Below are 115,343 nucleotides of genomic sequence, written 5' to 3'. Positions count from 1 at the left end.
GGCAGGCGACGCAGGACCCGTTGGTAGTCCTTGTCGAGCATAAAACTGCCTTTCTGGAAGGAGGGCGGGTCGACGATGATCAGGTCGTAAGGCCCCGAACGAGTCACCTTGGCCCAGGACTTGAACAGGTCATGCCCCAGAAACGTCACCCGGCTCAGATCGTGGTCGTTGAGCCTATGGTTTTCGCGGCCGCGATTCAGCGCCGCACGGGCCATGTCCAGGTTCACCACATGGTCGGCTCCACCGGCAATTGCCGCAACCGAGAAGCCGCAGGTGTAGGCGAACAGATTCAGGATGCGCTTGCCCTTTGCCTGGGCCTGCACCCATTCACGGCCGTAGCGCATGTCCAGAAACAGCCCGCTGTTCTGCTTCTTGCCGAAGTCAACCTTGTAACGCAGGCCGTTTTCGCTGATGACCCATTCATCCACGACCTCGCCGGTCAGCCATTGCGTTGTGCTTTGTGGCAGGTAGCGGTGTTGCAGCAGCAGGGTGTGAGCCTGGCTTTTTTGCCATTGGGGCGTTTCGATCAGCGCGTTCAACTGGTGCGTCAATGCGTCCAGTTCGGACTCTTGCGGCTCCTTGAACACCGAAACCAGCACCACGCCCTGCATCCAGTCGACCGTAATGTGCTCCAGCCCCGGCCACACGCGACCACGGCCATGGAACAGGCGGCGGGTTTCATCGGGTACCTCGCTCAGGGCATCGAGCAGGTGCTGTTGCAGAATCGCGAGTGCTTCAGGGGTCATGACGAAGGTCGGTTATGAAAGGCGGCGTATGGTAAACGTATTTCAGCTAATGGGAATCATGAGGTTCAGCGCGGCATGTACTGACGTTGCCAGCGATGCGGGATTTTCAGCGACACCAGCGCCAGTAACGCTGACAGGCTGGCGCTGACCAGCAAGGCATTGAGCCCCAGACGATGTTCAAGCAACGCGCCGATCACTGCACCAATGAACATCCCGGCCCACGGGACCAGTTGAATGCGCCAGCCATCCCGGCGTTCGCCGAGCATCCAGCGGCCCAGACCGCGCCCCAGTCGCGACAGCGCGCCGGTCACGTAGGTCAGGCCCACCGGCAGCCCGTTGACCTGCTCGACAGCGGCGTTGAGCATGCCCATCGCCAGAATCGCCCAGATCAGGGCAAGTATATTGTTCGCCAACGGCCACGCCGCAGCGGCACACAACAGCGTGGCGATAGCCAGCAGTAAGGGCAGGGCGCGCCGGTTGCCCAGGCGCGCAACGACAACGCCCAGTGCATTGCCGGCAATAAACGCAAAGATGGCCAGGGCCAGACGGAGTGTGACGCTCAAATCGCCATCACTTATCGCCACCGCAAGGCGCGTGGTGTTGCCGCTCATGAACGAGACGAAATCGCCGGTGGCCATGAAGCCGATGGCATCGGTCATGCCTGCCAGCACCGACAGGCTCGCCACCAGGCACATGCCGACCCTGCCACGCCATTTCTGCAGGTGCAACTGCCGTGGGCTGGCGCTGGCATTTATGGGAGGTGGCAGCATCGCAGGTCCTCTGGACCGGTTGAAACAGTGGCTTCAGCGGTTTATAGCGGCTTGGCGCGGACTATTCTTTTCGCCCTGACCTCGTCTGCGTAAGCCTTGAGCTGGTCGGCATCGCTGTAAAGCCGATTGACCATCTGCAAGATCGCAGTGACGTCAACATCCTTCATTTGTGAAGCGAGCTTGAGAATTTCTTCTGCCGTGCTCTCGAGGTTGGTTGCTGTCCCTTTCAAGTGCCGCTTCAGCTCCTGGGTCGACTTATTGAGCGCCATACATGTTCCTGTGCCAAGACCTTGAATTCCATACCCGGAGCATCGCTTTTTCCGCGATAACAAGCAATCAGGCTGATGCCTGAGCCTTGGAGTTATCGGCCGATTCAAGGTGATCTACAAGGCAGGGCGCTCAATCATCGCGCGTCAACACTTCAAGCAGCTCTATTTCAAACTTAAGGTCAGCGCCCGGCTTGATGTGCGCGCCGATGGTCCTGTCGCCATAGGCCAGATGGGCGGGGACGAACAGTGTGCGCTTGCCGCCCACCTTCATGCCAATAAGGCCTTGATCCCAGCCTTTGATAACGCGCCCGGTGCCGATCACGCACTGGAACGGTTTGCCGCGCTCGTGCGAAGAGTCGAACACTGTGCCGTCTTCCAGGGTTCCGGTGTAATTAGTGGTGATCAACGCACCCTTGACCGCTGTTTTGCCTTCACCGATGTGCAGATCGGTAATCTGTAGTGCTTTACTCATTGCGGGGCTTCCGGGTACAGCGTGCTCAGTGAATGTCGCGGGAAGGCTTTCTCGCAGAAAAGCGATTCGATGACAAGCTGATCAAACAAAAACGGGGAAGCTTTCGCTTCCCCGTTGCAGGCCAATCACGGTGTGTGTCAGAGATTCTGCGAACTGACCACCATGGCCTGGGCGATGTTCTCTTTCTGCTGCTCAGTGAAGCCGTCCCAGATGTTGGTCTTGGCGTAGTAGCCCAGGCCTGCCAGGCAATAAAGGCTGAGGGTCAGCACGATGGCAATCGAGACGAACGTCCAGCGGCCTCCTTCCTCATCGTTTTCCCGTGTGAAACTGCGCGAGTAGTTATCATTCGGGCCGCGCGAGAGCAGGGCGGACGACAGGCGCTTGAACCACTGAAACAGATGAACAACAACAATACGCAGCATAGGGATATCACCTCAAATGTTAATAAAACGGAATGCTTGCGATGCTCGGCGGCACCGAATACAAAAGCTGAAAACGAAAAAAGCCCGTCTATGACGGGCTTTCTTTTTATGATTCTGGTCAGGCGAACAGTGCGTTCGTACTGTGGAACAGTCCACGAAGTGCGCTGCGCATGCCTGACGTTGTGGAAACATTTTAAAACAAATGGTCTGCGTCAGCTACCCGGCTTCTGCCGTTGTCAGACAACTGGTCGTGTCTGAAGGTGCGGCAAAACGTCGCCCCGCGCTGGCAGGACGCACGAGAAGGGCGCTGCATTTGGTCAAGTCTTGTAATACTTCTTCAAAGTGCGAAACAGTTGTGTGTATTGTACGATCCACTCCCAAATTGAATTTCAGGACTGTATGAATACCCTCCAGGAGCCTCCGAGTTGTCCTCCTTTCACAGCTGATGGTTGGCCGGTTATAGCCTCTTTGCCGAGAGCATCGCTTTTACCGGGTAGCCCGCTCCATTCAAACATCGATTCATTCAGCCTCATGCACCGTGTAGATATCGTCAGGCCCCTGCTTCGTCGAGCTGCAAAGCCGTGTCTGACGATTCGTCACAGGGCCTGGTCTACATTGACCAGTGCCGCTCCCTGCCATTTTTCTCGTGAGGCTGTATAACTACCATGGAATGGATCGCTGACCCCACGGCATGGCTTGGCCTGCTGACCCTCATCGTGCTGGAGCTGGTGCTGGGTATCGACAACCTGGTTTTCATCGCCATCCTGGCGGACAAGCTGCCCCCTGAGCAACGTGATAAAGCACGGGTCATCGGCCTGTCGCTGGCACTGATCATGCGCCTCGGCCTGCTGGCGAGCATCTCCTGGATGGTCACGCTGACCGAGCCGTTGTTCGAGATTTTCGACAAGACCTTTTCCGGACGTGACCTGATCATGCTGTTCGGTGGTGTGTTCCTGCTGTTCAAGGCCACCATGGAATTGCACGAGCGGCTGGAAGGCCATGTCGCCCAGCGTGCTGGCAACGCGGGCTATGCACTGTTCTGGCCGATCGTGGCGCAGATCGTCGTGCTTGACGCGGTGTTCTCGCTGGACGCCGTTATTACGGCGGTGGGCATGGTCGAGCACTTGTCGGTGATGATGATCGCGGTGATCTTCTCCATTGGCCTGATGATGATCGCCAGCAAGCCGCTGACCAAGTTCGTCAATAGTCGTCCGACAGTGATCATGCTGTGTCTGGGCTTTTTGATGATGATCGGTTTCAGCCTGACCGCAGAAGGCCTGGGTTTCCATATCCCCAAAGGCTATCTGTATGCGGCGATCGGCTTCTCGATTCTCATCGAAGTGTTCAACCAGATTGCCCGCAAGCGCAGCAAGAAGTCTGCCCACGGCCACCTGCCGCGCCGCGAGCGTGCTGCCCATGCGGTGATGCGTCTGTTGGGCGGCCGCAGGCTGGAATCCGGTGATGTCGATGAAGAAATCACCGACATGCTGGAAGGCGAAAGCAACGAACCGGTGTTCGATCGTCGTGAGCGGGTGATGATCAGCGGCGTGCTGCAACTGGCAGAGAGGCAGATTCGCACGGTGATGACTCCGCGGGCCGAGATCGACTACATCGACCTGAACGACGATGCCGAGAAGATCCGCCTGAAACTGATGCATTCTTCCTACTCGCGCCTGCCGTTGATTGGTGAGCGTGGTATCGATGAACCTTTGGGTTTTGTGCACAAGAAAGAGCTGTTCAAGGAACTGTTGTCCGGCAATCAGCCCGACTTGAAGCTGATGTCGCGCAAGGCCATTAACCTGCTGGAAAGCTTCACGATCCTCAATGCGCTGGAGCAGATGCGCAAGGAGTCCACGCACATCGCGTTCGTGGTCAACGAGTTCGGTGATTTCATCGGCGTATTGAGCATGACCGACATTCTGGAGTCCATCGCCGGCCAGTTGCCTGACGCCAGCGAAGTGGAAGGCCCGGACATCGTTGCGCAGGGCGAAGACTTCGTCGTTTCGGGTGCCCTCAACCTGAGCCTGATTCGCGAGCGAACCGGCTTCCAGGCCAAAGCCACCGAGGACTATCAGACCCTGGCCGGGCTGGTCATGAGCCTGCTGGACCGCTTGCCTTCAACGGGCGACAGCCTTAGCTGGCAGGGTTGGAACCTGCAGGTTGTAGGCGTGGAAGAACGTCGCGTGACACGGGTGTTGCTGCAAAAACAGCCTGCGGCAAGTGCTGGTAAGTAAGCGCTGAGCAGTAAAGAAAACGGGGCCGTTCGATGATGAGCGCGCCCCGTTTTTATTTGTGCGTCACACTTATTTGCGACGCGGACGCGACACCACTGACTCGATATTCTTGCGACCAATCAATTTGGGTTGCACAGGCTCGGCCGCTATTGGCGCGTCGGCCAGCCACTTGAACATCACCAGACAATCCACCAGCCCCAATCGGGCATGACGATAAGCCTTGGGCAAGCGCCCAACCGTCTCGAAACCCAGCTTGGCCCACAGCGCAACCGCCACTTCATTGCTGGCGACCACCGAGTTGAACTGCATCGCCAGAAAGCCGCTGTCGCGAGCCAGTTGCTGTGAGTGCTCACACATCAACCGCGCCACACCACGGCCCAGGGCTGCGTCCGTCACCATATAGCCACAGTTGCAGACATGATTGCCCGGGCCTGCCGCATTGGCCTTGAGGTAGTAACTGCCCAGCAACTGACCGTCCTCCTCAGCGATCAGCGTGTGCAAAGGCAGCTTCAGCCACACGTCACGCGCCTGCTCTTGAGTGAGCGCAGGGTCGTAAGCGTAGGTTTCCTGAGCGACAACGACAGCCTGGAAGGTAGGCCAGAAGCGGTCGAAGTCTTCCGGGGTCATGGGGCGAATCTGAATCATGTAAGGCCTGGGAGGAAGTGGGCTTGGATTTTCTGCGCTGTACGTTATCTTGAGCGCACGATCACTTCCAGGCTTTTTCGGTGAACTCCGCCGTTGGGGGCAGCACGGTGTGGAGGAAATTCAGGTATTTGTTGAACAACACCTCATGCTTGAACCGGGCCTCGAAGCCGAGCGTGACGTCGGTACGATGCGTGATGATCATCAGACGCTTGCGGTCGACGGTAACGAAGTTGTACTCGCCCCATGGCAGGCTTTGTTCCTGGTGAATGGGGTTTTCCCAATTCAGCAGTTTTAGTGCCGCTATAAACGCCATTGCAACCGGACCGATCAGAAAGAGCAATGAGCCGGTGAGAAGGGCGATGAAAACGAATATCAGGATGACGGCTATGGCGATGCCTTTGAAGAAGGATGAGGCGAAGTCAGGGTAGTGGAGGTAGTACTCCAGATGGGCGCAATCGGTTTTTATGGTGTAGTTGTAGATGGTTTTTTGGCGGATGAGGAGGCCTGTGTAGTAAGCAAGATTTCCCGCAAACGCTAATATTACGGTAATGAGAAATTTGGGGCTCTCTAAAAAACGATTCCAGCCTGCCCAAATAATAAGTGAGCCGGCCATTAAATGAATGGCCGTAAATCCTAGCTGCGTAATCATGATCTCTTTAGGTGACCTCGCAAGCGTTTTGATTTTCCAGTTCAGGATATCCTTACCTTTCGGCAGATCCCGGGCTTTTTCTTGCTGCGTCATACGGGTGTACCCTCTGCGACTTCCAGGGTCAGGGTACCAATCCTGCTTGATGCCTTTACCTCGAGTTCCACTGCAGCCAAGCCGTCAATAGCGGTATCGCCTTTTGTGCCAAGCTCCATCTGAAACAGATAGCTTCTATCGTCTCCGCCAGGATTTAAAAGATTGGCCGGGTACCAGATTTGCAACTCAAGATACGTTGCGTCCTTGTCGAGCGGCACCCAGGTTTCCCAGATGAGGTCTTCGTTTTCAGGTGGCATGCGGGGGTAGGTATAGTCTTCACTCGCCTTGCCAGCAGGCTTGTTGGTAAGCATCCCGAACTGTTCGACTTTCCTGAATTGCCCGTGGTCCAGAAAAGCTTCATGTATCGGCTGATCTATTTTTTCTACGGGCAGCACGCCCCATGGTCTCTTGCTGCTGACGATGTTGAAGTGCACGGACTGCCCGCGTACCTGATTGGGCAAGCGCACTTGTACTCCAGCGCCATTTTGTACCGCTACGCTGTAGTTATCGTTTTTGCCAAGATAACGTTTTTCATAATGCACGGTGCTTTTTACATGGACCTGTGGAGATAGTTGAATTTGCATTAAAGTGCGTATTTCTTCATTCTCACCGCTTGCAGTTTCGGCGTATCGATAGTCCAAAGTTCTGGACCAACAGCACTTGCTTAGCCACCAGCCAACACTGTCTTGCTTGAAGTGATTAAGGGCCATCGTAGCAAAAAGATAAATCAAGCCTGCTACCAGTAGCGCTACGCTGAACCACGGATTCATAACGATAATTGCAACACTGCTGGCAGGATAAATACCTGCGAATAACTGAGCGGCTGACCCTACTCCCATCAAGCCTACAGAGACGATCTTTAAATCCAGCCAGCCTTTTTCTTCTGATGTTTTAGCCCTGGCTGAATCATCCAGGACGTCAAATAGCTCTAACGTAGCCGCGACTATGCCAAACCCACCCATCGCCACCATCGAAACCCTGAACCCACGTATCGCATCACCCCACGCTGCATTTCCCTTGGCTTTCCAGTACGCACTGGACCTGTCCAGAATGGCCACATTCTTGCCATCGATCAGCGCTGGCGTTGCGTCCCTTATGATGCTCCACGGCGCGTCCACAAACACCGCCATCAACAGATTGAAGCTGTACCCCAATCCATACGTCACCTTGCCAATGTCCTTGGTACTGAAATCCCCATCCCGGGTAAGGTCCCGATAGAGGAAGGCGGTATTGATCAGGTTAAGCATGACCACGCCCCAGGTGATCGTGCCAGCAACGCCGCCCAGTCGGTCGGTCCAGCCTTTGGCGCGGGCGAGCCAGTCCGTGGCGAGGGTTTTGCCAGACTGGAAGTACTGACGAATCTCGTCCTGCAATAGCTTGGCGTATTCGTTGTTCTGAAAGTCGAGCAGGGCAGGGATGCTCAGTTCGTGAACGCGCAGTTTGTGTTTATAGGCCTGCAAGTTGCGAGCAGTGCTTTGGCGCGTGTTGTAGGCGTTCGGGTATTGCCAACTGCGCACCAGCTCGCTGATTTGCTTGTTGAGGACTTGCCACTCACTTACCCACTGTTTGAGCTTGGTCACTGTCTGCTCATTGATCGCGACGCGTGCTGTCGAGTCGAGCAATATCTGGCCGATCAGCAGGGTGCGAAGCAACGCAACGATGTTCTGCTGTTTGCCAAGGGCCATGCGGCTGTCGATGGGCACCCATGCCAGTAATACACTTTCAAACGTGGCTTTGCCTGCACCGCTGGCCAGTTCGCCGAGGGCTTTGAAGGTGTCTTGAACAGGCTGTTTCAGCGCCTTCATCCACGGCTTGTCGGCAAAACCCTGATGGTTGAGCACGCCATTGAGTTCACCGATGCGCGTGGCCAGATTGGTGACGTCGCCGAGGCCGTTCAGCAGTGCATCGGCTTCCTGATGCAGGGCGTGCTTGAGCGCTGGCGAAAAACCATAACGCAGGGTGCCAAACAGGCTGCTGGTGTTAGCTTCCTGCTCGGCCAGCCAGGCATTTGCGGCGCTGTCCTGCGCATAGATGATCTGCAGATTGAGCATGATCGTCTGCAAATACAGCAGGGTTTTCGGGTGTGTGGTGTCGATGAACAGCTTGAGCGGTTCGGTGCCTATATGTTCCGCCCAGTGCTGGAAATCGCTTTGCGTGTCACGCACCTGTTGCAGGCGTTTGTCTCCGGTCGGCAGGTGCTGCAAAAGGTACTGACGCGCACTGCTCAGATCGACCTCGCGCCGCCATTTGTGGCGATCTTTCCAGGCCTGCGCGCCCTCATCGGTCGGCGCGCTGCCATAACGTGTTTCGATCGATTTGCGCATGTCCAGGCTATTGAACATGTCCGGCAGCAGCAGAAAATCTCCAGGAACGTTGCTACTGCTGATCTGTGCTTCTTCAAGAATGCATTGCTCAAAGTACGCTTCGACCTCACTGAGGTACTGATGCGTGCGCAGCGCATCACCACGCACCGACGCCGGCAGCTTCTCTGCTTCGCTCTCTGCGCCGCACAGCGTGGCGATGGTCTGGGCGATCTGGATCTTGTGTTCGTGCGCGCTTTGCCATTCCCGAAAGGCCGCTTGATCGGCCGCCAGCTGCATGCCCAAGTCGTTGAAAACGGCGAGCGGGTCATCGAGGGTAATGACCAGAGAACTGTCCTGATCGTAAACGCTGCCCTGCCAGAAGACATCGGCGCCCAGCGGTGCCCATAACGGATCGGGTTCTGCGCCTTCTGATGGCGGGCGAGTACTGGGAATCGCCGAATCTGCAAAACGGCCATCTTCCACAACACAGTCTTTGTCGATATCCGCCACGGCCTCGGCGATGCGATCCAGCGGCAGGGTGTCCGGCTCGGCCATGGTGAGGCAGTAGCTGGCCAGGTCCAGCGCCTTCATCCACAACGCGCGGCTTGGGGCATGGGAGCGCATGTGCTCGCACATTCGCCACGTCCACTGCATCGGGGAAAAGGCGATGTGCAGGCGGTGCTCTCGTGGATACAGCAGAAAGGGTTGTCCCTCATCGGTACCGGTTCGCTGGTCATTACCGATGTGCGCATCGCTCCAGACGATGCGGCTCAGATGGCCGTCGCTGGCTGAGGCTACGTATTCATGCAGCGTGCCGGCTGTTTCGTCGAACACGTAAACGTAGCCGTCGTACAGTTGGCGCAAGGTGTAACTGCGTGTTTTCAGCGTCGGCAAGCGGGCCCATTGGCCGTCTTTGGGCAGTGGCTTCAGCTGCGTGGGGTCCACGTCGTAGCGCGAGCGATCCAGCGCATAGCGCACCGGAACAATGGCGACGTTCGGCCCACGGAACGGGCACAGGCTGGTGGCGGTCGCCGGGGTTTTGGGGAACAGTGCAGCACGTCGTTGTCGATGGGTGCCGTTTTTATCGGTCATGCTGAGCATCCGTGGTGTTACGGGTTTTCTGACGGTATTCATCAAGCGCGTCGATGCGCAGTTCCGGGGATAACTGCAGATGTTCGGGGTACAGCGTTCGCCAGGACTGATAGGGGCCTTGTGGTTGGTCAGTGAAATCCAGCCCCCACTCATGGCAGATGTCTGCCCAGGTCGCCAAGGCGTATTCGCTGGTCAATCCCCACGCCATTGCGCCATCGAGCGCCTGTTTCAGCCAGGATTCGATTTGATCATCAGTCTGCTTGGCGAAGGCGAGCGGATCGGTCTTCTTGAGCCAGTCATGGATGCGCTCTTCGAAAATCCAGCGATAGCAGTGTTCAAATGCGTTTAACTGCGGTTCGCCCAGCAGCGCGAAGTGGGGGTGCCAGGTGGTGTTGGGCTGCTCGTTAAAAAAAACGGCAGGGGGTGAAGCATTGCCATGCTGCCAGCCGCGCAGGGGAGGTTGAACCCACAACTGCTGGATAGGCCCCAGTATCTGACTCAGATGCTCGCGGCTATAGCTTGAAAGCCAGTGATGCAGTACCAACGGATCGGCAAAGCGCAGCAAGCTGGAATTACCAAGGTAGTCGTCCGGGTTGAGGTACTGACGCAAATGCGCCGCAACGACTTTTAAAGAAGCGCTGCTGTGAAAAATGCATGCGTCGATCCGTTGCGCAGCATTCCCATGCCACTCCCGCACGAGCGCGGATTGGCTGGGTAGCTGTACAAGCACAGGTCCCAGATCCACGATTTTGGACCATCGTGTTCCCAGATATAAAGGTGCTATATCAAGAGGTTCGTTTAGCTGATACAGCTGTTTTATGGCATCGGGTCGTAACATCCCGTCAATTAACAGGTAGTTGGCCTTATCCATTGCGCGACCTCTTTTTCGCAGCCTGTTGTTCGCAAACCTCACAACGTGGCGTGCGCCTCATGGCCCGCCTCTGGGCATGTGCAAGAACCTCCCCAGGCTTGGTCGTATCAGCTCGCAGTGTCGGACCCGGCAGCAAGGGGGTTGCGCCGGAGCCACTGCCCGGGCTTCCCCCGGAGTTCAAATGGATGGCAGGCCCTCCCACCGTCACGCCGCTTGCGTCAATCTTTATGAAGCTGCCAGCCACTTTGAATGTCAGCTCCATGCCAGCCTCCAGAACAATCTTGTCGGCACTCTTCAAATGGATTTCCTGCCCAGCCTCTGCCAGCAGTGCATTACCCAGTTTCAGGTGCCGAGTCCCACCTACCCTCAGATGGTCGTCCGCTTTGGCTTCAGTCAGCCGGTCGCCATCAACCAGACGGTGTTCCTGAGCCTTGAACTCGCTGTAGCTGTTTGCTTCCACGCGGTCATGACGCTCATGACCAATTCGGATCTTTTGATCATGTTTGATGTTTTGGTCCCAATTGCGCTGGGCGTGAACATAGATTTGCTCCTGGCCGGCCCTGTCTTCGATACGCAGCTCGTTTGAGCCACCTCCGCCTGGACTACTCAAGGTCTTGAATACGCTGCGCGTCTGGTGGGCGGGCAGGTCATAAGGCGGTACGTGCTCGGCGTGGTACAGGCAGCCACTGACCAGTGGCCGGTCGGGGTCGCCCTCAAGAAACGTTACCAGCACTTCCATACCGACACGCGGGATGGTCATGCCGCCATAACGATTGCCCGCCCAACTGGATGACACGCGCAACCAGCAACTGCTCCGGTCATCGGCCTCAGCGTCGCGATCCCAGTGGAACTGCACTTTGACCCGACCGTGTTTGTCGCAGTGGATTTCCTCACCTTTCGGGCCTGTGACCACGGCGGTCTGACTGCCGAAGATTCTTCGTTTGGGATGACGCAGGGGCGAGCGGTACAAGGCGTACCAAGGCGTGGTAGTGAACGTATTGCGGTAGCCCTGATGAAAGTCGCCGGGGTTCTGAATTTCACATGCGGACTCCTCAAGTACCCGCGGCTGACGGCCTTCATGACGAACGCCGGTCAGCAGCCACAGATCATTCCATTCCTTGTTGGGATGTTCGCTCAGCCTCAGAAAATGGCCACTGACGAGCCGAGCCTGGTTACTGCGACCTTCACCTGACAGGTAATCGTGATTGAGGCGCTCCAGCGCGCGTTGTGCAAGATGATCGCCACGATCACGGCTGGTGAAGCCGCCCGGGTAGTCGTATTCCTGGAGCTCGATACGACGACTGACATTGGCCGATCCCTTGGTGATCAGCAGCGGCTTCTCGAAATGGTAATCGCGGCTATGGTGACTGTTGGGGCGCGTCTCCAGGCGCAGTCTGTAGTGCTGGATGGCCGGCTTTGTGCCCGCCAGGGCGGTGTCCTGTCTGTAGATAACCGGGCCCAGTTCCGGGAACACTGTCTGGTCGTCACCAAACACCAGTTGATGGGCGGTAGCGCTGTGCTCGAAGTGGTAGTGCAGGCCTTCTTCTTCGCACAGCCGCTGAATGAAGTGCAAGTCAGACTCGCCGTATTGCACGCAGTAATCGCGTCTCGGGTAGTTCGTTCCTAGATGAAAATTGAACGTGGTGGCCAGCAGGCCGTGCTTTTCAAGTACCTGTTCAATGATCTGGGGCACCGTCAGGTCCTGAAAAATACGCTGATCAGTACGATGCTCAAGCCGGGCCAGGTGCGGGCGCAACGTGATCGAATAGTGAGTCAAACGTCGACCGGATTCGCCTTGGGCAATCTGATCGATCAGGCCATGGATTCCACCGCCGTCGGGTGCAAACTTTAGGAACGCTGAGCGCCCCAGCAAACTTTCAAGATCCAGCGAAGTGTGCTCGCTGACCAGATCCAGCTTGAAGCAGAAGGGCTGGCTGATGGCTTCGTGACCGGTGAAGGCGAAGACTTGAAAGTCATGGTGGGCGTCAGAAAGGCTCAGACTGAAGTGGGGGAGCGAGATTATTTCGGACTGCATGGCGTTCTCTGTTTACCCTTAGGCTGGTGGCCCCCCCCATTGGTTATCGAACGCAATGGGGGGGGTTAAGACAAGTATCAGTCCAGACCTAAGTCGTCCAGGTCGTATGATCCGGATGAAGTAGCTATCACGTGATCCCATCTTATTTGACGGTAGGTAAAGTGCACATCCTGCAGATGGATGGCATGCGAGTTATTTGGATCGTCGCAGGTTGGCATGTGGTCTTTTATAGCCACAATAAGCGCCCCATGAAGTGTTGTTCTATAGTAGTTTTGCTCCTTGCCGTCGTTAGTGCGGTACCAATTTATCACAACGTCAGTTAGTTTTTCGCCCCTGCATAACGCTTCCAGAAGTAATGGCGATGCCCGGTCAAATACTTTTGTGATACAAATTGCGTTATGCCTGCGTCGACCAGTAATTTCGCCTGACTGAGCGTCGTAAGGGGATATGATTTCGTGACTGAATGCGTGAACAATTGATTCGTCAGGATGATCTATCTGGCCATGGCCGCCTAAAGAGTCAATGGAACCAGCCTGTTCTGTAATATGACCTTGTTTGGTCCCTGTGACAGATAGAAATGCGGGTGTAGGCATTGGTTTCTCCTGGAAGGTTATTAGCGCTACGCAACGAGATGTGTGCGAAGCTGGATATCGCTATAACAAATATCATGCCAGGTCGCGAGGCGCGTCTGCGGGCCCTTGATGGGGTGCGCATGCGCTCGTTAAATAATAATTTTGTATGCGTTATATATCGGAAATATGCGCAATTTTTTGCGCAGCTCCAGCGTCTTCTTGCGCAGCATGAATGGTGCTGCTTAGCAAGGCGTAAAAGAGTTTTTGCCTTGGCTAGTGGCAGGGTAGTGTGCCAAAAGTTGCGCTTTCGGTTGCAGCAAGAACAGGAGTCTTTTGGCGCGATCTAGAGCCGTACTTCCTACATTTTATTCTCATGACGTGTAGGACTTTTCTGAAAGATTAGACTGACGTTTTTATTCGCTTGTCTATGGGGCAGGTGGCGGATAAGGTATAGGTCAATTTCTTGCCAGGTTTAATTTCTGGCTTTCCATGATAATGATAATGCCGGAGCGGAGATGAGTTATAAAAACGAGTTATCCGTTCGTTATATAAACATTGCCCGGCATCCGATAGCGGGGCACAGTTATGTGGGTAGCGACATACGCTATTCAGTAGCCTTTGAAGAACTGGAGCGTGAACTGGGCGGCGCGCAATCGTTACTGGGACCTTTGACTATCGACTGGTCGAGAATCAGAGCGGGCGCCGAGGAAATTCTCATCAATCAGTCCAAGGATCTGCGAGTTGCCAGCTGGCTGGTCTGGGCGTTGTACGAGTGCGAGTCTTTTCCCGGCTTGCTGGCCGGCTTGGGGCTCATCCATCACCTTTGTGAAGAACACTGGCAGGTGCTGTTTCCCAAAAAGCCACGAACCCGTTCTGCCGCCATGGGCTGGCTGATACTCAGGCTCGATAAGTTGCTGGTGGAGGACATTTCCATCACCCGTCAGCTTCCGCTCTTTCAAGAGATGATCCAATACCTTGATAGCCTGGATGAATTGTTGAGTCAGTACCTTGCCGGTAACGCGCCCTTGCTGCTGCCTTTGCGCAGGCGGCTGGCACGCATGATTCAGCGTGCCCTACAGGCCGAGAAAGCGCCTGTCACTGTTGTCGAGCAGGTCAAGCAAGTCGCCGCTCAGCTATTTTCCAATAGCCCCCAAATTGAAAGCGAAAAAGATGCGCAGCGGGTTTTAAGCCAGCATGAAGATACTGTTAAAAGCCTCTGTAAATGGTGGTTGAGGCAAAAAACGACGGATCCGCGCGCTTTCCGCCTTGGTCGGACATTGGCATGGCTCGCAGTGGACAGCGTTCCCGAGTACAACGCGCAGAAAGTAACCCAGCTAAAAGGGTTGCCTGCAGACAGACTGAAAAATTACCAGGAGCGATTTGAACAGGGTCAATTCGCAGATTTGATCATCGATGTTGAGGCCAGTCTTGCGAGTTCACCTTTCTGGTTCGATGGTCAGCACTTGATATGGAACTGCCTGAATGCACTAGGGGCCGAAGCTGCACTTCAAGATGTACAGGCGCAATTTGCTTTGCTCCTCAAAAGAATTCCAGATGTCATTCAGCTTCGCTTTCACGACGGCACGCCATTTGCCAATGCTCAAACGCTTCAATGGATTTCGGCGCACATTGTACCGCCTGCACCGTCCGCCGAGCATAGGTGTGATACGGATTTACAACATGACTCACCGGCGTGGGATTCGGTATATCACGAGCTCATTCCGACCTTGCAAGACAACGGTTTAAAGGCTGCCGTCCAGGTATTGACGCAGCGAATGAGCGATGCCGAGGGCGGCCGGGAAAAGTTTTTCTGGAAACTATGCCTCGCACGAATATGCCACCAGGCGAAAAAATACGATCTTGCCAGCATTCAATTGGAGTTTCTTGACAGGGAGCTTCAAGCCGCAGGTTTGCCTGCATGGGAACCTCAGGTTTTTATTGATGTGTTGCGCTTGCTGCATAGCTGCTACGAGCGAATGCCTCAAAACAATAGTTTAGCGTTGCGCAAAGAAGAAGTTTACAAACGGTTGTGTCACTACGATCTAGAAAGTTTAATTGCTTAGTCAATATATATTCGGATTAATCGAGAGGAAACACGATGGCCAGAGAAGGCTCTGTTGCGCCCAAAGAACGGATCAACGTCACATTCAAACCAGCCATCGGGAGCGCGCAGGAAGAAATAGAGCTACCGCTGAAACTTCTGGTTCTCGGCGACTTTACACAGCGGTTCGATGAACGAAAGCTCGAAGACCGTAAGTCGATCAGCATCGACAAGAATAATTTCGATGACGTCATGGCCAAGCAAGAGCTGGAACTTGCGTTGATCGTGCCTAATCGTTTGCAGGCTGACAGTGAGGTTGATGACTTGACTGTCAGCATTAAAGTGGCCTCGATGAAAGATTTCAACCCAGCCAGCCTCGTGGAGCAAATTCCCGAACTGAAAAAACTGATGGAACTTCGTAATGCGTTGATGTCGTTAAAAGGACCCTTGGGTAATACGCCTGCTTTTCGCAAGGCTATCGAGAAGGTCATTTCTGACAATGAATCACGTGGGAAGGTGCTAGACGAGCTCGGCCTCGGTGTAGTAGCGCAGCAGTGAAGTTGACCGTATTTTCAGGGAGTTAATGTATGACCAGCAAAGCTATGCAACAGGGTACTGTCAGCGAATTTCAGCACGGAATCCTTGATCAGATCATCGCAGAAACCAGGCTGAGCCCGGATGATGATGCCTATGAAATTGCCAAGCGTGGTGTTGCTGCGTTTATCGAAGAACTGCTCAAGCCGCACAACAGCAACGAGCCAGTAAAAAAGGCCTTGGTCGATCGAATGATCACGGAAATTGACGCCAAACTGAGTCAGCAGATGGATGAGATAATTCACCATGCAGAATTTCAGGCATTGGAGGCGTCCTGGCGCGGACTGCAGTTACTGATTGATCGAACAGATTTTCGCGAAAATATCAAAATCGAATTGTTGAGCATCTCCAGGCAGGACCTTCTGGAGGATTTTGAGGACTCCCCCGAAGTGGTCCAGTCGGGACTTTACAAGCACGTCTACACAGCTGAATACGGCCAGTTTGGTGGCAATCCGGTTGGTGCAATCATTGCCAACTATTTCTTTTCCCCAAGCGCTCCCGATGTCAAGACCATGCAGTACGTTTCAAGTGTTGCCTGTATGGCACACGCACCGTTTATCGCGGCGGCGGGGCCCAATTTTTTCGGGCTTGAGCAGTTCACCGGTCTGCCTGACCTCAAAGACTTGAGAGATCATTTCGAAGGCCCACAGTTCGCCAAATGGCAGAGCTTCCGCCAGCAAGAAGACGCTCGATACCTGGCACTGACAGTGCCACGTTTTCTTTTGCGCAGCCCTTACGAGCCCGAGGAAAATCCGGTTAAAACGTTTGCCTACAAGGAGAATGTTGCGAACAGTCACGAGCACTATCTGTGGGGAAACACGGCGTATGCATTTGCGACGAAGCTGACAGACAGCTTCGCCAAATTCCGCTGGTGTCCTAACATCATAGGGCCGTTGAGCGGCGGTGCCGTCGAAGATCTTCCTTTGCATCACTTCCACAGCATGGGCGAGATCGAGACCAAGATCCCGACTGAAGTGCTGGTCTCTGATCGTCGTGAGTACGAGCTGGCCGAGGAAGGGTTCATTGCATTGACCATGCGCAAAGGAAGCGACAACGCCGCCTTTTTCTCGGCGAGCTCAGTGCAGAAGCCGAAGTTTTTCGGCAACAGCCCGGAAGGCAAGACAGCCGAACTCAATTACAGGCTGGGTACTCAACTGCCGTACATGATGGTGGTCAACCGACTGGCGCATTATCTCAAGGTCTTGCAGCGGGAACAGATAGGCTCCTGGAAAGAACGAGCGGATCTCGAGGCTCAACTCAATAAATGGATTCGCCAGTATATTGCAGACCAGGAAAATCCAAGTTCTGAAGTACGTGGACGGCGTCCGTTACGCTCTGCGCAAATAATCGTCAGTGACGTGGAAGGTGATCCTGGCTGGTACCGGGTCAGTTTGAATGTTCGTCCTCATTTTAAATACATGGGCGCTGATTTCACCTTGTCTCTGGTCGGCAAGATGGACAAGGAATAGTCGAGGAAGACGATCATGAACTTCAACGGTAGCCTTTTCGAGCGGCTTGCCGACAAGACGCAAAAAAAAACCGACCTCAACGAAGATGAGCGCATAACAGCGTCAATAGCGACGCATCTGGCGAAGCTGCTCGGTACTCGTGCCGGGAGCGTGAAAACACTACCGGATTATGGTCTGCCTGAGCTTAATAACGCGAGTCTGAGTGCCCATGACACGGTGAGGCAGTCTCGGCTGGCTATAGAGAAAGCCATTCGTGATTATGAACCGCGCTTGTCTGAAGTTCATGTGATGTCTGATGAAAGCTCAGGGTGTGTACTCAAACGAACATTTTCTATTGACGCGTCCCTCGATATGAACGGCGTCAAGAAAACAGTTGTTTTTTCTATAGCCGTAGCGGGGGACGGGCACGTAATTCTCAATTGAATGAGCCATGCGGGTCATTGTCAGTCGGGGTCGATTCTACTCTGGCATTTACACGTCATTTTTTTGTCTGTCTATGACAGGATCGAGTAGGTGAGCGTTGTCATTTAATCACTATTATCAAGACGAGCTGATGGCTCTCCGCCAAATGGGGGTTAAGTTCTCTGAGCGTAACCCCGCGCTGGCGCCTTTCCTGGGGCAAGCAGGTCAGGATCCAGACGTCGAGCGATTACTGGAAGGGTTCGCGTTCCTGACCGGTCGTTTACGTCAGAAGCTGGACGATGACCTGCCTGAGTTGACCCACTCGCTCATGCAGTTGTTATGGCCCAACTACATGCGGCCGCTGCCCGCGGTGAGCATGCTTCAGTTTGAAGCGCTGACCTGCCCGGCAATTGGTGTGACCGTTGAGCGAGAAACGCCGGTAGAAAGTGAACCCGTCAACGGCATGGTGTGCCATTTCCGTACGTGTTTCGCCACCCGTGTCCTGCCGCTGAAACTGGTGAGTTTGTCCTGCTCGGCAGGCGGGGCGGGTACGGTGCTGAAGTTGCGTCTGGACATAAATGGAGACGGGCACGTTGGCAATCTGGAGTTCAGCCAGTTGCGTTTGCACTTCGCGGGCGAGCGCCATATCAGCCAGGCACTCTATCTGGGGATGATGCGTCAACTTAACGCTATCAAATTATCACCCCTGGATGCGCAGGGCGCCTTGATTATGACGGCCGAGGGAAAGGCGATTGAGCTGGCTATTCCTGTTGATCAAGTAAAGCCTGTCGGGTTTGCGGAAGAAGAGTCGTTGATTCCCTATCCACTGAACACCTTTCGCGGCTATCGCTATCTGCAAGAGTATTTCTTCTTTCCGGAGAAATTCCTTTTCGTCGATGTTTTCGGCGTCGACGTACTTCGTTCGCTGGATGAGGATGTATTGAAGAACACCCGCGGTATACAGCTGGTTTTTGATATGGAAAGCGCTGAGATACAAGGGCTTCGTCCAGGTGTCGAAAACGTGAAACTGTATTGCACGCCTGTCGTGAATTTGTTCAAGCAAGACGCGCTGCCTATTCTTGCGGACTCAAGGCAGGACGAGTATCTGCTGGTGCCCGCTCATTATGCTCGCGGTAGTTGCGGTGTGTACTCGGTCGATAAAGTCACTGGCTGGCAGCCAGGCGGCTTGGGTTATCAGCACTATGTGCCCTTTGAGTCGTTTGAACACGATTCTGCTGTCAGCGTGAAAAGTGACTCGCCTTACTACAGCGTCAGGCACCGGGCTTCCCTGCAACACAGCGGTCTTGACACTTTCCTGAGCTTCGATCTGCGTGCGGAACGGGCGCGTGAGACGGTGTCCATCGAGTTGACGTGCACCAATGATGAACTTCCGCAAAAGATCAGCGTGGGTGGCATATGCAAGTCGTGTGACGGCACCCCTGATTTCTTGCGCTTTAAAAACATAATGCCCGCCACGCGAAGTTTCGCGCCGCCCATGACGCGAGATTTCCTTTGGCGCGTCATCAGTAACATGTCGTTGAATTATTTGTCGCTGGCCAATATTGAAGCATTGAAAGTCATTCTCGAAACCTATGACTTGCCCCGGTATTACGATCCGAGGGCGGAGAAAGTCAGTCAGCACCTGTTAAAGGGGTTGAAATCCATACGTCATCAACCCGTCGATCGTCTGCATAACGGTCGGCCGGTACGGGGCGTGAAGACCGAGTTGACGGTCCAGCCTGACGGTTTTACAGGGGAGGGCAGCCTTTTCCTGTTTGCTTCTGTCCTGAACGAGTTCTTCGCGCTGTACGCGAGCCTGAATTCTTTTCATGAACTGCACGTCACGAGCACACAGGGTGGAGGCTACCAATGGAAACCACGGATGGGGCAGCAACCGCTGCTCTGAACGCGCTGTGTCATGACATCAGGGAATATTCGATTTATCAGGCCATCCCGCTGATTTTGCAAATGCTGCGTGGGATTCACCCTGATGCCGATGATCAGGGGATTCATGACTTTCTCGAACTGCGGGCCAACCCCGGCCTCGGGTTCCCGGGCAGCGATATTGACTGCATGGCGCTTTTTTACGAGCAGGGTCATGTGCATGTACGACTGGATCTCAATGTCATGAGCTTGACTGGATCAGGGTCCCCGTTGCCTGCTTTTTACGCCGAGCAAGCACTGGAAGACCGAGACAAGCCCAATACCACGCGAGACTTTGTCGATATTTTCAATCACCGCTTACAAAAACTGATGGTGCCTGTATGGCGCAAGTATCGCTATCACGCAGCGTTTACCACCGGCGCAACCGATCCATTTTCCGAGCAACTGTTCGCCCTGATCGGTTTGCATGGGGAGCGCATTCGCGAAACTACCGAGTTGAACTGGAAGCGGTTATTACCCTATCTCGGGTTGTTGAGCTTGCGTGCGCATTCTGCTGCGCTGATTGAATCGGTGCTTCGTTACTACTTCAAGCACGCACAATTATTCATTGAGCAGTGCGTTGAGCGAACGGTTGACATTACTCATCCGCAACTCAACCGCCTCGGAAGAGCCAATAGCCGGTTAGCGTATGACGCAGTGCTGGGCAGCCGGGTTCCTGATCGGGGCGGCAAGTTTCGTATTCACATAAAACAGCTCGACTGGAAGCGTTTCCACGAGTTTCTGCCCATTGGCCCTGATTACCCGCCACTGGGTGCGCTCGTGCGGTTCACCTTGCGCGACCCGCTGGATTACGACGTCTGTCTTGAGCTTGTGCATGAAGACATCAGAGATTTGCGCATCGGCCAATCAAACGCGTGTCGCCTCGGCTGGACCAGTTGGTTAGGGCGCGAGCACGCCTTGGGCCTCGTGACGCTCAACAGACCGACTCATTAAGGACTCTCCATGATCGATGTAGACCTGCAGCAACTCGTTAAAGCCCTGGATGCCCCCACACGCAACGAACTCGAGGGGGCCGCAGGGCGTTGCGTGTCCAGAGGCAGTAGCCAGATTCTCGTTGAGGATATGTTGCCTGGCTTGCTGGAACGACCGGATGGAATGCTGATGCGTGCGCTATCGGACGCAGATGTCTCGACTGCCGAATTCGCAGGCCTGATCCTTGTGCCTGTTGAGCATAGCGCCGACCGAACCCCGGTATTCGCCGCCGAACTTGTTCAATGGTTTCAGGACGCACTTCTTATTGCCACGCTGGATTTGGGGCAGAGTCACATTGATCAGGCTGCGCTGATTCTTGCGCTGCTGCGCAACCCGTTGCGTTATGCCGATCGTCCCTACCAGCCACTCCTGGCGAAAATCAACATTGAACGCTTTCGGGACTATGTGCTTTCCAGGCAGGCATCCGGCACAGCAAGGCAAGCGATACATCAATCTGATTCACTGCTCGAACGCTTCACTCATAACCTGACGCAGCAGGCCCGAGAGGGGTCGCTTGATCCGGTGCTGTGCCGGGACGACTGCCTGCGGCAGATGGTCGACATACTGGCTCGCCGCCGCAAGAACAATCCGATTGTGGTGGGCGAGGCGGGTGTTGGCAAAACTGCAATTGTCGAAGGGCTGGCGCTGAGAATCGTTCGGGGTGAAGTTCCTGACCTATTGAAAGATGTCGAACTGTTGTCTCTTGATATGGGCCTGCTCCAGGCAGGTGCCAGTATCAAAGGCGAGTTCGAGCGTCGCTTGAAGGGCGTCATTGACGAGGTCAAGTCTTCGCCGGGCTCTTTCATTCTGTTCATTGATGAAGCCCACACTCTGATCGGCGCAGGTGCAAACGCTGGAGGCTCAGACGCTGCCAACATTTTGAAGCCAGCACTGGCACGTGGCGAACTGCGCACTATTGCGGCAACCACCTGGGCCGAATATCGACAATACTTTGAGAAGGATCCGGCGCTTGCACGTCGCTTTCAGCCGGTTCGCGTGCTTGAGCCCACGGTCGAACAAGCCGTCACCATCCTGCGCGGGCTCGCTCCACTGTATGAACAGAGCCATGGCGTTTATCTACGCGACGATGCGGTGGTGGCCGCTGCCCGGCTGTCGGCACGCTATATATCCGGTCGGCAGCTGCCAGACAAGGCAATCGATCTGCTTGATACAGCCTGCGCCCGAGTGCAAATCAGTCTGGTCGCGGTGCCTGAGCGCCTTGAGCATCTTCGCAGCGAGATGGTTCAGCAGCAGAGACACCTTGAGGCCGTGCAGCGTGATGCCGATGCAGGCTTGTCGGTGGATGACAAGGTGTTGAGTACACTGGCATCCAGTGTGTCGCGGATCCGCAAGGAAGCCATCGTGCTTGAAGACGCCTGGCTTGATCAGCGAAAAACCGCCAGGCGGGTGCTTGATCTGCGTCAGCAACTTGCCCACCGAAAAATACAGCAGAACGCTCTGACCACTCTGGACAGTGATTGTCAGGCCACCCAGGCGCTGGAGTCCGAGTTGGCTCAGGCTCAGCAGACGATCCTCAGCACGCAGCTGAAAGACCGTCTGGTGAGCTTCGAAGTATGTCCCAGGTTAGTCGCGCAAGTGGTCAATGCCTGGACCGGCATACCGCTGTCGCAGCTGGTCCAGGAACACAGCCTTTCCATTGCAGATTTTTCGTCTGACCTGCGTCTGCGCATTCGGGGACAGGAGCAGGCTGTGCAGGTTCTTGAAAGGGCAGTGAAGGCGTCGGCGGCAGGTTTGAATGCGCCGAATGCACCTACTGGCGTGTTCCTTCTGGTGGGTCCCAGTGGCGTGGGCAAGACCGAAACCGCTATCGCTCTGGCTGATCTTTTATATGGCGGCGAGCGCTTTCTTACGACGATCAATATGTCCGAGTTTCAGGAAAAGCATACGGTCTCACGCTTGATCGGCGCGCCTGCGGGCTACGTTGGCTATGGCGAGGGAGGCATGTTGACCGATGCCGTTCGACAGAAGCCGTACTCGGTGATTCTGCTTGATGAAGTCGAGAAGGCTGACCCGGAAGTAATGAACCTGTTCTATCAGATATTCGACAAGGGTGTCGCCAACGACGGCGAAGGCCGGGAAATCAACTTCCGCAACACGCTTATTCTGATGACTTCCAATCTGGGCGGTGATCTGATCCATGCGAGCTGCCGAGAGGGTGAGCGTCCGGATGCCGACGAGCTGGCTATGAGAATAAAGCCGCTACTCACCGCGCATTTCAAGCCTGCTTTACTGGCCAGGATGCGAGTAGTGCCTTATTACCCCGTTACGGGGGTGGTGCTCCATGAATTGATCGAGTTGAAACTGAGCCGGCTTGGGGAAAGGCTCGAATGCCGCGGGCTGACCTTCAGTTATTCTGCGGATCTGACTCGCTATCTGCTTGAATGCTGCACCCAAAGCGACAGCGGTGCGAGGTTGATTGATCACGTGCTGGAGTCACGCGTGACGCCGCTCATCGCCGACCGACTGCTGAGTGCCGCGAGCAGCGGTGACAGCGTCTCCAGGGCGCACGCAACACTTGACGCTTCTGGCGGCATTGTCTGTGAGTTCGAATAATATGACCTCACCGTTCAACGCACTGCCCGACCCGCTGAGTTATGCGCAAACGCTGGTTTCACACTACTCGATCCTCTCACAGGCTGATGAAAGGCGATCCCTGCTGGAGGGTTTCGTCAGAGCGGCTGCCGAACTCAGCGGCTGTGAATCAAGCCAGTTGTTTCTGCTCGATAGCAAACACAAATGTCTCGGCCTCGCTGCGCAAATCGTAGAAGGTGTCATTCGGTCCTGCAGCAGCAAGGCATCACCGGAAGACTTCTGTGACTTGCCTCTGCTGCGTTTCAGTCTGCTTCAAAACCGGGTCGTCAGTATTCCGGAAATCAGCAGCAGCCCCTACGCAACAGACTGTTTGCCCGTGCAGGAACATGCATGGCAGTCACTGCTGTGCATTCCGCTGCCAAGCCGCGACAACATACCCGTCGGGCTGCTGGTCTGTGCGAGCAGGCAATGCCGACCGCTGGACGGCTATGCAGGCTCACTGGGTGCATTGGGCTCGTTCGTGATTTCTCAGTTGGGTCTGCTCGCGTTACCGGACAAGCCTGGCAGCGCCGCGTCTCACCCGCGAAGGCCCGCCGCAAAGCCCGCGCAATTCGGGCTTACCGGAAACAGCGCAGCCCTGGGCCGCACAACCCATCTTCTCAGCAAAGTGCTGGACAGCACCTGCACCATTTTGCTTACCGGTGAAACCGGGACAGGCAAGGAAGTGGTATCTCGTGCCCTTCACGAGTACGGGCCTCGGCGCCTGAACGCCTTCGTCGTACAGAATTGTGCTGCATTCCCGGAAGCTCTGCTGGAAAGCGAGCTGTTTGGCTATCGCAAGGGCGCTTTCACCGGTGCTGATCGGGATCGACGTGGCCTGTTCGATACGGCTCATGGCGGCACGCTTCTGCTTGATGAAATCGGTGATATGCCGATGCTGTTGCAGGCAAAGCTGCTACGCGTATTGCAGGAGGGAGAGATTCGTCCGCTGGGCTCCAATGAAGTGCGCAAGGTTGATGTACGAATTATTGCGGCCACCCATAGGGATCTTCCTAAGCTGATTGCCGAGGGGCGCTTTCGTGAAGACCTTTACTACAGGCTGGCCCAGTTTCCCATTGAACTTCCTCCACTGCGTAAACGTGTAGAGGACATAGAAATACTGGCCAGGCACTTCTCCGATATGGCCTGCCGCCAATCACAGAAAGAGCCTGTGCAGTGGTCGGAAGCTGCGTTGAGCGTTTTATCCGGGTACGCCTTTCCAGGCAACATTCGGGAGTTGAAGGGGTTCGTCGAGCGCGCAGTGCTGTTATGCGAAGACAATAAGTTGCGGCCCGAGCACTTTCCGATTGCCTCCGATTCAGTGAGCCATCCGGCCTGTTTAACACTGCGCGAACACATCGAGCATTTCGAACGTGGGTTCTCATGGAGTGTTTGCGCGACAGCAACGGCAATCGCAGTCGTGCAGCCCGCACATTGGGTGTCTCGCGCCGTACTCTGCTTTACCGTCTGGCTCATTTGAAAATGGGCGCCACTCATGAAAAGCGTGATTAACCGTATCTCAAACCTGCCTGTTCATTTCTTTTTTTGAGGAGCTGTTTCAATGAACTTCCATTGTGGGCCTGCTTTGATTTTTACGCTGCTTGCCTTGATGTGCATTAGCGGGTGCAACGGCCATTACCGGTTCAGCGATGATCAATACCGCGCGCTGGGCAGCCCCGAACCGGTCAATCGCGTTAAATAACAATAACGCGAAAGGTTGATGGCCTTCGCTCCAGACTTAAAGGAATAACTTCGATGATTTTTTATTGCACCCGGCTGGCCCGGTTACTGCTGTTGCTCACGCTCGCCGGTTGCTCAGCGCTTTCGCCATACTCTACACAAACCCGTCTGGATATCACGCTACGCGCGGACCATAAGCTCAATCCGGATTTGAATGGCCGGCCGTCTCCAGTTGTTCTGAAACTGCTGGAACTCAAACGTCCGGTCACGTTTCAATCGATGGATTTCTTTTCACTGTATCAGCGTACGGATCATGTAATGGAGCAGGACCTTGTCGCAAGCGAAGAGTTTGAGCTTCGTCCCGGCGAGAGCATTGCATTGAAGCTGAAACTGGAAGAGGGCAGTCGTTACGTCGGCCTGTTGGCGGCTTATCGCAACCTGCCGGAGACCCGCTGGCGTCATGTGATTCAGATAATCCCCGAACAACAGAATCATGCTGCTTTCATCCTGGATGAGTCTGGCATCCAGCGAGTCGACAGCCCGATCAGCGCAGGAAATCCCACATGAATTCGCACAAGGTTATCTGGCAGGAAGGCATGCTGCTGCGTCCGCAGCACTTTCAGCATAACGACCGTTATTACGATCATCAGTTGAAAGTGCGTACCCGTCTGGCGGGGGCCTTCAACTGGGGGTTCACGGCGCTGGAAATTGATCGGCAATTTCTGAGCTCTGGGCAGATTGTGCTCAACCAGGCCTCGGGCATATTCCCGGATGGTAGCGTCTTCGATATCGGTGACCGTGAGCGTCCATTGGCGCTGGATATTGCGCCCAACACTTCAAACCTGTCGGTCTATGTGGCACTGCCGATCGTAGCGGGTAATTGCATCGAAGCACGTAGCCAGGAACAGTCGGATGTGTTCGCGCGTTTCACCGCCTACGCCGCCAGCGTCGCGGATTCCAACGCTGGAGAGGGCAGTTCCACACCGGTTGTCTGCGCGCGCCCCGAGTTTCGTCTGCTGCTGGGTGAACCACAAGGCGAGCACACCTACGTGATGCTCAAGTTGTGCCATATCCTGATCTGCAGCCCTGACAAGGCAATAACACTGGACGCTGAATACTCTGCCACATTCGTCAATGCCGGCGGTTCCCGGTACTTGATGTCGTGCCTGAAGGAGGTCACAAGCCTGTTGCAGCACCGAGGCGATGTCATTGCTGCGCGCATCAGTTCGCGCGGCCAGGCCAGCGATGCCGAGGTGGGTGATTTCATGATGTTGCAATTGATCAATCGCAGTGCGTTGGTGCTTCGGCACTATCTGGAGACTCGACATCTTCACCCTGAAGAGCTGTATCGCTTATTGCTGACGCTACTGGGTGAGCTGGCGACGTTTGGCACTGAAACAAGGCGCCCTCGACTGGAAAGCAGCTACCAACATACAGATCAGGCGGCGACGTTCAGGAGTGTGATGCTTGCCATTCGACAATTGTTGTCGATGGTCGTTGAACAGCATGCGCTGGAACTCGAGTTGCAGCCCAGGCAGTACGGTGTGTTGGTTTCTCCTCGCATCGACGGTGAGCTGCTGGGAACCGCCTCATTTGTGCTGGCTGCCCGCGCGCAATGCGATGCCGAAGAACTGCGCGTTCGATTGCCGTCGCACCTCAAGGTCGGTTCTGTGGAGAGTATCCGTGAACTGGTAGCGTTGCATCTTCCCGGTATCAGGCTCAGGCCGCTGCCCGTGGCACCCCGACAGATCCCGTTTCATGCCAACAAGACTTACTTCGTTCTCGACATCAACGATCAGGAGCAGATTGGAATCGATAAGTCCGGAGGGTTCGCCTTTCATGTGTCAGGCGAGTTCTCGGGGCTTGAATTGCAGTTTTGGGCGATCAGAAACTGATGAACGAATTGAACGATGAGCAAGGCCGTCGCGAAGACAGCACTATTGACTATGGCTGGGTTGATGCCGCCCGGGGCGATGACCTGTTTACCGACGTCAACGACACGAATATCCCTGAGGGCCCAACGGCGCGACGGGTCCAGAACTCCGGGAGAACAGACGAGCGCTTCAATATTCATGTCAATCCGCTGGTTGCAGCGGCAAGCGGGCTGCTTGCTCAGGTAGCGAGGCTGCCTGTTGCAGACGAAGTTGGCGATATTCATTTTCTCAACGTACAGCTGTCGGACCAGGTAAAGCTGTTCGAGGCCGAGGCCCGCAAGCGCGCAATCGATAACGATCAGCTACTCGCCGCACGCTATGTGTTGTGCACGGTGGTGGACGAAGCTGTTTTGAATACGCGCTGGGGCAGCGCAAGTGACTGGTCGAAGATCAGCCTGCTGAGCCGCTTTCACAAGGAAACATTCGGCGGGGAAAAGTTCTTTCAATTGCTCGAAAGACTTTCCACCAACCCGTTCAAACACTTGCCGATGCTTGAGTTGATGTACCTGTGTCTGGCACTCGGGTTTGAAGGGAAATACCGCTCGACCCGCCGTAATGGCAGTGAACTGGAAGATATCCGGGACAGCCTTTACCGGCAGATAAGGCACCTCAGAGGCGACGTCTCTCGAACCCTTTCACCTCACTGGCAAGGCGCGGAGTCATCACGTAACGGTCCGCTGCGTATTGTGCCGATATGGCTGATTGTGCTGTTCACCTTTACCAGTCTGACAGTGCTGTATTCGGGGTTCGCCTGGGTGCTGAGCGAGCAGCGTGAGGCTGTACTCACACCTTATCGGTCAGCACTTTCGACAGTGCTCGAGCCTCGATCCTGACAAGAGAAAAGTCATGAAATCCCTCTTTAAAAAGCTCATTGAAGTGTTGTGTAAAACCTGGGTCTGGTCACTGTTGCTGGTGTTTTTGTTGGCGGCATCGATATGGAGTTTTGGTCCGCTGCTGGCGGTGTCGGATAACAGGTTCTGGGAAGGCACCAGCGCACGGTTGATAACAATCAGTGTGTTGTTTCTGGTGTGGGGGCTGGGGATGGTCTTTACCAACTGGCGCGGTAGCCTGATCAAAAGGCAGGCCGAGGAAAGTGAGACGGGCAAAGAGCGCCTGCGCAAGTCGGTTGTGATGGAAAAGGAGCGCCTGGAACTTGCCAGTCGCTTCACGGATGCCCAGCGCGTCCTCAAGGATTCCGCTCTGTTTGGAGAACTGGGCGCTCGCGGCCGCAAGGAGCTGCCCTGGTATGTATTGATCGGCCCTCAGGGCAGTGGCAAGACCAGTCTGCTGGATTTTTCCGGGCTCGATTTCCCCCTCGACAGACCGGCTCGCAAACTGACTCGCGATACGAGCAGTACCGGCAGTTGCGACTGGTACTTCACACACCAGGCGATCCTTCTGGACACATCGGGCCGCTATTTCGATCAGCCTGATCCCCAAGTGGACGGCGGCGCATGGATGACGCTGTTGGGGCTGTTACAGGGACGTCTGCGAACGCAGCCGCTCAGCGGTGTGCTGGTGACATTGCCGGTGGATATTCTTCTTGATGGCCTGGACAAGCGTCTGGAGAAAGTCGCTGGAGATGTACGTGTTCGTCTGGACGAGATCTTTCGCCGGTTGCACGTTGATGTTCCGGTTTACCTGGTGCTGACCAAAGCAGACTCGATAGCGGGTTTCGATGATTTCTTTGATCAATTGTCTCGCGAGGAAAGTGAGCAGGTCCTTGGGACAACGTTCAAAAAAGGGCAGCGACGCACCGATGTCGACGTCATCAGTCAGGCGTTCGAGACCTTGCTACAGCGCCTGGGCAGTCAGGTCATAACTCGTATTCATCAGGAGCGCGACAGCCAGCGTCGGGGGAGAATGCTCGAGTTTCCCAATCAGCTTGGGGGCATCGGACGCCGGCTGAATATTTTTGCCGAGTTGGCGTTTTCCGGGAACCGCTATCAGCGAGCCAGTCAATTGCGTGGCTTTTACCTGACCCGTGCACCCCACGTCATGCAGCAGGGCGGTCAACAACCTGAGCCTGAAACCGATGCGGGTCTTCCTGTGCAACACGGTGGCCGCGCACGGTTTATTCATGATCTGTTACGTCATGTCATTTTTCCTGAGTCCGATCTGGCCATGCTCGGCAAAGAAGCCCGGAAGAAAATCCAGTGGCGGCAAAAGGGTATGTATTGTGCAGCGCTGCTATTTCTGGCGGTGTCTGGTGCGCTCTGGGCGACCGGCTTCAATGCTAACCACGACAGGCTGGAAAAGCTTCGCACACTGGGTGAGCAGTGGACGCGGCAGACGTCATCGCTCACCGCCGAAGATGATCTGCTGACGATCCTGGCCAGCTTGAACACCCTTTACGAGGCCGCTCGGGTATTTCCGGACAGCGACGAAGTCGCTCTGTACGAACGTAGCGGGCTTTATCAGGGACAGCCTGCCAACGAGGTACTTATGCGCGCCTATCACGCTGGTTTGCAGACGCAACTGCTGCCACGAATGGTCAGCATGTTCGAAGCCCGGATACTGGACAGCCTGCAGGACCGCGAGCAATTGCTGAGCAGCCTTCGCGCCTATCTGATGCTGGTTCAGCGAGAGCACCGGTTACCTTCTGCACTGGAGGCATGGGCCACCGCCGACTGGTCAATTCGCTATGCCGGGCACGCACAGGCTCAGCGCGAGCTGAACCAGCATTTCAAGCGCTTGCTTGCGCTGCCTTTTGTCTATCCGGCCAATGATGCTCTGGTGGCGCAGGCGCGTCAGGTGTTGCGTAACGAATCACTCGCCAATGTGGTTTATCGGGTGCTGCGTGAAAAAGCCCGGGTATTGCCGGATTACAGCCTGGCTCATCACACCGGGCCACAAGAAGCAGTGTTGGCAGGTGCCGACTATCGAATTCCAGGGCTTTATACGCGTCAGGGTTACGAGCGGTACTTCGTCACACACGGCACCGGACTGGTGACTGAAATCATGCGTGACAATTGGGTACTGGGGGAGGGGGCACCGTTCAGCGTCACTCAATTGCGCGCGCTGATGGTCGAGCTGGAAAAGCTGTACTTCCGGGATTACGCCGACCATTGGGCAGAGGCCATTGGCCGGGTTTCATTGCATCCTTTTGAGGGGCCAGCTCAGGGCGCAGTGCAAATGGCAGGCCTGGCGGCGGCCCATTCGCCTTTGCTGAGGTTGCTGACCGAGGTGCGCGACAACACGCGGTTTCCGATGCTTGCGGACAGCCTTGACGCTGCGAAAACACAAGTCGGTAAAACAGTTTCAACCCCTGCTGTGCTTGACCAGGCGGTTGCTCTTGGCGAGCAATTGCAACAGTCGGCTGCCAGTAGTTTGCCCGAGACAGCCAAGAAATCATTGCAGCGACGTTTTGATGCGCTGCATCGATTGCTGGATGATGAAAGCGGTCCCTCAGTCGACCTGATGGCTGCGCTGAACGCCGTCAATGAGTTGCAGATGCAGATGGCCGCGCTGGCACGCTCCGGTCAACCTGATCTGGCTGCCTACGAGATGGCCAAAGGGCGGATGTCCGGGCAGCGAGATGCACTGAACAACCTGCGCAGCGCGGCGACAGTGTTGCCTCAACCCGTCGGCGGCTGGTTTGACAAGCTGGCTGAAGACACCTGGAGTTTCGTGCTGTATCAGTCTCACCACTATCTGAACCAACGCTACAAGGCCGAGCTTTACAGTTTCTATGAGCAGTCTCTCGACAAACGCTATCCGTTTCATGCCCACAGCAGCAGCGACGTGGCGCTTGAGGACTTTCGTGAATTCTTCGGGCCACAAGGCATTGCCGAGCGGTTTTTCGATAACTATCTGAGGCCTTTTGTCAGCGGCAGCCCGGGAAACCTCCGCTTGCGCACCCTCGACGGTTACAGCCTGCCGATGAGTCGTGCCTACCTGCACCAGATGGCCGGCGTGCATGACATCCGCAAAAGCTTCTTCAGCACTCACACACCGGAGCCGCAGGTGCAATTCACCCTTGAGCCCTACACACTTGACCCTGGCGTGCGCCGCGCGGAATTTCGTTTGGGCGATCAGTCGCTGGAGTATCGCCACGGTCCAATCGTGCCGATGGGGTTCAAATGGCCGGCAGGCATCGACAATGGGCGCGCGAGTCTGGTCATGGACGGCAGGCTCGGACGGCCGCTGGGCATAGAAAAGAACAACGGCCCATGGTCGCTGTTTCGCCTCTTCGACCTGATGCAGACCGAGCCTTTGCAAGGACGTGATGTGCTACTGCTCAAAGCCGATGTCGGCGGCATGCGCGCGCATTATCTTTTGTCGAGCCAGCGCGCGCCCAATCCTTTCGATATGACTGCATTGCGCGGTTTTCGCATGCCTGCGCAGCTTTGATGTCACGGCATCTTTAGAACCGCCAGCGCTTTAGCGATCTGCCGGGAGTCTGCAGTCATACCCGGGCTTACGCCCAGGCACCTCCCGAACAGCCTGCCGGCGCATCGGCACGTAGCTGCTCCCGAGATCTGCGCTGAGTCATACACGCTGCAACACTCCCTGCGACAAACTGTTATCAGCTCGTCACTCGCGGTTCATGAGGCTGCAACAACACAGGTTCAGTTTGGTTGACACCGAATACGACCTGTCCCGGGTCGTGCCCAGACCGAGAAGCCTCATGAACGCAGCCATTCATGTCCAGGGCCTGAACAAGACCTTTTCAAACAAAAGCGCTTTGCTTGATCTGGCGTTGTCTATACAACCCGGTGAAATGGTTGCCCTGATTGGCGCTTCGGGCTCCGGCAAGTCGACCTTATTACGACACCTTGCGGGGCTGGCGTGCTGTGATCGCAGCAATGGCGGTCAGGTTCAGGTGCTGGGGCGCGAGGTTCAGTCTTCCGGGCGTCTCAATGGCCAGGTACGGCGCCTGCGCGCCGACATCGGCTACATCTTTCAGCAGTTCAATCTGGTCAATCGTCTCAGCGTGATGGACAACGTCCTGATCGGTTGCCTGGGCCGTATGCCGCGCTGGCGTGGCAGCCTGGGGTTGTTCAATCGTGAGGAAAAGCAGCGCGCCATGGTCGCACTGGATCGGGTCGGGCTGGCTGATCTGGCCGCTCAGCGTGCCTCGACGCTGTCGGGTGGCCAGCAGCAACGGGTGGCCATCGCCCGTGCGCTGACACAACGCGCCGAAGTGATTCTGGCCGATGAACCGATTGCCTCGCTCGACCCCGAATCGGCCCGTCGGGTCATGGAAATTCTTGCCGACATCAACCGCCAGGATGGCAAGACAGTCGTCGTCACGCTGCATCAGGTCGATTACGCCGTGCGCTATTGCCCGCGTGCCGTGGCCCTTAAAGGCGGGCGCATTCATTACGACGGTCCGGCGCAGGACCTCAGCAAGCCGTTCCTTAACGACCTGTACGGCGCAGACGAAGACGCGAGCCTGATGATCACCGAACGCAGCCGTCGCGTCCGGCAAAAGCCGCGTCTGGCACTGGCTAAAGTCTGAAGCTTCTCAACATCACCCCCTAATCAGGAGAGCTTGCATGTTCAACCGTATCGGTCGCGTCCTCGCGTCTGCCGCTTTGCTGACCGCCTGTGCATTGGGCACGGTCCAGGCAGCGGAAGAAAAAGTCATCAATTTCGGCATCATGTCCACCGAATCGTCGCAGAACCTGAAAAGTATCTGGCAGCCGTTTCTCGATGACATGAGCAAGAAAACCGGCCTCAAGGTCAATGCCAGCTTCGCGTCGGACTATGCCGGGCTGATTCAGGGCATGCGCTTCAACAAGGTCGATGTGGCGTGGCTGGGCAACAAGGCTGCGCTGGAAGCGGTGGACCGTTCCAACGGCGAGATTTTCGCTCAGACCGCCGCTGCCGATGGTTCCGCCGGTTACTGGAGCCTGCTGATCGTGCGCAAGGACAGCCCGATCAACTCCGTCGAAGACATGCTCAAGAACGCCAAGAGCCTGACCTTCGGCAACGGTGACCCGAACTCTACCTCGGGCTATCTGGTGCCCGGTTATTACGTGTTCGCCAAAAACCATGTGGACGCCTCCACGGCGTTCAAGCGCACCTTGAATTCCAGCCACGAAGTCAACGCACTGAGCGTTGCCAAGGGCCAGCTCGATGTCGCGACGTTCAACACCGAAAGCTGGGACCGCCTGGCCGTGACGCAGCCGGACAAGGTCGAACAATTGAAAGTGATCTGGAAGTCGCCGCTGATTCCAGCCGACCCGATTGTCTGGAGCAAGGCGCTGTCGGACGAAAACAAGACGAAGATTCGTGAGTTCTTCGCCAGCTATGGCGATACCGACGAAGAGAAAACCGTCCTCAAGAACATGCAGATGGGCAAATTCCTCAAGTCCAGTGATGACCAGTTGTTGCCGATTCGTCAGCTTGAACTGTTCAAGCAACGCACTGAAGTCGTCGCCAGCACCACGCTGAACGCAGAGGAGAAGGCCAGCCGTCTCAAGGACATCGATGCCAGCCTGAGCAAATTGCAGGAACGCATTACCGAGCTTAACCAGAAAACCGCGACCAGTACCGCGGGTTGATCGACAGGCTGTCGGCGGGAGATCCACATGAATACTCACGGTGCATACGCTCAGGTGGCGGGCAAGCCCAACGGGGCTCGTTACCTGGGCTGGGGGCTGCTGCTTGCTGCTCTGGCCTGGGCCTGGCAGGGCGCGGAGATGAACCCGATGGCGCTGGTGCGCGATTCATCGAACATGGCGACGTTCGCCTCTGACTTCTTTCCGCCCGATTTTCGCGAGTGGCGCAGCTACCTCAAGGAAATGCTGATAACGATCCAGATCGCCCTGTGGGGCACGGCGCTGGCGATTGTCTGTTCCATTCCGCTGGGCATTCTCTGCGCCGAGAACATCACCCCGTGGTGGATTCACTTGCCGCTGCGGCGCTGCATGGATGCGTTTCGTTCGATCAACGAAATGGTCTTCGCCATGCTGTTTGTGGTCGCCGTCGGTCTCGGGCCTTTCGCCGGGGTGCTGGCGTTGTGGATCAGCACCACCGGCGTGCTGGCCAAACTATTTGCCGAGGCCGTTGAAGCCATCGAGCCTGGCCCTGTCGAAGGGGTGCGCGCCACCGGAGCCAGCGCGCTACAGGAAGTGATCTATGGCGTCATTCCGCAGGTCATGCCGCTGTGGATCTCCTATGCTCTATACCGGTTTGAATCCAATGTGCGCTCAGCGACGGTCGTTGGCATGGTGGGTGCGGGTGGCGTCGGGGTGATTCTCTGGGAAAACATCCGGGCCTTTGCGTTCGTCCAGACCAGTGCCGTGCTGCTGGTCATCATCGTGGTGGTAAGCCTGATCGACATTGTGTCGCAGCGCCTGCGCAAGCAATTCATTTGATTGAAGAGGAGGTGTTCCCATGAACACTTTTTTTAACCATGCAGTTGTCTAGACAAGACGAGCCGTTATACCTCGGGCTGGCCGAAACCCTACGCGACGAGCTGGCCGGCTACCAGCCCGGCGACTACCTGCCTGCCGAGTTTCAGCTGGCCGAGCGCTTCAGCGTCAATCGCCACACCATTCGCCGCGCGGTCGATGAACTGGTGCGTGAAGGCAGCGTATTGCGCCGTCAGGGCAAGGGTACTCAGGTGCTGGAGCGTCCGCTGATCTACCCGATGCAGGCCGACAGTGCCTACAGCCAGTCGTTGTCGGCGCAGGGCATAGGCGTGGAAGCCATTCTGCTGCTGCGTCGCGAGTGCCAGGCCAGCCATGAAGATGCGCTGCATCTGGGCCTGGCCGAGCATGCGCCAGTGATCGAGCTGCAGACCTTGCGCAAATTGGACGGTCAGGCGGTAAGCCTGATTTTCCACCGTTACAGCGCCGTTTTCCACGAGTTGCTGGCTGATTATCAGGGCGGCTCGGTGCGTCAGTACCTGGCTGAACGCGGGCTACCGTTGAGTCGCGCGCAAAGTCTGATCGGCGCGCGATTGCCGTCACGCGAAGAAGCCGGGTTGCTGTTGATGCCCCGGCACATGCCTGCACTGACGGTGCTGACCGTTTCCTGCGACGGAGCGGGGCAGCCGGTCGAGCTTTCCCGCTCGGTCAGCCGCTCCGACCGCTTCCAGTACCAGGTGGCGACTGCCATTCCAACCAGATGATGTCGAGGTGTTCCATGTCAGCAAGTCCCGAAACAGCCGCGCGCCAGCACTGGATGGGCGTATTGGCCCGCGCCCATGTCGATGAGCCGAGCCGCGAACAGTTGAACCGTCATGAAGCCGCACTGCGCGATACCGAATACCAGATGATCCGCGCCCCGGAAATCGGCATGGCCCTGGTGCGCGGCCGGATGGGCGGCACCGGCTCGGCCTTCAATCTGGGCGAAATGAGCGTGACACGCTGCGTGGTGCGCCTTGCCGACGGGCGTACCGGCTACAGCTATCTGGCCGGACGCGACAAGCGCCACGCTGAACTGGCTGCACTGGCCGACGCCCACTTGCAGGGTGCGCAGCAGGCCTGGTGGCTGAACGAACTGATCGAACCCCTGACGCGTGCACAAGCCGAGCGCCGGGCCCGTAAGGACGCTGAAACCGCTGCGACCAAAGTGGAATTCTTTACCCTGGTCCGAGGAGAAGACTGATGAGTGCCATCCTTCTGCAACCTGCCTTTACCGATCCTGTGCTTGATGCGCAACGCAGCTTTCGCATGGCCTTGAAAGCGCTGGCCGGGCCTGGGATCGCGCACACGTTGCCCGCCGGGCATCTGCCGCCTGCCTTGCAAGGCCTGGACAGCGCCACTCATGCCTTGTGCCTGGCGCTGCTGGACCTGGACACGCCGGTCTGGCTTGCCCCTGCGTTCGATACCCCGGCCATTCGGGCAAACATTGCCTTTCATTGCGCCAGCCCGATTGTCAGTAATCGCCAGGCGGCGCGCTTTGCGTTGCTCGACCTGGCCACTGCCCACCATCTGGACGGCTTTGATACCGGCAATGACCGTTACCCGGACCAGTCCTGCACCTTGCTGATCCAGTTGCCGAACCTTGAAGGCGGGCCAGCGCTGAGCTGGAGCGGCCCCGGCATCGAACGGCAAAACACAGTGAGTTTGCCGCTTGAAGCCGGTTTCTGGACCGAGCGCGATTCGCGTAACTCATTTCCCAGCGGGCTGGACGTGTTCTTTCTGGCCGGCAAGCAGATGCTCGGTTTGCCACGCAGCACCCGCGTGCAGGAGTGTGCCTGATGTACGTTGCCGTGAAGGGTGGCGAACAGGCCATCGATAACGCCCACCGCCTGCTGGCCAACAAGCGCCGTGGCGATACAGACATCGCCGAACTCGACGTCGAGCAGATCCGTCAGCAGTTGCCGCTGGCCGTGGCGCGGGTGATGAGCGAAGGCTCGCTGTACGACCCGCAACTGGCCGCGCTGGCGATCAAGCAGTCGGCGGGCGACCTGGTCGAAGCGATCTTTCTGCTGCGCGCCTACCGCACGACGCTAACGCGTTTTTGCGCCAGCGTGCCCATCGACACCTCGAACATGCAGCTTGACCGGCGTTTGTCAGCGACCTTCAAGGACGTGCCCGGCGGCCAGTTGCTGGGGCCGACGTTCGACTACACCCACCGGCTGCTGGATTTCACCTTGCTGGCCGAAGGCGAACATCCGGGGCCCGGCGTGGCGGCGCAGGCGACACTGGACCCATGCCCGCGCGTAATGGGGTTGCTGGCCAAAGAGGGGCTGATGAAGCCGGAAGTCGATGAGGGTGGAAGCGTCGCTGACATCACCCGTGAACCGCTGGAATTCCCCTCCAGCCGTGCGCAGCGCTTGCAGGCACTGGCGCGTGGCGATGAGGGCTTTCTGCTGGCGCTGGGTTACTCGACCCAGCGTGGCTATGGGCGCAATCATCCGTTCGCCGGAGAGATCCGCGTCGGTGCCGTGGAGGTCTGGATCGAGCCCGAAGAGCTGGGTTTTGCGATTGTGATTGGCGACATCGAAATCACTGAATGCGAGATGGTCAACCAGTTCGTCGGCTCGGCCAGCGAACCGGCGCAGTTCACTCGGGGTTACGGCCTGGCCTTTGGCAATGCGGAGCGCAAAGCGATGGGCATGGCGCTGGTGGACCGCTCGTTACGTGCCGAGGAATTCAACGAAGAAATCCGTTCGCCCGCGCAGCAGGAAGAGTTTGTGCTGGCGCACTGCGACAACGTCGAAGCGGCGGGCTTTGTCTCGCACCTCAAGTTGCCGCATTACGTGGATTTTCAGTCCGAGCTGGAACTGATCCGCAAGCTGCGCAAGTCTGCACCGAACCCGGAGAGCGACCAATGAACACTCCAGTCAAGAGCACTGCACAGACCCGACCAGCGCGAGATGAGGCGTACAACTTCGCGTATCTGGACGAACAGACCAAGCGCATGATTCGCCGTGCCTTGCTCAAGGCCGTCGCGATTCCCGGTTATCAGGTGCCATTCGGCGGGCGCGAAATGCCGTTGCCTTACGGCTGGGGCACCGGTGGCATGCAGCTGACGGCGGCGATCCTGGGTGACGACGACGTGCTCAAAGTCATCGATCAGGGCGCTGACGATACCACCAACGCGGTGTCGATCCGGCGCTTCTTTGCCCGTACCGCAGGTATCGCCACCACCGAGCGCACCCCGGATGCAACGGTCATCCAGACCCGCCACCGGATTCCGGAAACACCGTTGCACGCTGATCAGATCATGGTCTATCAAGTGCCGATCCCCGAGCCGCTGCGTTTTATCGAACCCTCGGAAACCGAGACCCGCACGATGCACGCGCTGGATGACTACGGCGTCATGCACGTCAAACTCTACGAAGACATCGCCACCTTCGGCCACATCGCTACCAGCTATGCCTATCCGGTGATGGTCGATGAGCGTTACGTGATGGACCCCTCGCCAATTCCGAAATTCGACAACCCCAAGCTGCACATGAGCCCGGCGCTGATGCTGTTCGGTGCCGGACGCGAAAAACGCTTGTACGCCGTGCCGCCGTTCACCCAGGTGGTGAGCCTAGATTTTGAAGACCATCCGTTTGAAGTGCAGCGCTGGGAACAGTGCTGCGCCATCTGCGGCAGCCCTGATTCGTTTCTCGACGAACTGATTCTCGATGACGCCGGAACGCAGAGTTTTGTCTGTTCCGACACCGATTTCTGCGCTCAGCGCGTCAAGCAGCAGGAGACCGCCCGATGATCAGTGCATGCTCATTGAGCCCCGAAGGTGCACGCCAGGCCGAACCTGCACAGCCCTTGCTCAAGGTCCGCGGGCTGACCCGTCTGTACGGTGTGCAGAAGGGCTGTCAGGACGTCAGTTTCGACCTGTACCCCGGTGAAGTGCTGGGCATTGTCGGCGAGTCCGGCTCGGGCAAATCCACCTTGCTGTCGTTGTTGAGCGGACGTTGCCCGCCGGATCGCGGCAACATCGACTACCGAGGCAAGGGTGGCAGCTGGTTCGACCTGTACAGCGCCAGCGAGGCGCAGCGTCGCACTTTGTTACGCACCGAATGGGGTTTTGTCGAGCAGAACCCGCGCGATGGCCTGCGCATGGGCGTTTCGGCCGGGGCCAATATCGGTGAGCGTCTGATGGCGCAGGGCGTGCGTAATTACCAGCAACTTCGCAGTGCGGCGCTGGACTGGCTGACTCAGGTTGAAATCGACCCGCAGCGCATCGATGACCTGCCGCGCACGTTTTCCGGCGGCATGCAGCAGCGTCTGCAAATCGCCCGCAATCTGGTGTCCAGCCCCAGGCTGGTGTTCATGGACGAGCCCACTGGCGGGCTGGATGTGTCAGTGCAGGCGCGTTTGCTCGATTTGCTGCGTGGGCTGGTTCGCGAACTGGACCTGGCGGTGGTCATCGTCACCCACGACCTGGCGGTCGCGCGGCTGCTGGCGGACCGGCTGATGGTCATGCGCCGCTCGGAAGTGGTTGAAAGTGGCCTCACCGATCAGATTCTCGATGACCCGCAGCATCCGTACTCACAACTGCTGGTCTCTTCGGTGTTGCAGCCATGAGCCGCACATCCCAGGTAGAAGAGGTGAAACCGATGACGACGTTGATCGAGGTCCGCGACCTGTCGAAAACCTTCACCCTGCATCAGCACAACGGCGTGGTCCTCAATGTGCTGCGCGGGCTCAGCTTCTCGGTGCGCAGCGGCGAATGCCTGGTGCTTAGCGGGCAGTCCGGCGCGGGCAAAAGTACCTTGTTGCGCACGCTGTATGGCAACTACCTGCCAGCGGCCGGCAGCATTCGCGTGCAGCACGAGGGCGAATGGACCGAACTGGTCGGGGCGACCCCGCGCCAGGTACTCGAGGTGCGCCGCAAGACGCTGGGCTATGTCAGCCAGTTTTTGCGCGTCATCCCCCGAGTATCGAGTCTCGACGTGCTGATGGAGCCCGCGCTGGCAAGAGGCTGGAGTCGTGAGCAGGCGCAGGCGCGCGCGCAACTGCTGCTGACCCGTCTGAACATCCCGCAGCGCCTGTGGCCGCTGGCGCCCGGCACGTTCTCGGGTGGCGAACAGCAACGCATCAACATTGCCCGGGCGTTCATGGTGCCGTGGCCGGTACTGTTGCTCGACGAGCCGACTGCTTCGCTGGACGACGCCAACCGCAAGGTGGTGCTGGAACTGGTCGCTGAGGCCAAACAGGCCGGTGCGGCACTGATCGGCATTTTCCATGACCGTGACGCCCGCGAGTCGGTCGCCGACCGTCAACTCGACATGACCCCGGTGGACCTCACCGCCAAGGAGTTGCTGCAATGCTGAACGAACAGATTTTCAGTAATGCCCGTGTGGTGACCGCTGAACAGGTGTTTACCGGCACCGTCGTGGTGCGTGATGGCCTGATTGCCGAGGTGCAGACCGGGCGCAGTCAGTTGAGCCAGGCCCAGGACCTTGAGGGCGACTTTCTGTTGCCGGGGCTGGTGGAATTGCACACCGACAACCTGGAAAAACACCTGTCGCCGCGTCCGGGTGTGGACTGGCCATCAATGTCGGCCGTCATCAGCCATGATGCGCAGATTGTCGCGGCCGGGATTACCACCGTGTTCGACGCGCTGTCGATTGGCGACATCAACCCCAAGGGCAAGCGCATGCAGCAATTGCCCGCGATGCTTCAGGCGATTGCCGACGCCAACGAAGCGGGCCTGACCCGCGCCGACCACCTGCTGCATTTGCGTTGCGAAGTCAGCCATCCGGACACCCTGAACGTGTTTCGCGACCTGGTGGGCCAGCCGCTGGTGCAACTGGTGTCGGTGATGGACCACGCGCCCGGCCAGCGTCAGTTTGCGCTGGAGTCCAAGTACCGCGAGTACTACATGGGCAAATACCACATGAGCCATGAGGAGATGGAGCACTTCATCGTCGAACAGGTCGCCAACTCCGCCGAATATGCCGATCGCTACCGGCGGGCAATCGTCGAACTGTGTCTGGCGCGGGGCCTGTCGATTGCCAGCCACGATGATGCAACCATGGCCCATGTCGAGGAATCGGCAGGTTTTGGCATGAACATCGCCGAGTTTCCGACCACACTGGAAGCCGCACAGGGGTGTCGGCAACTCGGCATGAGTGTGTTGATGGGCGCACCGAACATCGTGCGCGGTGGCTCGCACTCCGGTAACGTGGCAGCTGCATCGTTGGCCAGGCACGGGCTGCTGGACATTCTGTCCAGTGATTACTATCCGGCCAGCCTGCTGCAGGCCGCGTTCATGCTGTCCGAGCAGGACAACGACTGCGAGCTGCCACACGCAATCAATATGGTCAGCCGCACGCCTGCCATTGCGGCGGGGCTGGCGGATCGCGGTGAAATTCGCGTCGGTCTGCGCGCTGATCTGATTCAGGCGCGCAATCATGCAGGCCTGCCGGTGATCGACAAGGTCTGGCGACAAGGGAAGAGGGTGTTTTGATGGTTGGCAGGTTGATCTATCTCATCGGGCCGTCCGGTTCAGGCAAGGACAGCCTGCTGGATGCCGCCCGGGAAACGTTGACGCAACGCAATTGCCGGGTGGTGCGGCGGGTCATCACCCGTTCCGCCGAAGCGGTGGGTGAGGCGGCGCAGGCCGTGAGCGTCGAAGAGTTCGAGCACATGCGCGATCGGGGTGCGTTTGCGTTGAGCTGGCAGGCCAATGGCTTGCGTTACGGCATCCCCATCGAGATTGATCAATGGTTGCTGGAAGGTCACGACGTCTTGATCAACGGGTCTCGAGCACATCTGCAGAAAGCGCAGATGCGCTATCCCAACCTGTTGGCCGTATTGCTGACAGTCAATCAGGACGTGTTGCGTCAGCGTTTGCTGGCGCGCAATCGGGAAACCCTCGTGGAAATCGAGGAACGTCTGGAGCGCAACACGCGCTTCGCCGGGGACCTGCTGGCCAGCAACCCACAGGTCTTCGCGCTGGATAATTCCGCAGATTTGCAACACACCGTTGCGACCCTGATAGGGTTGATGGACAAGCGCCAAGCATGCGCCTGACGCTACTGGGCACGGGCGATGCGCGGCAGGTGCCGGTCTACGGTTGCCAGTGCGTGGCGTGTTCGGCGGCGCAGGCCAATCAGGACCTGCGGCGTTTGCCGTGCAGCGCGCTGATCGAGTGCGCCGACCAGCGCTGGTTGATCGACAGCGGCCTGACCGACCTCACCGAGCGTTTTCCGCCGCGCAGCCTGAACGGCATTCTGCAGACCCACTACCATGCTGATCACGCCCAAGGCCTGCTGCACTTGCGCTGGGGCCAGGGGCTGGTGATTCCGGTCCACGGTCCGGCCGATCCTGAAGGGCTGGCCGACCTTTACAAGCACCCCGGCATTCTTGATTTCAGCCAGCCGTTTGCCGCCTTCGAAACCCGTGCGCTGGGCGAACTGCACGTCACCGCGCTGCCGCTGGCGCACTCCAGACCCACATTCGGCTATTTGCTGGAAGGCGACGGGCAACGCGTGGCGTACCTGACCGACACCGTCGGCTTGCCGGACGCGACCTGCGAATTCCTGCAACGTCAGCCGCTGGACGTGCTGATTCTCGACTGCTCCATGCCCCCGCAGCCTCAGCCTCCCCGTAATCACAATGACCTGACCCTGGCGCTGGAAAGCATCGACCAACTGCGCCCGGCCAAGGCGGTTTTGACGCACATCGGCCACACGCTGGATGCCTGGTTGATGGAGCCGCCGCAAAGGCTGCCTGGCAATGTATTGATTGGCCGGGACGGCATGACGCTGTAAATGATGGCGCTGTAAACACCTGCATACACACGAAAAACTGTGCGCTGATCGCCCGTAAAAGCCCGTTCCAGACGCTTGGCGGGATGCGACAATTTGTCATTATGAACCGTTTGGTACATTCTGTTGGGCTGTAAAAATCCGACAGGTTTGAAAAATGACAAACAAGCAAGACACAGGAGCTGGCAGCAGGTTGCTGTTGCTCGGGTTGGGCGTGCTGATCGCTCTGATCGGGCTCGGTCTGGCAGGTGGCGGCGGCTACCTGGTGACATTGGGCGGGAGTTGGTTCTTCCTGCTGATGGGGCTGGCGATGCTGGTCAGCGGTGCGCTGATCGCAGCCCGCAAACCCAAGGGCGCAGTGCTGTATGGCATCGCCTTGATATTGACTGCGCTCTGGGCGGTCTGGGATGCAGGCCTGCATTACTGGCCGCTGGTGTCCCGCGTATTGACCTTTGCCGTGATCGGCCTGGTGGTTGCGCTGATTTACCCGACGCTGATTCGCGCTTCGGGTGCGCAGGCAGGTCGTGGCGCTTATGGCCTGGCCGGCGTGCTGGCCATCGGTGTTGTCGCGACCATGGGTTACATGTTCGTCCCAAGCCATGTGGTTAGCGCCAGCAGCGTGCCGGCCGTCGTTCCGGTGGCACCCGGCGCCGAGCAGAAGGACTGGGCACACTGGGGCAACACCCCGGCAGGCAACCGGTTCGCGGCGCTGGATCAGATCAACAAGGGCAACGTCGACAAGTTGCAGGTCGCCTGGACCTTCCACACCGGCGACCTCCCGCAGAGCACCGGCGCAGGTGCGGAAGACCAGAACACGCCACTGCAGATCGGTGACACCGTCTACACCTGCACCGCCTACGGCAAAGTCTTCGCACTGGATGCCGACACCGGCACCCAGCGCTGGAAGTTCGACCCGCAGGGCAGCGGACCCAACTGGCAACGCTGCCGAGGCCTGGGCTACTTCGCCACGCCAGCTGCCGACGTATCTGCTCAGCCGGCGGCTGCTGTTTGCGCCACACGTGTGTTTCTACCGACAGGCGATGCTCGCCTGATCGCACTGGATGCCAAAACCGGCGAGACCTGCAAGGACTTTGGCAATCAAGGCGTCGTCGATCTGAAAACCGACATGGGCGAAGTCAAGGAAGGCTACTACCAGCAAACCTCGACGCCGCTGGTGGCGGGCAATGTCGTTGTAGTGGGCGGTAGAGTCGCCGACAACTTCTCTACCGGCGAGCCACCGGGCGTCGTTCGCGCCTTTGACGTGCACAGTGGTGAGCTGGTCTGGGCCTGGGATCCGGGCAACCCGAACACCAGCAAGCGTCCGCCAGCCGGGGAAACCTACACGCGTGGCACGCCGAACGTCTGGTCGGCAATGTCCTACGACGAAAAACTCGGCCTGATCTACCTGCCGACCGGCAACGCCACGCCTGACTTCTTCGGCGGGACGCGTACCGAGCTGGATGACAAATGGTCATCGTCAGTGGTCGCTGTAGACGTCAAGACCGGCCAGGTGCGCTGGAACTTCCAGATGACCCACCACGACCTGTGGGACTTCGATATTCCGGCGCAGCCTTTGCTGTATGACATTCCGGACGGCAAGGGCGGGACTCAGCCTGCGCTGGCGCAAGTCACCAAGCAGGGCGAAATCTTCCTCCTCAACCGCGAAACCGGCGTGCCGATCTCGCGTGTCGAAGAGCGTGCCGTGCCGCAAGGTAATGTGCCGGGCGAGCGCTATTCGCCGACTCAGCCGTTCTCGGTGGACATGCCGTCGATTGGCAACCAGACCCTGAAAGAGTCCGACATGTGGGGCGCCACCGCATTCGATCAGCTGATGTGCCGCATCGCCTTCAAAGGCCTGCGCCACGAGGGTGTCTACACCCCGCCAGGTCTGGACCCTGCGTTGCAGTTCCCCGGCTCGCTGGGCGGCATGAACTGGGGCAGTGTCTCGGTCGACCCGACCAACAGCTACATGTTCGTCAACGACATGCGCCTGGGCCTGGCCAACTACATGATCCCGCGCGACAAGATCGCCGCTGGTGCCAGCGGCATAGAAATGGGCGTCGTACCGCAGACCGGCACGCCATTTGGCGCAATGCGTCAGCGCTTCCTGTCAGCGGTCGGCATCCCGTGCCAGGCACCGCCGTTCGGCACCATGTCGGCGATTGACCTGAAGACCAAAAAGCTCATGTGGCAGGTCCCGGTCGGCACCGTGAAAGACACCGGCCCGATGGGTATTCGCATGGGCCTGCCGATCCCGATCGGCATGCCGACGCTGGGCGCATCGTTGTCCACACAGTCGGGCTTGCTGTTCTTCGCAGGCACCCAGGACTTCTACCTGCGCGCCTTCGACAGCGGCAACGGCAACGAAATCTGGAAGGCCCGCCTGCCCGTAGGCAGCCAGTCCGGCCCGATGACCTACGTGTCGCCCAAGACCGGCAAGCAGTACATCCTGCTCACCGCCGGCGGTGCCCGCCAATCGCCTGACCGTGGCGATTACGTGATTGCGTACGCGTTGCCCAAGTAACGCGCTTCAACGTCGAGGGGCAGGTTTTGCCCCTCGATTTGTTGTGTCACACGCTGGATGTCTCGCTAATGGATGGATGCTATCGTTGACTTTTAAAGTAAATGGCTATTTTGGATAGCCAATCCGAATAATGGGTGTGCTCACTGCTGGGCTCAAAGTAGCATCCCACTGTGGATGCCATTAATTCGCTGTAATCTGTTTCTGTCATGGGCTGGCTTAATAGATACTCAATTTCTTTTACGCTATCTCGCAAACAGCTCGCGGGTTCACATTTTACGATCTCTTCAAGCGCGTGATTGCTGTCCAAGAACTCTTTATTCCAGTCCTGATGGAAATAGCAGCCTAGTAATCGGCTCAAGTTGGCGTATTGTTCTTTTTTCATCATGATGTGCGGCTTTTTTATTGGGCGCTGGCTTAAGTTTTTGATAATTTATAATGTCAGGTGCGAATCTATTTAATATGGGTGGGCGGAGCGGCCTCATCGAGAGAGTGTCATTCGGCCGCAGCTTGGCTATATGTATTTAGGAGTTGGCAATTATTCTTTTGGTAAGATACTCATAAAAATTTTCTGCATAGAAGATTGCTGCTCCTGAAGGTATTCGTAAGAAGATGTGGCATTCATTATCTTTGTAAGTGGCATAGTTGAAAAAGAAAACTTCGCCCAGGTCCGTTTTGCTGATGAATAGTTTTTCTGGAGTTGTCGACTTGTTTTTGAGTCCGTTGATATGTTGGAAGACAATATCTCCGCCATTTATGTCATCAAAGTCCATGCCATAGATGCTGTAAATTTCCTCGGTGCCTACTTCTCCTCCCGCATAATTTCGTAAAAACCATTTGTAGGAGTCAGGCAGTGGGTGACCTAAACGCTGTTCTGCCTTAATAATCCACTCGTCGGCCACCGCGTCGGCAGGTGTTCCGAATGCTGCTACATCCTCATTTCTATTTATAAGGTTTTCAAGACCAAATGCTGTCAAATTAGTCATGTTATTAGTCGTAAGTATTTGCGCAGTTAAATCTAAATCCACCTTGTGTATCTGCTCCTGACAGTTAAAATAGTTTCAGTGTTTTCTGGAGGCTTTCCACACTTATCTGTCGACTTTGGTTACATTTGAATAATCGCCGAACTCGGGGAGTTTTTCGTAATTGCCTTTAGGCTCGAAATTCGATTTGGCTTCCTCAAGTTTATGTGGGTTGATCTGCTCTCGACGAATCAGAAGTTCACCGTTTTCCTTGAATATGTAGCTGGTCCCCAGTGAAACTTTTCCAGCGTCATCAAATTCGCGATGGGTTGCCATAGTGAGGAAAAGTGTTCCTGAATCCAGGCATTGAAACTGATAGGTGAGGTGTTCACGTTGGTGATCATCCAGAAAACCAACGCCCACCATGTTTTTATCTAAAATCATTTCTACGAAGCAAGCGGGTTTAGAGTCTGAGCCGATCAGAGCTGTATAAGGCTTTCTAGCCACATGTAGAGCTTTGGCGGTAGTCTCGTCTATAGGATCGATTGCACGATGCTTAAAGCGGAACCAGGACTTGCAATAAAAAATAGAGGGGCTCATCAATACACCTTTCCGTTGATATCTCTAATCAAAACTCCTGCTTTGTCTGCAGAATCTAAAATCGACTGGGGTATTATACCTGTTTGAGGTGGAACTTCCAATATTACAGCGCCCTGTAATTTTTGCCCTGCCAGAGAACCACTGGATGGAACATTTGCTATAGTAGAACCGCTCGGATACTTTGATATGGCTTCATTTATGTAGCTTTTAGCGGTGGATTCAGAGATTTTCGAAAGCTGAGTTAATTTTCGTGATATGATTTCGCCTGTTGTTGGGTTGTATGAGTCTAGTCGATAGTAACCGTTTCCGTCAGGCCGCTGTATATAAACTTCATTGTAGGGGTAGTTTTTCGATTGAATCCTATTGAACTCGTTACCTGCATCAAGACGTTGCAACCACTCTGGTTTTGACGAGGTATTTACGACATCAGTGAATTCTTTTTTAGCATCTGGCTGATTATATGGCGAGGGTGTAGTTAACGGTTCTTGAGTGTCCATCGCTCCCCGAAGCGGTGCTGGCTCACTCATACGCAACTCAGGATGAGCCAGCAACTTCTGCTCATTCCGAGCCAACCAACCCGCAATTTGCTTGTTGGTCATGTCCGCTTGAAGCTTCGCGCTGCGTGCGGCGATGCCGTCCAGACTGCCTACGATCCCTGCTTTGACCTGACCTCGCGTAATGTAGGTAACTATGGCAGTCAGCAGGAGCATGACTAATTGCTCCTGACCTTTTGCGAGTTTCCGAGCGGCGTCATCTATACGCTCATCGATCAACCATGCGGAAGCTCCCGTGGGATCAAGCCCTGGCGGTTTGACACCTTCTTCTGCGTTCCAGGCAGTTACGATACCTTCATAGAGAGTTGCGAGACAGGCGGGGAGTCCTTGATAAAAATACTCGGCGATGGCTGAAAGCCCCATGCCCAGTAGAATCAGGTTGCCGACCTGTACGCCTATGCCGCTGCCTGCTATAGCTCCTGGAATAGCACCTGCACCAAATGCAAGCGATCCAGCCGCAGCCCCAACAAGAGTCCCGACCGCCACGCTGCCGCCCATGATCATGGCGACCTCTTTGACCAGCTTCAGCAAGACAGGGAGTATCTCTGCTATATCGATGGAGGACCATTTGCGCATCAGGTTGAGCTGGATGATCGGGTAGGACTTTGCCATCGCCAGCTTGACCGATTCGATGCGATTTCCGCCGATGCTACCGAAGGCCAAGGTGGCCTCGTTGCTCACTCGTCGAGTGAAGCCGTTCCAACCATCGTAGGCGCTTTCCCAGCCTTCATCGAAAGACTGGTTCAGATGGCTGAATTTGTTATCGAGGGTTCGCTCGATGTCGTCCCACTTGGGGACGTTGGCTAAAAGATCCATCATCTCTGTCCTTGAAGAGACGTTATTCCCGTGCCTCTATCCTTGAACCGTGGGACGGCGGCCTGTGCGGATGTCGGCCCATCTGGTCAACATCAGCGCATGCCTTATTCATTTCTGAAGGTGCCATATTTCTAGATTCAGATAGCTGTAGGCAATGATGTCAATTGGTTATCAAACGTCGGTTGCGAAGTCTTAAAGGGCCTAATGCACTGAAATTTAATACTTTTCTCTTTCTGTAACGTCCCGAAATTTCTCAAGTGATTGCTGAAAAATTGAAGTGTGACACGCTTTTTCAAGCGCTTTTCTTTAGCTACCTCTTCTGCTTGCGCCACCCTCACATCGCCCCCACCTCGGGTTTCCCGCCCTTCGATCCTCCGTAAACCGGTGGATGGGTGACGATATGCGTCAGATCGACCGCCGACGCCAGCAGTTTCTGCAGATCAGGGCGTGGCCGGGACAAGCGGGGGTCGTTTGCCGTTGCTTGTTCAAGCGTCTCGGCGCAGGCCAGCAGTTTTGCGTCGCCACGAAAGCCGCCGATCACTTGTAGCCCGAATGGCATGCCTTGGTGGTCGGTGCCGCAGGGCAGGGACAAGGCGGGGTTGGTGGTCAGGGTGATGGTGTAGCACAGCGCCAGCCAGCGGTAGTAGTTGTCCAATTGCACGCCGTTGACTTCGCGCAGGTATAGTTCGCTCCAGGGGAAGGGCGACACGGGTGTGGTTGGCGCGAGGATCAGGTCGTAGTGTTCGAATTGTTTCTGGAAGCCTCGAAACAGTCGGCTCTGCTCGCCATGCGCTTTGACGCAATCTTGCAGTGACATCGCCGCGCCCATTTCGAAGTTGGCGCGGGTGTTGGGGCCCAGCGCGTCCGGGTCGCGGTCGTGGGCGTCCTGTAGGCCGGCGACGAAGGCTTCGGCGCGCAGTACGTCGAAGGTGCGGTGGGCGCTGGTCAGGTTCAGGTCGATGGCGTCGCAGGACTTGAACAGCGGTTTGAGGGCGCTGATTTTTTCCCGGAAGACGGCGCGGATAGCGGTGTCCACCGCGCACGTGCCGAAATCTTCACTGTAGCCGACTCGCAGCTGGCTGAGGTCTACAGTGCGCGGCGCGAATTGGTCATCGGCGATGGCATAGCTCAATGGGTCGGACTGCGCCAGCCCGGCGCTGGCGCGCAGTTGCAGCAGGGTGTCGGCGACGTTGCGGCCCATCGGGCCGACGACTGAGATGGGCGTCCAGCCGAGTTTCTTGCGCTCGCTCGGCACCAGGCCCGGCGAAGGGCGCAGGCCGACGACGCCGCAAAGTGCTGCGGGAATGCGCAGCGAGCCTCCGGTGTCCGAACCGCTGCACAGCGGCACCATGTCTACCGCCAGCGCGGCGGCCGAGCCACCTGAGGAACCGCCGGCATTCAGTTCGGGATTGAACGGGTTGCCGGTTGCGCCCCACACCACGTTGCGGGTGTTGGCTCCGGCGCCGAGTTCCGGGACATTGGTCTTGCCGACCATAATGGCCCCGGCCGCGCGCAGACGGGCCACGAACAGGTTGTCCTGGGCGGGAATGTTGTCGCGAAACAGTTGTGAGCCGTAGGTTGTGAGCACGCCAGCGGTTTCTTCCAGGTCTTTGATGCCTATGGGCAGGCCGTGCAGCAGCCCCAGCGGTTTGCCTTGCAGAACGGCATGCTCGGCCAGCAGTGCCTCGTCGTGGGCGCGCTCAAAGCAGGTGGCGGCGAACGCATTGATTTTCGGATTGAGGGATTCAATGCGCTCGATGCAGGCGTCGAGCAATTCCACTGGCGAGATCTGCTTGTTGCCGATCAGCGCACGCAGTTCGGTGGCGGATTTGCCAAGGAGCTCGGATCGGTTTTGCATGGAATGTTCCTCACTGGACTGTACAAATCGAACGGCTTATCGCGCCAGGCGTCTTTGTTTGGACACGTATTCTGCGCTTCTGCGGAGCCAGTATCGGACGCAGAGCGTCCAGAACTGCATACCCACGCGGAGCGTGGGCACGATAAGTGTTCTCCCGAATGTCATCCTCTTCAAAATTCCCCCAGCGCCAGTATCGTCGCCACCAGCGCCTGACCTCTGGGCACCAATGTGTTCAGCTCCAGATACTCACGGTCGGTGTGCACTTTGCCGCCCACCGGGCCGAGGCCGCACAGGGTCGGGATGCCGAGGCTGGCGGTGAAGCCCGAGTCGGCGCAGCCGCCGGTGAATTCGCCTTCCACGCTGAAACCCAGTTCCAGCGCGAGGCCCTGATAGATATTCAGCAGTTCGGTGCTGTGCCGGGCTTCCATTGGCAGAAAGGTGGTGGCCTCCAGCAGCCTGGCGGATGTGCCCGGCAGTTCCTCTTCGGCGACGATGGTCTGGACCGCCGTGAGAATTTCATCCCACTGCCTGAGCTCGACAAAGCGCACATCAAGCCTGGCCGTGGCGCTGGGTGCAACGGTATTGCTGGAGGTGCCGCCCGAGATCAGTCCGACATTGGTGGTGATGCCCGCGGCATAATCTGTCAGCGCGTGCAGTTTGATCACTTTGTGCGCCAGGGCCTGAATCGCGCTGGCGCCGTCGGCGTGGTTGACCCCCGAATGCGCCGCGCGGCCGCTGACTTCGATGATCAGCGTTGCACCGCCTTTGCGAGCGCTGACCACGTTGCCGCTGGCGCGTCCTGGCTCCGGGTTGAGTACCGCGCGCGCCTGACGGGCGTACTTTTCGATGTGAACACGGGCGCTGGCGGAGCCGATTTCTTCGTCGCCGGTGTACAGAATCTGCACCGGAAACGGCAGCGGGCCGATTCGTTTCAGTGCCTTAAGGGCAAAGCAGTTGAGCACCAGCCCGCCTTTCATGTCGGCTACGCCAGGGCCGTAGGCCAGTTCGCTGTCGTTTGTGTAGCCGCGTGTTGCAGTCGTGCCTTTCGGAAACACCGTGTCGCGATGACCGAGTAGCAATACCGGCTTGCCGGGGCCGCCGGGCAGTTCAGCCAACAGCACATCGCCGAAAGCCTCGACCGGGATGCGCTCGACGCTGATCCCGTCGGCCTTCAAGTGCGCAGTGAGCAGATCGCCGACCGCATCGACACCGGCCTTGTCGTAGCTATTGGAGTCGGTATCGACCAGGCGCTGCAACAGCGCTTCCATCGCCTCAAACTGCCCGCTCAGCCAATCGGTTGCCTGCCGTTGTGCCTCATTCATTTACTCAGCTCCTGTGCCCGATGCTCGCGCGTCAGCCGTGCGCCGTCCGTTCCCAGGTCCCAGAACAGTCCGGCCATGATTTGCAGACTCTCTTTGACCACCGGCGCCAGCAAATGCTCGTCGGGTGCGTGTTGCGAGCACGCCGGGTACGAGTGTGGCACCCAGATCGTCGGCAGGCCCAGCACTTCAGCGAACACATCGTTGGGCAGCGAACCGCCCAGATTGGGCAGCAGCGCGGGCTTCTTGCCGGTAGTGGTGGCCAGCGACTCCAACGCCCAGCCGACCCACGGGCTGTCCGGTGACAGACGCGTGGCGTGCATCACATCCATGCGCGTCTGCCGGACCTCTACCTGAGTGAAACCGTTGGCATCCAGATGGGCACGCACCGCCGGGATAAAGGCGTTGTAGTCGCTGTCGACCACAAAGCGGATATGGCACAGTGCATGCGCTTTGCCGGGAATGGCGTGTACCGGGGCGTCCGGGTTGCCGGTCTTGAAGGCAAGGATGTCGAGGGTGTTCCAGCCGAAGACCTTTTCGCTGAGCGACAGCGCCGGGTCGCCCCAATCGGGGTCGATGTCCGGGTCTCCGGGGCCGCCGCCGACTTCGATATCCGCCAGCGCAGTTTTAACCGCTTCGGGAATGGCGGCTGGCATGAGCCCCGCGACTTTCACCCGGCCGTGCTCATTGACCATGCTGGCGATGGCATTGGCCAGAATGATGCCGGGGTTGGCCAGCAGCCCACCCCAGTTGCCTGAATGGTGCGCGCCTTCGCGCAGGTTCACCGTCAGCTCGAAGTTGAACACTCCTCGCGAGCCGAGAAACAGGGTAGGGCGCGCGGCTGCCAGACGTGGGCCGTCGGAGGCGATGAAAATATCCGCCGCAAGTTCTTCGGCGTGTGCCTGGCAGAACGCGCTGAGGCCCGGCGAGCCGTCTTCTTCGCCCATTTCCAGCAGCAGTTTGACGTTGAAACCCAGTTTACCGTCGCGCGCCTTGAGAGTCTGTTCGAGGGCGGTCAGGTTGATCAGGTGCTGGCCTTTGTTGTCCGCCGTGCCACGGCCATACCAGCGATCACCGCGCTCAACGACTTTCCACGGTGACAGGCCCGCTTGCCACTGCGCGTCATAGCCGCGCACCACATCGCCATGGCCGTAGCTGAGCAGGGTCGGCAGCGCCGGGTCTTCGATGCGGGTGGCGATCATCAAGGGCCCGCGCCCGGCCACCGGGTTGTCGTGCACCTTGACACTGAAACCAAGCCGCTCGACGTGCGGGGCGATGAACTCGTTCAGATAACGGTAAAGCTCTGGCAGGCTCGCGGCCTCCTGGCTTTGGGTGGGATAAGCGACGCTGTCGCCGAGCAAGGCGAAAAAGGTGCCGTTGTCGAACTGCTCGGTGGCGTTTTCGATGGCATGCGAACGGCTACTCATGAGGGCATCAGCTCCAGGGTTTTCGAGGTGTCGCGCAAGTGGCAGCGGACGGTTCCGCCTTCCATGCGGCCAGCGATCGGGTAGTTTTCCTTGCACACCACCATGCAACTCGGGCAGCGCGGATGAAACGCGCAGCCGGACGGCGGCGACATGGGGTTGGGGAAGGTGCCGTGCAGGCCCAGATCGGGAATGCCCAGGTGCGGGTCCGGGGTCAGTACCGAGTCCAGCAGCGCCTGGGTGTAGGGATGCCCCGGTCGGGCGAAAAGCGATTCGCGGCTGCGTTCCTCGACGATGCGGCCCAGGTACATCACCGCCACCCGGTCGGCCAGATGCTCGATGACCGCCAGGTTGTGGCTGATCAGCAGGTAGGTCAGGCCGAATTCCTTTTTCAGGTCTTGCAACAGGTTGAGAATCTGCGCTTGCACCGAAACGTCCAGCGCCGAAGTTGGTTCGTCGCAGATCAACACATCCGGGCGCATCACCAGCGCCCGGGCAATCGCCACGCGCTGGCGCTGCCCACCGGAGAGCTGGCTGGGGTAGCTGTCGATGACTCGTTTCGGCAAGCCGACCACGTCCATCATCGCCTCAACGCGCTGGCGGCGTTCGGCGTTGCTGCCGATGTCATGCACGATCAGTGGCAGGGTGACGATTTCGCGCAGGGTTTTGCGCGGGTTCAGGGATGAGTAAGGGTCCTGAAAGATCGGCTGGATGCGCCGCGCCATTTCCTTGCGGTCGGTGCTGGCCAGATGCTTGCCGTTGACCAGCACATCGCCGCTGCTGGGCGCGAGCAGGCCCAGCAGCATCTTCGCTAGCGTGCTTTTCCCGCAACCGGATTCGCCGACCAGCCCGAGGGTTTCGCCGCGCATCAGACGCAGCGATACACCATCGACTGCTTTCAAGGTGGCGTTGGGTTTGAAAAAGCCACGGCTGATGCTGAATTCACGACGGATGTCGCACAGTTCCAGAGCAATGTCTTTTTTGATGCTGGCGTTCAGGGCTTGATTAGTCATGACGTCATGCCCTCACGCTGCAACACAGGTTCTGCGCCCACTGAAGCAAACAGGCAGCGGGTCATGTGCTTATGGCTGTGAACCTGAGGGACATCTTCGGCGCACGCCGCGATGGCCTGCGGACAGCGGTTGCGGAAGGCGCAGCCGTGTTGCTCGCCAACGAGGCTGGGCACCAACCCCGGAATCGAACCCAGCGGCTGGCCTGGCTGGGTGCGTCCGGGGATCGGAATGCTCGCCAGCAGGCCGCGTGTGTAGGGGTGTTGCGGGTTCTCGAACAGCTCGACCGCCGGGGCGGTTTCGACGATTTGCCCGGCGTACATCACCGCCACCCGGTCGGCAATCCGCGCCACCAGCCCCAAATCGTGGGTGATGAAGATCACCGCCAAACCGAACTCTTTCTGGATGTCGCGGATCAGGCGCAGGATCTGCGCCTGAATGGTCACGTCCAGCGCGGTGGTGGGCTCGTCGGCAATTATCACGTCCGGTTCGCACATCAGCGCCATGGCGATGATCACCCGCTGGCGCAGGCCGCCCGACAACTGGTGCGGGTACTGGCGCAGGCGTTCGCTGGCGTTGCTGATGCCGACTTTTTCGAGCATCTGCGCCGCACGTTGCAGCGCTTCCTTGCGCGACACTTTGCGATGCCGGGTCAGCACTTCGCTGAGCTGATCGCCGATGCTGTATGCCGGGTTGAGCGAGGTCATGGGTTCCTGAAAGATCATCGCCAGACGATTGCCGCGCAGGTCGCACATTTGCCGTTCGCTCTGGGTCAGCATGTCGATGCCGTCCAGGCTCAGCGTGGTCGCGGTACGCCGGGCCTTGCGCGGCAGCAGGTCCATGAGCGCCAGCGAGGTCAGGGATTTGCCGCAGCCCGATTCGCCGACGATGCACAGCATTTCGCCGCGCTCGACTTCAAAGTCAAGGCCGCGCACTGCGTGGAGCGTGTCTTGCCCGAGCGGGATCTCGACACGCAGGTTTTCAACATGCAACAGCGCCATGTGCGGATCTCCTCTGTCAGTTGCGCCCGTCGGGCAGGATCAGGTCGCGCAGGCCGTCACCGACCAGATTGATACCCAGCACCAGCACCATCAGAGCGATGCCGGGAATGGCGATGACCCACGGGGAAAAGAACATGTACGGTTTGCCCTCGGCGATCATCAGGCCCCAGGACGGAATGGGTGGCTGCACGCCGACGCCGAGGAACGACAGTGCCGATTCCAGAAGGATCGCGTGAGCCATCTCCAGCGTGGCGACGACGATCAGCGCGCCTACCAGATTGGGCAGGATTTCGCTGGCCAGAATGCGCAGCGTCGAGCAGCCCAATGCCTGCGCCGAGGCCACGTATTCGGCGTCGCGAATTTGTTGTACGGCAGCGCGCACCACCACGGCGAAGCGGTCCCAGAGCAGGCAGCCGAGCAGGATGATCACCACTTTCAGCGAACCGCCGATCAACGACGCAGAGGCCAGTGCGACCATCACCACCGGCATCGCCAGGCGCGTGGTGATCAGGTAGCTGATCAGCGCGTCGGCCTTGCCGCCGAAGTAGCCCGCCAACAAGCCCATGATGGTGCCGATGACGCCAGAGATCAGCGCTGCCGAGAAACCGATGAACAATGAAATGCGCGCACCGTAGAGCAGGCGCGACAGGTAATCGCGGCCCAGTTTGTCGGTGCCGAGCACGTAATCCCAAGTTCCATTGGCCATCCATACGGGCGGTTTCATGCGCAGCATCACGTCTTGTGCGTAAGGGTCGTAGGGCGCCAGCCAAGGGGCGAACAGTGCACCGAACAGGATGATCGACAGCAGCACTGCGCCGATGGCAAAGCCGCGATGACCGAAGCTGTTGCGCAGCGTGCGCCAGACGCTGCGCGCCGGTGGCTGATAATCGTTGATGATCAGCGGCGATGAGGTGGTTGTGCTCATGGGGCCTCCTATTTCACGCGGATGCGTGGGTCGAGCAGTGCGTTGAGCACGTCGGCCAGCAGCGTGAGGACGATGTAGATGACCGCGATCAACAGCACCACCGCCTGCACCACTGGAAAGTCGTCACGGGCAATCGCGTCCCAGGCCAGTTGGCCGATGCCTTGCAGCGAAAAAACCGTTTCAATGACCACCGAACCGCCGAGCATGAAGCCGAACTCCACGGCAGCCAGTGCAACCACCGGAATCAGCGCGTTGCGCAGCGCATGCTTGAACAGCACGGTGGCGGGGCGCAGGCCCTTTGCGCGAGCGGTGCGGATGTAATCGGAATTGAGCACGTCGAGCATGCCGGCACGGGTCAGGCGCATGATCGCCGGGGTGGCGTAATAACCCAGCGCAATCGCCGGCATGACGAAGTGCGCCCAGGTCGAGTTGCCTGACACCGGCAGCCATTTCAGGGTGACCGAGAACACCACGATCAGCATCAGCGCGAACCAGAAACTCGGCATCGCCTGGCCCAGCACCGCGATGCTCAGCGCCAGCCGGTCAACCCAGGTGTCACGTTTCACCGCTGCCAGCACGCCCAGCGGAATGGCGATCAGCAGCGCAATGCTCAGGGCCATTGCGCCCAGCCCGAGGGTGATCGACAGGCGCGAGGCGATCAGGTTGTAGACCGACTCCTGAAAGAAGAACGAGTCGCCAAAATCAAGGCGCATCACGTCGGCCAGCCATTCGAAATACTGCGTGACCAACGGCTTGTTGAGGCCGTATTGCACACGGATCTGTTCAATCTGCTCGCTGCTGGCTTCCGGCCCGCCGATGGCCGTGGCCAGGTCGCCGGACAGGTGCAACAGGGAAAAGCTGATCACCGACACGGTAATCGCTACGCACAAGGCAATGCCCAGGCGGCGCAAGAGAAATCCGAACATGGCAAGTGACCTTGTGTCCGAGGGGTAACAAGTGGGTGGCCGATGCTGCAAGGCATATCGTGTGCCTCGCAGCCGGTGTCACCGATTGACGTCGCGATCAGCCTATTTCCAGCTCGACAGCACGAAACGCGGCAGCTCGTCCGGGTACGGCTTGAAGTTCAGGTCCGAGACGTAGGCGTAGTTCATCGAGTAGTTGAACAACGGTGCCCAGTACGCCTGCTCGCTGATGCGCTGCAAGGCCTTGCGGTAGTTGTCCTTGCGCACTTGCGGGTCCAGCGCGTTGTCGGCGGTCTGCAGCCAGCCCTGGACTTGAGGGTCTTTGATGTTGTCGTCGGGGTTGCCCTTGAACCAGGTGCCGGCCGAGGCCGAGGTGTCGAGGATCGAGAACGAGCCCCAGGCCTGGAACGACATCGGCACCTTGCCGCCACGCTGCTGGTCACGCAGGGCGGCGTATTTCAGGTAACGCAGCTTGGCGTTGATGCCCACTGCGCGCAGGTTGCCGATGATCGCTTCGACGTAGTCGCGGTCCCGGTAGGCGAAGATTTCGGTTTCGAAACCGTTCGGGTAACCGGCTTCGGCGAGCAGTGCCTTGGCCTTGGCCGGGTCGTAGTTGTAGACCGTGGCGGCCGTGGTGTCACAGCCGAACTGGCCAGGGTAGCAGGCGACCTGCAGCGGTTTGCTCTCGCCGCCGACCAGTTGCGAGGCGAGGCCGTCGCGGTTGATTGCGTAGTTGATCGCCTGCCGTACTTTCAGGTGTTTCATCGGCGAATCGGCGCTCGAGGTGCCTCGCGCGTCGAGAATCAGAAAGCCGATGCGCATGGTCGCGCCGCTGGTGACCACCAGGTTGGGCATTGCCTTGAGGTTTTCCGCCTGATCGGGGGCTACGCGCCAGGTCCAGTCGATGCCGCCGGTCATCAGCTCGGCCAGTCGCGTTTCGGCATCGGCGATGACCCGGAAGTTGATATGACCGATCTTCGGCTGGCCCTGTGGGCTGTCTTTGAAGTAGTCGGGGTTCTTGTCCATCTTCACGCCTTCGCCGGTGGCGATGGCCGTGACCTTGTAAGGCCCGGTGCCAATCGGCTTGCGGCTGAACCCGGCAATTCCAACCTGCTCGAAATACTTTTTCGGGAACATCGGTACGGCGTTGGACAGGTATTCCAGCGCAGGCGGGAAGGGCTTTTTCAGGTGCAGGCGGACGCTGTAGTCACCGAGCTTTTCGGCGCTTTTGATCCAGTCGACGTTTTGTACCGTGACCACCTTGGACTCGGGCGACACCACGTAATTGAGGGTGAACACCACATCATCGGCAGTGAACGGGTCGCCGTTGTGGAACTTCACGCCCTCACGCAGCTGAAAATCGAGGGTGGTGTCGTCAACCTGGTTCCAACGGGTGGCCAGCATGGGCTCGTACTGGCCGTTATCGGGGTTGCGGTAGACCAGGTTGTCCCAGATCAGGCGGCCGAGAATCACGCCTTCGCGCAAATCGTTGTGATAGGGGCTGATGTTTTCCGGTTCGCTGTCGGAGGCATAGACCAGCGTGTCGTCTGCCTTGCCGGCCAGGGCGGAAAAACTGCTGAACAGGCTCAATAGCGCGATGCTGCGAGCGAAACCCTTGATTCCCATGCCGTCGTCTCCAAAAGGCAAAGTGGATGTATCAAAGGGCAGTGGGGCGCAAATGCGAAAAGGGGAGTAACAGCGAGGCTCTGATTTTCTTTTGATCGAGTAGCGGGCCTCGACACGACTCTAGGCAAAGCGTATCAATGCCACAAGCACAATATTTAGAACCTTTCATTGCCGATAAGGCAACGCAGGAGTACTTATGCAGCTCTATGGTGTGCAGTCCACGGCCCTGCGCTACTTCCTTGAAGTGGCGCGTTGCGGGTCAATCAGCGAGGCCTCGGTGCGCCTCAATGTCGCCTCGTCGGCGGTCAGTCGGCAGATCAGCAAACTGGAGCGCGAGCTGGATGCGCTGCTGTTCGAGCGCCAGGCGCGCGGCATGATGCTCAGCGAGGCGGGCATTCGTCTGGCGGCCTATGCGCGCAAGTCCCAGCTGGAGGCCGAGCAGGTCGTGCTGGAAATCACCGAGCTGCAAGGCTTGCAGCGCGGCCATGTGCGCATTGCCTGCTCGGAGGGTTTTGCGCTGGATTTCCTGCCGCAATGCATCGCGCGTTTTCGGCGGCTTTATCAGGGGATTCATTTCTCGATGGAGGTCTGCGCTCCGGCTCAGGCCACCGAGCGGGTGCGCTCGGGCGATGCCGACCTGTGCCTGACGTTCAGTCTGACGCCGCAGAACGAAATCAAGGTCGAGCATATTCACAGCGGCGCGATCTGCGCGGTGGTCAGCCACAACCACCCGCTGGCCTCACGCAAGGAGGTCGCACTGGCCGAACTGCAGCCGTACGCCATCGCGCTGACCAACACCGACACGACGTTGCGCCAGTTGTTCGACATCTGCTGCGGCGTGCAAGGCCTGATGTTCGACCCGGTGCTGACCAGTAACTACATCGGTTCGCTGTTGAGGTTCGTCAGCGAGGAGGGCGGGATCAGCCTGTCCAGTGAAATGACCCTGGACAAGCGGGTGCATGAAAAGCAGCTTAAATCGCTGCCGATCAGCGATGAAGGCATGAAAGCGCGACGGATCGAACTGCAAAGCATGGCGGGGCGCAACCTTCCGGCAGCGGTCGCGGCATTTCGGGATTTTCTTATCGAAGAACTGGCAAAAACCTGAAAGCTGGCTGTTTTTTCGCCGCGTCATATCGTTTGTACAAGGCGCGCTGCATGTCGGGTTGATGGCGCTGGTAATTATGATGTTATAGTGTAACGAATTTGCGGTTGCACGCTCTGCGGTTCCCGGCCGCCAACATCATGCTTCGCCCCCTGTGGCGAGGTTCGCCAGCGAGACGACCGACACCATGAACAGCCCCCTCCCAGACGTTGCCCTGACGGAAGTGTCCTCGGCCCTGATTGCACTCGACTGGGTCGGCATGCAAGGCGTCGAAGTGCCGCTGACGCTGGGCGAGCCGGGTGCCACCCACCCGGTTCATGCCTACGCAGACCTGCAGGTCGATCTGACTGACCCCAGCGTCAAGGGCATCCACATGTCGCGGCTTTACCGGCTGCTTGACGGTTTTGCCGAACATCAGGTGCTCACGCCCGAGACGTTATCTGCGCTGCTGGAGGCGATGGTCGAGAGCCATGTCGATTGTCACTCCAGCGGCGCCCGCATCACGCTGACCTTCAACCTGTTGTGCCGCCGTCCGGCGCTGGTTACCGAAGGGCTCAGCGGCTGGAAGTCCTATCCGGTCAAGCTTGAGGCCGTCTGGCGGGCGGGGCGTTTGTGCCTCGACGTCTCTGCCGACATCACTTACTCGTCCACCTGCCCATGCTCGGCGGCACTGTCCCGACAACTGTTGGAAGAAGCGTTTGTCGCCCGTTTTGGCCGCCAGTCGTTCGTTGACCCCATGCAGGTCGCGGCCTGGCTGCGCGAGAACGCCTCGTATGCCACGCCGCACAGCCAGCGCAGTGTGGCGACGGTGCAGGTGCGCGTGGCGGAGCAGGCCACCGAAATGGGCCTGATGGCGCTGATCGATACGGTCGAACAGGCGCTGGGCACGCCGGTGCAGACCGCCGTCAAGCGTGCCGACGAGCAAGCCTTTGCCAGGCTCAACGGCCAGAACCTGATGTACGTCGAAGACGCCGCGCGCAAGATCCAGCAGGCGCTTGAGGGCCGCTACCCAGCCTCCAGCGTCAGCGTGCGTCACTTCGAGAGCCTGCATCCTCATGATGCAGCCGCGCAGACTTCCAACTACCTGTCCTGAGGCTTCCTACCGTGATCCGTAAAAATCCGTCCGGCCATTTGCCGGTTATTGCCGAGTCTGCCTACATCGACAAAACCGCGATCATCTGCGGCAAAGTGATCATCAAGGACAACGTGTTCGTCGGCCCGTACGCGGTGATCCGCGCCGACGAAGTCGATGCCAGTGGCGACATGGAGCCGATTGTCATCGGCGCCAATTCCAATATTCAGGATGGCGTGGTGATTCACTCGAAATCCGGTGCTGCTGTCACCATCGGCGAGTTCACCTCGATTGCCCACCGCTCCATCGTGCACGGACCTTGCATGGTCGGAGATCGCGTGTTCATCGGCTTCAACAGCGTGTTGTTCAACTGCCAGGTCGGCAACGGCAGTGTGGTCAGACACAACTCGGTGGTCGACGGTCGCGATTTGCCGGAGAATTTTTACGTGCCGTCCACTACCCGGATCGGGCCTAATACTGATCTTTCGCAATTCCCACCGGTGAGCATTTCGGCTTCGGAGTTTTCCGAAGACGTGGCGCACACCAACATTGACCTGGTGCGCGGCTACAAGGCACTTCAGAACGAGTTCTGACACAGAACACAATCGACTCATTGCACTTCCGGCTACGGATCTGGATTTTTCATGACAGCAGTTGTTCAACCAACCCGCGCGCCAGCATCACGGCTGCGCTCTATCGATGCTCTGCGCGGGCTGATCATTCTCTTTATGCTGCTGGACCACGTGCGGGAAACGTTCTTCCTGCATCGCCAAGTCCTCGACCCAATGGAGATCGCGAGCACCGAGCCCGCCCTGTTTTTCAGTCGCACACTGGCGCATTTGTGTGCGCCGTTGTTCGTGCTGCTGACCGGGCTTTCGGCGTACTTGTATGGCGAGAAATATCAGGGCAGAAGCGACGTTTCGGCGTTCCTGCTCAAGCGCGGGCTGTTTTTGATCGCGCTGGAATTCACGCTGGTGAGCTTCGCCTGGACCTTCGAGTTCCCGCCAACCGTCATCTACCTGCAAGTGATCTGGGCTATCGGCCTGAGCATGGTGGCGCTGTCGCTGATGGTGTACCTGCCGCGCTGGGCGTTGGTGGTCATCGGCGTGGTGATCATTGCCGGGCACAACCTGCTGGACTCACTGCATTTCGGCGTCGAGTCGGCCATGCACATTCCGTGGGCGATTCTTCATGATCGCGGCTGGATCGAGGTGTCCGATAACCTGCGCTTGCGCACGTCCTATCCGTTATTGCCGTGGATCGGCATCATTGCGCTGGGCTACGCTGCCGGGCCATGGTTTGTGGCAGGTTTTGACGCGGCAAAGCGGCGGAGCAATCTGTGGGCCTGCGGGCTGGGCGCGCTGTTGGGATTTGTGGTGCTGCGCATGATCAACGGCTATGGCGAAAAGCCGTGGAGCGTTGGTGAGACGGCTACGCAAACGGTCATGAGCTTTTTCAACATCACCAAGTACCCGCCATCGCTGCTGTTCATCAGCCTGACGCTGGGCATCGGCATGCTGATCCTGATCGCGTTCGAGCGCAGTCAGGAGAAAAGCTGGTTGCGGCCATTGGTGGTGCTGGGGTCGGCACCGATGTTTTTCTACCTGCTGCACCTGTACGTGCTGAAGATTCTGTACCTGATCGCGCTGGCTATCTGGGGTGCGAACCAGGGCAAATACTTCGGCTTCGACCACATGTGGGGCGTCTGGCTGACGTCGGTCGTGCTGGCCGTGGTGCTGTTTCCGGCAGTGCGCTGGTTCTCCGCACTCAAGGCGCGTCGCCGGGATATCAGTTGGTTGAAATACTTGTAACTGCTGCACAGGCGGCATGCCAAAAGGCGTGCCGCTTCCCGCCTGATTTCAATCCCCCTGCGCACCGTAGTTCATGATCGACAGCAGCTTGATCGGCACTTGCACCAGTTGCTCGGGGCCGTGGGGGATGTCGCCATCGAAAGTCAGGCTGTCACCGGCCTGCATCGGGTACAGCTGATTGCCATGCCGGTAGATCAGCTCGCCTTCCAGCAAGTGAAGAAACTCGGTGCCAGGGTGCGAGAAGGTCGGGAACTCCTCGCTGGCATCGTCCATTGTCACCATGTACGCCTCGAAACTCTTCTTCGGCCCACGGGTGTGGTTGAGCAGGTGATAGGTGTGGCCTTTCTCGGTGCCACGCCGGACCACCTCCAGCCCTTCATCGGCCTTGACCAGCAGCGCGCTGCTGCCTTGCTGGTCGTACTGACTGAACAGCTTTGACATGGGCATACCCAGTACGTCGCAAAGACGGCTCAGGTTGTCGAGGCTGGTGGACACCTGCGCGTTCTCGATCTTGCTCAACATGCCCTGACTGATACCGGCGATACGCGCGACATCGGCCAGTTTCAGCTCCTGCGCCTGGCGCTGGCGCTTGATCTGAATGCCCAGGTATTGCTCGAGCTTCAATTTGGGATGCGGTTCGTTCGGCATATTCATCGGCTGTGCACGGTTTCCGTTCAATAATTTTTATTTCGCACTGGGAATGTGCGTTCCAGCCCTGTAACTGTAGCTGCGGTTCTGGATTATTCCCTCAAGGAAACAAGCTTCCCACATAAACAGCCCTTATAAACAGCCGGATTGCCCGGTTGGACGTGTTGTCAATTTCTGGCGTAGCGGATTGGCAAGCGCTTTGCATTCCCTAAGGGAAAGTAAATTTCCTGTTCGGAATAAAACGGCAGGCAGTGAACAGCGGTCCCTTCCTGAAACCTTTTGCGCATGCCAGGAGACACGTCCCATGTTGCCACCCGAAACGCAGCGTCTGATCGAACAGCACGGCATCAAGTACGTGCTGGCTCAGTTCGTGGATATTCATGGTTCGTCCAAGACCAAATCGGTTCCTGTCACGGGCCTGGCAATGGTTGCCGAAGACGGCGCAGGGTTCGCCGGTTTCGCGATCTGCGGCATGGGCATGGAGCCTCACGGCCCGGACTTCATGGCCAAGGGCGACCTGTCTTCGTTGACGCCGGTGCCGTGGCAGCCGGGCTATGGGCGAGTGGTGTGCATCGGCCATGTGGAAGGCAAACCCTGGCCTTATGACAGCCGCTACGTGCTGCAAAAACAGGTCGAACGCCTCAGCCAGCGCGGCTGGACCCTGAACACCGGGCTGGAGCCCGAATTCAGCCTGTTCAAGCGCGATGCCGCTGGCGGCCTGCAAATGGTCGATGCCAGCGATAACCTCGACAAGCCGTGTTACGACTACAAAGGGCTGTCGCGCTCCCGGGAGTTTCTTGAGCGCCTGACCGAAGCCTTGCAGCCAGTGGGTTTCGACATCTATCAGATTGACCACGAAGACGCCAACGGCCAGTTCGAGATCAATTACACCTACAGCGATGCCATGGAGTCGGCGGACCGCTTTACCTTCTTCCGCATGGCCGCCGGCGAAATCGCCAATGACATGGGCATGATCTGCTCGTTCATGCCCAAGCCCGATCCCAAGCGAGCGGGCAACGGCATGCATTTTCACCTGTCGATTGCCAGCGCCAGCAACAAGAACCTGTTCCACGACGCCAGCGACCCGAGTGGCATGGGTCTGTCGAAGATGGCCTATCACTTCGCGGCCGGGTTGCTGGCTCACGGCCCTGCGTTGTGTGCCTTCGCCGCACCCACGGTCAACTCCTACAAGCGCCTGGTGGTGGGCAATTCGCTGTCCGGCGCGACCTGGGCGCCGGCGTTCATCGCCTTCGGCGCCAACAACCGCTCGGCGATGGTGCGTGTGCCGTATGGCCGCCTGGAATTTCGTCTGCCGGACGCCGGCTGCAACCCTTATCTGGTCAGCGCCGCGATCATCGCCGCCGGGCTGGACGGCATCGACCGCCAACTGGAAATCGATCACGTCTGCAACGAGAACCTTTACAAGCTGAGCCTTGAAGAGATCGCCGCACGGGGCATCAAGACCCTGCCGCAGTCGCTCAAGGAGGCCTGCGATGCGCTGGAAGCCGACCCGCTGTTCGCCGAAGTGCTGGGCAACGAGATCGTTGGCGAGTTCATCCGCCTTAAACGCATGGAATGGGTGGAATACAGCCGCCACGTGAGCGACTGGGAAGTGAAGCGCTATATCGAATTCTTTTAGTGGAGCAGCTGCAAGCTGCAAGCTTCAAGCGGCAAGCAGAAGCTGGATTGCGGCGTATTTGATTTTTCTGTCTATGCGGTTGGTTTCTAGCTTGCAGCTTGTAGCTAAAAGCTTGCCGCTCCCGAACAAGGTGAGGCTTATGTGCGGAATCGTTGGTTTGTACCTGAAAAACCCGGCGCTGGAGTCACAGCTCGGCAAGCTGTTCGAGCCGATGCTTGAGGCCATGACGGACCGTGGGCCGGACAGTGCCGGGTTTGCGATTTATGGCGATGAGGTGGCGGATGGCTGGGTCAAGCTGACCTTGCAAGCCACCACCGAGCACTATGATTTCAAGGCGCTGATAGCGGCGCTGGAAGGCACGTTGAATGCACCGCTTGAATGGTTTCAGAACGCCAGCGCCGTGGTGTTGAAGATTCAGGCAGAAGAAGCCCCTGTGCGTGCTGCGCTGGCAGCACTGGCACCGAGCGTGCGCGTCATGAGCGCCGGGCAGAGCATCGAGATTCTCAAGGGCATGGGCCTGCCGAGGGAGATTTCCACCCGCTTTGGTCTCGCTTCCATGAAGGGCAGCCACATTATTGGCCATACCCGCATGGCCACTGAAAGTGCGGTGACCATGGAAGGCAGTCACCCGTTTTCCACGGGCTCCGACCTGTGCCTGGTGCACAACGGCTCGCTGTCCAATCACTTCCGTCTGCGTCAGAACCTGCGCCGTGAAGGCATTCATTTCGAGACGGATAACGACACCGAAGTCGCCGCTGGTTATCTGGCCTGGCGTCTGCAACAGGGCGACAGCCTCAAGCAGGCGCTCGACAAGTCGCTGGAAGACCTCGATGGCTTTTTCACCTTCGCCATCGGCACGCGCAACGGCTTTGCGGTGATTCGCGATCCAATAGCCTGCAAGCCGGCGATTCTTGCCGAAACTGACGATTACGTTGCCATGGCCTCGGAATACCAGGCGCTGTCCAGCTTGCCGGGGATTGAAAACGCCAGGGTCTGGGAACCGGTCCCGGCCACTATGTACATCTGGGAACGCGAACCAGCGCAGGGAGCACGCCCATGAAAACTGTCGATCTTTCCAGCGCCAGCGTGCGCGACCTCAATCAGGCCCTGCACGATCAGGTCAAGGACCTGCAGGACCGTGAATGGCTGGTCACACATCCCGACGGCGCCCATAACCTGGCGGTCGGCGTCAACGAAGCCATCTCCATCGATATTCAGGGCCATGCCGGCTATTACTGCGCGGGCATGAACCAGAAAGCCTCGATCACCGTGCACGGCAACGTCGGCGTCGGTTGTGCGGAAAACATGATGTCTGGCGCCGTGCGGGTCAAGGGCAGCGCCTCACAGGCTGCAGGTGCCACGGCGCATGGCGGTTTGCTGGTGATCGAAGGCGATGCCGGTGCCCGTTGCGGGATTTCCATGAAGGGGATCGACATCGTGGTCGGCGGCAGCATCGGCCACATGAGCTGCTTCATGGGCCAGGCTGGTCGATTGGTGGTGTGCGGCGATGCAGGCGATGCGCTGGGCGATTCGCTGTACGAAACGCGGATCTACGTCAAAGGCAAGGTTGAGTCGCTGGGCTCCGACTGTATCGCCAAGGAGATGCGTGACGAGCATCTGCACGAGTTGCAGGAATTGCTCAATCGCGCAGGCTTCAACGAGAAGGCCGAGGATTTCAAGCGCTACGGCTCGGCTCGCCAGCTGTACAACTTCAAAGTCGATAACGCCTCCGCGTACTGATCCAGGAGCACTACCATGAGCGACCCAACAAACAACAAACCAGCTCCAGTCCTGCGCGAGTCGGCCACCTTCGATCGCCTGACCATTCAGGAAATTCAGCGCGCCGCAGAAACCGGCATCTACGACATTCGCGGCGGTGGCACCAAGCGCAAACTGCCGCATTTCGACGACCTGCTGCTGCTCGGCGCCAGCGTGTCGCGCTACCCGCTGGAAGGCTACCGCGAGAAGTGCGGCACCGATGTGGTGCTTGGCAATCGGTTTGCCAAAAAGCCGCTGTACTTGAAAATCCCGGTGACTATCGCAGGCATGAGCTTCGGTGCGTTGTCGGCCAATGCCAAGGAAGCGCTGGGCCGTGGCGCAACCATCGCGGGCACCAGCACCACCACCGGTGATGGCGGCATGACCCCGGAAGAGCGCGGCCAGTCGCAGCATCTGGTCTATCAATACCTGCCGTCGCGTTACGGCATGAACCCGGACGACCTGCGCAAGGCCGATGCCATCGAAATCGTGCTGGGGCAGGGCGCCAAACCCGGTGGCGGCGGCATGTTGCTGGGCATGAAAGTCACCGAGCGCGTGGCTGGCATGCGCACCTTGCCGGTCGGCGTCGATCAGCGTTCGGCGTGCCGTCACCCCGACTGGACCGGCCCTGATGACCTGGCGATCAAAATTGCCGAAATTCGTGAAATCACCGACTGGGAGAAACCGATCTACGTGAAAATCGGTGCCAGCCGTCCTTACTACGACGTCAAGCTGGCAGTGAAAGCCGGTGCAGACGTGATCGTGCTCGACGGCATGCAGGGTGGCACTGCGGCCACTCAGGAAGTGTTCATCGAACACGTCGGCATCCCGATTCTGCCCGCCATCCCGCAAGCGGTTCAGGCGCTGCAAGAGATGGGCATGCACCGCAAGGTGCAACTGATTGTCTCCGGCGGGATTCGCAACGGTGCCGACGTCGCCAAGGCCATGGCACTCGGCGCGGATGCGGTAGCGATTGGCACGGCAGCGCTGATCGCACTCGGCGACAACCATCCACGTCTGGACGAAGAGCTGAAAAAGATCGGCTCGGCAGCGGGTTTCTACGATGACTGGCAGAACGGCCGTGACCCGGCCGGTATCACCACCCAGGACCCAGAGTTGTCCAAGCGCCTCGACCCGGTCGAAGGCGGGCGGCGTCTGGCCAACTACCTGCGCGTTCTGGTCCTCGAAGCCCAGACCATGGCCCGCGCATGCGGCAAATCACACCTGCACAACCTCGACCCGGAAGATCTGGTGGCACTGACCGTCGAGTCTGCGGCCATGGCGCGCGTGCCATTGGCAGGGACGTCGTGGATACCGGGTTCGGGGTCGGGGTATTGATTGCAATGTGAATTGGCACGCGTCTCACGACGCTTCGCATCAAAGGTCTCAAATGCGCCACAAAGTCTTGCCTTGCACGCAGTTACTGCACATAAACGAAAGCGCTTTTTTACCGCGATATCACTGACGACGCAGAGTGCGACGTAAGTGACGGCTGAGTCGTGGCGCTGATCCGGGGGATGCGAGGCAGGACGCCGAGCAAGCCGCACCGGGCCATGGATCAGTGACAGGGCGAAGGAACCCGACGAAGTCGGGCCGGAAACGGAGCCAGGATTTTGGTTACTTTGATCCTTCAAAGCCACTCGCCGAGGGGCGAAAAGGTGCCCTGAGTCGAACTCCAATCTACCTGACATCGCAGAACCGCTGTGTGACGCAGGGCATCACGAAAGGCATTACCACGCGGAGCGTGGGAACGAGAGCTTAATCCTCAAGAGGCCGAAGAGCCTCGCCTGTCTCAATGACCTTCCTTGCTGCCAGACACTTTCCATTCATTCGCGGGAGCTTTGAACATGGTCAATCGTCTACACGGCAAATCCCTACTGGCTTTACTGACTCTCAGTGCCTTGGCGCCCTGGGCGCAGGCGGCCGAAACGCCTGTCCTGAACACCGGCAGCACCGCATGGATGATCACCGCAGCAGTCCTGGTGCTGTTCATGTGCCTTCCGGGGCTGGCACTGTTCTACGGCGGACTGGTGCGGGCCAAAAACATGCTCTCGCTGTTCACGCAGTGTTTTGGCATCGCCGGGGTGGTCGGCGTGCTATGGGTGATCTACGGCTACAGCATGGTGGTTGACACCAGCAACATGGTCGAAGGGCAGGTAACGTTCAACAGCTTCGTCGGTGGCCTGAGTCGCGCCTTTCTGGCGGGCATGACCCCCGATAGCCTGGTCGGTGAAATCCCGGAAGGCGTGTTCGTGACCTTCCAGATGACCTTCGCCATCATCACGCCTGCACTGATTGCCGGAGCCTTTGCCGAGCGCATGAAATTCTCTGCCGCGCTGCTGTTCATGGCGCTCTGGTTCACCCTGGTGTATGCGCCGGTCGCGCACATGGTCTGGGGCGGGGCGGGTGCATTGATGCACAACTGGGGCGTGCTGGATTTTGCCGGTGGCACTGCGGTGCACATCAATGCCGGTGTTGCAGCATTGGCAGCCTGTCTGGTGCTGGGCAAACGCAAGGGTTATCAGAACACACCCATGCCCGCTCATAATCTGAGCCTGACCATGGCCGGCGCGGCGATGCTCTGGGTCGGCTGGTTCGGCTTCAACATCGGCTCTGGCGGCGGCCTGAGCGGCACTTCCGGCATCGTCATGCTCAACACCCAAGTGGGTGCCTGCGCCGGTATTCTCGGCTGGATGTTCACCGAATGGTTCAAGGTCGGCAAACCGAGTGCACTGGGCCTGGCCAGTGGTGCGCTGGCCGGTCTGGTCGGCATCACGCCTGCCTGTGCTTACGTCGGCGTGGGCGGCGCGTTGGCGATTGGTGTCCTTTGCGGAGTGTTCTGCTACCTGAGCGTGACCGTCCTGAAAAAACGCCTGGGCTACGACGACAGCCTCGATGTCTTCGGCCTGCACGGCATCGGCGGCATGATCGGCGCGGTACTCACCGGCGTCTTCTGCGTACCGGCACTGGGCGGGCTGGTGCCAGAGGTGACCATGGGTGCGCAAGTCATTGCACAGGTCAAAGGCGTGCTCTTCACCACCGTGTATTGCTTTGCGGTCAGCTGGATCATCCTCAAAGCAGTCAACGCACTGATCGGCCTACGGGCTCACGAGTCAGTAGAAGAGATGGGGCTGGACCTGGCCGAGCACAATGAGCGGGCTTACAACCACTGAGATGATTGTCGTGGCAATGCGTTTGCATAGGCTAGGTAGTGCTCTGCGTCACATCTGTGTTGCAGCGCAATGTCATGCCTTACCCGCAATCACTGAACATAAAAGCGCTTTTTTACCACGATGGCACTGACGACGCCGATTGCGACGTAAGTGACGGCTGAGTCGTGGCGCTGATCCGGGGGATGCGAGGCAGGACGCCGAACAAGCCGCACCGGGCCATGGATGGCCCGTTGCGGCGGCCCCCGGATCAGTGTCAGGACGAAGGAACCCGACGAAGTCGGGCTGGAAACGGAGCCGGGATTTTGGTTACTTTGATCCGTCAAAGTCACTCGCCGAGGGGCGAAAAGGTGCCTTGAGTATTATATAAATCCACCTGACAGCGCAGAACCCTATTGTGGCGAGGAGCGCCACACATAGGACGCAGAGCGTCCAGAACGGCATGCCGACGCGGAGCATCGGCACGATAATCAAAGTCAGCTTTTGATTCTGGCCGAAGGCCCCGGTCACACACAGTGGAACGATCATTATCGTGGTCTGGGCAGCGCTTTTCAGTGCTCTCAGACAATCTGAACACTCAACGAAACGCCGGCACCACGTGCTTGATAAATAACTCAAGCGATTTCTTCTTCTCGGCGTGCGGCAAACTGTTGTCGCACCAGAAACTGAACTCGTCGACACCCAGTTCCTGATAGTACTGAATGCGCGGAATAATCTCTTCCGGGGTGCCGATCATTGTATTTTTGCGGATATTCTCCAGCTCGAACTCCGGGCGCTCCTTGAATTTCTCTTCAGGGCTCGGCGCAAGAAAACCATTCACCGGCGTCTGTTTATTGCCAAACCAGGCATCAAACGTGCGGTAGAACTTCGCGATGGCGCTCGCGCCCACTTTCCAGCCTTCAGGATTGTCCGCCGCATGCACATGCGTATGGCGCAGCACCATCAATTGCGGGCGGGGTACGTCAGGGTTATTGGCCAGCGCTGCCTCGAACTTGCTCTTCAGATCGACCACTTCCTCGTCGCCCTTCATCAACGGGGTGACCATTACATTGCAGCCGTTCTGCACCGCGAAATTGTGCGAATCCGGGTCGCGTGCGGCGATCCACATCGGCGGGGTGCCAATCGGTTTTGGCACGCACGTCGAAGTAGGGAATTTCCAGATATCGCCATCGTGGGCGTAATCGCCCTGCCACAGAGCGCGCACCACCGGCACCATCTCGCGCAGCGCCTTGCCGCCTTCGGAGGCCGGCATGCCGCCCGCCATCCGGTCAAATTCCACTTGGTAGGCACCGCGTGCCAGCCCGACTTCCATGCGCCCGTTGCTGATCACATCCAGCAGCGCGCATTCTCCGGCCACCCGCAACGGGTGCCAGAACGGCGCTATTATCGTGCCTGCGCCTAAATGAATACGGGTGGTTCTGGCGGCCAGATAAGCCAGCAGCGGCATGGGGCTTGGCGAAATGGTGTATTCCATCGCATGGTGTTCGCCGATCCATACCGTACTGAAGCCACCGTTTTCGGCCATCAGCGTCAGTTCTGTCAGGTCTTCGAAAAGCTGGCGATGGCTGACACTTTCATCCCAGCGCTCCATGTGCACGAACAATGAAAACTTCATGACGCTACCTCGCTTGATCCATGACGCCTGCACGGGCGTGGTGAATTGTTGTTTGTCTGATGGTATACCGTAATATTCGCCGTGCAAGTCTTTTTTGTAGCAGCGCACATGGGCACATGACAATGCAGGCAAAACGAAAAAAGCGCCTCATGAGAGGCGCTTCCAGGGAGGGTGTAGCTCAGGTGCGAGGGTGTTCGATCAGAGCGGGATTAACTGCAGGCTTCCGTCTGGATATATTCAGCCGTGGAATCGCGAATCACTGGCCCCATGCCACTGACCGCACGAGCCTGCTCCATGATCTCCAGCGTAGAGCCGGTGCCTACCAGGTTCACCGTATGATTGGCGCAGTTATAGACGCGTTTGGAATAAATCACCCCCAGCAGACCATCACGGCGGGTGACCACGACGCGCTCTTGGGCGCTGCCGCTTTTTTCCACCAGCGCGTGCTGCCCGGTCGGATCATGGGGGATGGGGATGGCCTTGGCTTCGGCGTGCGCCGAGAAGGCGGGGATCATCAAGGCCAGAAAAATGGCATGAAATTTCATCGGTGCTCCTGCGGATGAATATGACTTCATTGGATCCAAAAGTTACTCCAGTCGCGTGCCTCTGACTAGCGGGTGCCAGTGGCCTTTCGTCGGGTTGTCATGTTGGCTGACCTTGCCTGGCGCGGGTTGATTCCGGCAATAGCTGTTGTTCTGCCAACAGCACATCGACACCTTGACGGCGCACGGACAGTTGACACTGCCTGGTGGCACTTTTAACCCATTGATCTGTATTGATTTAAGCGGCTGGCACGGTTGCTGCTCTGTGTACTTGTAACCCCGTTCGATTCCCGCGCTCGGGAGCCTGCAGTCAGAGGAGTGCCGACATGAGCCATTCATCGATAAAATTTGCCTACTGGGTGCCGAACGTCAGCGGAGGACTGGTCGTCAGCAAAATCGAGCAACGCACCAGTTGGACCATCGACTACAACCGCAAGCTGGCGCAGATCGCCGAGCAATCCGGTTTTGAATACGCGCTGACGCAAATCCGCTTCACCGCTGGTTACGGTGCCGAGTTTCAGCATGAATCCGTGGCCTTCAGCCACGCGCTGTTGGCAGCCACCGAAAAGCTCAAGGTCATCGCGGCTATCTTGCCAGGGCCGTGGACGCCATCGGTGGCGGCCAAACAGCTGGCGACCATTGACCAACTTACCGCCGGGCGTGTGGCGGTGAACATCGTCAGCGGCTGGTTCAAGGGCGAATTTCAGGCCATTGGGGAACCCTGGCTGGAACACGACGAGCGCTATCGACGTTCCGAAGAATTCATTCGCGCCCTCAAGGGAATCTGGACCACCGACAACTTCACGTTCAAGGGCGATTTCTACCGCTTTCACGATTACACCCTCAAACCCAAGCCCATTCAGCGTCCGCATCCGGAGATCTTCCAGGGCGGCAGCTCGCGTGCCGCGCGGGACATGGCGGCCCGTGTGTCGGACTGGTATTTCACCAACGGCAACACCGTCGAAGGTATCAAGGCTCAGGTCGATGATATTCGCGCCAAAGCTGCCGCGAACGGCCATTCGGTGAAGATCGGCGTCAATGCCTTCATTATTGCCCGCGATACCGAAGAAGAGGCGCGTGCCGTGCTGGCCGAGATCGTCGACAAGGCCGATCCCGAGGCCGTCAATGCGTTTGGTGATGCCGCGAAACAGGCAGGCAAGGCCAGCCCGGAAGGCGAGGGCAACTGGGCCAAATCGACTTTTCAGGACTTGGTGCAATACAACGATGGTTTCAAGACCAACCTGATCGGTACGCCGCGCCAGATTGCCGAGCGCATCGTCGAACTCAAGTCGATTGGCGTAGACCTGGTGCTTTCCGCCTTTCTGCATTTTCAGGAAGAAGTCGCCTACTTCGGCGAGCATGTATTGCCGTTGGTGCGTGAGCTGGAGGCCGCCGCGCAGCGCAAGCCCGTCGCCGCCACGGCCTGACAGCCTGGCAACCTGCATAACCCCGCCATGACGCCCTAAGCGCACCTCGCTTAAGGGCCCGCCAGAAAATCAGGTGCCACTGTGATCCAGTGTGCGCCTGCCTGCGTATGTTGAACCCCTGACAACCAACAGATGTCTGTAAGTGGCACTATGATGCCACTCTCTGGCATGCTCTGATCCCATGCCAGGCCCTCAGGTATGGCCGAGTTCTTGCCGACAATGGCAATTGATAGTGAAAGGATTGTCGATGGCCCCTGAGCAATCAGGTCCGGTTTTCAGAAAAACCAGATGCACTGGTTCTCACCTGTTGTGGAGGCAAGTTTTGAAACGCGACCTTCGGCTTGCGTCATGGCTGATCTTCGTAGTGTGCGCCTGCGTGGTGATGTTGATGGTCTGGCAGGCATGGACCGCGCGCCGCAACACGATGGATAACATCCAGACCAGCACGGTGAATCTGGCTGCGGCGCTGAGCACTTACACAGACGGTATCTTCAAACAGAGCGAGCTGATGCTTATCGGCCTGACAGAGCGTGTCGAAAAGGACGGCACCGGGCCTGCACAGGTGGAACGTCTGAGGTCGGTGATTGCCCGTGAAATGGGCGCGCTGCCGCAGATCGATACGGTTTCGTTGTACAACGTCGAAGGGATTTGCATCTTTTCGACCAACCCCAAGGCGGTGGGCGTCAACAGTGTCAAACGCGAGTTTTTCCAGCACCACCTGCAGACGCCTGGCCGCGCGCCTTACATCGGGCCGACCATTCGCAGTCGTGCCTCTGGCGAGTGGGTGATATCGGTCAGTCGGCCTATCAATCATCCTGACTCGAGTTTTGCCGGGTTGATGGTGGTGACCATCGGTGTCGAGCATCTGCTGAAGTTCTACTCAGGCATTCAGGTTGGCGACACCGGCATCATCAGCCTGACATCGACGGCTGGGCAGTTGCGTGTGCGCTATCCCCATCTTGAGGCGGAAATCGGGCGCGACTTGTCATCGACGCCGATTTTCACGTCCGAACGTGACAAACCCTCCGGCACCACCCGGTTCGTCTCCAGAATCGACGGTATCCCGCGCTTTTATGCGTTCAAACGCAGCGAGGTCTACCCGATTGTGACCGTCGTCGCGCTGGGTCAGAGGGAGGCCATGCTGGACTGGCTGGGGCAGACCAAACAGTCGGTGCTGGTCATGCTGGTGCTGCTCGGGCTGGTGATCGGGCTTGGCGTTCGCCTGATCAAGCACATACACAGCCGTATACGTGCAGAGGATCAGTTGCTGGAATCCCAGGCAGCCCTCATTCAGTTGAACCAGCATCTGGAGTTCATTGCCTCGGAAGACAAGCTTACCGGGCTGGCCAATCGCAGACGTTTCGATCAGTTTCTGGATGTCGAATTCAAACGCGCCCGACGCGAGCGCAACATGCTGTCATTGATCCTGATGGATGCCGATCATTTCAAGCGTTACAACGACCATTTCGGTCATCTGGCCGGTGACGAATGCCTGGTGGCGCTCGCTCGGCTGGTCGAGCAATGCATCCGTCGCCCCGGCGATGTTGCTGCTCGTTATGGCGGTGAGGAGATTGCCGTCGTATTGCCTGGCACTGACGAGGCGAGCGCTCGGCAAGTCGCCGAGAATATCCTGCAGGCCATCCGTGACGAGCAGATCACGCACCCCGCCAGCCCGTTCGGCATCGTGACGGTCAGCCTGGGCGTTGCAACTGTCGTTGGCAGTAACCGCCAGATCAGCCAGCGAGGCCTGATCGAGCTGGCCGACCGCGCGCTGTACGCGGCCAAGTCGCAGGGCCGCAACCGGGTGAATGTGGCGTCGGAAATCGCCTTCAACATGGTCCCGGCCTGGACGCAGGTCAATACCTCTATGGACCCGCTCCCCGGGCCTGCGGCGGACACGCGGGATTGATTCCAGCGTGCCCGTCACGTGCGGCGCGTTCAGTCTTTGACGGGCTGCTCGGCGTCAGCAAGCTGTTGCGTCTCGTGGGGCTTGCGCCGCAGCACTGACAGCACCCAGACGAAGAAGATTGGCACCAGAACCACCCCCAGCAGCGTCGCGCTGAGCATGCCGCCGATCACTCCGGTGCCGATGGCCCGCTGGCTTGCAGCGCCTGCGCCGATCGCCAGTGTCAACGGCACCACGCCGAGGATGAACGCCAGCGAGGTCATGACAATTGGCCGAAAGCGCAGTCTTGCGGCCTGAAGCGCTGCATCACGCAGCGAATGGCCTTGATCCCACAGCTCCTTGGCGAACTCGACGATCAGAATCGCGTTTTTCGCCGCCAGGCCAATGATGGTGATCAGCCCCACCTTGAAGTAAACGTCGTTCGGCATGCCGACCGCGGTAACTGCCAGCACCGAACCCAGTGCGCCCACCGGCACAATCAGCATGACCACCAGCGGGATCGCCCAGCTTTCATAAAGCGCGACCAGCAGTAGAAAGACCACCAGCAAGGCCAGGGCAAACAGCCCGGTCGCCTGGCCGCTGGCTACTTTTTCCTGGTAGGAGAGGCCGGTCCATTCGTAACCGATGCCGGGTGGCAACCGGGAGACGATTCTTTCAATCTCCGCCATCGCTTCGCCGGTACTGACACCCGGTGGTGCGTCACCCGCGATCCTGAAGGTGGGGTAGCCGTTGTAACGGGCGATCTGCACCGGGCCTTCTTCCCAGTGCGTGGAAACGAATGCACTCAGTGGCACCAGCGTGCCGCTGCTGTTGGGCACGTACAGCTTGAGCACGCTTTCCGGGGTCATCCGCGAACTCTGCTCGGCCTGCACCACAACCCGCTGCTGACGTCCGGCGTTGGCGAAATCACTGATCACCGAGGAGCCGAAAGCGGTGGACAGCGCGTTGCTGATCGACTCGAAGCTGACCCCCAGCGCTCGCGCTTTTTCGCGGTCGATGTTCAGGCGTAACTGCGGTGCTTCGGCCAGTCCCTCCATCATCGCGTAGAGAATCTTCGGGTTGCCGTTGGCTTTGCCCAGCAACTCGTTGCGCGCCGCAAGCAGAGCTTCGCGGCCCAGACCTGCGCGGTCTTGCAAACGCAGCGCAAAACCGCCTGAAGTGCCCAGCCCGTCGATAGGCGGCGGTGTCACGGCCATGACCGTGCCGTCGCTGAGACCGGCAAAATGCTGATTGAACGCCGCCGCTTCTTCACCCGCCGATTGCCCGTCGCCGCGCTCCGACCAGTCTTTGAGGGTCGGGAACGCCAGACCGGCGTTTTCGCCCATGCCGGAAAAGCTGAAACCCAGCAGCATGGTCACGGCCCCGGTCGCCTCGCGGGACAACATGTAGGTTTCCAGCAACTGCGCGGTGGCGTCGGTGCGCGCCCGGGTGGCTCCCGGCGGCAGCTGCACGTCGATGATCAGATAACCCTGGTCTTCCACCGGCACAAACGACTCTGGCAGACGCAGGTAGAAAAAGCCCAGCAAACCGACGATACCGACGTACAGCAGCATGTAGCGGCCAGCGCGTTTGATCATGCTGGAACTGACCCGCTCGTAACGGTCGGTGAACTTGCCGAACAGCCGATTGAAGCCGCCGAAGAAACCGCGCTTCTCATGATGACCCGCCGGGATTGGCTTGAGCAGCGTGGCGCACAATGCCGGGGTGAACGTCAGGGCCAGAAAACCCGAGAACAGAATCGACACGGCCAGCGACAGTGAGAACTGCTGGTAGATGACCCCGACCGAGCCACCCATGAACGCCAGCGGCAGAAACACCGCAGCCAACACCAGGGTGATGCCGAAAATCGCGCCGGACACCTGCTGCATTGCCTTCACGGTCGCTGCCGCAGGGGAGAGGCCTTCCTCGGCCATGATGCGCTCGACGTTTTCGACCACCACGATGGCGTCGTCGACCAGAATACCGATGGCCAGCACCATGCCGAACATGGTCATCATGTTCACTGAGAAGCCCAGCAGGTACATGATCGCCAGCGTACCGGCCAGACACACCGGCACCACAATGGTCGGGATCAGCGTGTAGCGGATGTTCTGCAGAAACAGGAACATCACCAGAAACACCAGCACCATGGCCTCGATCAGGGTGTAGATTACCTTGTCGATGGCCACATCGACGAAGCGCGAGGTGTCATACGGCACGGAAAATTCGACGCCTTCCGGGAAATTCACCGACAGTTCGGTGAGCCGCTGCTTGACTGCTTTCACGGTTTCAATCGCGTTGGCACCCGGTGACAACTGAACCGCACCGGCCACCGCACGCTTGCCGTTCAGGCGGGATTCAAAACTGTAATCCTGACTGCCGATGGCCACCCGCGCGACGTCGGACAAATGCACCGTCGAGCCGTCTTCGTTGGCGCGCAACACGATGCGGCCAAATTCTTCCGGGTTGTCCAGCGTGCCTTTGACCGCCAGGGTGGCCGTCAGCTCCTGCAGCGACGAGCCCGGGCTGCTGCCGAAACTGCCTGCCGGGACCTGCACGTTCTGCGCCCGCACGGCAGCGTTGACGTCATCGATGGACAGCCCGAAACCGACCAGCTTCTGCGGGTCGATCCAGACGCGCATGGCAGCTTCCGCGGCAAAGAATTGCAGCCTGCCGACGCCGTTTACCCGGCTGATTTCATTGTTGACGTTACGCGCGGCATAGTCGGCCAGCGCGACCGTGTCCTTGTTGGCTGAATCGCCCGTGTAGTTCAGGGTGAAGATCATCAGGAAGCCGGAACTGGCCTGTTCGACCTGCAAACCCTGGCTGAGCACGGTCTGCGGCAGGCGCGCTTCGGCTTTCTTGATGCGGTTCTGAACCTCGACCTGGGCCATGTCCGGGTTAGTGCCGGGCACGAACGTCACGTTGATTTCTGCGCTGCCGGTCGAGTTGCTGGTCGACTCGTAATACAGCATCCCTTTGGCGCCGTTGAGCTCTTCCTCGATGACGCTGGTCACCGAATCCACCAGCACCTTGGCGGACGCGCCAGGGTAAGTCGCGGTAATGGTGATCTGTGGCGGTGCCACGTTCGGGTATTGCGCCACCGGCAGGGCGGGCAGCGCCATCAGCCCGGCGAGCAGAATGAACAGGGCCAGCACCCAGGCAAAGTTGGGCCGCTTGATAAAAAACAGAGACATGGACAGTGATCCTCGATCGCGCTGAAGGCGGCGTTATTGAGCCTTGGCCTGCTGCTGGGCGGACGGCGATTTGGGCACGACCTTGTCACCGGGATTGAGCCCGGTCATGTTGCCGATGATGACCTGTTCGCCCTCTTTCAGGCCTTCGGTGATCTGCCAGCGCGAGTCCTGCATGGCGCCGGTTTTGACCGGACGCGCTTCTGCCGTGCCGTCCTGAGCGATCACCAGCACGCGGGCCGCACCATCACTGGAGCGCTGCACGGCACGCTGAGGGACAAGAATGGCGTTGGCATCGACCCGCTGCGGCGTGCGCACCCGCACATACATGCCCGGCAGCAACACGCCTTTGGGGTTGGCGAAGCGGGCACGCAACGACACCTGGCCGGTGGTCCGATCTACTGCCACGTCGGTAAACAGCAGGGTGCCGCTGCTCTGATAGTCGGTGCCGTCGACGCTCAGTGACAAGGCGTCCTCGCCGCCCTTGGGCAAGCGGCCTTCCTGAATGGCGGCGCGCATCTGCAAGGCGTCGGCGACCGGTTGGGTGAAGTCGGCGTAGACCGGGTCGAGTTGCTGAATGGTCGCCAGCAGCGTGGTTTCGCCCTGACCGACCAGCGCGCCTTCGGTGACCATCGCGCGCCCGATGCGCCCTGAAATAGGCGCTCTGACCGTGGCGTAGCCCAGGTCCAGCCTGGCCGTTTCCACATCAGCCTGGGCCGATTTTTTGGCGGCGGCGGCGTTTTGCAGTGCGGAGCGGGCGGTGTCGAAGGTCTGGCGGCTGACCGCTTCGATCTCCACCAGCGACTCGTAACGTTTTACCGTGGCCTGAGTTTCGAACAACGTGGCTTCGGTGCGCGCCAGATCACCCTGCGCCTTGGACAATGCCGCCTTGAAGGGCGCCGGGTCGATCTGGAACAGCACTGCGCCGGCTTTCACGTCGGCGCCTTCCTCGAAATTGCGCGTGAGCACAATGCCAGCCACCCGTGCACGCACCTGTGCCACACGAACCGGCTCGATACGGCCGGGCAGTTCGTCGACCACTGTGAACGATTCGGCTTTGACAGCAATCGCTTCAACCTCTTTGGGCGCTGCCGAGGCGGCGTGATCCTGCTGCGGCTTCTGCTCACAACCGGCAAGACCCAACGCTGCCAGCAGCGCTATCGCAGGCATCACACGCCAATCGCTCAAATTACTCATCATTCACCCGGCCGCAGCCCATCAGACGCTAAAGCCGCGAATGATCCACTTTTGTACGGCTTTGAGTCAATATTGGCTCATATGAGACTTTCGTGACTAATTGTGTATATGCTTTGCGAACAAACAGGCGTTTTGCACAATGCGCCGCACGCACTCTATGACGAGGTAAAGACGCACCTGATGGACGTACCTGCTGACGAAAAATTCCTTAAAGCGCTGGCCGTTGCGCTGGTTGACCACTCCACCGGCACCTTCAAGGACATCGCCGAAGCGGCGGGGGTGAGCAAGGCCACGCTCAATCGCTTCTGCGGCACCCGCGCCAACCTGATCGAGATACTGCTAATCCACGCTTCCGAGCTGATGAACAAAATGATTGCCGACGCCGATCTGCAGAACGCGCCACCGCTTGAGGCGCTGCAACGTCTGATCGACAACCACCTGACCCATCGTGAAATGCTGGTATTTCTGGTTTTTCAATGGCGTCCGGACACCATGGACGAAAGCTGCGGTGGCCTGCGCTGGCTGCCCTATTCAGACGCTCTGGATGCGTTTTTTCTGCGCGGCCAGCGTGAAGGCCTGTTCCGTATCGACATCAGCGCCCCGGTACTGACCGAAACCTTCGCTTCCCTGCTGTTCGGGCTGGTCGATGCAGAACGCCGGGGCCGCGTTGCGCGCACGGGAATGGATGCCGTGTTGCTGCAGATGTTCATGCAGGGCGCGCGAGGCGGTGCGTGAAGGCGCCTTATCAGCCTGGAGGCGGGCTCACTGTTTCTAACCAGGCAGGCCGTTTCCCGACAATGCTTCCCTCATCGTCTGCATCTTCAGGTCGCTTTCCCGGTATTCGCTTTCCGGTTCCGACCCGCTGACCAGCCCGCAGCCGGCGAACAGCGTGGCCCTATGGCCATTGAGCAATGCCGAGCGCAGGGCGACAGCGAGCTCGCCGTTGCCCTGATCGTCAAGCCAGCCGATCGGTCCGGCGTACCAGCCTCTGTCGAGTTGTTCATGGCTGCGGATGTAGTCCAGCGCCTCATTACGCGGCAGGCCGCCCACCGCAGGCGTCGGGTGCAGGCTTTGGGCGATGCCCAGCAGGCTGGCGTTCGGAGCGAGGGTGGCCTGAACGGGGGTCAACAGATGCTGGATATGCGGCAGTTTGTGCAGCCGCGGCCGGCACGCGATGTCCAGTGTCAGGCAGTGCTCAGCCAGGCCATGCCTGATGCAGTCGATCACCATGGCGTGTTCGCTGTTGTCTTTCTCGCTCAGCAGCAATTGCTCGCCCAGACGCGCATCGTCAGCGCTGTTTGCCCCGCGTGGTGCGGTGCCTGCCAGGGCCATGGTGTGCAATTGATCACCGCGCACGGTCAACAGGCATTCGGGCGATGCACCCATAAAGCAACTGCTGCCCCGCGCGAAAGCAAACAGGTAGGCATTGGGCTGCTTGTGCATCAAGCGCTGCATGACCTGTTCCAGAGGGCTGGCCGCTGCGACATTCTGCGAGCGGGCCAGGACGACCTTTTCCAGCCCGCCACGCTTGATCCGGTTTACCGCGTGAAACACGTCCTGTTTCCACAGGTGTGCCATCGACAAACGCACGAACTGATCGCCGCTTGCCGGTGCGCCAGGCAAAGGCCGGGCGAGAATTTCTGCCCATTCGCCAGCCAGCGCTTCTGCCAGTGCGGCGCACTGGCTGTGCTCGTCAATCAGCACATTGACGATCAACCGGGTCTGGCCATCGGACTCGTGAAGTTCAAAGCGCGGCAACGTCAACGCGGCGTCGGGAAAGTCGCGCCACAGGCGTGTTCTGGGCTGCCGACGGTCGAAGGCAAAACCGCCGAACAGCGTCGGGCGATGGTCGCCGCGAACCACCGCAGTGGCTGCCATGTCCCGCCAGCGGTTCTCGAGTGTTTGCCAACTGTCCGCAGGCCCGGCGTTGAATTCATGGGCCAGGCCCAGGCCTAAACGGTATTGCCCTTGTGCCTGAACGTGCCACAGACAGGCCGGTTGGACCTGCTCGCGATTGGCCGTGAACAACCCGAACGGCTCCACGTGTGGTGAAGGCGTGGAGAACGAGGCCAGTACCCGAGGCCGGGCTGTGCTGACCTGCGCCCGCGCGCTGTGCAGGCATTCCATCATGCCTCCCGTCAAACATCCCTGCAGATCGCTGAATGATGGCAGCGGGTTCATGGCTGAGCCTCCGGGTGCAGCGCTCGCCAATGGGTGATCTGCTGGTTGATGAACCAGTGGATCAGGTCCTTGAAGAAGTCCTCTGTTTCATCGACGGGCAAACCTGCATCGTTGGCCCATTGACGTCGCTCTTCGAGCATTGCGCGCACCCGATCGGGTGCCGGAATGGCCTGCTGGCTGGCCTTGAAGCGGGTCGCGGCCTTTACGTAGGTCAGACGCCGGGCAAGGATTTGCACAATCTGCCGGTCGAGTTCATCGATGCCCTGGCGTATGTCGCCGAGGTTTTCACACTCAGGTGCAGACTTCACAACATTCATGGGTTACTCCCGGATTCACTGGGCCAGAGCGGCCAGTTGGCGTTTGTCGATCTTGCCCACGGCCGTCAGCGGCCATGCGGCAACCCACTCGAACTGATCGGGCAGCTTGTCTTCACCCAGCCCCTGCCGACGCAGTTGGTCGCGAATGCATTGGCCGGCACCCGTTGGCGGGTCGCCCAGAATGAACGCGCAGATGCGTTCGCCCAGCAGCGGATCCGGCACCGCCACCACGACGGCAGATTCGATGTCGGGCAGCGCCGTGAGGTGATTTTCGATGTGTGCCGCAGAGATCTTTTCACCGCTGCGCTGAATCTGTTCCTTGATGCGCCCTTCGACGATCAGGTTGCCTTGCGGCGTCCAGCGCGCAAGGTCGCCGCTGCGGTAGTAGCCGTCGGCGGTGAAACTGCGCGCAGTGTGATCTGCCGCCCGGTAATACCCGGTAATGGTGTAGGGGCCGCGGGTCAGCAGTTCGCCGGTCTGGCCATGAGCAACGTCATTCAGGTCGGTGTCCACCAGACGAACCTGGTCGAACGGCGACAATGGACGGCCCTGCGTATTGAGCACCACTTCCAGCGGATCGTCCGGGCGGGTGTAGCACAGCAGGCCCTCGGCCATGCCGAACACCTGTTGTATTCGGCAGTCCAGCGCTTCAAGCAGGTGGGCTGCCAGTGCCGGGTCCAGTCGCGAGCCGCCGACTTGCAGCAGCTTCAGGCTGGTCAGGTCGCTGTCCTCCCAGTCGCGCCCTTGGGCCCAGAGTTGCGCCAGCGGCGGGACCAGCGCCACATGGGTGACACCTTCGCGCTCGATCAACGGCATGGCCGCATCACAACTGGCGCTGTCGCCCATTACCACCGTAGCACCGGCGGCCAGACTGCCGAGCACGCCGGGGCAGGCAAGGGTGAAATTGTGCGCGGTCGGCAACACGGCCAGGTACACGCTATCGCTGTCCAGTTCACAGAGCCTGGCCGAGTGGGAAAAGTTGTAGGCGTAGTCGGCGTGGCTGCGCGGGATCAGTTTTGGCGTGCCGGTGGTGCCGCCTGAAAGCAGCAGCAAGGCCAGCCCGCGCGGGTCGGCCAGCGGATCGGTCGGGCAGGGGGCATCCAGCGCCGACAAGGCGATGAAACGCCCGGGTTCGCCATCGACGATGACGTGCGCCAGCGAGGGCTGCTGCTCGACGATGCCGGCTGCCATGCCGCGGTAATCGAAGTCCCGAAGTCGATCGGGGATCAGGTAGGCCACAGGTTCGGCCAACCGGCACAGCGCTGCAATGTCCACTGCACGCTGGGTGGGCATGGCCAATACCGGTACCGCGCCGATGCGCATCACGGCAAACAATGCGCAGACAAAGCCGACACCGTTGGGCAGTTGCAGCATGACCCGGTCACCTGCCGTAATGCCCAGCGCTGCAAGGCCCCCGGCCAGGCGATCAACCCGCTGGTCCAGCTGCGCGTAGCTCAGGCGTACGTCGCCTGCGACCAGCGCGGTGTGCGCGCCGTACTGGTTCGCCCAGCGACGCAGGCGTTGAGGGAGGGTCTGGTCGGCGAAGGGGTGCAGCGGGTCGTGAGACGTGTGTTCGGTGTGCATGGTCGTTTCCCGTTACGGATGGAAAGGGCTGATGCTCTGTTCGATGAAGTTCAGGACCTGTGCAGCGAAGGCTCTGGGGCGTTGCGTCAGGTAGAAGTGGTCGCCGGCCATGACCTGTTGCCGACAGTCGCCGCACAGCCATTGCCGCCAGGCGCTGACTTCCTCCTGATCGGCTTCGGGGTCGTGACTGCCGTGCAGCAACAGCGTCGGTGTCTGCAAGCGCTGACGATCTGCCTGCAGCGGGCGGTGATAGCTTTCCGTGGCTTGGAAATCGGCCCGCAACAAGGGCATGAACAACGCCAGCAGGTCCGGATTCGCCAGCAAGGCGTCGCTGACACCGCCAATGGCAACCAGTTGTTCGATGAAGCGCCGGTCATCCAGATGGCTGAGCAGGCGCCTGCCAGTCAGGTGGGGGGCATGGCAGGCCGATAACACCAGCCCTGCGGGTGGCGTACCGGCCTGTTCCAGCAACAGACAGGTTTCGAAGGCGACCTGCGCGCCCATGCTGTGCCCGGCCAGTATCAGGGGGCGGCGTTGTGCATCCGGCATGGCCTGAATGTCTGCGGCAAGGCTGTCGGCGAGTGGCTGAACCTGACGCAGGCAGGGCTCGTGCATGCGCTGGTCACGCCCCGGATAGATCGCCAGCGTCAGGTTCAGGCCCGGCTCGTCGAGCTCGCGCCAGTGATGAAAGGCGCCACCGCTGGCCCCGGCAAACGGGCACAGCAGCACATGCGGCTGGCACTGATCGGCGCGCAGAAAAGGGCGCAACATACCTGCATCCATACCCACATCCATGCGATCAACCCTCCGCCCGCAGTTGCGCGGCATCAATGAAAAGCGGCGCGCTGGCCATGCGCTGCTCGGCCGGTCCGGCGCAGCGCAGGATGTCTTGCCAGAGCCTGGCCACGGCCAACTGATAATCAGCCTGCAGGCCGTCGGCGCGGGGCCGGCCTTGCAGGACAGCCAGCAGTTGTTGCAGCAGCCAGCCGACACCGGCAGGCCCTTCGATTTCATGGGCACTACGCCAGTGACTGGCTGCCGGGTGCAACGGCATCGCGGTTGCGTGCTGCAGATAGTCGGCGTTGCTGGTGTAGAGGGTCTGACGATCGTCGTCATGGGCCTCGGCGTGCAGCGCAGGTGTCCAGTTGACCGGGCCGTAAGTGGCGTCCAGCGAAAGGTAGCCACTGGGCCAGGCCAGATTGAGCTGGTGCATGACCAGGCTGTGCAGGTCCGGATCGTCGGCCGCCATCCAGCGTTGCAGGCGCAGCAGTACGCGGCTGTCCGGCAGGTTCAGCGACAGGGTATGAAAGTCATCGTCGCCGTCAAGCAGGCTGACGCTGACTTGCCTGGCCAGGTCGCAGCCGAGCGCCTGAAACAGCAGGTCCAGGCCCGAGTAGAGCAGCTGGCGACTGGTAGTCAACTGTGCCAGGTTGGGCTTGCGGCCCTCCAGCAGCCGCGAGATGCGTTGCGCCGTGCCGGCCCAGCAGCGGCCCGCCTCGGTGTGCGGGTAGAAGCTGTTGACGATGTACTGGCAGCCCATCCGGGTGGCCAGTTGCTGATGCCGAACGATTTCATCCGGGTGCACCGGGTGCTCTTGAATGACATGCAGCCCGCGTTGCAGCAGGCGCTCGGTCAATTGCCCACCGGCCCCGCCGACCACCGCCGAGCGCACCACCACGCAGGCAATGTCCAGGTCGTCCGGCAGTTGCTCGATATCGGTATACAGCGCGATGCCGAACGCGTTGGCCAGCGCTCTGGCGCGCGGGCTACCGTTGGCCAGCAGCCCGGCCAGCTGCAAACCGGGCTGTTCGAGCAGAAAACTGTTGAGGTACAGCTCCCCGAACTTGGCCCCGACAACAAGCACCTTCAATGGCCTTTTCATGGATGACTCTCCTTATGGGTGGCGGCCAGCCAGGCGCGGATCGACGCGGCAGTACGCTGAACCTGATCTGCGTCGAGCAGCAGTTGCCAGTGATCGCACGGCATCGATTCGCGGCGCGCCGTAGCGGCCCATTCCTGCCAGTCCTGCTCGGCGGGCAGCCAGTGCTGCGGGCGGCCTTCGGCGCTCAGCCACAGGCAGGGCAGGTCCAGTTGTCGTGGTTGCGAGTGTTGCGCCAGCAGCGTCATCAGGTGCTCGATGCGCTGCAGCCACTGTTCGGCCTGCTGCGCTTGCGGCGGGTTTTTCAGCACGCCGGCCTGCGTGGCGTTGTTCATGAACACGTTCAATTGCTCGGCGGCCGGCAATTGTTCGAGGTCGTCAGGCAGGGCGATGCTTTTTGCGCCCTCGGCCATCAGGCGCAACAAGCCTGGGCGATCATCGAAGCGCAAGTCTGCGCGGCACACCGGATCAAGAAGAATCAGTCGTACCTGCTCACCCTGGCGCAGCAGCAGACGCGCGGTTTCTTCGGCGACGAAGGTGCCGTACGACCAGCCAAGCAGCACGTAAGGCCCGTTGGCCTGCTGACGACGAATGGCCTGCAGGTACTGGGCGGCCAGCGCCTTGAGCGAAGCGCTGCCCAGCGCATTCGTCGCTTGTAGCCCGAACACCTGCATGTCTAGGGCCCGGGCCAGCGGCAGATAAGTGCTGACCTCGCCATCCGAGGCATGGAACACAAACAGCGACAGCGTGTTACGCCCTCTGGCCAGCGCCAGCGGATTGTCATCGGTCTGCACGCTGTGGTCGAGCAGGGTGGCGCAGAAATCACTCAGCCGTGGGTTGTCGAACAGGTTGCGCAGGCTGCTGCCGGAATGCCCCATGCGGTTGAGGCGGGCGATCATGCGCGTGGCGATCAGGCTGTCGCCGCCGCTGAGGAAGAAGTCGCTGTCGGCTTCGATAGGTTGGCCGAGCAGCTCCTGCCAGAGCTGCGAAACGGCCTTCAGCAATGCCGGATCGGCCTCCCGGCGCGGCCCCGAGTCGCGGGTCTGTTGCGGGGTTTGTCTGGCCGCAGGCGCTGTAACCACTTGTTCCACCTGACGCAATGCCAGTGGCCATCGTGCAGGGTGTGGCTCCAGGTGATCGGCCACGGCCGCCAGGTCCAGATGGCTGATGCCTTCGGCTCTGGCGAGCATGAAGTGCTGACGCATGCTGTCGTCGGCCTGCTGTGGCCAGTTCATGACCCAACTGAACCCCGATGCCTGCACGGCAGTGCGCCAGCGCGGCAGATCGAGCATGGCCTTGTCGTCTTCACTGCGCTCGTCTTCAAAGTTGCTCAGCCCTTCGATAAAGCCGATGCTCGCCAGTTGCAGCGCGCTGTCGCGTTCGGTGGCTTCCAGCAACAGCAAATGCCCGCCGCTGCGTAGCAGGCGGTGCAGACGCTTGAGCGAGCGTGTGACATGCGCGGCGTCGTGCATCACGTTGACCGCCACGACCAGGTCGTAGCCTTGTGCCGGGTGCTGACTGAAATCCACCGGCTGGTTGACGTCGAGCATCGAGCAGTTCAGTTGTGGCCAGGCAGCGAAATGCTCCTGGGCCTGGGTGAGAAACAGATTGGACACATCAGTGAAGCGGTACTCGCTCAAGTGTTCTTCAAGCATCGGCAACAGGTGCCGGGTTGTCGCACCGGTGCCAGCACCGACTTCCAGCACCCGCAGATCGCGACGTGTGCCCGCCAGCGCTTTGGCAGTTTGCGCCAGTGCGCTGTTCAGGCAGTGCAGCACAGGGTTATTGCTGTAGAGGGCCTGAACGACGGCATCGCTGTGACCGAACAACAGGCTCAACGGCGAACAATCACCGCGCAGCAGTTCTGCGTGCTGTTCGATACAGGCGTCCAGGTACGTGCCGAGCGTCTGGCTCCACTCGGCGTCGGGGAGCAACTGGCCAGCGGCTTGAAGCGCCTGCGCGGGCAGGGCCTGATAGTGCTGGCCGTCCTGTTGCAAGCAGCCTTGCTGGCAGAGCATTGCCAGCCACTGGCGCAACAAGCCCGCAAATTGCGGCTGCGCGCCCAATCGGGTCATCACCTGTGCCAGGTCGTGACGCTGTCCGGCGCCGCTGAACAGCCCGTGTTTTTGCAGGGTGCTCAGAATGCCTTCACGAGCGCGGCTTTCCAGTGCCTGCCAGGTCAGGTCAACTTCCTGGCGTTGCATGTCGCTCAGTTGCGGCAACTCGCTCAGCGGCAGCGGCAGCGGGGCGCGCAACGCTTCATCGACCGCACTCGGTGACTGGCTGACCAACTCGCCAAGCAGCGTGCGACCTTCGCGATCCACGCTGACGCGCGCGCTCTGCACGCCCGGCTCACGACGCAACTGCGCCTCGAGCCGCTGCGGGTCGAAACGCTCGCCGTCCAGGTTCACCGACCAGTCATGGCGCGGCAACTCGGGCAGACTGTCGAAGCCCTGTGGTTGGTCGGCCAGCGTTTGTAACAGGTCGCAGTAGCTCTGAAACAGGCTGTCGATCAGGCCGTCGGCGAGTACGTCTTCCATGCAATACCAACTGAACACCAGCTCGCCGTCGATTTCCATCACTTGATGGTCCAGCCAGACTTGCGGCGTCTGAGTGAAGACGTGCACCGGGTCGCCGAGGGTTGAGGTCATGGCCTGGTCGATGGCTTTGCCGTCCAGCGACATGCCGAGCATGCTTGTGAACACCACCGGCATGGCCGGTTGACGCGTCTGTCCCTGACGGCGGCCGAGTTCACGCATCAATTCCACGCCGTTCACGGCAGTGTGTGCCAGACGCTGCCAGAGCCTGGCCTGCGTGTTGGCCATGACCTGGCCTGGGCTGTCACCACGCCCCAGCTGGAAATCAATCAACAACACTGACGTGAAGTCACCGATCAGTTGCTGAACCTGCGGGTGCAGGGGGCGACGGTTGAAGTAGGTCAGGTTCAGGGTGAATTCCGGCGTACGGCTGACGCTTTCCAGTGTCTGCGCGAACAACGCCAGCAGCGCGGCAGAGGCCGTCACACCCACGTGCTGACAGTGCGCCTTGAAACGGTTCCATTGCGCCGCGTCGAGCTTGCCCTGAACGGTGCGGAAACGTGGCTGGCCCTTGGGCGGGCTGTCCGCGAGCGGCAACTGCGGGGCGCCAGGCAATTGTTCCAGCGTGTCCTGCCAGTAGCGCCAGGCTTGTCGCCATTGCAGGCTGTCGCGCTGCGCCAGGTCAGCCATCACGTAGTCGCGGAAGGTCAGTTCCAGCGGCTTGAGTGTCTGGCCGGCGTAGGCGCTGGCCAGATCGTCCATCATCACCTTGAAGCTCTGCACGTCGAACAGCAGCAGGTCGAGGTTCATGTGCAGGCGGCAATGACCGGCGTCGAGTTCGCTGACGGTGACTTCGAACAGCGGCCAGCAGTCGGTGGGCAATACGCGATAGGACATGTCTTCACGAATGTCCAGCAGGCGTTGCTGCTGTTGTTCGGCAGGCAACTCGCGCAGGTCGTTGCGTGGCAGGCGATACCAGGGCGTGTTTTGCAGAATGCGCTGGCGGCCGTCACTGTCGATGACCATGCGCAGCATGTCATGACGGGCGATCAGCGCGTTCCAGGCCTGCTCGAAGCGGGTCAGGTCGAAGTCTGCGTAAGCCTTGTCCCATTCAAACAGCACATGGCAGGCCACGCCGCCGTAATCGATCAGGTCGGTGCGGCCCAGCCAGTAAGCGTGCTGGATTGGTGTCAGCGGGAAAGGCTCGAAGCGGCTATCGGGTTGCGGCACGATGAAATTGTCACGGGCTGCAAGCGGCGCTCTTTCGGTGCTGGACAGCAACAGTGCGCTCAGGCCACGAATGCTCAGGTCACGGTAGGCCTGTTCGGCGTCCAGACGAACGCCCAATTGGCGCTGGATGTCGCTGCTCAGTTCAAGGAACAGTAACGAGTCGAGGCCCAGTTGCATCAGGTCCTGGTTGTGCGCAGGTGCAGCGTCAGGGCTCAGGCGCAACTGACGGCAGATCGATGCGCTCAACCACTGGCTGAGCGCGTGTTGATCTGCCTGCGGATCACCGGTCAGGGTCGGTGTCGGGAGCGCATCGCTGTGGCGGGTGCTTTTCACCGGCGCGCGCGTCGCGGGTTGCTCGATGTGCCGGGTCAGCAGACGCCGGCGCGGATCGATGCGCTCAGGGTCTATACGCATCGCCAGACGCCACGGCGAATTGCGCATGACTGCCTGTTCCAGGTGCCACAAGCCTTCGCCGGTTGCCAGCGTACCCATGCCGCCCAGTGCCAGTCGCGCATGCAGTTGATCCTCGGCGGCACGTCCGGTTTCGCCCCAGGCGCCCCACGCGATACTGACCGTGTGCAGGCGGGTGTCGGTTTGCGATTCGGCCAGCCCGTCCAGGTAGGCACTGGCCAGCGCATGAGCCCCCTGGCCCGCTGCGCCGAGGCTGGCGGCAGCCGAGGAGTACAGCAGCAGGTAGCGTCCTTGATCCGCCAGCGCCGTGTGCAGTTGGCGGGCTGCCGAGCATTTGACCTGCAGCAGTGGCTGCATGCGCGCGGCGTCGAGGTTGCTCAGCGGCGTGTCGTCCAGCAAGCCGGCGCTGTGGATCGCGCCGCTCAGGCCGCCCTCGGCCCGCAACGCGTCGATGCAGGCCGCCAGCGCAGCCTGATCACTGATATCACAGGCCATCCAGCGTATTTCACAGCCGTAATGCTGTTGCAGGGTGTCGATCCATTGCTCGCCGTCATGCGGGCAGCGCGGCGCGAACAGGGCGATGCGCGACGCCCCCTGATCGGCCAGCCAATGGCTGCTCAGGCGACCCAGGCCGCCGAATGCGCCGGTCACGATGTGCCAGCCGGTGTCCTTGAAGCTTTGTGCCGGCAGGCTGGCGCCCTGATGAAGCTGCACGCTCAGCGTCTGCACCTGTGCGACGCCGTCACGCACGGCAATCCAGCGCTCACCGCTTTGCGCCGCCTTCAAGCCCGGCAGCAGCGCCTGCCAGTCATCGCTACCGTTGAGCTTGCTGCTATCCAGGTCAATGACAGCCAGTGCGCGCTCTGGTTGTTCGGCGCAGGCAACCCGCAGCAAGCCCCACAGTGCGCGTTGCTCGGGATTTACCGTGTGATCGGCAGCCAGTGACCACGCGTTGCGGGTGACCACCAGCAGAGGTTGCCCGGTGTCCGTCTTCACTGCATCGAGCACCTGGCTGGCGACCTCCGCCAGCGAGCCGCCTTGTACAATCAGCAGGCACGCCGAAGCCTCTGGGTCATGGGCCACGCCAACGGCGGCCAATGCCGCCCGGACGCTGGCCGGCTCGACGCGCAGCCTTGCCAACGGGGTATCCTGCGCATTCACTGGCGCCCATTGCCAGACGTAATGGGTGCCGGATGCAGTGTTGGCGGCGGGCAGCGTGGTGAGGCGCTCGGAACGGTTGTCGGCACTGCCGAGCCGCTGCCATTGTCCATGATCATTGCACTGCTTGAGCTCGACGCTGGCCACTCCAAATGGCTCGGCACTCCAGTGCAGCGCCAGGCCGGTCAGGGTTTCGGGTAACGGCACAACGCGGCTAAATACGGGAGGGCGGCGAGCATCGCCGTGGCGTGCGGCCAGTTGTTCGCAGGCTTCCTGCAAGCGTGTCTTCCAGCGTTGCGGCTGGCCTGCGCAATCTGTCCAGTCGGGCTGGTAAAGGTGTTCGCCCAGTTGCCTGCCCAGCACCGCGCTGCCGCTGTCGTGCCCGGCAGTGAGCAGGGCTGGCGCAACGTTGGCGGCCTGGGTGCGTGCCAGCAGGATGTGTTCGCTGATACCGGCGGTGGCACTGCCATCGTCGGGCAGCCAGTCGAGGCGTTCAAAGCCGCTTTCCAGGCATTGTTGCTGCCAGTGTGCGGTGGACAGGAACAGTTCGCCGCCGCGCGCTTGCTCGTCATGCAGCGGCAATACCAACGGGCCGAAGACAAAATCGAACAGGCGCATCGGACGGGTAATCTCGCGCATCAATAGCGCGCCGCCCGGCTTGAGCAACGGGCGCAGGTTGTGCAGGGTCTGGCCGACATGCTGGGTGGCGTGGATCACGTTGGCTGCCACAATCAGGTCGTAGTGCCCGGCCTGGAAACCCTGCTCGCCGGCAGGTTTTTGCAGGTCGAACTGGGCATACTCGACAAAATCGTACTCGCTGAACTTTTCTTCAGCGCGGCGGCTGAACAGCGCGGAAATGTCCGTGAAGCAATAACGCACATTGGCGACGTTGCGCAGTTCCGGGAGCAGCCACGCGGTGGTGCCACCGGTGCCGCCCCCGACTTCCAGAATGCGCAGCGGCCCGTGTCCGGAGTGCTGATGTGCCTGGATCAGACCGGTGATCACACCTGCTGCGATCTGATTGAAATAGCGGCCGAAGCTGAATTGCTGATACAGCACTTCAACACCGCTGGAGGTGCTTTGCGGGAAGATCACCGACACCGGCTCCACCGCACCGCTCATCATGGCGAAGAGTTGCTCTCCCGCCCGCTCGACGGTGTCAGCGATCACGTCCAGCCCTTCACAGCAACTGCGCAGCTCAACCAGCAATGCCGGGCGTTGTTCATAGGGTATGGGCCGGGCGCTGCGGTAACGGCCGTGTTCAAGGGTGTAATAGCCATCTTCGACACAGGCATTGAGCAGGCGCACAAGCAGTTGCCGATGGCGCGGCAGCAACCGGCCCCCACGCAGGATACTCAGCGGCTCGGCACCCTGATCGATGCTCTCGTGCACACACTGACGAACCATCTGGTCAACGTAGATGGCATGCAGTTGGGTCACGCAGTGATACAGGCGCTCCAGACGTGGCAGGTCCAGATTGCCGCCTTCCTGCAACACGACCTTGCGACCGGCCTCCAGCAACAGGTCCTGTGCTTGCGTGCTCGGCTGCTGTGACGCATCGCACCAGTAGCGCTGCTCGTCGAAAACATACAGCGGGGCATGGATGCGCTTGCCGACCGAGGGTAACAGGGTGCGCCAAGGCAAGGCGGCGCCGGCGGCGAACAGGCGCAGCAGGCTGTCCTGCAAGACGGTGGTAGCCGGTTTATGGCGGCGTGCACTGGCGATCCAGTGCACGCCGGCGTGTTCCAGGCGCGTGCCGATGCCGGTCAATGGTGCATCGGCACCCAGTTCCAGCGCGATCGTCACGCCGGTTTGCAAGGCGTGAATCAGTGCCTGGTGATAGCGCACCGGTTCACGCAGGTGCCTGCGCCAGTAATCGCCGCGCTCAAGCTCGGCATGGCTCAGCGGTTGGCCAGTCAGGGTCGAGATCAGCGGTATTTTCGCCGGGGCCGGGCGCATAGCTGCACTGGCTTGCTGGAATTCATCGAGAATCGGGTCCAGCAAGCGCGAGTGCGCCGCGCCGGCCACGCTCAGGTGGTTATGCCGCAGGTTTCGCTGTTGCAGCGTTTGCGCCAGTGCGTGGATGGCGTGGCGTTCACCGGAGGCCACCAGATGCTGCGCTGCGTTATGCACGGCGATTTCCACGCCGTGTTCAAGCGCCAGAGGCTGCAGCGTTGCCGCGTCGCAGAACACCGCGAGCATCGAGCCTTGCGCTGCGCACTGATTCATCAGCCGGCCGCGGATGATCACCAGCGGCAGAATGTCTTCCAGTCGATAGATCCCGGCGATGACCACGGCAGCGAATTCACCCACCGAATGGCCGATCAACAGGTCCGGGCTCAGGCCCGCTTCGCGCCAGTGAGCCGCCATCGCCACTTCAAAGGCGACGATGGCCGGCTGCGCGTAATCCATGCGGTCGATCAGCTCTGCATGGTCGCCGAACATGACCGATTGCAACGAGGGTTGCAGGTGCGCGGCACAGGCTGCAAAGCTGCGGTCCAGACTTTCGCTGAAGGCCTTCGACTGACCGTAGAGGCTTTTGCCCATTCCGGCCCACTGGCTGCCTTGTCCGCTGCATAGCCATAGCTGCGCGCCCTGGCTTGCCTGTCCCTGATACAGCAAGGCATCGCTGCCGCCTTGGGCAAACGCCTGCAGCGCCGGGGCGGTTTCTTCGTGCAACGGCACCGCCAGACGAAACGGCAGGTCCAGTTGCCGGGCCTGTAACGCGGTGTGTGCGAGGTCGGCGGCAGGGTCCGTCGCGTGCAGGCGTTCGGCGTAAAGGCCCGCCAGTTGGCGCAACGAGTGCTGGCTGGCAGCACTGAGTAGCAGGGCACTGGCCTGCGCGACCGGGCCTGAGGTGCGCAATGCGTCGGGCAGCGCTTCGACAATCACGTGGCAGTTGGTGCCACCAATGCCGAATGACGACACACCGGCGCGGCGTGGTCCGGCCGGCCATGAACGGTCCTGGGTCGGAACGTAAAACGGGCTCTGTTCCAGTTGCAGCGCCGGGTTGATCCGCTCGACATTGATGCTGGGCGGAATGCGCCCGTGGCTGACCGCCAGAACGGTCTTGATCAGGCTGGCGATGCCTGCGGCGGTGTCCAGGTGGCCGAGGTTGCCCTTCACCGAGCCCAGCGCGCAGCCACCGATGTCCGTGCGGTGCGCGAAGGCATCGCGCAGTGCCTGAACCTCGATGGGGTCGCCCAATGGCGTGCCGGTGCCATGCGCTTCGAGCATGCCGATGCTGGTGCAATCGATGTCGGCCAGCAGCAGGGCATCCTGGATGACTTCACGCTGACCGATCACCGAGGGCGCTGTGTAGCCGACCTTGTGATGACCGTCGTTATTGATCGCGCTGCCGCGCAACACGGCCAATACCGGGTCGCCGTCGCGCAAAGCGTCCTCCAGGCGACGCAGGGTCACGGCACCGACGCCGTTACCGGCAAAGGTGCCCTGGGCACTGGCGTCAAACGGGCGGCAGCGACCGTCGGGTGAGAAAATCATCCCCGGCTGGTACAGGTAACCGGCCTGCTGCGGAAACGACACCGCCACGCCGCCTGCCACGGCCATTTCGCACTCGCCACTGCGCAGGCTTTCGCAGGCCATATGCACCGCCACCAGCGAACTTGAGCAGGCGGTCTGCACGCTCATGGCCGGGCCGCGCAGGTTGAGTTTGTAGGCGGCGCGGCTGGCCAGGTAATCCTTGTCGTTGCCCATCAGCGCCTGCAGGCCCTTGACCTGCGCCACTTCGGTGACGCGAATAGCGTCTCGTCCCGGATAAGTGCTCATGCGCCCCGAGGCGAACACGCCGGTTTTGTGCACCACGTCGCGAGGCGCGAAACCGGCGTGTTCCAGCGCGTGCCAGACGGTCTGCAGGAACAGCCGCTGCTGCGGGTCGATGGATTCGGCTTCCTGACGCGAGTAACCGAACAGAGCCGCGTCAAAGCGGTCAGGATCGTCGATGATTGCTGCCACATTGACGAAGTCCGGGTTGTCGATCAGCTCCGCTGACAGCCCTGCGGCGAGCAGTTCTTCACGGCTGAAGTGACGGCTGCACTCGCGACCGGCCAGCAGGTTTTGCCAATACTCGGTGCTGTCGCGGGCACCGGGGAAGCTGCAGGCCAGGCCGATGACCGCAATGGGCTCGCTGGCGCCGTAGGTGTGTTCAAAGGTGGGCATGGATGACCTCGTGGGCAGGCGTGAAAGACGGGCTGGCGGGCGTGGCGCGCTCAAGATGGCGACACAGGCGCCACGCGGGCCACAGACAGATAAAGGCAATGCTCGCCAGTACCGCGAGCAGTGGCGGGTAGCCCAGGTAGTGGGCCGATTGCAGGGCGGCTATCGACGCCAGCATGGCAATGGCGGCATCGACCGATTGCAGCAAGGCGTAATCCGAGGCGGGCTGGTGCGGGCGGACCACGCCCATCAGTAGGTTGTAAAGAGTGACGAAGCCGATCGCGGCGGCGATGTTGACCAGGCTGAACACCACCAGCCACGCGGTAAGTTCATAGACGCGTGCGCCCAGCGCGGCCGCCAGGGCGATGAGCGCGTGCAGCAGCATGGCCGGCAGCAGGCAGCGCCAGGCACCGAAGCGTCTGGCCATCCAGCCGCCGAGCAGCACGCCGATGGCACTGGCCACCGTGCTGTACAGCGTCGAAGCCAGACCCAGTTGGGCAAGGCTCATCCCGTTGTCCATCAACAGCACGGTTTGTATGGCCATCAGGCCGCGCATGGCGAGGTAGTAAATGGCGGTCAGGCACAGGGCGGGCCACAACGCGGTAAAGCTGCTGCGGTCCAGCTTTGGCTTGACTGCCGGTTCGTCGATGCTGTTGCTGGCCGGCAGCAACCCGACCGGCAGCAGCAGTAGCAACGAGACTGTCGCCATACCGATGAAACCGGTGCGCCAGCCCCAGTGCTCGGCCAGAAACAGGAACACCAGCGAGCCGAACACGATCCCCAGGTAGCTGCCACCCACTTGTGCGGTGTTGGCGAACGGACGGCTGTCGGCGTCGCAGGTGGTGATCGTGATGCCATCGGCATAGATGTCATGGCTGGCGGATAACAGCGCCAGCAGCATCAGCCCGGCCATGATCGGATAGAGCGAGTGCTCCGGGGCAAGAAAGCCGATCGCCAGCAGCGTCAGCGCCATGCACAGTTGCAGCAGCACCAGGCTGCCCAGGTAGTGATTGCCGCGCAGTCTAAGGCTGTGGCGCTCGCACCAGGGTGCCCAGAGAAACTTGCCTATCCAGGGCAGGAATGTCAGCGACAGCAGGCTGAGGCTGGCCAGATCCAGCCCTTGATGGCGGAAATAACCGACCACGCCCTGCAAAATAAGCGCGGTGAGCATGCCCTGATGCAGGTAGTAACACCAATAAGGCAGGTAGCGGCTCATGAGCCACCTCCGTTGCGCCGTAATCTTCTGGCGTTTCTTTGCGTCAGTTGCGCCTGTCGGGGTTGGTCCCGCGTGTCGTTTGCCGGTTGCGTCTGGCTCAAGTGCCGCGCCAGTGCGCGGGCATTCGGGTAGCCGAACAGGTCAGTGGCCTGCAACTGCCGATGGCCCTGCTGGGTCAGCTTCACGTGCAACTGCACCAGTTTCAACGAACTGGCGCCTGCGTCGAAGAAGTTCTGCCGACAGTCCTGCAGTTTCAGGCCGACCACCTCATGAAAGGCATGCCGGATCTGGTCGACGAGCTGTTCATCGGTCTGTTGTTCGGGCTCGTGCGGCAGTGGTAATGGCAGCGGTTGCGGGCGAGGCAACGGAGCCACGTCAGCGCCAGGATGTCCGTGGGGAACCAGTTGCGCCAGGGACAATCCCCAAGCCTGCGGGTCTTCGGCCAGCCGTTCCAGCAGGCTGACGTACTGGTCGAACATGGCGCGCAACACGTCGGGATCGAACAGCGCCTCGACCGCGTCCCAGTTAAGGCACAGGTCGCCTTCGGACTCATACACCTGATGATCCAGCCAGACCTGCGGCGTCTGCGAGATGCCCCAGACCGGTTTGAGCCATGACGATTGGGCCATGAAGCGGCCCTTGTCGAACCCCAGCGCACTGGTGAAGACCACCGGCATCTGCGCGGCAGCCAGGCCATGGCGGCTGGCCAGTTCACGCATGACCCGGATCGCCGAGTGATCGCGCTGGGCCAGATCGCGCCATAGCCGCTGCTGTAGATTTTGCGCACTGCCAAGCCAGTCAGCGGTGGGGTGCCAGGCCAGCAGCAGCAGCGAGGTGAAATCGCCCAGCACCCGGTCGATATGCGTGTGCAGCGGCTGACGGTCAAACAAGGTCAGGTTGAGGGTCAGCTCCGGCGCGCTGCTCCAGGCCGACAGCACGGCGGAAAAAGCGCTGAGCAGTAGCCCTGAGGGCGTCAACTGGCGCTGATTGGCCTGGGCTTTCAAACGCTCCCAACTGTCTGCGGGCAGACGCTCGGCCAGGCGCACAAAGTGTGGTATGCCGACGTCGGCTGGGGCGCAGCGCAGTGGCAGGCGCGGTGCTGGCGGCAGGTTGTCGATACGCCGCTGCCAGTACGCCCGAGCGCCGGGCGAGGGCGGCTGGCTGGCGCGCAGGCACTGGTAGTCGCGAAAGCCGATAGCGATCGGTTCCAGCGTCTGTTCGGGGTGCAGGTACAGCGTCTCAAGTTCGGCCAACAGTATTTGCATGCTCATGCCGTCGAGCAGCAGGTTGTCGAGGCTGACGAAAATGCGGCTGTGCGGGCTGCCATCTTCGACGATCTGCGCATCGAACAGTGGCCATTGCCCGGCATCGAGCACCTGATGGGAAAGCCGTTCGCGCAGTGCATGGGCTTCGCTGCCCTCCAGCGTGGCCACCCGATGCCGCCGGGGAATGAAGGCCTGGACCTGTTTCAGGACCTGCAGCATGCCGTCACGGACCACAGCACGCAGAATGTCGTGACGTTCGATGAGGCGCTGCCAGGCGTTTTGAAACAACTGGACATTAAGTCGTTCGACGCTGAACTCGACAAAGAAATGCGCGCCCACGCCGCTCAGTACGAATCCTGGCTGACGCCCGACCAGATAAGCCTGCTGCACTTCACTCAGGGCAAAGGGCTGATAACGACCCGCCGGGTCGTGTTCAAGCCGCACGGTTGCCGGAGCATTGTGCTCCACCAGCGTCGCCGCGAAGGCGTGCAGGCTCGGGAAGTTGAAAAGGTCGTCGAGCCGGGCGTGATAGCCACGTCCGGCCAGTTCGCCGATCAGGCGGGTTGCCAGCAGGCTGTCGCCGCCAAGCTGGAAGAACTGGCTGTGGCGGTGCACTGCGCCGCTTTGCAGCAACTCCTGCCAGAGCTGTGCGAGAACCTGTTCGCGGACGTTTTCAGGGGGCAGGCATTGGTCGGCTTGTGTGGCGGCAGGTTTGCACCGCTGCATCAGTGCCTGATGATCGATCTTGCCGTTGGCGGTCAACGGCAGTGCGTCGAGAAAATACAGGCGCTGCGGAATCATGTAGCCGGGCAGTTCGTTGGCCAGCGCTTTGGCAAGCCGGGCAGAGTCGGGGCGCTGCAGCACATCGGGCGCGCGCAGGATCAGGCGTTGCAGGGCGCCCGATCGATCCGTTTCAGGGGCGCCAAGCCCGGCCTGCATCAGCAGCGCCGTCCAGTGTTCGCTGTTACGCAATTGTTCGGCTGCACTGCGGCCTTCGTTGAGCAACTCGGCGCTGACCAGTGCCAGCGCCGAGGCTTGCGCCAGCTCCAGCACATAGACCGCAGCGCCTGGCGCACAGAGTGGCGTCCACTGCTGTAAGGCTGCTTGCGGTGTATCCAGGCGGTGCAACTGATTGTTGATCAGCAGCACGTCGGCACTGTGAATAAGCGCCTGGCGCTCGCTGTCGGTGTCGCGGCGTGCACTGCCATGAATAAAACCTGCGAGGCGTTCGCGGGCCTTGAGGACCATTGCCTGTGACGTATCGAGGGCGGTGTAGTGCAACTGCTCTGCGTCAAGTCGCCCCAGCAGAAATGCCCCGGTGACAGCGCTGCGGGCACCGGCTTCGATCAGGCGCACCGGGCGTTGCAAGCGCTTGCTCAGGTCCGCCAGCGATGTCGCGAGTGCACTGAGCGTTTCGCGGCTGCCGGGTGCGTGCATCAGCAGCTGTTCTGGAGCCCAGTACGGATGCTCAAGCAGGGTCTGAGGGCTGCGCTTGCCTGACAGTATGTCGCGCAGGGCGTCGTGGTGCGCCTGCAGGGCGTGTGTCAGTGCATCGCAAGCAACGTCGTGCGACGTGGCCTTTGTGCTCGAATGATTGAGATGCCACGCGCCCTCGGCGTCGCAGTACAGGCGATCCTGTGTTGCGAGCCACTCCAGCCAGCGTGTCAGAAGCGGGTGCCAGTGCGCCTCGCTGCCGTAGGTCTGTAACACCTGTGCGGTCGTCAGAGAGGGGCTGAACGGTATGCCGTTGAACGCCAGATGCTCAAGCAGGAAATCGGCCAGCAAACCGTCCGCTGTGTCAGTCACGACGGTGACAGGCTTCAGCCAGTCGGCGTAACTGGCGGGTGTGCACGGGTCGGCTTCGACGCGGCTGCACAGGCTGGAACCGTGCGGCACGACAAAAGCCACCAGGCTTTTTTCCCGTTCGCCCGGTGCCATGCTGATGGCTGCCTTGACACCTTCCAGGCGGTTCAAGGCTGCGTCGATTTCACCCAGTTCGATGCGGTAGCCACCGACCTTGACCTGCTTGTCGCGACGGCCGAGGAATTCCAGCGTTCCGTCCGGCCAGTAACAGCCCATGTCGCCGGTGCGATACCAGCGTTCACCGGCCACTTCGACGAACTGCCGGGCGCTGCGTTCGGCATCGTTGAAATAGCCGTGTGCAACACCTGCGCCGCCGATCCACAGCTCGCCGGCGACCCAGTCCGGGCAATCGCGTCCTGTTTCGTCAACCACGCGATAACGCTGGTTGGCCAGCGGCGTGCCGTAGGGGATCGAGCGCCAGTGCGGCTCAACCCGGCTCACGGTGCAGGTGTTGGACCAGATGGCCGCTTCCGTCGCACCGCCCATGGAGACAAACCGACCATCACTGCGGTACTGGTGATAGCGCTCCGGCAGGTCCAGGCCGATCCAGTCCCCGGACAGCATCACCAGCCTCAGGCTCGCCGGGCTGTGCAGATCAAAGCCTTCGCTGTAGGTCAGCAACATGTCCAGCAGGGCAGGTACGCTGTTCCACAGGGTAATGCCGTGTTCATCGATCAGCCTGCACCACAGCGCCGGGTCGCGACGTTGCCGGTCGTTGACCAGCACCAGCGAAGCGCCTGCGCCGAGCACTCCGAAGATGTCATACACCGACAGGTCAAAATGCAGCGCCGACAGCGCCAGCACACGATCTTCGGGGCGCACGGCGTGGCGCTGGCTGATGTCCACGCAGGTGTTCAAGGCGCTTTTATGGCTGATCACCACGCCCTTGGGTTCACCGGTCGAGCCTGAGGTGTAGATGATATAGGCCGGTTGCTGTGCGCTGACCGGGACCTGATGCTGAAGCGGTTCGCTGAGGATTGCCTGCTGCCAGGTCAGGACCGTGCCGATGTCGTGCTCTTCAGGCTCATCGGCGCTGGTCAGCACGCATTTCACCTGCGCACCCTGATAAATGCCGATACGCCGCGCCAATGGCTGGTCCGGCGGTACGGGCACATAGATCGCACCAGCCTTGAGAATGCCCAGCACACTGACAATCTGGCCGATGTCCTTGGTCATGCTGACCGCCACGGTGTCGCCCGCGGTGACACCCAGGGCTTGCAGGCAGCCGGCCAGGCGACTGGCCTGATCGGCCAGTTGGGCGAAGCTCAGACGGCGCTGGTCCTGAATCAGTGCGGTGGCTTGCGGGGTGCGTTCGGCCTGGAGGAAAACGGCGTCGTGCAGCAGCCCGTCAGGAATGGCCTGGGCGGTGGCATTGACCTGTTCGCGGACGGCTCGCTGGGCGGAAGGCATCAGGTCGGGCAAGGGGTGTGACCAGTGCGCGGGGTCTGCGACCAGCGCCAGCACGTGTTCGAAATAGACGTCGAACAAGGTGTCGGTCAGCCCCTCGGGGAACAACTGGTTATTGCTGTCCCACTGCAGATAGACCTGCCCCTGATGCTCGAACGCCAGGTGGTCGATCCACACCTGCGGCGTCTGGGAAATGCCCCAGCCGGGTGCGCCCAGCGTGTTCTCTGCGGCTTCGCCAAACAGCGGGCGGCCCAGATTGCTGGTGAACACCAGCGGCGCACCGTGCGGGTGGCGCTGGCGTTTCTTCAATTCGCGCAGCACCTCGACCCCCGACCACGCACTGTGTTCGTGAACTTCGGCAAACGACTGCTGATTGGCTTGCGCCAGCTCTGCGAAGGCTTGCCCGCAGCAGCTCACTGGCAACGCGAGAATATTGGTGAAATCGGCGATCATACTGGCGACTGCCGGGTTCAGCGGCTGGCGGTCAAACAGGGTGAGGTTGAGCAACAGCGACTGTTGCCCGCTCCAGCGACCCAGCACTGCACTGAACAGCGTGGCCAGCGCCATGGTCGGCGTAACGCCAGCGGTTCCGGCGTGGTCCTTGAATGCCTGCCATTGCGCTGCGTCCAGTTGTCCGCGACGGCGGCTGATGCGAACCTGCGCGATGCGCTCAGGGTCTTGCGCCAGCGGCAGAATCGGTGCCAGTGGCAGGTCGTCCAGACGTGCCAGCCACCAGGCTTTGGCCTTCTCGACGCGGGCCTGATCATTGCGCCTTACCTGCGTCAGGTAACTGCAGAAATCGTAATCGACAGGCGACGGCGGCAACGGCCGGTCTTCGATCAACGCGATCAGTTCTTCGAACAACTGATTGAAGCTGGCTGCGTCGGCAACCAGCAGATCAATGTTGACCAACAGCCGGTTTCCACCGTCGGGCAAGAGGCACAGCTGGAAGTCGAAGGTTTCGCCGTTTTCGACGTCAAGGCGACGATGGCCCAGCTGTTCGCGCAGGTCCCCCAGGCGCTGCTGGCGAAGCGTGTCATCGCTATCGCGCAGGTCATGAACCTTGAGGCCCGGCCAGGTCGAATGCGCTTGCCACTGTTGACGGCCGTCGGCCAGAAAGCGCGTCTTGAGCATCGGATGCCGTTCGATCAACCGATAGATGGCGGCTTCCAGCACCTGTGGTGTCAGGCCGCGACCGTCGAATTCCTGATAAAGATGACAACCCACGCCACCCAGCGGCTGTTCACTGGAACGCCCCACCAGATAAGCATGCTGCACACTGGTCAGGGCGAACGGCTGGCCGTCGCTCATGAGCGCAAGCGGCTCGTCGTTGCTGGCGACCTCGGCGCTGTTGACTTTAACGGGCGCGCTGCTCAGCAGTTGCTGCCAGCCCTGCAGTGTCGGCTGGTCATAGAGGTCGCTGAGGGTCACTTTGAAACCCAGACGGCGAAACCGGTTGAGCCAGGCCATCAGGTGCATCGAGTCCATGCCCAGCGTCAACAGGTTGGCGTCATCCGCCAGTTGCTCCGGGGACAGACGCAGTTGCCTGGCGATGTCCTCGCCCAGCAGGGCAGGGTCGAAAGCTTGAGGTGGCGTACCGCGAGCAGTCGAGGCTTTTCTGGTCGATGTGTACATGGTAAGACTCCATCCAGACAAGTACTCGTGCCGCGCTCAGGATGGCGCGGCCCAGGGGGTTCAGGTGTGCAGGTGCCAGTTCCGAGCCTGGCTCTGGCGGTTCCACAAGCGGGCGTACAGCCCTTGCTGCGCCAACAGTTCATCGTGGCGGCCCTGTTCCACGATGCGTCCGCGATCCATGACCAGAATCTGGTCGGCGTGCTGGATGTTGTGCAGGCGATGGGCGATGACCAGTACCGTGCGATCACGTACCAGCGCATCAAGGCCCCGCTGAATGGCGGCTTCCGAAGACGGATCGACGCTTGAGGTGGCTTCGTCGAGCAGCAGGATCGGGCTGTTTTTCAGCAGCGCACGGGCGATGGAAAGGCGTTGCCGTTCACCGCCCGACAGCCAGCCGCCGCCTTCGCCGATGCGCGTGGCATAGCCGTCGGGCAGCGCCTCAATGAACGTGTGAGCATGGGCCAGACGTGCAGCGTGAATAACCTCCTGCTCGCTGGCGTCGGGCTTGCCGACCAGCAGGTTGTCGAGCACCGTGCCGGAGAACAGGGTGACGTCCTGAAAAACCATCGATATGTGCTTTTGCAGGTGATCGCTGCCGATGTCTCGCGCCTCGATGCCGCCAATCTGTAACTGACCGCTGTCGATGTCCCACAGGCGGGCGACCAGCTGCGCCAGGGTGCTTTTCCCCGCGCCGCTGGGGCCGACCAGTGCAGTCAGGGTGCCAGCGGCCAGATGGCACGAAAGCCCTTCGATAACCGGCGCTTCGCGTCCGGCATAGCTAAAACACACCTCTTTGAGGTCGATATCGAAATGTTCGGGGCTGCGTGGCTGCGCCGGCTCGGGCATCGGTTGCTGGTCGAGCAACTGCTCGGTGCGCGACAGCGCGCGGTGGCCGAAGCGCAGCAACAGAATGGAAAACCCCAGATCGATGGCCTTGCGATACAGCGGCCAGGCCAGCACGGTGAAGATCATCAGGTGCTGGATGCTCATCTGCCCGTTGAGCAGCAGGTTGCAGCCCAGCAGCACCATGAGGATGAAACCGGCCTCGATGACCAGACCGAACAGGGCGACCCATGCTGCCGGTTTCAGTTCGATACTGACCATGGCCCGGTGTTGCTCGTCCAGCGCTCGATTCAAGCGCTTCAGGGCACTGCCGAAACGGCCGAAGCTGCGGATCACTGCAATGCCCTGAATGTATTCCTGCAGCGCTGCCTGAGTGCGGTTGCTGGTCGCGAGCATAGGGTCGGCGTGCAGCAGCGTTTTGCGGATTGCCACGTAGATTGCCAGCGCTGCAAGCGGCAACGTGACCAACACTGTGCAGGCGAGGAGGGGTTCGAGCGAGAACAGCAGAAGCAGAATAAACGTCAGTTCAGCCAACGACAGCGCGAACACGCCGAGAAAGTGCGACCACAAGTGCTCGACCATGGCCAGATCGCTGGTGACTTGAGCGCTGACTTCTCCGCTGTGGGTGGTCGCGAACCAGCCGAGCGGCAGCTTCTGCAAGTGATCGACCAGGCGCAGGCGGGCATTTGCCATCATTGCGTAGGCACCGGTGAATATCAGCGGTGTGCCGAGGGCGCCGACGACAATTCGCCCGATCAAACAGGCAAGCATGCCCAGCGCCAGCCAGATTACGCTCCAGCCCTGCAGCGTATTGTCGAACAGGCTCGCCAGCAGCCAGTACAGCAACAGGTAGGGCGCGGCGCTCAACAGGCCTTCAAGGACTGCCAGACGCAAGCCTTGGCTCAGGCGTGGATCGCGTTGCCCTGCGAGGCGTTCGCCCGCGCGCATCAGACTGGAAATCATGCGGGTTCTCCACTGCTCAGTTGCCATTGGCGAATGCGGGTGTGGTCTTGCCAGAGTTGTTGATACAGCTCGCAGTTTTCGAGCAACTGCTCATGGCGGCCGATGCCGAGCACCCGGCCCTGATCGAGGACGACGATGCGTTGTGCGTCGATGACGGTGTGCAGGCGATGGGCAATCATCAGGACGGTTCGGCCCCGGCACAGATTGGCCAGCGCCTGCTGGATCAGCACCTCGTTTTCGCTGTCGGCGTAGGCTGTGGCTTCATCGAGGATCAGCACGGGAGCGTTTTTCAGCAAGGCGCGGGCTATAGACAGGCGCTGGCGCTCGCCGCCGGACAGTTGCGCGCCGGCTTCGCCAATGGCTGTGTGATAACCCTGCGGCAGGCGTTCGATAAAATCATGGGCGCACGCGGCACGTGCTGCGGCTTCGACACTCGCCTGATCGGCGTCGGGGCTTGCCAGGCGCAGGTTGTCGAGCACCGATCCGTCAAACAGGTACACGTGCTGAAACACCGTCGCGACCCGATCAAGCAGCGCCTGCAGTGGCCAGTCGCGCAGCTCGGTGCCACCCAGGGTGATGCTGCCGCTGTCGGCGTCGAACAACCGGCTGACCAGTTGCGCCAAGGTACTTTTGCCCGAACCGCTGGGGCCGACCAGGGCGGTCAACTGACCTGCCTGGGCAGTGAAACTGACGTGATCCAGCGCCTGTCTTTCGCCATAGCCGTGGCAGACGTTTTCCAGGCACAGGTCCAGCGGGGCATCAGGGCTTTGCGCATTGGCGTTGTCGCTCAGCGGCGGGCTGAGCAGCACGCTGTTGATCCTCGCCAGCGCTGCATTGCGCTGCACCTGATCGCCGAGCATGTAGGTCAGGCGCAACAAGGGCATCAGGGCGGCAGGTGCCAGCAGCAGAAACAACAGCAGGGTTTCCAGCGTGACAGTGCCGTTGAGCAGCAACCAGGCGCCCAACGGTGCAACGATCATCAGGCTGGCGCTCAGCAGCCCTGAGAACACCACCCAGAACAGCGAACTCTTGCGGGCAAACCCGGCCACCCACTCTGCCGCACCGCGTATGTCGTTGCTCAGCGAGCCGAAGCGCAGGCTGGTCAGGCCGAAGCTTTTCACCACCTGAATGCCTTGCAGGTACTCGCTGAAACTTTGTGAAATACGTTGCTGCATGCCTTGCCACTGCGCCATGCGCTCGGCCGAGCCCTTCACCATCAGCATCTGTGCAAGAAACGCCAGCGGCAACGGGGCGATACAGGCCAGTGCCAGCCGCCAGTCGATGATGAACAGCACCGCCAGGGTCAGCGGCGGCATGATTGCGGCTGAAATAGAGTCGGGCAGCGAGTGAGCGAAGAACCCTTCAAGCGCACCGACATCGTCACTCATTGTGCGACGCAGGTCGGCACTGCTGTGCTGGCTGAAAAAGCTCAGCGGCACTTCGCCCAAATGCCGGGCAATCCGGCTGCGCAACTGACGCAGCAGCTCGAAGGCTGCCAGATGTGCGCTCACATGGCTGAGGGTCATGATCAGCCAGCGCAGCAGCACCGCCGCCAACGCCCAGAGGCCCCAGACCAATGCCGCATGTGCATCAGACAAGGGGCTCAGCAAGACCTGCGCGATTTTGTAGATGCACCACAGCGGTACAAGGCTCAGCAGCGCTGACACCACAGCGCAACCGATCGCCAGGGCAAACATGCCCGGTGCCAGTCTGAGCAGCCCGGTATGGTTGAGGGGGCGGGTTGTGGGCCTGTCGGCAGCATCATGATTGCGCGTCATTGGGCACTCCTTGGGTATCTGTACCGGTCATTTCGCCATGCAGCGGCTGACGAGCACCCGAAAGGGCGGCCGACGTTGTTGCCGATGAATGGGTTCGGTGGCTTCTCGATGAGGCTCATGCACGTGTGCGCGAGCCTGGTCGAGTCTGTTCAGATCAAAAGCTGATTTTGGTACTCAGCCCCAGTTCCCGGCCCTGTCCGGGCTGGCTGAACTGCGCGCCGCCAGACAGATAGGAATAGGTGCGGTAGTCCTTGTCGCCGAGGTTGTTGCCGTACAGCGCAACCTCCAGATCAGGTGTGGGCAGCCATGCCAGTCGGGCGTCCACCAGGCTATAGCCGCCCTGCGACACCTCGTTGTCGACGTCGAAATAATGCTTGCCGGTGTAACTGATCCCGACGCTGGGTCGCACCTCGCCCAGCAGGCCGTCGAAGTAGAAGCTGTGTTCGGCCGATGCGCGCAAGGTGCGTCCGGGCGTGTAGGTCAGGCTGTTGCCCTGGCGTTCGGAGTCAAGCATGCGGTTGCGGTTGACGGTGCCCGCCAGACGAATCAGGGTGGCCTCATCTGCATGCCAGTCCATGGACAGCTCCGCACCTTCACTGCGGGCCTTGCCGATGTTGCTCAGCGACTGGGTGCCGGTGCCGGCGGCGCCGATGAATTGCTGCACGTCGTCGATATCGATGCGGTACAGCGCGGCGTTGAGCCACAGGCGCTGATCGAACAGGCTGGATTTGACGCCGATCTCCGTGTTCAGCGATTTTTCCGGCGCATACGCCACGGCACCTGGTGTAATGGCGCCAATACGATTGTAGCCACCGGCCTTATAGCCCTTGCTGACCGAGGCATACAGCCGCATGTCCGGAGTCGCCTGGAAGCCCAGGGCAATCTTGGGCGTGGTGCTGGTGAACGTGTCGTTACCGCTGTAAACGAAGCCTGGCGTAAAGGCTGCATCGACCTGGGTGTAATCGGTTTCGGCTTTTTCCACGCTGTGCCGCGCGCCCAGTGTCAGGTCCCAGCGCGGTGCCAGGTGCCAGGTGAATTCGCCGAACACTGCTTTCTCGGAACTATCGATGAGGCTGTCGGCCACGCCATACACGCCGAACAGCGGGGCGCTGCTGTCAGGTTCGCGCTCTGAGTGGCTGCGGCTCTTCTGCCAGTAAAGGCCACCTACCGCGTCCCAGGCACGGTCGTCGCCCTGAGTGGAAAGACGCAGTTCCTGGCTGACGGTGCGCTGGGTTTCGGGCCAGTGAAAACCCAGATCGCCGTACAGTCGCTCGTGGCGATAGTTCTGCAAAGAGGTGATGGAGGTCAGTTTGAGCGCATCGCTGAGGTTCCAGTCCAGCGTTGCACTGCTGGTTTCCACGCGGCGCACATAGACCGACTCCAGCAACGGAACACTTGCCCGACGCTTTTCATACGTGGCGTCTGCCAGATACTGCTCGTTGTAGGAGGTCAGGCGATCACGGGCATAGGCCAGCTTGAGGCTGAAGTCTTCGTTGGGCTTGAAGGTCAGACCGACATTGCCGCCCCCGTTGTCGCTGTCGCCGTGATGCTCGCTGCGGGTCAGCTCGCCGTCGGTGTCGTCGTGATACACGGTGCCCTGTATGAACAGTTTGTCGTCCACCAGCGGCGTCGAGCCGGTCGCCGATACTTGTTGGTGCAGATTGCTGAAGCGGCTTTGCAGCGTGGCGGTCGGCGTGTTGTCCGGCTGACGGGTGAGGATATTCAGTGCCCCGGCGTGGGCATTACGCCCGTAAAGCGTGCCTTGCGGGCCTTTGAGCAGTTCGATGTGTTCGATGTTGAGCAGTTGCTGATTGAAGGTGCCCAGGTATTGCGGCACACCATCGACATAAATGCCGACAGGCGCATTGTAGGGGTCAGAAGATGAAACGCCGCGCAGGCTCAGGCTGGGGAATACGCTTGCGCCGGTGTTGCGCATCAACAGTTCCGGAAATACTCTCTCCAGGTCGCCGCTGGCATAGACATTGGCGCGTTCCAGATCCGCCTGGCTTGCCACCGACAATGCCAGGTCGGTCTGGTCCTGAGACTGCACGCGCTTGCCGGCCGTTACCTGCATGTCAGGCAAGGTCATTACATTATCGGCCAGCGCCTGATGGGAAACCGCGAGCATGATTGCCAGGCTGAGTAGGGAACGTTGCATGAAAAGACTCGGGTGAAAGGGAGTGGCCGTATTCTCTGGACTTAACCGTTTCATTGCGCGTGCGATCAGGGTCGAAATGCGCGCAATCGGTACTTTAGTTGATAAGTGTTATCATTTGAGTCTGATTCCCAAACGAGTGCATGCCGATGAGCCTCAATCATTATTGCGCTGACTACGAGCTGCCCAAGGTTCTGACCGATGAAGTGGGTGATGAGCTTGATATCCGGCTCATTGACTGGCAGGTCGACGAAGACCGGCATCTGGATGCTTTCTGCGAAGCGTCGCTGACCGTCTCGTACCACGCCAACTGCTCGGGTTGGCGTTATTTCGCCGACACCTCGCCCCTGAGCTGGCGTGAAGATCACTGCTGCCTGTTCCATTCGACGGTTCCGGTCAGAGGCGAGGGTTTCGTACCCGCTGGCACCTGCTGGCGCGGTGTGAATATCAGTTTTGCCGCGCACCGATTGGGCATGCTCGATCTGGCCGGTCAATTGTTCGATTATCAGGGGCCTTGGGAGAACACCCGTTCCCAGGACCGCACGGCGCGGCTCGTACAGTTTCCGGCACCCCAGGTGGTAAGACGGATCGGCCAGGAAATGCTCGGCTGCAAGCTTGAAGGGATCGCCAGGGATTTGCTGCTGCGTGGCAAGGCTTATGAAATGCTTGGCCAGTTGACTGCGCACATTCAGGACCTGGCGCATTTCACCGGGCTCAACGCGGGCGGGCGTGACCTGATGCGCGTCGAGCGGGCGCGCAAGCTGCTGGAGGCGCACCCCGAGCAGGACTGGACCATCGAATCACTGGCCCAGTCGGTGGAACTCAACACCAAAAAGCTCAAGCAGGGGTTTCGTCAGAGCTACGACAGCGGCGTCTACGGCTATCTGCAGAAAGTCCGCATCGAGCGGGCGGCGCAACTGTTGAAGCAACAGGGGGCGGTCAGCGAAGTGGCGGCGGCAGTGGGTTATTCCAGCGCCAGCCATTTCGCCAAGGTGTTTCGCCGCTACTACGGCATCAACCCACTGCACTTCAGCGCAATGGCTGCCGAACAGGTCCATGAACAGGCTGTGGTCCTGCCCGCAGGCTAAAAATCATAGGCAATCTTGCTGTACCAGAAGCCGCCGCCCGGATAGAACGGTGAGTTGCCGTACAGATTCAGCCCGACGGCGGAAGGGATTGCGTGTTTGTCCGGGCGCACGTCGAAAATATTGGTGCCGCCCAGGCTCAACGTGATGTTGTCGTAGAGGGTGTACGACACATCCAGGTCGGTAATCCATTTGGCTCCGAAACTGCGGTCGCCGCTTTCCAGTTGCTGGAGGGTCTTGACCTTGCCGTAGCGGGTGGTTTGCAGGTTCACACCCAGATCGCCCAGCGTCCATTTGCCGCCCAGCACCCATTTGGTTTTTGGCTGTGCGTCGGTGAGGTCGCCTTCGCGGGCGCGGCCGACCCAGGTCAGGCTGCCGCCGGGGTTGCTGCCCAGGCCCTGCAAGGCTGCCGGCGCATCTTTGACGTCGGTGATGACGGTCTTGTTGTAGTTGAACCCGGCACTCCAGCGCACATCGCCCCACGCGCCGTACTGACTGGAGTGGTCGAGGACGATGTCCAGGCCGCGGGTTCGGGTGTCGAAGGCGTTGGCGTAATAAGAGGTCCAGGTGCTGGTGTCGACACCTTGTGCGGTGAGCGTCGGTGCCAGCGCCGGGCCGTACAGGCTTTCGGTGCGCGCGATGCGGTCGGCGATTTCGATCCAGTAGGCGTCTGCCGTCAGGCTGGTACGCGGTGCCGGTTGCCAGGTCACGCCAACGCCGAGATTGCGCGATTTTTCCGGGTCCAGAGTGGTCGCGCCAAGTGCCTGGGCCAGCGCCGAGTTGACCGGCGCGATGCGCGTCACGGCGGGCACAATGGTGCCATCCGGCGCAGCACCGACCCGGTTATCCGAGATGCTGTAGCCGGTCTGGGTCAGCGAGGGCGCACGAAAGCCCGTGCCGACGGTGCCGCGTACCGCGAAGGTATCGGTGAATTCATAGCGCGAGTTGAGCTTGGCGCTGACCGTGTTGCCCGAGTCATCGTCGAAGTGCTCGGCGCGTAGCGCCAGATCGACAAACAGCGGTTCAATCGGGGTGATGCCGAAATCCACGTAGGCCGCATAGTTGTTGCGTTGCAGGCGGGTGGCGTCCTGCGGCGAGATGACCGCGGCGGCCTGCGCGGCAATCGATGCCAGTTGCCCGGCCAGCGGGTTGGCCTGACCGTTGGGCAGGCTCGCCGGAAAGCGATAACCGCCCACCTGATAAGCCTGCGCGTCGCCGGAGAACGTCCGAAAACGCTCCCATCGATGTTCCAGCCCGGCGGACACTTGCAGCGGCACGCCAAACAGCCCGTCAAAGGCGCGGGTGATGTCGAGGTTGTTGACCCATTGCTCGAATCGATACGTCGCCAGGTCATCGAATGATGTCGGGGAGGCCGGTCCCAGCGACGGGTTGATGGCCAGGTCGCTGTACTGATTATTGTTGTTGCGCCCGTAAGTGGTGCTCAGGTCCCAGTTCCAGCCCAACGCCTGGCCCTTGCCACCGATCAGGTACTGATAGTCAGTGTCGTCCAGGTTGTTGAGCGGGTAATAGCCGTCGGCAAACAGCTCGGGAATGTTGGCGTTGCCGTTGGGGTAGCGGAAGTAGTTATTGATGATGGCGTCGCGCTGCCCATAGGTGCCGTAGGAATACAGCGTTGTCTGGTCATCCAGCGGCAGTTCGGCGTTGTAGGCCAGGTTGAATGCCTTGATCTGCGGGTCGCCATTCTTGACGCCGACCCGATCCCACGTCGCTTCCCTGGGGTCGCCGGGAAAGTAGGCGGTATTGGTGGCTTTGTCGTTCCAGCTGGCATCACCACGTTTGCGGGCGTCGGCTGAAAGGTGCAGAAAGCCGCCATCGCCCAGCTCGAAACCAGTGTCGCCTTCAAACTTGCTGACTTCGCCTTCGCCGCTGTACAGCTTGCCGTAGGTCAGCCCCAGATGACCGCCCTCGGCGCCGGATTTGAGAATCACGTTGATCACCCCGGCAATCGCATCCGAGCCGTATTGCGCAGCGGCGCTGTCCTTGAGCACCTCGATTCGCTCCACCGCGCTGATCGGGATCATGTCGATGTCCACCGAGTTCGCGCCGCTGCTGTCGGTCGAGCCATTGGCGGGCAGGGCGCTGTTGTGGCGACGTTTGCCGTTGACCAGCACCAGCGTGTAGGCCGGTGCCAGGCTGCGGTTGGACAGCGGGCGTATGGTCGAGTTATAGCCCGCGACGTTTGTGCCGTAATTGAAGGACGGCAGCAGTTTGGCGATGGCTTCGGTCAGGTCGGCGCGGCCGGTCTTGAGCAGTTGATCGCTGGTCACGATGTCTACCGGGGCCGGGCTGTCGGTGACGGTGCGCTGCGTGCCACGCACCCCGGTGGAGATCACCGTGACCTTCTCCAGGCGGGCTTCCTCTTGCGTGGATTTTTCGGCGGCCTGAGCCGGATTCATCAGGCCGAGGCTGACGAGCGCCATGCCTCTGATCAACGGGGTGCGCAGGGTGTGGCAGATGGCGCGAGCAGGGAGGGCCATAACACGGTGATCCTTGTGAGCATTGAGAAAGGTCTTGGGCACCTCCACAGGTCAGGGTCGGTCTGCTGGCGAATATAGAGTTATGAAAGCAGGCTGGGAAAGGCCTTTTGGTTATATGTTAATTATAAATGTATTGAATTATATAAGTCTGTTACATGAATGTTTTGCATTTAATGCCAGGCGTGCCTGTGGCGTCTGCGAAGGCTTGGTGATTGTCGAACCGCCTGTGCTGTTTTGTCGCACCGTGCATCGCAGCCCATGAGGCCGACGTTTGCGCGCCTGCTCATGGTTTGATACAGGATTGTCGGTATTCCCCACCGCCCTTGAGTGGTAAATTCGCCACCTTTGAATTTGTCTGAACCCACGCGCCTTATCCTCCAGGGGACGTAAGACATGACGTACCGACCGACCCGCCGCGAGGTGGTCACAGGCCTCTCGTTGCTGAGCCTTGGCCTGCTGACTGGCTGCGGCAATTCCAATGCCTTGCCGTTCAAGCATGGCAAGGACATGAGCAACGAGATTGTTGGCCGCAACTTCCGGCTCAAGGATTCGCAAGGCAACGTCAAGACGCTTTCGAGTTTTCGCGGCCTGATGCCGATGATTTTCTTCGGATTCACCCAATGCCCGGCCATTTGCCCGACGGCGCTGGCGCGCGCAGCGCAGATTAGAAAGCTGATGGGCGAGGAGGGCAAGACGCTCCAGGTGGTGTTCATTACTCTGGACCCGGAGCGCGATACGCCTGATGTGATCGACGCCTACGTGAAGGCTTTCGATCCGACCTTCGTCGCCTTGTCCGGTACGCTTGAAGAAACCGTCGCGACGGCCAAGGAGTTCGGCGTGTTTTTCGAGAAAGTCCCGCTGGGCGATACCTATACCATTTCCCACACCGCCACCAGTTACGTCTACGACACCCGTGGCGTCCTGCGCCTGGGCCTGTCGCACAGGCTGTCTGCCCAACAATGCACCGAAGATCTGCTCACTTTGATGGAAGTATGCTGATGAACGCTCTGATTCGTAACGCCGTAAAGCCACTGTTGCTGACCCTTTCGCTGCTCGGCCTGAGTGCTCAGGCGCTGGCCGACACCAAAGTCGATGATGCCTGGGTGCGTGCCACCGTGCCGGGCCAGCCTGCCACAGGCGCGTTCATGCACATCACGTCCAGCACCGACAGCAAACTGGTGGACGTTGCATCACCTGTTGCCAAAACCGTGCAGATCCACCAGATGAGCATGAAAGGCGATGTGATGAGCATGCAGCGTGTCAGCTCGGTCGACCTGCCGGCGGGCAAGCCAGTGGTGTTCGATGCCAACGGCTACCACGTCATGTTCATGGGCCTGTTGGCGCAGGTCAAAGAGGGTGACAAAGTGCCACTGACCCTGACCGTTGAAGATGCCAAGGGCGTGAAGGAGTCGATTCAGGTCACCGCAGTGGCCAAATCGCTGACCACTGACGAACACGGCGGGCACGGTGACCACAGCGGTCATTGATGTGCTGGCTGGTGCGTGTGTCTGAGCAAACGCGCATTCAAGATCGGACGCGGAGCGTCGGCATGATAGTCGCCCAGACAACCTATCGTTCTTTACGCTCCAGCGTAGGAATGCAGTGGGTGACGCTCCGTGTCACAGATCTGCGCCACGCCGCGCAATCAAGATCGGACGCGGAGCATCGGTACGAGATTCAACGAGTTTCGCGTAGGACGAAGTACATCGCGCCGCAACGGCAACGATCAGTCCAGCAACTGCACCAGCCGCGGCTCCATCGCATCCGAACTTATCTCAAGCAGCGCCAGCGTTACCGGCAACTTGAATCGTCTTCTTCCGGCACTGCCCGGATTAAGGTACAGCGTGTTCCCGCGCCATTCGATGAGGGGTTTGTGGGAATGGCCGGTAACGACCAGTTTCACATTGTCATCCAGCAGCGCAGGAACGTCGGCGATGTCGTGGACCAGCAGGACTTGCCAGCCTTGGATGTCGAAGCGCAGATGATCGGCGATGGGTTTTGCCCATTCTGCGTCTACATCATTGTTGCCGCGCACGATGTGCAACGGGGCGATGGCGGCGAGTTGCTCGACGATGCCCTGGCTGCCGATGTCACCCGCATGGATGATGGCTTCGCAGCCCTCAAGCGCCGCGATGGCTTCGGGTCGGAGCAGCCCGTGGGTGTCGGAAATCACGCCAACTTTCATGCAATGCCTCGGGTCTGGGCAGGGTGGGCGCGCAGTGTAACCCGTTGCGCGCGCCCGGCCTGCTGCTAGCCATTGGCCGTGGCCGGTTTCGATTCCCTCGGATCAGGCCTGAGCGACCTTGATCACCACCTTGCCAAACGCACCTCTGGCCAGGTGTTCATAGGCTTCGCGAGCCTGCTCGAACGGGTAGACGTGATCAATCACCGGGCGAATCCTGTGCTCGTTGAGAAACGCATTCATCCGGTCAAACGACGAGCGGGGAGCTACGGCGATGCCGCGAAAGGTTGTCTGGCGGAAGATCATCGGCATCAGGTTGAGCGCCGAGGTCTGGCCGGTCAGAAAGCCGATCTGCGCGATGCGTCCTCCCGCCTTTGTGGCAGCAATCGACTGGTTGATGCCGTCGCCACCGGCCACGTCCAGCAAAAGGTCCACACCCTTGCCGTCGGTGAGTTTCAGCACTTCCTCTGCCCACTCGGGATGGGTTCGGTAATTCACGCCGGCGACAGCCCCGAGCGCTTTCACCGCTTGCAGGTTTTCGTCCTTGCTGGAGGTCGCGATAACGTTCGCCCCCAAGGCCGTGGCAATCTGCGCGGCAAAGATCGACACGCCACCCGAGCCCTGCACGAGAACGGTCTGCCCGGCCTCGATCTGGCCGAAATCAACCAGCGCGTACCAGGCGGTCAGGGCCGCAATCGGCAGGGTGGCGGCTTCTTCATCCGACATGGCCTCCGGTGCGCGCACGGCGCTTTGTTCATGGATGATCATGTATTCGGCCAGCCCACCCGGCAGAGGCGAGCCAAAGCAGTAGTCGGGCTCGTCCGGGCCTGGTGGGCCGTCGATCCAGCGCGAGTAGAGGTGCGAGTTCACTCGATCACCTACGGCAAAGCGGCTGACCCCTTCGCCTACCGCGACGACCGTGCCGGCTGCGTCGCTGACCGGAATAAGCGGTTTGGGTACACGGTGCGGTTCGTAGATGCCGTCGACAATGGCCTTGTCGCGGAAGTTGAGCGATACCGCGCCCACCTTGACCAGCAGTTCTCCAGCTTTGGGGACCGGCGTTTGCGCTTCTCCCAGCACTAGATTGTCGAGCCCGAAATCGTTTAACAGCCATGCTTTCATTTGATGTCTCCAGCGATCAGGTAGGTGCACACAGAGCGTGTTTGGGCTTGTGGGCGCTGGAGCCATTGTTGGCAAAACGCTGTTGCAGATAAATGGGCGCAAATCGACAGGATTGTTATCCTGCAAGGCAACAATGGCTGGACATGTGCTCTGGGGGATTCATCGGTGGACCTATTACAGTCGATGCAGGTATTCGCAAAACTCGCCGAACTGGGCAGTTTTACGAGGGTGGCGGAGGCCATGCAGGTCGGTCGGCCTCACCTGACCCGAATCATTCAGGACCTTGAAGCGTCATTGGACGTCAGGCTGTTCCAGCGTACGACCCGCAGCGTGAAACTCACGGCTGAGGGCCAGCGTTTTTATGAGCGCGTGAAGAGCAACCTGGCGGACCTCGCCGAAACCACGTCAATGTTCGACCGAAACGGCTCGACCTTGCGCGGGCGACTTCGGATCGACATTCCGGCGGCCTTCAGCCAGCGCAGTTTCATGGAAACATTGAGGGGCTTTACCCGAGCATTTCCCGACATCGACGTTGTGCTGGGGGTGACCGACCGGACGGTGGATCTGGTCGCCGAGGGCATCGACTGCGCGCTGCGCATCGGCGAGCTGCCCGATTCAAGTCTTGTCGTCAGAAATATCGGCAAGGCCACGATGGTGACCTGCGCCGCACCTTCCTACCTGCAAGCCTTCGGTACACCGGAAACGCTGGAGGATCTGAAGCGTCATTGCGGAGTAAGCTTTCTGTCCGGCCAGAACAATCGACCTCTGCCTTGGCATTTTTCGTTGAACGGTGAAGACTTGCCTTACCCTGCGCAGGGCGCAATTACCGTCAATGAGTCCAACGCCTACGTACAATGCGGGCTGGCTGGTTTCGGGATTCTGCAGGCGCCAGGTATTACCGTTGAGTCATTTCTGGCGAGCGGGGAGTTGGTCGAAGTCCTTGAGGCGTATCGCCCATTACCGCGCCCCGTCTCTGTGCTGTACCCGAGCCGCACGCATCTTGCGCCGCAGGTGCAGGCCTTTGTGGAGTGGTTGAGAGCGCATTTCCCGAAACTGCATCCTTGCTGGTTTGACGCTCAGTAGACAAACGCCTCGGTGCAGAGGCGCTGTCAGTCAGTGTGCGTCAATCAGTTTCAGGCCCAAGCGCCAGCACCAGTCGCTCCAGCCCTATGCCAAACCCGGCACCCTCCCGATAGGCCCCGCCACCCACCACCTGTTGCTGCGCACCCAATTTCGGGCAGCGCACCTCGAAGCCATTGCCTTCCAGGTAATAACTCAGGCCTCGTTTGACGGCGATGTTCAGTTGATAGTCCAGACCCAGCGAG

At 59.7% G+C, this 115,343-nt stretch carries 85 protein-coding genes and 1 pseudogene (2 of these 86 running past the window's edge); 43 read left to right on the top strand and 43 right to left on the bottom strand.

Features of this window, described 5'->3' with window-relative positions; translation table 11 throughout:
- From QRN38_RS13665 to QRN38_RS13645, 5 genes are all read right to left on the bottom strand, one after another.
- On the bottom strand, positions 1 to 746 hold the 5' portion of the coding sequence (locus QRN38_RS13665; RefSeq protein WP_057418830.1) for a class I SAM-dependent methyltransferase. Its footprint begins 217 nt before the window's first position; 746 of the gene's 963 nt are visible here — the first part of the coding sequence; its start codon is at positions 744 to 746; the stop codon falls past the left edge of the window.
- A 65-nt stretch (positions 747 to 811) separates the two neighbouring features.
- On the bottom strand, positions 812 to 1,516 hold the full coding sequence (locus QRN38_RS13660) for a YoaK family protein (protein WP_057418831.1): 705 nt from the start codon (positions 1,514 to 1,516) through the stop codon (positions 812 to 814).
- Positions 1,517 to 1,557: 41 nt separating this feature from the next.
- A complete protein-coding gene (locus QRN38_RS13655) occupies positions 1,558 to 1,785 on the bottom strand; it encodes a hypothetical protein (protein ID WP_003383427.1) in 228 nt (75 codons plus the stop codon).
- A gap of 130 nt (positions 1,786 to 1,915) precedes the next feature.
- Positions 1,916 to 2,257 carry an FKBP-type peptidyl-prolyl cis-trans isomerase gene (locus QRN38_RS13650; RefSeq protein ID WP_057418832.1) on the bottom strand — a complete coding sequence of 114 codons (342 nt, stop codon included), beginning with the start codon at positions 2,255 to 2,257 and terminating at the stop codon, positions 1,916 to 1,918.
- Positions 2,258 to 2,394: 137 nt separating this feature from the next.
- A complete protein-coding gene (locus QRN38_RS13645) occupies positions 2,395 to 2,679 on the bottom strand; it encodes a hypothetical protein (protein WP_011104063.1) in 285 nt (94 codons plus the stop codon).
- Positions 2,680 to 3,344: 665 nt separating this feature from the next.
- Here QRN38_RS13645 and QRN38_RS13640 point away from each other — a divergent pair.
- On the top strand, positions 3,345 to 4,913 hold the full coding sequence (locus QRN38_RS13640) for a TerC family protein (protein ID WP_007246646.1): 1,569 nt from the start codon (positions 3,345 to 3,347) through the stop codon (positions 4,911 to 4,913).
- Positions 4,914 to 4,982: 69 nt separating this feature from the next.
- Here the strand turns inward: QRN38_RS13640 and QRN38_RS13635 are convergent, their stop codons facing one another.
- The 6 genes from QRN38_RS13635 to QRN38_RS13610 form a co-directional block, all read right to left on the bottom strand.
- On the bottom strand, positions 4,983 to 5,558 hold the full coding sequence (locus tag QRN38_RS13635; protein ID WP_007246645.1) for a GNAT family N-acetyltransferase: 576 nt from the start codon (positions 5,556 to 5,558) through the stop codon (positions 4,983 to 4,985).
- 61 nt (positions 5,559 to 5,619) lie between these two features.
- On the bottom strand, positions 5,620 to 6,300 hold the full coding sequence (locus QRN38_RS13630; RefSeq protein WP_007246644.1) for a hypothetical protein: 681 nt from the start codon (positions 6,298 to 6,300) through the stop codon (positions 5,620 to 5,622).
- Positions 6,297 to 9,695 carry a toxin VasX gene (locus tag QRN38_RS13625; protein ID WP_285362424.1) on the bottom strand — a complete coding sequence of 1,133 codons (3,399 nt, stop codon included), beginning with the start codon at positions 9,693 to 9,695 and terminating at the stop codon, positions 6,297 to 6,299. The genes QRN38_RS13630 and QRN38_RS13625 overlap by 4 nt, the downstream gene beginning before the upstream one ends.
- Positions 9,685 to 10,566: a DUF4123 domain-containing protein gene (locus tag QRN38_RS13620; RefSeq protein WP_057418644.1), complete on the bottom strand. Its 882-nt coding sequence runs from the start codon at positions 10,564 to 10,566 to the stop codon at positions 9,685 to 9,687. The genes QRN38_RS13625 and QRN38_RS13620 overlap by 11 nt, the downstream gene beginning before the upstream one ends.
- Positions 10,559 to 12,601 carry a type VI secretion system Vgr family protein gene (locus QRN38_RS13615; RefSeq protein WP_057418645.1) on the bottom strand — a complete coding sequence of 681 codons (2,043 nt, stop codon included), beginning with the start codon at positions 12,599 to 12,601 and terminating at the stop codon, positions 10,559 to 10,561. The genes QRN38_RS13620 and QRN38_RS13615 overlap by 8 nt, the downstream gene beginning before the upstream one ends.
- A gap of 77 nt (positions 12,602 to 12,678) precedes the next feature.
- On the bottom strand, positions 12,679 to 13,194 hold the full coding sequence (locus QRN38_RS13610; RefSeq protein WP_007246961.1) for an Hcp family type VI secretion system effector: 516 nt from the start codon (positions 13,192 to 13,194) through the stop codon (positions 12,679 to 12,681).
- 494 nt (positions 13,195 to 13,688) lie between these two features.
- On the opposite strand from QRN38_RS13610, the gene tssA reads away from it, so the two are divergent.
- The 26 genes and pseudogenes from tssA to QRN38_RS13480 all read left to right on the top strand — a co-directional run bounded on the left by tssA (position 13,689) and on the right by QRN38_RS13480 (position 44,458).
- Positions 13,689 to 15,236 carry a type VI secretion system protein TssA gene (gene tssA, locus QRN38_RS13605; RefSeq protein ID WP_057418646.1) on the top strand — a complete coding sequence of 516 codons (1,548 nt, stop codon included), beginning with the start codon at positions 13,689 to 13,691 and terminating at the stop codon, positions 15,234 to 15,236.
- A gap of 35 nt (positions 15,237 to 15,271) precedes the next feature.
- On the top strand, positions 15,272 to 15,772 hold the full coding sequence (gene tssB, locus QRN38_RS13600) for a type VI secretion system contractile sheath small subunit (protein WP_007246959.1): 501 nt from the start codon (positions 15,272 to 15,274) through the stop codon (positions 15,770 to 15,772).
- A 29-nt stretch (positions 15,773 to 15,801) separates the two neighbouring features.
- Positions 15,802 to 17,277, top strand: coding sequence for a type VI secretion system contractile sheath large subunit (tssC, locus tag QRN38_RS13595; RefSeq protein ID WP_011104072.1), 1,476 nt, complete (start codon positions 15,802 to 15,804; stop codon positions 17,275 to 17,277).
- 15 nt (positions 17,278 to 17,292) lie between these two features.
- Positions 17,293 to 17,700: a type VI secretion system baseplate subunit TssE gene (gene tssE / locus QRN38_RS13590; protein ID WP_057415906.1), complete on the top strand. Its 408-nt coding sequence runs from the start codon at positions 17,293 to 17,295 to the stop codon at positions 17,698 to 17,700.
- A gap of 97 nt (positions 17,701 to 17,797) precedes the next feature.
- Complete coding sequence (gene tssF / locus QRN38_RS13585) at positions 17,798 to 19,585, top strand: type VI secretion system baseplate subunit TssF (RefSeq protein ID WP_057418647.1); 1,788 nt, start codon at positions 17,798 to 17,800, stop codon at positions 19,583 to 19,585.
- Positions 19,549 to 20,556 carry a type VI secretion system baseplate subunit TssG gene (gene tssG, locus QRN38_RS13580; protein WP_057418648.1) on the top strand — a complete coding sequence of 336 codons (1,008 nt, stop codon included), beginning with the start codon at positions 19,549 to 19,551 and terminating at the stop codon, positions 20,554 to 20,556. Before tssF ends, tssG begins: the two co-directional genes overlap by 37 nt.
- Positions 20,557 to 20,565: 9 nt before the next feature.
- A complete protein-coding gene (tssH, locus tag QRN38_RS13575; RefSeq protein WP_057418649.1) occupies positions 20,566 to 23,169 on the top strand; it encodes a type VI secretion system ATPase TssH in 2,604 nt (867 codons plus the stop codon).
- Position 23,170: 1 nt separating this feature from the next.
- Positions 23,171 to 24,699: pseudogene (locus tag QRN38_RS13570) on the top strand (sigma-54 interaction domain-containing protein).
- A 243-nt stretch (positions 24,700 to 24,942) separates the two neighbouring features.
- On the top strand, positions 24,943 to 25,434 hold the full coding sequence (tssJ, locus tag QRN38_RS13565; protein ID WP_057418650.1) for a type VI secretion system lipoprotein TssJ: 492 nt from the start codon (positions 24,943 to 24,945) through the stop codon (positions 25,432 to 25,434).
- Positions 25,431 to 26,762, top strand: coding sequence for a type VI secretion system baseplate subunit TssK (tssK, locus tag QRN38_RS13560; RefSeq protein WP_010213774.1), 1,332 nt, complete (start codon positions 25,431 to 25,433; stop codon positions 26,760 to 26,762). Before tssJ ends, tssK begins: the two co-directional genes overlap by 4 nt.
- A complete protein-coding gene (icmH, locus tag QRN38_RS13555; RefSeq protein ID WP_010213773.1) occupies positions 26,744 to 27,634 on the top strand; it encodes a type IVB secretion system protein IcmH/DotU in 891 nt (296 codons plus the stop codon). The genes tssK and icmH overlap by 19 nt, the downstream gene beginning before the upstream one ends.
- 13 nt (positions 27,635 to 27,647) lie before the next feature.
- Positions 27,648 to 31,154: a type VI secretion system membrane subunit TssM gene (gene tssM / locus QRN38_RS13550; protein ID WP_057418651.1), complete on the top strand. Its 3,507-nt coding sequence runs from the start codon at positions 27,648 to 27,650 to the stop codon at positions 31,152 to 31,154.
- 277 nt (positions 31,155 to 31,431) lie between these two features.
- Positions 31,432 to 32,265 (top strand): phosphonate ABC transporter ATP-binding protein, encoded by an 834-nt coding sequence (gene phnC, locus QRN38_RS13545; RefSeq protein ID WP_054091035.1) that lies wholly within the window; start codon positions 31,432 to 31,434, stop codon positions 32,263 to 32,265.
- 37 nt (positions 32,266 to 32,302) lie between these two features.
- Entirely contained in the window at positions 32,303 to 33,313 is a 1,011-nt protein-coding gene (gene phnD, locus QRN38_RS13540) for a phosphonate ABC transporter substrate-binding protein (protein ID WP_007246947.1), read from the top strand.
- 27 nt (positions 33,314 to 33,340) lie between these two features.
- A complete protein-coding gene (phnE, locus tag QRN38_RS13535; protein WP_057418652.1) occupies positions 33,341 to 34,129 on the top strand; it encodes a phosphonate ABC transporter, permease protein PhnE in 789 nt (262 codons plus the stop codon).
- 38 nt (positions 34,130 to 34,167) lie between these two features.
- Complete coding sequence (phnF, locus tag QRN38_RS13530) at positions 34,168 to 34,887, top strand: phosphonate metabolism transcriptional regulator PhnF (protein ID WP_057418653.1); 720 nt, start codon at positions 34,168 to 34,170, stop codon at positions 34,885 to 34,887.
- Between the two features lie 14 nt (positions 34,888 to 34,901).
- The gene (gene phnG / locus QRN38_RS13525) at positions 34,902 to 35,366 is read left to right on the top strand and encodes a phosphonate C-P lyase system protein PhnG (protein WP_057418654.1); all 465 of its coding nucleotides are present in this window, start codon (positions 34,902 to 34,904) and stop codon (positions 35,364 to 35,366) included.
- On the top strand, positions 35,366 to 35,962 hold the full coding sequence (gene phnH / locus QRN38_RS13520) for a phosphonate C-P lyase system protein PhnH (protein WP_057418655.1): 597 nt from the start codon (positions 35,366 to 35,368) through the stop codon (positions 35,960 to 35,962). Before phnG ends, phnH begins: the two co-directional genes overlap by 1 nt.
- The gene (locus QRN38_RS13515) at positions 35,962 to 37,041 is read left to right on the top strand and encodes a carbon-phosphorus lyase complex subunit (protein WP_057418656.1); all 1,080 of its coding nucleotides are present in this window, start codon (positions 35,962 to 35,964) and stop codon (positions 37,039 to 37,041) included. The genes phnH and QRN38_RS13515 overlap by 1 nt, the downstream gene beginning before the upstream one ends.
- On the top strand, positions 37,038 to 37,925 hold the full coding sequence (locus QRN38_RS13510) for an alpha-D-ribose 1-methylphosphonate 5-phosphate C-P-lyase PhnJ (RefSeq protein WP_057418657.1): 888 nt from the start codon (positions 37,038 to 37,040) through the stop codon (positions 37,923 to 37,925). The genes QRN38_RS13515 and QRN38_RS13510 overlap by 4 nt, the downstream gene beginning before the upstream one ends.
- Entirely contained in the window at positions 37,922 to 38,743 is an 822-nt protein-coding gene (gene phnK / locus QRN38_RS13505; protein ID WP_054068865.1) for a phosphonate C-P lyase system protein PhnK, read from the top strand. The genes QRN38_RS13510 and phnK overlap by 4 nt, the downstream gene beginning before the upstream one ends.
- Positions 38,744 to 38,775: 32 nt before the next feature.
- Entirely contained in the window at positions 38,776 to 39,492 is a 717-nt protein-coding gene (gene phnL, locus QRN38_RS13500) for a phosphonate C-P lyase system protein PhnL (protein ID WP_024667635.1), read from the top strand.
- Complete coding sequence (locus QRN38_RS13495; protein WP_057418658.1) at positions 39,486 to 40,631, top strand: alpha-D-ribose 1-methylphosphonate 5-triphosphate diphosphatase; 1,146 nt, start codon at positions 39,486 to 39,488, stop codon at positions 40,629 to 40,631. Before phnL ends, QRN38_RS13495 begins: the two co-directional genes overlap by 7 nt.
- The gene (gene phnN, locus QRN38_RS13490) at positions 40,631 to 41,197 is read left to right on the top strand and encodes a phosphonate metabolism protein/1,5-bisphosphokinase (PRPP-forming) PhnN (protein WP_007246937.1); all 567 of its coding nucleotides are present in this window, start codon (positions 40,631 to 40,633) and stop codon (positions 41,195 to 41,197) included. Before QRN38_RS13495 ends, phnN begins: the two co-directional genes overlap by 1 nt.
- The gene (phnP, locus tag QRN38_RS13485; protein WP_007246936.1) at positions 41,188 to 41,937 is read left to right on the top strand and encodes a phosphonate metabolism protein PhnP; all 750 of its coding nucleotides are present in this window, start codon (positions 41,188 to 41,190) and stop codon (positions 41,935 to 41,937) included. Before phnN ends, phnP begins: the two co-directional genes overlap by 10 nt.
- A gap of 154 nt (positions 41,938 to 42,091) precedes the next feature.
- A complete protein-coding gene (locus QRN38_RS13480; RefSeq protein WP_057418659.1) occupies positions 42,092 to 44,458 on the top strand; it encodes a glucose/quinate/shikimate family membrane-bound PQQ-dependent dehydrogenase in 2,367 nt (788 codons plus the stop codon).
- A gap of 79 nt (positions 44,459 to 44,537) precedes the next feature.
- On the opposite strand, the gene QRN38_RS13475 is transcribed toward QRN38_RS13480, so the two are convergent.
- The 12 genes from QRN38_RS13475 to QRN38_RS13420 all read right to left on the bottom strand — a co-directional run bounded on the left by QRN38_RS13475 (position 44,538) and on the right by QRN38_RS13420 (position 57,473).
- Entirely contained in the window at positions 44,538 to 44,840 is a 303-nt protein-coding gene (locus QRN38_RS13475) for a contact-dependent growth inhibition system immunity protein (RefSeq protein WP_162839064.1), read from the bottom strand.
- 139 nt (positions 44,841 to 44,979) lie between these two features.
- Positions 44,980 to 45,441 (bottom strand): SMI1/KNR4 family protein, encoded by a 462-nt coding sequence (locus tag QRN38_RS13470; RefSeq protein ID WP_054091139.1) that lies wholly within the window; start codon positions 45,439 to 45,441, stop codon positions 44,980 to 44,982.
- Between the two features lie 102 nt (positions 45,442 to 45,543).
- Complete coding sequence (locus tag QRN38_RS13465) at positions 45,544 to 46,017, bottom strand: hypothetical protein (RefSeq protein WP_010218371.1); 474 nt, start codon at positions 46,015 to 46,017, stop codon at positions 45,544 to 45,546.
- Positions 46,017 to 47,387: a DUF6861 domain-containing protein gene (locus tag QRN38_RS13460; protein WP_057418660.1), complete on the bottom strand. Its 1,371-nt coding sequence runs from the start codon at positions 47,385 to 47,387 to the stop codon at positions 46,017 to 46,019. Before QRN38_RS13460 ends, QRN38_RS13465 begins: the two co-directional genes overlap by 1 nt.
- A 334-nt stretch (positions 47,388 to 47,721) precedes the next feature.
- A complete protein-coding gene (locus QRN38_RS13455) occupies positions 47,722 to 49,245 on the bottom strand; it encodes an amidase (protein ID WP_054091047.1) in 1,524 nt (507 codons plus the stop codon).
- Between the two features lie 170 nt (positions 49,246 to 49,415).
- On the bottom strand, positions 49,416 to 50,567 hold the full coding sequence (locus QRN38_RS13450) for a M20 family metallopeptidase (protein ID WP_054091048.1): 1,152 nt from the start codon (positions 50,565 to 50,567) through the stop codon (positions 49,416 to 49,418).
- On the bottom strand, positions 50,564 to 51,991 hold the full coding sequence (locus QRN38_RS13445) for a M20 family metallopeptidase (protein ID WP_057418661.1): 1,428 nt from the start codon (positions 51,989 to 51,991) through the stop codon (positions 50,564 to 50,566). Before QRN38_RS13445 ends, QRN38_RS13450 begins: the two co-directional genes overlap by 4 nt.
- Complete coding sequence (locus tag QRN38_RS13440) at positions 51,988 to 53,001, bottom strand: ABC transporter ATP-binding protein (RefSeq protein ID WP_081025455.1); 1,014 nt, start codon at positions 52,999 to 53,001, stop codon at positions 51,988 to 51,990. Before QRN38_RS13440 ends, QRN38_RS13445 begins: the two co-directional genes overlap by 4 nt.
- Positions 52,998 to 53,999 carry an ABC transporter ATP-binding protein gene (locus tag QRN38_RS13435; protein WP_057415216.1) on the bottom strand — a complete coding sequence of 334 codons (1,002 nt, stop codon included), beginning with the start codon at positions 53,997 to 53,999 and terminating at the stop codon, positions 52,998 to 53,000. Before QRN38_RS13435 ends, QRN38_RS13440 begins: the two co-directional genes overlap by 4 nt.
- Positions 54,000 to 54,015: 16 nt before the next feature.
- On the bottom strand, positions 54,016 to 54,924 hold the full coding sequence (locus QRN38_RS13430; protein ID WP_005762883.1) for an ABC transporter permease: 909 nt from the start codon (positions 54,922 to 54,924) through the stop codon (positions 54,016 to 54,018).
- Between the two features lie 8 nt (positions 54,925 to 54,932).
- A complete protein-coding gene (locus QRN38_RS13425; protein ID WP_005762880.1) occupies positions 54,933 to 55,850 on the bottom strand; it encodes an ABC transporter permease in 918 nt (305 codons plus the stop codon).
- Between the two features lie 102 nt (positions 55,851 to 55,952).
- Positions 55,953 to 57,473 (bottom strand): ABC transporter substrate-binding protein, encoded by a 1,521-nt coding sequence (locus QRN38_RS13420; protein ID WP_057418662.1) that lies wholly within the window; start codon positions 57,471 to 57,473, stop codon positions 55,953 to 55,955.
- A 196-nt stretch (positions 57,474 to 57,669) separates the two neighbouring features.
- Here QRN38_RS13420 and QRN38_RS13415 point away from each other — a divergent pair, with 196 nt between their 5' ends.
- The 4 genes from QRN38_RS13415 to QRN38_RS13400 all read left to right on the top strand — a co-directional run bounded on the left by QRN38_RS13415 (position 57,670) and on the right by QRN38_RS13400 (position 61,458).
- A complete protein-coding gene (locus QRN38_RS13415) occupies positions 57,670 to 58,578 on the top strand; it encodes a LysR substrate-binding domain-containing protein (RefSeq protein WP_005762877.1) in 909 nt (302 codons plus the stop codon).
- 184 nt (positions 58,579 to 58,762) lie between these two features.
- Positions 58,763 to 59,668 (top strand): GTP cyclohydrolase FolE2, encoded by a 906-nt coding sequence (folE2, locus tag QRN38_RS13410; RefSeq protein ID WP_057418664.1) that lies wholly within the window; start codon positions 58,763 to 58,765, stop codon positions 59,666 to 59,668.
- Positions 59,669 to 59,679: 11 nt separating this feature from the next.
- Entirely contained in the window at positions 59,680 to 60,240 is a 561-nt protein-coding gene (locus QRN38_RS13405; protein WP_005617714.1) for a gamma carbonic anhydrase family protein, read from the top strand.
- A gap of 51 nt (positions 60,241 to 60,291) precedes the next feature.
- On the top strand, positions 60,292 to 61,458 hold the full coding sequence (locus tag QRN38_RS13400; protein ID WP_011104094.1) for an acetyltransferase domain-containing protein: 1,167 nt from the start codon (positions 60,292 to 60,294) through the stop codon (positions 61,456 to 61,458).
- 48 nt (positions 61,459 to 61,506) lie between these two features.
- Here the strand turns inward: QRN38_RS13400 and QRN38_RS13395 are convergent, their stop codons facing one another.
- On the bottom strand, positions 61,507 to 62,112 hold the full coding sequence (locus tag QRN38_RS13395) for a helix-turn-helix domain-containing protein (RefSeq protein ID WP_003381958.1): 606 nt from the start codon (positions 62,110 to 62,112) through the stop codon (positions 61,507 to 61,509).
- A gap of 298 nt (positions 62,113 to 62,410) precedes the next feature.
- Between QRN38_RS13395 and glnT the strand changes: the two genes are divergently transcribed.
- The 5 genes from glnT (at position 62,411) to QRN38_RS13370 (ending at position 68,676) form a co-directional block, all read left to right on the top strand.
- Positions 62,411 to 63,745: a type III glutamate--ammonia ligase gene (gene glnT / locus QRN38_RS13390; protein WP_017702273.1), complete on the top strand. Its 1,335-nt coding sequence runs from the start codon at positions 62,411 to 62,413 to the stop codon at positions 63,743 to 63,745.
- 139 nt (positions 63,746 to 63,884) lie between these two features.
- Complete coding sequence (locus tag QRN38_RS13385; RefSeq protein ID WP_057418411.1) at positions 63,885 to 64,805, top strand: class II glutamine amidotransferase; 921 nt, start codon at positions 63,885 to 63,887, stop codon at positions 64,803 to 64,805.
- Positions 64,802 to 65,485: a GltB/FmdC/FwdC-like GXGXG domain-containing protein gene (locus QRN38_RS13380; protein WP_054091052.1), complete on the top strand. Its 684-nt coding sequence runs from the start codon at positions 64,802 to 64,804 to the stop codon at positions 65,483 to 65,485. The genes QRN38_RS13385 and QRN38_RS13380 overlap by 4 nt, the downstream gene beginning before the upstream one ends.
- Before the next feature lie 15 nt (positions 65,486 to 65,500).
- On the top strand, positions 65,501 to 66,841 hold the full coding sequence (locus QRN38_RS13375; RefSeq protein ID WP_005762863.1) for an FMN-binding glutamate synthase family protein: 1,341 nt from the start codon (positions 65,501 to 65,503) through the stop codon (positions 66,839 to 66,841).
- A gap of 509 nt (positions 66,842 to 67,350) precedes the next feature.
- Positions 67,351 to 68,676, top strand: coding sequence for an ammonium transporter (locus tag QRN38_RS13370; RefSeq protein WP_011104096.1), 1,326 nt, complete (start codon positions 67,351 to 67,353; stop codon positions 68,674 to 68,676).
- A gap of 574 nt (positions 68,677 to 69,250) precedes the next feature.
- Here the strand turns inward: QRN38_RS13370 and QRN38_RS13365 are convergent.
- Both QRN38_RS13365 and QRN38_RS13360 read right to left on the bottom strand, forming a co-directional pair.
- Positions 69,251 to 70,288 (bottom strand): LLM class flavin-dependent oxidoreductase, encoded by a 1,038-nt coding sequence (locus tag QRN38_RS13365; protein ID WP_005762859.1) that lies wholly within the window; start codon positions 70,286 to 70,288, stop codon positions 69,251 to 69,253.
- Between the two features lie 209 nt (positions 70,289 to 70,497).
- Positions 70,498 to 70,833 carry a hypothetical protein gene (locus QRN38_RS13360; protein WP_005762856.1) on the bottom strand — a complete coding sequence of 112 codons (336 nt, stop codon included), beginning with the start codon at positions 70,831 to 70,833 and terminating at the stop codon, positions 70,498 to 70,500.
- Positions 70,834 to 71,156: 323 nt separating this feature from the next.
- Here QRN38_RS13360 and sfnG point away from each other — a divergent pair, with 323 nt between their 5' ends.
- A complete protein-coding gene (gene sfnG / locus QRN38_RS13355) occupies positions 71,157 to 72,257 on the top strand; it encodes a dimethylsulfone monooxygenase SfnG (protein WP_005762853.1) in 1,101 nt (366 codons plus the stop codon).
- A gap of 322 nt (positions 72,258 to 72,579) precedes the next feature.
- Positions 72,580 to 74,166, top strand: coding sequence for a sensor domain-containing diguanylate cyclase (locus QRN38_RS13350; protein ID WP_057418098.1), 1,587 nt, complete (start codon positions 72,580 to 72,582; stop codon positions 74,164 to 74,166).
- A 29-nt stretch (positions 74,167 to 74,195) separates the two neighbouring features.
- Here QRN38_RS13350 and QRN38_RS13345 read toward each other — a convergent pair whose 3' ends face one another.
- Positions 74,196 to 77,339: a multidrug efflux RND transporter permease subunit gene (locus tag QRN38_RS13345; RefSeq protein ID WP_057418099.1), complete on the bottom strand. Its 3,144-nt coding sequence runs from the start codon at positions 77,337 to 77,339 to the stop codon at positions 74,196 to 74,198.
- Positions 77,340 to 77,372: 33 nt separating this feature from the next.
- Positions 77,373 to 78,533, bottom strand: a complete 1,161-nt coding sequence (locus tag QRN38_RS13340) for an efflux RND transporter periplasmic adaptor subunit (RefSeq protein WP_057415291.1) — start codon at positions 78,531 to 78,533, stop codon at positions 77,373 to 77,375.
- A 180-nt stretch (positions 78,534 to 78,713) separates the two neighbouring features.
- On the opposite strand from QRN38_RS13340, the gene QRN38_RS13335 reads away from it, so the two are divergent.
- Positions 78,714 to 79,268: a TetR/AcrR family transcriptional regulator gene (locus QRN38_RS13335; RefSeq protein ID WP_024657919.1), complete on the top strand. Its 555-nt coding sequence runs from the start codon at positions 78,714 to 78,716 to the stop codon at positions 79,266 to 79,268.
- A 36-nt stretch (positions 79,269 to 79,304) separates the two neighbouring features.
- Here the strand turns inward: QRN38_RS13335 and QRN38_RS13330 are convergent, their stop codons facing one another.
- The 11 genes from QRN38_RS13330 to QRN38_RS13280 all read right to left on the bottom strand — a co-directional run bounded on the left by QRN38_RS13330 (position 79,305) and on the right by QRN38_RS13280 (position 107,134).
- Entirely contained in the window at positions 79,305 to 80,714 is a 1,410-nt protein-coding gene (locus QRN38_RS13330; protein WP_057418100.1) for an isochorismate synthase, read from the bottom strand.
- Positions 80,711 to 81,031, bottom strand: coding sequence for an isochorismate lyase (locus QRN38_RS13325; RefSeq protein WP_005762840.1), 321 nt, complete (start codon positions 81,029 to 81,031; stop codon positions 80,711 to 80,713). The genes QRN38_RS13330 and QRN38_RS13325 overlap by 4 nt, the downstream gene beginning before the upstream one ends.
- A gap of 15 nt (positions 81,032 to 81,046) precedes the next feature.
- Positions 81,047 to 82,615, bottom strand: coding sequence for a yersiniabactin biosynthesis salycil-AMP ligase YbtE (ybtE, locus tag QRN38_RS13320; RefSeq protein ID WP_057418101.1), 1,569 nt, complete (start codon positions 82,613 to 82,615; stop codon positions 81,047 to 81,049).
- Positions 82,616 to 82,627: 12 nt separating this feature from the next.
- The gene (locus QRN38_RS13315; RefSeq protein ID WP_005762835.1) at positions 82,628 to 83,398 is read right to left on the bottom strand and encodes a thioesterase II family protein; all 771 of its coding nucleotides are present in this window, start codon (positions 83,396 to 83,398) and stop codon (positions 82,628 to 82,630) included.
- A 16-nt stretch (positions 83,399 to 83,414) separates the two neighbouring features.
- A complete protein-coding gene (locus QRN38_RS13310) occupies positions 83,415 to 84,497 on the bottom strand; it encodes a Gfo/Idh/MocA family oxidoreductase (protein WP_057415227.1) in 1,083 nt (360 codons plus the stop codon).
- A complete protein-coding gene (locus QRN38_RS13305) occupies positions 84,494 to 94,009 on the bottom strand; it encodes a type I polyketide synthase (RefSeq protein WP_122223218.1) in 9,516 nt (3,171 codons plus the stop codon). Before QRN38_RS13305 ends, QRN38_RS13310 begins: the two co-directional genes overlap by 4 nt.
- Entirely contained in the window at positions 93,996 to 95,222 is a 1,227-nt protein-coding gene (locus QRN38_RS13300; protein ID WP_057418102.1) for an MFS transporter, read from the bottom strand. The genes QRN38_RS13305 and QRN38_RS13300 overlap by 14 nt, the downstream gene beginning before the upstream one ends.
- Complete coding sequence (locus QRN38_RS13295; RefSeq protein WP_057418103.1) at positions 95,219 to 101,392, bottom strand: non-ribosomal peptide synthetase; 6,174 nt, start codon at positions 101,390 to 101,392, stop codon at positions 95,219 to 95,221. The genes QRN38_RS13300 and QRN38_RS13295 overlap by 4 nt, the downstream gene beginning before the upstream one ends.
- 60 nt (positions 101,393 to 101,452) lie before the next feature.
- Complete coding sequence (locus QRN38_RS13290; protein WP_057418104.1) at positions 101,453 to 103,198, bottom strand: ABC transporter ATP-binding protein; 1,746 nt, start codon at positions 103,196 to 103,198, stop codon at positions 101,453 to 101,455.
- Entirely contained in the window at positions 103,195 to 104,976 is a 1,782-nt protein-coding gene (locus QRN38_RS13285; RefSeq protein WP_057418105.1) for an ABC transporter ATP-binding protein, read from the bottom strand. Before QRN38_RS13285 ends, QRN38_RS13290 begins: the two co-directional genes overlap by 4 nt.
- A gap of 154 nt (positions 104,977 to 105,130) precedes the next feature.
- Complete coding sequence (locus QRN38_RS13280) at positions 105,131 to 107,134, bottom strand: TonB-dependent receptor (RefSeq protein ID WP_057418106.1); 2,004 nt, start codon at positions 107,132 to 107,134, stop codon at positions 105,131 to 105,133.
- 146 nt (positions 107,135 to 107,280) lie between these two features.
- Between QRN38_RS13280 and QRN38_RS13275 the strand changes: the two genes are divergently transcribed.
- Positions 107,281 to 108,219: a helix-turn-helix transcriptional regulator gene (locus QRN38_RS13275; RefSeq protein WP_005762820.1), complete on the top strand. Its 939-nt coding sequence runs from the start codon at positions 107,281 to 107,283 to the stop codon at positions 108,217 to 108,219.
- Here the strand turns inward: QRN38_RS13275 and QRN38_RS13270 are convergent.
- Positions 108,216 to 110,714, bottom strand: coding sequence for a TonB-dependent receptor plug domain-containing protein (locus QRN38_RS13270; RefSeq protein ID WP_057418107.1), 2,499 nt, complete (start codon positions 110,712 to 110,714; stop codon positions 108,216 to 108,218). The two genes, QRN38_RS13275 and QRN38_RS13270, sit on opposite strands and share 4 nt — an antisense overlap.
- A 393-nt stretch (positions 110,715 to 111,107) precedes the next feature.
- Between QRN38_RS13270 and QRN38_RS13265 the strand changes: the two genes are divergently transcribed.
- Both QRN38_RS13265 and QRN38_RS13260 read left to right on the top strand, forming a co-directional pair.
- On the top strand, positions 111,108 to 111,713 hold the full coding sequence (locus QRN38_RS13265) for an SCO family protein (RefSeq protein WP_007245955.1): 606 nt from the start codon (positions 111,108 to 111,110) through the stop codon (positions 111,711 to 111,713).
- Positions 111,707 to 112,201, top strand: coding sequence for a copper chaperone PCu(A)C (locus QRN38_RS13260; protein WP_161937209.1), 495 nt, complete (start codon positions 111,707 to 111,709; stop codon positions 112,199 to 112,201). The genes QRN38_RS13265 and QRN38_RS13260 overlap by 7 nt, the downstream gene beginning before the upstream one ends.
- 239 nt (positions 112,202 to 112,440) lie before the next feature.
- Here the strand turns inward: QRN38_RS13260 and QRN38_RS13255 are convergent, their stop codons facing one another.
- On the bottom strand, positions 112,441 to 112,899 hold the full coding sequence (locus tag QRN38_RS13255) for a metallophosphoesterase family protein (RefSeq protein WP_057418108.1): 459 nt from the start codon (positions 112,897 to 112,899) through the stop codon (positions 112,441 to 112,443).
- Positions 112,900 to 113,001: 102 nt separating this feature from the next.
- Positions 113,002 to 114,018 (bottom strand): zinc-dependent alcohol dehydrogenase family protein, encoded by a 1,017-nt coding sequence (locus QRN38_RS13250; protein ID WP_054069018.1) that lies wholly within the window; start codon positions 114,016 to 114,018, stop codon positions 113,002 to 113,004.
- A 183-nt stretch (positions 114,019 to 114,201) separates the two neighbouring features.
- Here QRN38_RS13250 and QRN38_RS13245 point away from each other — a divergent pair, with 183 nt between their 5' ends.
- Positions 114,202 to 115,101 carry a LysR family transcriptional regulator gene (locus QRN38_RS13245; protein WP_054069019.1) on the top strand — a complete coding sequence of 300 codons (900 nt, stop codon included), beginning with the start codon at positions 114,202 to 114,204 and terminating at the stop codon, positions 115,099 to 115,101.
- A gap of 40 nt (positions 115,102 to 115,141) precedes the next feature.
- Here QRN38_RS13245 and QRN38_RS13240 read toward each other — a convergent pair whose 3' ends face one another.
- Positions 115,142 to 115,343, bottom strand: the end of a protein-coding gene (locus tag QRN38_RS13240) for an ATP phosphoribosyltransferase regulatory subunit (protein WP_057418109.1). The gene runs 383 nt beyond the window's last position; only the last 202 of its 585 coding nucleotides appear in the window; its start codon lies off the right edge, out of view — the gene reads right to left on this strand; its stop codon occupies positions 115,142 to 115,144.

Source organism: Pseudomonas sp. CFBP2511 (assembly GCF_030209255.1).
Lineage (GTDB): Bacteria > Pseudomonadota > Gammaproteobacteria > Pseudomonadales > Pseudomonadaceae > Aquipseudomonas > Aquipseudomonas avellanae.
The sequence above is the reverse complement of the archived record's forward strand: the minus strand, read 5'-3'. Positions and strand labels throughout refer to the sequence as shown.

What these genes read in the sequence shown, in the direction of transcription:
- QRN38_RS13660 (WP_057418831.1), bottom strand. Translation starts at nt 1,516, where the DNA reads ATGCTGCCACCTCCCATAAATGCCAGCGCCAGCCCACGGCAGTTGCAC.
- QRN38_RS13655 (WP_003383427.1), bottom strand. Translation starts at nt 1,785, where the DNA reads ATGGCGCTCAATAAGTCGACCCAGGAGCTGAAGCGGCACTTGAAAGGG.
- QRN38_RS13650 (WP_057418832.1), bottom strand. Translation starts at nt 2,257, where the DNA reads ATGAGTAAAGCACTACAGATTACCGATCTGCACATCGGTGAAGGCAAA.
- QRN38_RS13645 (WP_011104063.1), bottom strand. Translation starts at nt 2,679, where the DNA reads ATGCTGCGTATTGTTGTTGTTCATCTGTTTCAGTGGTTCAAGCGCCTG.
- QRN38_RS13640 (WP_007246646.1), top strand. Translation starts at nt 3,345, where the DNA reads ATGGAATGGATCGCTGACCCCACGGCATGGCTTGGCCTGCTGACCCTC.
- QRN38_RS13635 (WP_007246645.1), bottom strand. Translation starts at nt 5,558, where the DNA reads ATGATTCAGATTCGCCCCATGACCCCGGAAGACTTCGACCGCTTCTGG.
- QRN38_RS13630 (WP_007246644.1), bottom strand. Translation starts at nt 6,300, where the DNA reads ATGACGCAGCAAGAAAAAGCCCGGGATCTGCCGAAAGGTAAGGATATC.
- QRN38_RS13625 (WP_285362424.1), bottom strand. Translation starts at nt 9,695, where the DNA reads ATGACCGATAAAAACGGCACCCATCGACAACGACGTGCTGCACTGTTC.
- QRN38_RS13620 (WP_057418644.1), bottom strand. Translation starts at nt 10,566, where the DNA reads ATGGATAAGGCCAACTACCTGTTAATTGACGGGATGTTACGACCCGAT.
- QRN38_RS13615 (WP_057418645.1), bottom strand. Translation starts at nt 12,601, where the DNA reads ATGCAGTCCGAAATAATCTCGCTCCCCCACTTCAGTCTGAGCCTTTCT.
- QRN38_RS13610 (WP_007246961.1), bottom strand. Translation starts at nt 13,194, where the DNA reads ATGCCTACACCCGCATTTCTATCTGTCACAGGGACCAAACAAGGTCAT.
- tssA (WP_057418646.1), top strand. Translation starts at nt 13,689, where the DNA reads ATGAGTTATAAAAACGAGTTATCCGTTCGTTATATAAACATTGCCCGG.
- tssB (WP_007246959.1), top strand. Translation starts at nt 15,272, where the DNA reads ATGGCCAGAGAAGGCTCTGTTGCGCCCAAAGAACGGATCAACGTCACA.
- tssC (WP_011104072.1), top strand. Translation starts at nt 15,802, where the DNA reads ATGACCAGCAAAGCTATGCAACAGGGTACTGTCAGCGAATTTCAGCAC.
- tssE (WP_057415906.1), top strand. Translation starts at nt 17,293, where the DNA reads ATGAACTTCAACGGTAGCCTTTTCGAGCGGCTTGCCGACAAGACGCAA.
- tssG (WP_057418648.1), top strand. Translation starts at nt 19,549, where the DNA reads ATGGAAACCACGGATGGGGCAGCAACCGCTGCTCTGAACGCGCTGTGT.
- tssH (WP_057418649.1), top strand. Translation starts at nt 20,566, where the DNA reads ATGATCGATGTAGACCTGCAGCAACTCGTTAAAGCCCTGGATGCCCCC.
- tssJ (WP_057418650.1), top strand. Translation starts at nt 24,943, where the DNA reads ATGATTTTTTATTGCACCCGGCTGGCCCGGTTACTGCTGTTGCTCACG.
- tssK (WP_010213774.1), top strand. Translation starts at nt 25,431, where the DNA reads ATGAATTCGCACAAGGTTATCTGGCAGGAAGGCATGCTGCTGCGTCCG.
- tssM (WP_057418651.1), top strand. Translation starts at nt 27,648, where the DNA reads ATGAAATCCCTCTTTAAAAAGCTCATTGAAGTGTTGTGTAAAACCTGG.
- phnC (WP_054091035.1), top strand. Translation starts at nt 31,432, where the DNA reads ATGAACGCAGCCATTCATGTCCAGGGCCTGAACAAGACCTTTTCAAAC.
- phnD (WP_007246947.1), top strand. Translation starts at nt 32,303, where the DNA reads ATGTTCAACCGTATCGGTCGCGTCCTCGCGTCTGCCGCTTTGCTGACC.
- phnE (WP_057418652.1), top strand. Translation starts at nt 33,341, where the DNA reads ATGAATACTCACGGTGCATACGCTCAGGTGGCGGGCAAGCCCAACGGG.
- phnF (WP_057418653.1), top strand. Translation starts at nt 34,168, where the DNA reads ATGCAGTTGTCTAGACAAGACGAGCCGTTATACCTCGGGCTGGCCGAA.
- phnG (WP_057418654.1), top strand. Translation starts at nt 34,902, where the DNA reads ATGTCAGCAAGTCCCGAAACAGCCGCGCGCCAGCACTGGATGGGCGTA.
- phnH (WP_057418655.1), top strand. Translation starts at nt 35,366, where the DNA reads ATGAGTGCCATCCTTCTGCAACCTGCCTTTACCGATCCTGTGCTTGAT.
- QRN38_RS13515 (WP_057418656.1), top strand. Translation starts at nt 35,962, where the DNA reads ATGTACGTTGCCGTGAAGGGTGGCGAACAGGCCATCGATAACGCCCAC.
- QRN38_RS13510 (WP_057418657.1), top strand. Translation starts at nt 37,038, where the DNA reads ATGAACACTCCAGTCAAGAGCACTGCACAGACCCGACCAGCGCGAGAT.
- phnK (WP_054068865.1), top strand. Translation starts at nt 37,922, where the DNA reads ATGATCAGTGCATGCTCATTGAGCCCCGAAGGTGCACGCCAGGCCGAA.
- phnL (WP_024667635.1), top strand. Translation starts at nt 38,776, where the DNA reads ATGACGACGTTGATCGAGGTCCGCGACCTGTCGAAAACCTTCACCCTG.
- QRN38_RS13495 (WP_057418658.1), top strand. Translation starts at nt 39,486, where the DNA reads ATGCTGAACGAACAGATTTTCAGTAATGCCCGTGTGGTGACCGCTGAA.
- phnN (WP_007246937.1), top strand. Translation starts at nt 40,631, where the DNA reads ATGGTTGGCAGGTTGATCTATCTCATCGGGCCGTCCGGTTCAGGCAAG.
- phnP (WP_007246936.1), top strand. Translation starts at nt 41,188, where the DNA reads ATGCGCCTGACGCTACTGGGCACGGGCGATGCGCGGCAGGTGCCGGTC.
- QRN38_RS13480 (WP_057418659.1), top strand. Translation starts at nt 42,092, where the DNA reads ATGACAAACAAGCAAGACACAGGAGCTGGCAGCAGGTTGCTGTTGCTC.
- QRN38_RS13475 (WP_162839064.1), bottom strand. Translation starts at nt 44,840, where the DNA reads ATGAAAAAAGAACAATACGCCAACTTGAGCCGATTACTAGGCTGCTAT.
- QRN38_RS13470 (WP_054091139.1), bottom strand. Translation starts at nt 45,441, where the DNA reads ATGACTAATTTGACAGCATTTGGTCTTGAAAACCTTATAAATAGAAAT.
- QRN38_RS13465 (WP_010218371.1), bottom strand. Translation starts at nt 46,017, where the DNA reads ATGAGCCCCTCTATTTTTTATTGCAAGTCCTGGTTCCGCTTTAAGCAT.
- QRN38_RS13460 (WP_057418660.1), bottom strand. Translation starts at nt 47,387, where the DNA reads ATGGATCTTTTAGCCAACGTCCCCAAGTGGGACGACATCGAGCGAACC.
- QRN38_RS13455 (WP_054091047.1), bottom strand. Translation starts at nt 49,245, where the DNA reads ATGCAAAACCGATCCGAGCTCCTTGGCAAATCCGCCACCGAACTGCGT.
- QRN38_RS13450 (WP_054091048.1), bottom strand. Translation starts at nt 50,567, where the DNA reads ATGAATGAGGCACAACGGCAGGCAACCGATTGGCTGAGCGGGCAGTTT.
- QRN38_RS13445 (WP_057418661.1), bottom strand. Translation starts at nt 51,991, where the DNA reads ATGAGTAGCCGTTCGCATGCCATCGAAAACGCCACCGAGCAGTTCGAC.
- QRN38_RS13440 (WP_081025455.1), bottom strand. Translation starts at nt 53,001, where the DNA reads ATGACTAATCAAGCCCTGAACGCCAGCATCAAAAAAGACATTGCTCTG.
- QRN38_RS13435 (WP_057415216.1), bottom strand. Translation starts at nt 53,999, where the DNA reads ATGGCGCTGTTGCATGTTGAAAACCTGCGTGTCGAGATCCCGCTCGGG.
- QRN38_RS13430 (WP_005762883.1), bottom strand. Translation starts at nt 54,924, where the DNA reads ATGAGCACAACCACCTCATCGCCGCTGATCATCAACGATTATCAGCCA.
- QRN38_RS13425 (WP_005762880.1), bottom strand. Translation starts at nt 55,850, where the DNA reads ATGTTCGGATTTCTCTTGCGCCGCCTGGGCATTGCCTTGTGCGTAGCG.
- QRN38_RS13420 (WP_057418662.1), bottom strand. Translation starts at nt 57,473, where the DNA reads ATGGGAATCAAGGGTTTCGCTCGCAGCATCGCGCTATTGAGCCTGTTC.
- QRN38_RS13415 (WP_005762877.1), top strand. Translation starts at nt 57,670, where the DNA reads ATGCAGCTCTATGGTGTGCAGTCCACGGCCCTGCGCTACTTCCTTGAA.
- folE2 (WP_057418664.1), top strand. Translation starts at nt 58,763, where the DNA reads ATGAACAGCCCCCTCCCAGACGTTGCCCTGACGGAAGTGTCCTCGGCC.
- QRN38_RS13400 (WP_011104094.1), top strand. Translation starts at nt 60,292, where the DNA reads ATGACAGCAGTTGTTCAACCAACCCGCGCGCCAGCATCACGGCTGCGC.
- QRN38_RS13395 (WP_003381958.1), bottom strand. Translation starts at nt 62,112, where the DNA reads ATGAATATGCCGAACGAACCGCATCCCAAATTGAAGCTCGAGCAATAC.
- glnT (WP_017702273.1), top strand. Translation starts at nt 62,411, where the DNA reads ATGTTGCCACCCGAAACGCAGCGTCTGATCGAACAGCACGGCATCAAG.
- QRN38_RS13385 (WP_057418411.1), top strand. Translation starts at nt 63,885, where the DNA reads ATGTGCGGAATCGTTGGTTTGTACCTGAAAAACCCGGCGCTGGAGTCA.
- QRN38_RS13380 (WP_054091052.1), top strand. Translation starts at nt 64,802, where the DNA reads ATGAAAACTGTCGATCTTTCCAGCGCCAGCGTGCGCGACCTCAATCAG.
- QRN38_RS13375 (WP_005762863.1), top strand. Translation starts at nt 65,501, where the DNA reads ATGAGCGACCCAACAAACAACAAACCAGCTCCAGTCCTGCGCGAGTCG.
- QRN38_RS13370 (WP_011104096.1), top strand. Translation starts at nt 67,351, where the DNA reads ATGGTCAATCGTCTACACGGCAAATCCCTACTGGCTTTACTGACTCTC.
- QRN38_RS13365 (WP_005762859.1), bottom strand. Translation starts at nt 70,288, where the DNA reads ATGAAGTTTTCATTGTTCGTGCACATGGAGCGCTGGGATGAAAGTGTC.
- QRN38_RS13360 (WP_005762856.1), bottom strand. Translation starts at nt 70,833, where the DNA reads ATGAAATTTCATGCCATTTTTCTGGCCTTGATGATCCCCGCCTTCTCG.
- sfnG (WP_005762853.1), top strand. Translation starts at nt 71,157, where the DNA reads ATGAGCCATTCATCGATAAAATTTGCCTACTGGGTGCCGAACGTCAGC.
- QRN38_RS13345 (WP_057418099.1), bottom strand. Translation starts at nt 77,339, where the DNA reads ATGTCTCTGTTTTTTATCAAGCGGCCCAACTTTGCCTGGGTGCTGGCC.
- QRN38_RS13340 (WP_057415291.1), bottom strand. Translation starts at nt 78,533, where the DNA reads ATGAGTAATTTGAGCGATTGGCGTGTGATGCCTGCGATAGCGCTGCTG.
- QRN38_RS13335 (WP_024657919.1), top strand. Translation starts at nt 78,714, where the DNA reads ATGGACGTACCTGCTGACGAAAAATTCCTTAAAGCGCTGGCCGTTGCG.
- QRN38_RS13330 (WP_057418100.1), bottom strand. Translation starts at nt 80,714, where the DNA reads ATGAACCCGCTGCCATCATTCAGCGATCTGCAGGGATGTTTGACGGGA.
- QRN38_RS13325 (WP_005762840.1), bottom strand. Translation starts at nt 81,031, where the DNA reads ATGAATGTTGTGAAGTCTGCACCTGAGTGTGAAAACCTCGGCGACATA.
- ybtE (WP_057418101.1), bottom strand. Translation starts at nt 82,615, where the DNA reads ATGCACACCGAACACACGTCTCACGACCCGCTGCACCCCTTCGCCGAC.
- QRN38_RS13315 (WP_005762835.1), bottom strand. Translation starts at nt 83,398, where the DNA reads ATGGATGCAGGTATGTTGCGCCCTTTTCTGCGCGCCGATCAGTGCCAG.
- QRN38_RS13310 (WP_057415227.1), bottom strand. Translation starts at nt 84,497, where the DNA reads ATGAAAAGGCCATTGAAGGTGCTTGTTGTCGGGGCCAAGTTCGGGGAG.
- QRN38_RS13305 (WP_122223218.1), bottom strand. Translation starts at nt 94,009, where the DNA reads ATGCCCACCTTTGAACACACCTACGGCGCCAGCGAGCCCATTGCGGTC.
- QRN38_RS13300 (WP_057418102.1), bottom strand. Translation starts at nt 95,222, where the DNA reads ATGAGCCGCTACCTGCCTTATTGGTGTTACTACCTGCATCAGGGCATG.
- QRN38_RS13295 (WP_057418103.1), bottom strand. Translation starts at nt 101,392, where the DNA reads ATGTACACATCGACCAGAAAAGCCTCGACTGCTCGCGGTACGCCACCT.
- QRN38_RS13290 (WP_057418104.1), bottom strand. Translation starts at nt 103,198, where the DNA reads ATGATTTCCAGTCTGATGCGCGCGGGCGAACGCCTCGCAGGGCAACGC.
- QRN38_RS13285 (WP_057418105.1), bottom strand. Translation starts at nt 104,976, where the DNA reads ATGACGCGCAATCATGATGCTGCCGACAGGCCCACAACCCGCCCCCTC.
- QRN38_RS13280 (WP_057418106.1), bottom strand. Translation starts at nt 107,134, where the DNA reads ATGCAACGTTCCCTACTCAGCCTGGCAATCATGCTCGCGGTTTCCCAT.
- QRN38_RS13275 (WP_005762820.1), top strand. Translation starts at nt 107,281, where the DNA reads ATGAGCCTCAATCATTATTGCGCTGACTACGAGCTGCCCAAGGTTCTG.
- QRN38_RS13270 (WP_057418107.1), bottom strand. Translation starts at nt 110,714, where the DNA reads ATGGCCCTCCCTGCTCGCGCCATCTGCCACACCCTGCGCACCCCGTTG.
- QRN38_RS13265 (WP_007245955.1), top strand. Translation starts at nt 111,108, where the DNA reads ATGACGTACCGACCGACCCGCCGCGAGGTGGTCACAGGCCTCTCGTTG.
- QRN38_RS13260 (WP_161937209.1), top strand. Translation starts at nt 111,707, where the DNA reads ATGCTGATGAACGCTCTGATTCGTAACGCCGTAAAGCCACTGTTGCTG.
- QRN38_RS13255 (WP_057418108.1), bottom strand. Translation starts at nt 112,899, where the DNA reads ATGAAAGTTGGCGTGATTTCCGACACCCACGGGCTGCTCCGACCCGAA.
- QRN38_RS13250 (WP_054069018.1), bottom strand. Translation starts at nt 114,018, where the DNA reads ATGAAAGCATGGCTGTTAAACGATTTCGGGCTCGACAATCTAGTGCTG.
- QRN38_RS13245 (WP_054069019.1), top strand. Translation starts at nt 114,202, where the DNA reads ATGCAGGTATTCGCAAAACTCGCCGAACTGGGCAGTTTTACGAGGGTG.